Below are 114106 nucleotides of genomic sequence, written 5' to 3'. Positions count from 1 at the left end.
ACCAGTCCCCGTCGGCCAGGAGCAGCGGGACGACGTCGGCCCCGTCGCCGGCCCCGTCACCGGCCGCGGCGTCGGCCCGTGCCGCGGCGGCGACGGCCTCGCTGACCGCGAGGGACCAGGGGTCGCTCATCATGTGCAGGGACAGCAGCGCCAACCCGGTCCGGCCGGTGCGCATGGCGCGCGCCGACCGGTTGGGCCGGTACCGCAGCTCGCGGACGGCCTGGCGCACGCGCGCCTCCGTGGCCGGGGCGACCCCCGCGGACCCGCCGGCGCGGCCCGACAGGACGTAGGACACGGTGGCCGTGGAGACCCCCGCCGCCTCGGCGACCATCTTCACGGTCGCGCGCGGGCGGGCGGGCCTCGCGGCTCCGGGGCCGGGGCTCATCCCTTGGACCCCGTGAACGCGATGCCCTGGATGAACTGGCGCTGCAGGACCATGAACGTCACCAGCATCGGCAGCGTGGCCAGCAGGGCGCCCGCCATGAGCACCGGGAAGTCGGTGCCGTGCAGTCCGACCATCTGCGCGAGCCCCACCGACAGCGGCATCTTCTCGGGGCTCGTCGTGACGACCAGGGGCCACAGGAGGTCGTTCCAGCTCCACAGCACGGTGAAGACGGTCAGGGCGACGATCCCGGGCCGGGCCAGGGGCACCATCACGCGCGAGAACGCCTGCCAGGGGTTGGCTCCGTCGAGCCGCGCCGCCTCCTCGAGCTCGGCCGGCAGCGACATGAAGAACTGCCGCATGAGGAACGTGCCGAACGCGCTGAAGATGCCGGGCATCACGAGTCCCGGCAGGGAGTCGAGCCAGCCGAGCGCCTGGACGATCTCGTACTGCGGCAGCAGGTACAGCTGGGTGGGGACCATGAGCACCGACAGGAAGGCCACGAAGATCACGTTGCGACCCGGGAAGCTCAGCCGCGCGAAGGCGTAGCCCGCCATCGTGCACAGCACGACCTGCCCGGCGGTGCGCAGCACCGTCAGCAGCACGGAGTTCAGGAACATCGACCCGAACGGCATGCTCGCGAAGACCTCGCCGAAGTTCGTGAAGACCCACGGGTCCGGCAGGATGCTCGGGGGCACCTGGACGGAGGCCTGGAAGGTCTTGAACGCGGTGAGCAGCTGCCAGGCGAACGGGAACACCATCACCACGGCCCCGGCGGCCAGCAGCGCGTGCACCACCCACGGCTGGCGACGGCGCGGCGTGGTCGCCGCCGGCGCCGTGCGAGGCGCCGTGCGCGTCGCGGGACGGGTGGCCGCGGTCGCCGCCGGGCGGGCGGACGCGGTGTCGGTCAGCGCCTCACGCAGAGCCTCACTCATAGTGCACCCACCTCTTCTGGAGCCGGAACTGCAGGACCGTCAGCCCGAGGATGATCACGAGCAGCACGAAGGCGATCGCCGCCGCGCTGCCGCGGTGGTTGTCGAGGAAGCCCGCCTCGTAGAAGAGGTAGACGACCGTCTTGGTGTCGGGCAGGGCCGGGTTGTTGCGCCCGACCATCATGTAGACGAGGTCGAAGACCTGCAGGGCGCCGATGATGCCGACCACGGAGACGAAGAAGATGCTCGGGCTGAGCAGCGGGACGGTGACGGAGCGGAACGTGCGCACCGGCCCGGCGCCGTCGAGCTTCGCGGCCTCCATGACGGAGGCGGGGATCCCCTGCAGGCCCGCGAGGAAGATGACGATGCTGGTACCGAGGCCCGCCCAGATCGCGACGACGGCGACGGCGACGAGGGCGGTGGCCGGGTCGGTCAGCCAGGACCGGCCGGAGATGCCGACCGCGCCGAGCGCCTGGTTGAGCACCCCGTAGTCGCCGTTGTAGAGCATGCGCCACACGAGGGCGATGGCGGCGGGCATCGTCACCACGGGCAGGAAGTACAGCACGCGGTAGACGCCGCGTCCCCGCAGGCCGGGCGTGTTGAGCAGCGTGGCGACCACGACCGCGACCGGGATCCCGACCAGCACGATCACGGTGTAGACGAACGTGTTGCGCAGGGCCGTGAGCAGCTCCGGGTCGGCCAGCAGGGCGGCGTAGTTGTCGAGCCCCACCCACGTGTAGCCGCCGAACATCCCGGCCTCGGTGAAGGACAGGTAGAGCGTGCGCACCGTGGGCCACAGGTAGAACACCGCCAGCCCGAGCGCGGTGGGGCCGACGAAGAGCAGCGCCCACCACGGGGACTGCTGGGCCCCCGAGCGGCGGCGCGGCACGACCGCGCCGGGCGCGGCGCTCACTCCTGCTCCGCGTCCAGGGCGGCCTGGACCTGCTCGCCGAGCTGCGCGTTCCCCTCGGCGGGCTCGAGGTTGCCCGACCACACCTGGGTGAGAACCTCGTCCTGGACCGACGTCCAGGCCGACGTGTTGCGCGACGCGGGGTACGGCACGGCCGTCTCCAGCGCGTCGATGAAGACGTCCAGGTGGTACTGCGGCATCGCGTCCACCCACGCCTGCTGCGTCCCGGTGTAGGCGGGGATGACCGCGCCCGCCTCGGCCTGGATGGTGGCGGCCTCCTCGCTGCTGGCGAAGGCGGCGAACTGGGCCGCGACGTCCTTGTGCTCGCCGCCGGCGTTGACCACGTTCCCGACGCCGTGGATCACGCTCTGGTTGCCCTCCGGGCCCGCGGGCAGCGGCGCGACGTCCACGGACTCGGCGACCGCCTCGTTCGAGTCGTAGGCGACGGCGCTCCACGACCCGCTCCAGTACATCGCGACCTTCCCGGACGTGAAGAGCGTCTCCGGCGACGTGTCGGTCATCTGCTCCTGCGTCGGGGACAGGCCGGCGGCGATCTGGTCGGTCCAGAACTCGAGCCCTGTGAGCGCCTCGGGCGTGCCGTACCCCGTCGTCGTGCCGTCGGACGAGATCACCTCGGCGCCCGCCTGGGCGATGGTGTCGTAGTAGTTCTGCTGGTCGTTGAGGGCCGCGGCGCTGCCCCAGACACCCTTGTCCGGGTCGGTGAGCCGCTCGGCCGTCTCGACGTAGTCGTCCCAGGTCCAGTCGTCGGCCGGGTACTCGACCCCGGCGGCGTCGAAGAGGTCCTTGTTGTACCAGACCCCGATGGTGTCGAAGTCCTTGGGCGCGCCGTAGACGGTGCCGTCCACGGTGTACAGGTCGACGAGGCCCTGCGGGTATCCGCTCGTGTCCAGGTCGGCCAGCGGCTCGAGCGCGCCGTTCGACGCGTAGGCCTGGATGTTCGGCCCGTTCATCCAGAAGACGTCCGGCCCGGTGCCGCCGGAGACGGCCGTGCGCAGCTTGGTCCAGTAGTCGGCGAAGGGCGTGAGCTCGATCTCGACCGTCACGTCCGGGTGGGTCTCGGTGAAGGCGTCCGCGATCTGGCGCATCGCGGGCTCCTGGTTCTTGTCCCAGATGCCGTAGGTGAGGGTGACCGGCCCGTCGGCCGCCGCGGTGCCGTCGTCGCCCGCGCAGGCGGTGAGGGCGAGCGCGGGGGCCAGGGCGAGCACGGCGGCGGCGTACCGGCGCGGGGCTGAATGACGCATCGGGTCTCCTTTGACGATGGTGCAGACGCGGATCGACGCATCGCATCGATTAACACGCCACACAGTAGACCACACATGATCTCTCACACAATGGATCGCTCACGATCGCTCAATCACCGATCGCTGCTGTCGCTCAGAAGAGCACGGTGGCGAAGGTCCCGACCTGCTCGAACCCCACCCGCCGGTACGTCGCCAGCGCGGGCGCGTTGTACCCGTTGACGTACAGCGACACGACCGGCGCCACGTCGCGCCGGGTCGCCGCGACGACCGCCGCCATGCCCGGCGCCGAGCGCCCCTGCCCGCGCAGCATCGGGTCGACCCACACACCCTGCACCTGCGCCACTCCCCCGGCCACCGCGCCGAGCTCCGCCTTGAAGGTCACCCGCTGGCGCGCGCCCGCCCGGCCGGCCTCGCCCGCCATCGCCACGAACGACCGCCCCTCCGCCACCAGGGAGCGCACCCGCAGCGCGTACGCGCTGCCCGGCGACGCCACGGGCGCGTAGCCGACCTCTTCGGCGAACATGCGCACGCAGGCCGGCAGCACCGCGCCGAGCTCCGCCGGCACCGCACGACGCACACGAGGATCGGGCGGCACGTCGGGATCACGGTCGATCACCAGCGACGGCTGGTCCGCCCGGACCTCGCGGGCAGGCGGCCACACCGGCGCCAGCAGCCCCCACAGCGCCAGCGTCGCACCGCGCTCCCCCACGATCGAGCTGGAACGGCGCCCCTGCGCACGGGCCAGGGCCGCGAACGCCGCCGTCGCCTCCGCGGCCTCGGCGGCGGACGCCAGCGCCGCGGGCACCACGGGCACCAGGTTCGCCCCCGACCAGCAGACGGCCACCAGCGGGCCCTCGGCCGGGTACCCCCAGACCTCGCCGCCCGCGACCGCGAGGCCCGCACGGTCCGCCAGCTCGATCCGCGACGCCGCGAGCACGGCCGCGACCGGGTCGCGCGCGCAGACCGCCAGCGCCTCCACGAGATCGTCCTGCCCCAGCACCCGGGCCGCAGCGGCGCGCGCTCGCTCGGCGGCGGCACCGCCCGGTGCCGACCGCCGCGCCGTCGGCCGCCAGCCGCCCATCACGCCTCCCTCGCCGTCGGAGCCGTTCCCCCCGGAAGCGGCAGCCCGGCGGGCCTCTCAGCCGAGCCCCTTTCGGCCGAGCCTGCGGTTCCGCTACGGGCGAGTGCCTCGTCCCTCGGCCCTCACCCTGCGCTGCACCTCCGTCTCAGCCGACCGACACGACGGGCGGGCCCGCCTGGCCGTCGTTCTCGGGCGCCGGCATCGTCTCCGCGATCCGCATCGCCTCGTCGATCAAGGTCTCGACGATCATCGCCTCGGGGACCGTCTTGACGACCTCGCCCTTGACGAAGATCTGCCCCTTGCCGTTGCCCGACGCGACCCCGAGGTCCGCCTCGCGCGCCTCGCCGGGACCGTTCACGACGCAGCCCATCACGGCCACCCGCAGCGGGACCGTCAGCCCCTCCAGGCCGGCCGTCACCTTCTCCGCCAGCGTGTACACGTCCACCTGGGCGCGCCCGCACGAGGGGCACGAGACGATCTCCAGCTTGCGGGGGCGCAAGTTCAGCGCCTGCAGGATCTGGGTGCCGACCTTCACCTCCTCGACCGGCGGCGCGGACAACGACACGCGGATCGTGTCGCCGATGCCCTGGCTCAGGAGGGCGCCGAACGCCGTGGCCGACTTGATCGTGCCCTGGAACGCGGGTCCGGCCTCGGTGACGCCGAGGTGCAGCGGCCAGTCGCCGCGCTGGGCGAGCAGCTCGTACGCGCGCACCATGACGACCGGGTCGTTGTGCTTCACGGAGATCTTGAAGTCGTGGAAGTCGTGCTCCTCGAAGAGGCTCGCCTCCCAGACGGCCGACTCCACGAGCGCCTCCGCCGTCGGCTTGCCGTACTTCTCCAGCAGCCGCTTGTCGAGCGACCCCGCGTTGACGCCGATGCGCAGCGAGACGCCCGCCGCCTTCGCGGCCGCGGAGATCTCCTTGACCTGGTCGTCGAACTTGCGGATGTTGCCGGGGTTGACGCGCACCGCGGCGCAGCCGGCGTCGATCGCGGCGTAGACGTACTTGGGCTGGAAGTGGATGTCCGCGATCACGGGGATCTGCGACTTCGCGGCGATGGCGGGCAGGGCCGCGGCGTCGTCGGCCGTCGGCACGGCGACGCGGACGATGTCGCACCCGGCCGCCGTGAGCTCGGCGATCTGCTGCAGGGTCGCGTTGATGTCGGTCGTGGGCGTCGTGGTCATCGACTGGACGCTGATCGGCGCGTCCCCCCCGACCGCGACCTTGCCCACCTGGATCCGGCGGGACGGGCGGCGCGGGGCCAGCGTGGGCGCGGAAGCGGGGTCACCGATCGCGGGCATGCCGAGGTTCACTGCAGTCACGGAGCCAGTATCGCGCGTCGAGCGCGGTGCCGTGCACCAGGAGCGCCCGGCGGGGCGTGATCCGCACCCGACCGGCACCGTTTCGCCACCGCACCGGGCTGCCCTACTCTTCCCGGGTGCTCGCCACCTCCAGCGACCTCGTCGTGACCGTCCTGCTGATCGCCGTCGGGCTGCTCCTGCCCGCCACCGCGGCGGTCCTGCTCACCGGGCAGCGACGGCGCCGCCGGCACGCCAGCGCGCGCCCGTTCGCGGCGGTGCTCGCCACCGCCGTCGCTCTCGGGGGCGTCGGCGCCGCCGGCGCGGTGCTGCTCGGCGTGCCGACGGCGCGGGCGACCGTGGCCGCGCTCGTCGTGGCCGGCGCCGTGCTCGCCTGGTGGCCGATCGGCCGTCAGTGGGCCGTCCGGGGGCTGGTCGCGTGGGCGCTCACCGTCACCGCGAGCGTGAGCTACCTCGTGTACGCCGCCCTGTGGACCCTCACGGCCGACCTCACCTGGGCAGGCGCGCTCATCAGCGGCGCGCTGTGGCTCGTCGAGGCGTTCGTGGTGCTCATCGGGCTCGGGCACCTGTGGGAGTTCGTCGACGTGCTCACCCGGCGCCAGTGGCCCGCGTCCGTGGACCCCCGCCAGGTCGTGGCGACCTACGAGGCCGACCCCGGCGTCGCCGGCACCCGCCCGTTCGTCAGCCTCCACGTGCCCACGCACGACGAGCCCCCGGACATGGTCATCGCGACGCTGCGCCGCCTCATGGAGCAGACCTACGACCGGTACGAGATCGTCGTCATCGACAACAACACCACCGACGAGGCGCTGTGGCGGCCCGTCGAGGAGTTCTGCGCCGGATATCAGGGCGTGACGTTCCTGCACGTGGAGAACCTCGAGGGCTTCAAGAGCGGCGCGCTCAACCTCGCGCTGCAGCACACCGACCCGCGCGCCGAGATCATCGGGATCGTCGACGCCGACTACCTGGTGGAGCCCGACTTCCTCGCCGACTGCGCCCCGCTGTTCGCCGACCCCGGCCTCAGCTTCGTGCAGACGCCGCAGGACTACCGGGACTGGGACGTCTCCGCCTACTTCCGGCGCCTGTACTACTCCTACGGCTACTTCTTCGACGTGTCCCAGGTCTCCCGCAACGAGCAGGGCGGCGCCATCTTCGGCGGGACGATGGGGCTGATCCGCCGCTCCGCCCTCGTCGGCGCCGACGGGTGGGACGAGTGGTGCATCACCGAGGACGCCGAGCTGTCGCTGCGGCTGCTGCGCGACGGCGGCCGCGGCCTGCACGTGGACCGCTCCTACGGCCGCGGCGTCATGCCGCTCACGTTCGAGGCGCTGAAGAAGCAGCGCTTCCGCTGGTGCTTCGGCGGGGTGCAGATCCTGCGCATGCACTGGCGCTCCCTGCTGCCCGGGCCCCGCGGCCCGCGGAACCGGCTGAGCCTCGCCCAGCGCTGGGCCTACCTCGTCGGCGGGCTCCAGTGGTTCGGCGACCTGGCCGGGGTCCTGTTCACCGGGTTCCTCCTGCTGGGGGCCGCGGACGCCGTCGTGGGCACGGGCATCGTCGTGCGGAGGCTGTCCGGCCTGCTCCTGCTGTGCGTGGTCGCCCTGGTGCTGCTCGGGCTCGTCCGCGCCGTCGTCCTCACCCGCCGGTCCACGGGCGCCGGGTGGCGCGACGCGATGGGGGCGTTCGGCCTCTGGCTCGCGCTCGGATGGGTGGTCGCCGGGGCGTGCGTGCGCGGGCTGTTCGCGCGCGGCGGGGCGTTCCTGCGCACGCCGAAGCAGCACGGCGAGCTGCGGACCTCGTACGCGCTGCGGGCCAACCTCACCGAGCTCGTCCTGGGGTGCCTCGCCGTCGGCGTCGGCGTCGCGGCGCTGCTGCACGGCACCGCCGCGTCCGCGGCGGTCGGGGTGCTGCTGGCCTGGCAGGGCGCCGGCTACCTGCTCGCCCCGGTCAACTCGGTGGCCGCGATCCGCAGCCACCTCCCCGCCGACCTGGCGCGGCGCCGCCGGGCCGGCCTCGCCACGGCGGGGACCGTGCGCTGGACCGGGGCCGTCCTGGTCGCGGGCGCGACCGCCGCCGTCGTGGTCTACGCCCTGTCCGGGCCCGAGCTGCCGGACCGTCCGGCCGTGACCAGCGCGATCAGCGCGGCCACGCAGGAGCCGTCCCGCGACGCCGGCGACTCGCGCGGCGACGACGCACCGCAGGACGCACCGGGCGACGGCGCCGCCACGGACGAGGGCGCCGACGTCGCGCCCGTCGACGACCCCGGCGCGGGCGCCCCGCCGACGCCAGACGACGACGGTCCGGAGCCCGGCGACGAGACCGCCACCGAGCCGGCTCCGACGACCAGCGCCACGCCCGCCCCGGACGCCACACCGGAGTCAGACCCGCGGCCCAGCCAGGCCGCCGACCCCACGGCGCGGCCCACGGACGGGCCCGAGACGAAGCCCACGGACAGGCCGACGACGAAGCCGACGACGAAGCCGACGTCCAGGCCGGCCCCGACCGAGCCGCCCGGCCAGGGCTAGAACAGCTGCACCGGGTCGACCACGTCGGCGAGCATGAGCAGCACCCCGGTGCCGAGCAGCACCACGAACATCACGTAGGCCACGGGCATCATGCGGGCCACGTCCGCCGGCGCGGGCCGCGGCAGGCCGCGCATGCGGGCCCGGGTGCGCTTGGCGCCCTCGTAGAGCGCGTTCGCCACGTGGCCGCCGTCCAGCGGCAGCAGCGGGATGAGGTTGAACACGAACAGGGCGACGTTCAGCGACGCCAGCAGGCTCAGCACCACCTGCAGCGTCCAGATCATGGGGCCGTCCGCGGCGATGACGTCCACCACGATCCGGCCGACGCCCACCGGCGACATCACGGTGTCGGCGGCCCGCGGTTCGTCGGTGAACGCCTGCACGGCGACCTCGCCGACCCGCACCGGCAGCGTGACGATCGCCGCCGCCGTCCCGGAGACCTGCGCCCAGACCTCCTGCGGCACGCTGGACAGGGGCAGCGGCTCGTAGTCGCGCGTCGGGGTCACGCCGAGGAAGCCCACGGTCTCGGTGACCGGGGCGCCGTCCGCGCCCGTGACCGGGGCGCCGTCGGCGTCGGTCACCGGCTGCTCGCGCTCGGCCGTCGTCACCGTGGTGGCGACCCGTTCGCCGTCACGCTCGACGACGACCGGCACCTGCTCGTCCGGGCTGCCGGCGATCAGCTCCTGGAGCTGCTCCCACGACGTGACGGCCGTGCCGCCCCACGACACGACCTCGTCGCCGGGCCGCAGCCCGGCCGCCGCCGCGGGGGACGGCGCGGCGTCGGGGCCGCACACCGGCTCGCCCTCGGCGCTCGTGGCCGTCGGCGTGCACTCGCTCACCGCGCCGACCGTGGTGGTGATCGTCGGCAGCCCGATCGCCACGAGCACCACGAACGTCAGGACGACCGCGATGAGCAGGTTCATCACCGGCCCGCCGAGCATGACCACGAGCTTCTTGGGCGTGGACAGGTGGTAGAAGGCGCGGTGCTCCTCGCCGTCACGGATCTCGGCGACCGACGCGTCGCGCGCGTCGGCGACCACCTGGCCGAAGAAGCCGCGGGCCGGGCGGGCGCCGGCCGGGGCGGCGGGCATCATGCCCACCATCCGCACGTAGCCGCCGAGCGGGATCGCCTTCAGCCCGTACTCGGTCTCCCCCTTGCGGCGCGACCACAGCGTGGGCCCGAAGCCCACCATGTACTCGCTGACGCGCACGCCGAACTTCTTGGCCGGGACCATGTGCCCGACCTCGTGCAGGCCGATCGAGACGAGGATGCCGACCAGCACGACGACGCCGATCACGACGGAGAGAACGTCCACGCACCCGAGCCTAGGTCACGCGCCGAGCGCTCCCGGAATCGCCGGTGAGGGGACCGTCAGGATCGCGCGAGGATCTCGTCGGCCCGGGCGCGGGCCCACGCCTCCGCGCCCTCGACCGCCGCGAGGTCGACGTCGCCGGCGGCGACGCCGTCGTGCTCGGCCAGCACCCGCTCGACGGTCTCCACGACGTCGAGGAACCCGATCCGCCCCGCGAGGAACGCGGCGACGCCCTGCTCGTTGGCCGCGTTGTAGACGGCGGGGTGGGTGGCGGACGCGGCCGCCGCGGCGCGGGCCAGCCCGACGGCGGGGAACGTCGTCTCGTCGAGCGGCTCGAACGTCCACTCCGCGGCGCGCGTCCAGTCGCAGGGCGGGGACACCGTGTCCAGGCGGTCCGGCCACGACAGCCCGAGCGCGATCGGCAACCGCATGTCCGGCGGGGAGGCCTGCGCGATGGTCGACCCGTCGTGGAACTCCACCATCGAGTGCACGACGGACTGCGGGTGCACGACCACCGTGATGTCGTCGGTGGGCACGTCGAAGAGCAGGTGCGCCTCGATGAGCTCGAGCCCCTTGTTCATCAGGGACGCCGAGTTCACGGTCACCACCGGGCCCATGGCCCACGTGGGGTGCGCGAGCGCCTGCTCCGCGGTGACGGTCTTGATCTCGTCCCGCGACCGGCCCCGGAACGGCCCGCCGGACGCCGTGAGGACCAGCCGGCGCACCTCGCTGCGACCGGGCGAGTGCGCCCCGCCGCGCAGCGCCTGGGCGATGGCGGAGTGCTCCGAGTCCACCGGCACGATCTGCCCGGGAGCCGCCGCCGCCTTGACGAGCGACCCCCCCACGACGAGCGACTCCTTGTTCGCGAGCGCGAGCGTCGAGCCGGCCTCCAGCGCGGCGAGCGTGGGGCGCAGGCCCACCGACCCCGTGATGCCGTTGAGCACCACGTCGGCGCCGCGGCCGGCGAGCTCCGTGGCCGCGTCCGGTCCGGCGAGCACCTCGACCCGGGCGGCGTCCCCGCCGAGCCGTGCGGCCAGCGCCTCGCGCAGACCGGCCGCCCGTCCGGCGTCGGCCACCGCGACGGCGTCCACGCCGAGGAGCGCGGCCTGCTCCGCGAGCAGCCCGACGTCGGAGCCGCCGGCGCTCAGCCCCGTCACGCGGAACCGGGTGGGGTGCGCCCGCACGACGTCGATCGCCTGGGTGCCGATGGAGCCGGTGGATCCGAGGAGGGTGACGCTACGGGGCTCTGGCATGGTCACCATGATGTCAGGCACGCGGGGGCGACCCCGCCGCTCGGCGGGCGGCCCGCGCGCCGGACGTCTCCGGCTGTCGGGCGGCGGCCGGACGCGACCACACCCGGGCGCCGGCAGCGAGCGCGGCCGCCGTCGCCGCGACCAGGACGGCGGCGGGCACCGGCAGCGCGACGACGCCGCCGCCCGCCACGACGAACGAGGCGAGCGCCGCCCCGAGCGCGATCCCGCCGTTGAGGACGACGGGGATCAGCGCGCCCGCCGTCGCCCGCCGCGCCGGGCCGCCGAGCCGCAGGATCAGGGTCTGTGCCAGCGGCGGCAGGGCGCCCGAGGCGACACCCCAGACGACCACGACCGCGACGCCCCACACGGGGTGCGCGGACACCGTCGCGAGCCCGGCCAGCGCGGCCGCGGTCCCCGCGGCCTTCGCGGCGAGGAAGGGCGCGGTCCGCGCGCCGAACCGCCCGGCGAGCACCACCCCCGCGGCGGAGGCGAGCCCGAAGACCAGCAGCAGCGTGCTCACGCCCCCGGGCAGGGCGGCGGCCGGGACCTCGACGATCCGGGTGATGTAGGTGTACGCGCCGTAGTGGCCGACGAGCAGCACACCGACGAGGGCGGTGACCACGATCATCGGCCACGGACCGGGCCGCGGGGCGGTCGGCGCACTCCCGGGCGCGCCGTCGTCCGGCCCGTCGACCGCCGTCGCGCCGGGTGCCGCCCGCGCGACCACGCCCCGCACGAGGAGCGCCACGACCAGCGTCAGGACCGCGAGCCCCGCGAACGCCGCACGCCAGCCGAGCACCCGCGCCACGAGGCTGGCGAGCGGGGTCCCGAGGACCATCCCGAACGTCGCCCCGCCGAGCACGACGGCGACCGACCGGGCGAGCAGACGGTCGGGGACCAGGTCGGCGACGTGCGCGTTGGCGGTGGCCCAGAGGAGCCCGACAGCGGCCGCGCCCACGAGCCTCGCCCCCACCGCGAGCCCGTAGGCCGGGGCCAGCGCCGTCACGGCGGACGACGCGGCGAGGACGGCCAGCGCGACCGCGAGCACGCCCCGCCGGTCGCGCCCGGCCGTGAGCCGCACCAGGGGGAAGCTCGCGACCACCACGACGGCGGCCCACAGGGAGACCAGCAGGCCGGTGCGCGACTCGCTCACGGCGAGCCCCACGCTCATCTGCGGCAGCACGGCCGTGGGCAGCATCTCGGCGGTGACCATGGCGAACGTGGCGCCGCCGAGCACGAGAAGGGAAGGCCACGGCAGGTCGGTCGCCGGCCGGTGCGTCACTGGTGAGGTCGTCATGTCGCCGACGCTAGAGTTTGACACTGATGTCAATGTCAAGCATGAGCCGAGTCACGACGAGGCGGTGGGAGCGATGAGGATCGGCGAGGTGGCACGACGGACCGGCGTCGCGCCACGCCTGGTGCGGTACTACGAGCAGCAGGGCCTGCTCCTCGCGGAGCGCGCGGCGAACGGCTACCGCACCTACACCGAGGACGACGTCGAACGGGTCTCACGGGTCGCGAGCATGGTGCGGGCGGGGATCCCCACGCGGCTCATCAGGGTGCTGCTCGACATGGAGGAGGCCGTCGCGCAGGAGCACCCGGCCTGCCCGCGCACCGTCGCGGAGCTGCTGGCGTCCGAGCTGGGCGGCATCGAGGACCGCATCGCGTGCCTCACGCGCAGCCGCGACACCATCCGCGAGGTCCTCGCCCGCACCGAGCACGCCGCGCTCGTGTCCGAGGCCGCCGACGGCGGAAGCTGACCGACCGCCGGCGGTGGGCGTCGACAGCGCCGCCGGACGTCACTCGACGCCGAGCAGCACCTCGGTCGCGCGGGCCAGGAAACGGTCGACCGAGGCCTCGGCGTAGGCGTCGGCGCCCTTGGCCCGCCCGAACGTCGCCGAGCGGATCTCGGCGGCCGTGAGCGGCTCCTGCCGGTCGAAGTAGGCGACCAGGCGGTCGCAGAGCGCGTCGACGTCGTCCTGGTCGTACCCCTGCTTGCCACGCTCGGCGGGGGCGAACTTCTCGCCGTCCGGCCGGCCCAGGCGCCCGTAGAGCGTGCGCGCCCGGTCGGCCAGCGCCGCCATCCACGCGTCCTGCCCGTGCACCGCGACGTACTCGGAGCGCTGGCGCGCGATGAACGCGGCCTCCAGGCGGTCCAGCGCGGCGTCGACCTCGTGCGTGTTGTACCCGCCGCGCACCAGGTCGAAGCTGGAGGCCTGGATGTCCGCGTGCGACAGCGGCTCCGGCGTCCGCCCCTCGTAGGCCTGCCGGGCGTGGTCGAAGAACTCGTCGACCTCGTCCTTGTCGTACCCGGAGCGCAGCGCGGAGACCGTGCTGAACAGGGAGCTCACTCGTCGTCCTCCTCGGCAGCCAGCTGCCCGCAGGCGCCGTCGATGTCGCTCCCGCGGGTGTCACGGATGGTGGTGGGGATGCCGTGACCGCGCAAGCGTGCCACAAACTCGTCCTCGACGGCACGTTCGCTCGCGGTCCAGATCGAGCCCGGCGTGGGGTTGAGCGGGATGGGGTTCACGTGCACCCAGCCCCGGCCGCGCGCGTTGAGCTTCTCCCCCAGCAGGTCCGCCCGCCACCCGTGGTCGTTCATGTCCTTGATGAGCGCGTACTCGATCGACACCCGGCGGCCGGTCTTCTCGAAGTAGGCGCGGGCCGCGTCCAGCGCCTCGTCCACGCTCCACCGCGTGTTGATCGGCACCAGCTCGCTGCGCAGGTCGTCGTCCGGCGCGTGCAGGCTCAGCGCGAGCGTGACGGGGATGTCCAGCTTCGTGAGCTTCTCGATCGCGGGGACCAGGCCGACCGTGGAGACCGTGATGTTGCGCGCCGACATGCCGAAGCCCTCCGGCTGCGGCGCCACCAGGGCGCGCACCGTCTCGAACACCGCCCGCGGGTTCGCCAGCGGCTCCCCCATGCCCATGAACACGAGGTTGTTCAGGCGGGTGGGGCCGCCCGGGATCTCCCCGGCCGCCAGCGCACGGAAGGCGTCCCGCACCTGCTCGAGGATCTCCGCCGTCGACAGGTTGCGCGTCAGCCCCAGCTGCCCGGTGGCGCAGAACGGGCATGCCATGCCGCAGCCCGCCTGCGAGGACACGCACAGCGTGGTGCGCTGCGGGTAGCGCATCAGGACCGACTCGACCTTGGCGTCGTCGAAGAGGTGCCACAGCGTCTTCACCGTGGTGCCGCCGTCGGCCTCCAGGCGCCGGCTGGGGCGGATCAGCGGCGGGAACATCGTGGCCGCCATCGACTCGCGGGTCGCGGCCGGCAGGTCCGTCATCTGCTCCGGGTCGGAGGTGAAGTGGGTGAAGTAGTGCGTGGCGAGCTGCTTGGCCCGGAACGGCTTCTCCCCCAGCTCCTCGAACCACGCCCTGCGCTCGGCGGGCGTGAGGTCGGCGAAGTGCTTCGGCGGCTTGCCCCGGCGGCGCGGAGCCATCTGCAGCGGCATCGGCCTGGTCTCGTCCGACGGGCGGACGACCGGGACGCCGAGGTCCGTGGGCGTCGCGGTGGCGGGGTGGGTGCGAGCAGGCATGAGGTTCCTTGTCGATGGCCGGTCGATGGCCGGTCGATGGCCGGCCGGTGTGCGTCGGTGGGCCCGGGTCGCGGCCGGTCAGCCAGCCGTCGTCGCCACCGCGAACGCGAGGTACACGAACGGCGCGGTGACGACCATGGAGTCGAGGCGGTCCAGCACGCCCCCGTGGCCCGGGAGCAGCGAACCCATGTCCTTCAATTCTAGGTCCCGCTTGACGAGCGACTCGGCAAGGTCGCCTACGGTCGCGGTGACGGCGGTGAGCACGCCCAGCGCGAGGCCGAGAAGAGGGCTCGCGTCCAGCACCAGGACGGCGCCGGCGACCCCCACCGCGGATGTCAGCACGAGCGAGCCGACCAGGCCCTCCCACGTCTTCTTGGGGCTCACGCTCGGCGCCAGCGGGTGGCGGCCCAGGGTCACCCCCGCGATGTACCCGCCGGTGTCGTTCGCGACGGCCAGCAGGATGAACAGCGCCACCCGCAGCTCTCCGCGCGGCTCGGCGAGGATGAGCAGCACGAACCCGGCGAGGAACGGGACGTAGGTCGCGGCGAACACCGCGGCCGCGGCGTCCCGCAGCGCCTGAGGGCCCGGCCCGTCCAGCACCCGCCACACGACGACGGCCGCCACCGTGAGGACGAACGCGACGAGGAGCGCCTCCGGCCCGGCGGCGTACGCCGACACCAGCATCCCCGCTCCGCCCACCAGCAGCGGAAGGAGCGGGATGCGGATGTCCCGGCGCGCGAACGCCTCGCGCAGCTCCCACAGGGCCGCCCCGACGGCGACGACCGCGAGGAGGACGAACGGCTCGGGGCGGAACCACAGCGACGCCGCCACGGCGGCGAGCAGCAGCACCCCGACGGTGACCGCCGCGGGCAGGTTGCGTCCGCCCCGGCGCCGCGGCCCGGACGACCTGTCGGGGGCGCCGTCCGGCAGGTCGTCGAACGGACCCGTGCCCCCGGCCGGGTCGAGCGGTCGGTCCACCATCAGACCTCGAGCAGCTCGCTCTCCTTGCCGGCGAGCAGGTGGTCGACGACCTCGACGTGCTTCTTGGTCAGGCCCTCCAGCTCCTTCTCCGCACGCCCGACCTCGTCCTCGCCGGCCTCGCCCTCCTTGACGATCCGGTCCAGCTCCTCCTTGGCCTTGCGGCGGACGTTGCGCAGCGACACGCGCGCCTCCTCCGCCTTGGCCTTCGCCAGCTTGACGTAGTCGCGGCGACGCTCCTCGGTCAGCGCCGGCATGACCACGCGGATCGCGTTGCCGTCGTTCGAGGGGTTCACGCCGAGGTCGGACTCCCGCAGCGCCTTCTCGATCGACGTCATCGAGCTCTTGTCGAACGGGGAGATGAGCACCGTGCGCGCGTCGGGGACGTTGAACGACGCCAGCTGCTGCAGCGGCGTCGGCGCACCGTAGTAGTCCACCGTGATCTTGGAGAACATGCCGGAGCTCGCCCGACCGGTGCGGATCCCCGCGAACTCCTCCTTGGCGACCTCGATCGCCCTGTCCATCTTCTCCTCGGCCTCGAGGAGGGTCTCGTCGATCACCCGGGTGCTCCTTCGTCTGGTAGTGGCCTGGTGGTGCTGGCGCGGCGCGCTGCCGCGGGATGCTGCTCGGTGGTGGCGTGCCGGGGGGTCAGCGGGTCGTGACCAGTGTGCCAATCTTCTCGCCCAGCAGGGCGCGGGTCACGTTACCCTCCTCCTCCAGGCCGAACACGCGCATGCGCACGTCGTTGTCCCGGCAGAGCGACAGGGCCGTGGCGTCCATCACGTTGAGGCCGCGCACGAGGGCGTCGGTGTACGTCAGGTGCTCGAGGCGCTCGGCGTCCGGGTCGGTGCGGGGGTCGGCGGTGTAGACGGCGTCCACCCCGTTCTTGCCCATGAGCACCTCGTCGCAGTGCGTCTCCAGCGCCCGCTGCACCGACACCGTGTCGGTGGAGAAGTACGGCATGCCGGCGCCGGCGCCGAAGATGACCACGCGCCCCTTCTCCAGGTGCCGGATGGCGCGCAGGGGGATGTAGGGCTCGGCGACCTGGCCCATCGTGATGGCGGTCTGCACCCGGGTCTTCACGCCGTCCTGCTCGAGGAAGTCCTGCAGGGCGAGGCAGTTCATGACGGTGCCGAGCATGCCCATGTAGTCGGCGCGCGCGCGGTCCAGGCCGGCGCGGGACAGCTCCGCGCCGCGGAAGAAGTTGCCGCCGCCCGAGACGACGGCGACCTGCACCCCCTGGCGCACGGCCTCGCCGATCTCCTGCGCGACGCGGCGCACGACGTCCGTGGCCAGGCCGACGCTGCCGCCGCCGAAGGTCTCCCCGGAGAGCTTGAGGAGCACCCGCCGGGAGTCCGTGGGGATCTCGTGCGGACCGTCGGGGAGCTGCTCGGTCGGGTTCGTCTCGATCACGTACGCCACCATCCGTCTCGGTTCTGCTGGGTGTCGGGCCGACGTGCCGCCGCGCGCGCCGGGCCGAGGTCTCTGGCGCATCCTGGCACCGGACGGCCCTGCCCGCCGCACGGGCGGCGTGTCGGCGGCAGCGGGTATGCGAGGGCCCGGCCGCACCGCGTGGTGGTGCGGCCGGGCCCGTGCGCTGCTGGTCGCGTCAGCTGCCGACGCGGAAGCGGACGAAGCCCTGCAGGTTCCCGCCCGTCGCGGCGACGTGCTTGCCGACCGTCGTCTTCGTGTCCTTGGCCAGCGGCTGGTCCACGAGCACGGCCTCCTTGAAGAAGCCGTTGAGGCGCCCCTCGACGATCTTCGGCAGCGCGGCCTCCGGCTTGCCCTCGGCGATGGAGACCTCGCGGGCGATCTCGCGCTCCTTCTCGACCGTCTCGGCCGGGACGTCGTCGCGGGTGAGGAACCGCGGCGCGAGGGCGGCGACGTGCTGCGCCACGTCCTTGGCCACGGGCTCGGCGGCCTCGTCCGTCACGACGAGCACGCCGATCGACGGCGGCAGGTCCTTGGCCGTCTTGTGCAGGTACGCCGTGACCTTCGGGCCCTCGACGCGCGCGACCCGGCGCAGGACGACCTTCTCGCCCATCGTGGCGCCGCGCGCCGCGATGAGCTCGGCGACGGTGCCGTCGGCGGTCGGGGCGGCGAGAGCGGCCTCGACGTCGGCGGCGCCGGCGGCCGCGACGGCCTCGAGGACCGTGTTCGCCAGCTCGATGAAGTTCTCGTTCTTGACGACGAAGTCCGTCTCGGCGTTCAGCTCGACCATCGTCGCCACCTGACCGGCGTCGGCGTCGGCGATCTTCACCGCGACCAGGCCCTCGGAGGCCGTGTTGCCCTCGCGCTTGGCCGCGCGGGCCAGGCCCTTCTTGCGAATGATCTCGATGGCCTGCTCCGCGTTGCCGTCGGCCTCGTCGAGGGCCTTCTTGACGTCGAGCATGCCGGCGCCGGTGCGCTCGCGCAGCGCCTTGATGTCAGCGGCGGTGTAGTTCGCCATGGGGGTGTCGTCCTCCGTGCTGGTGTCGGTGTGCGGTGACCGGCGGGCCGGGGCGCCCAGCGCCCCGGCCCGCCGCCGATCACTCGGACTTCTCGGTCTTGGCCTCGGCCTCGGGCTCGGCCACGGCGGCGGCCTCGGCGGCCGGGGCGGCGTCGGCACCCGGCGCGACCGCGCCCTCGGCGCCCGAGGCGCCCTCGGCCTTGTCGGCCTCGGCACCGGCGAGCAGCTCACGCTCCCACTCGGCCAGCGGCTCGGCCTCGGCCTGCTCCGCCTCGCCCTTCTTGCCGGAGTGGCGCTGCAGGAGGCCCTCGGCGGCGGCGTCGGCGATCACGCGGGTGAGCAGCGTGACGGAGCGGATCGCGTCGTCGTTGCCCGGGATCGCGTAGTCGACCAGGTCGGGGTCGCAGTTGGTGTCGAGGATCGCGACGACCGGGATGCCCAGCTTGCGGGCCTCGTCGACGGCGAGGTGCTCCTTGTTCGTGTCCACGACCCAGATCGCCGACGGCGTCTTGGCCATGTCACGGATGCCGCCCAGCGTGCGCGAGAGCTTGTCCTTCTCGCGACGCAGGACGAGGAGCTCCTTCTTCGTCAGGCCGGAGCCGGCGACGTCGTCGAAGTCGATCTCCTCGAGCTCCTTGAGGCGCTGGAGCCGCTTGTGCACGGTGGTGAAGTTGGTGAGCATGCCGCCCAGCCAACGGTGGTTCACGTACGGCATGCCGACGCGGGAGGCCTGCTCCGCCACGGGCTCCTGCGCCTGCTTCTTGGTGCCGACGAACAGGATGGTGCCGCCGTGGGCGACGGTCTGGCTGACGAACTCGTAGGCGCGGTCGATGTAGGACAGCGACTGCTGGAGGTCGACGATGTAGATGCCGTTGCGCTCCGTGAAGATGAACCGCTTCATCTTCGGGTTCCAACGGCGGGTCTGGTGTCCGAAGTGGACACCGCTCTCGAGGAGCTGGCGCATGGTCACGACGGCCATGACTCGTCCTTTCGCCGCACGCACCGGGATCCTCCCGGGTGCGCACGCGTCGGGCGACCGGTCCCGCCGAGGTTCGGCGGCGCCCGGTCGCGGGTGCTTCGGTTGTCGGCGCAGGGCATCGGGCCCGGCACCCCTGGCGTCACGCCGGGTCGGCACCGCACCCGACCGTCAGACCGGGCACGGACCGCTGCCGACGCGGCCGCTCCCCACGACCGATGAGGACACCGGGAGCGGGTCGCGTGCGTGACGCGCGATGTCGATCGGACGACGGACGGCCGCGTACCGCTCGGGACCGAGGGGACGCGGACCGGCCACAGCCGATCGCGTCGGACAGTCTACCCGACGCCGGATCGCCCCGACGGCGCTCCCGCCCGGGCCGCAGAGGTGCCGTCGCTCACGTCCCGGGCCGCTCCGAGCCTGCCCCCGCCGCGGTGGACGAGCCGCCGGTCCACACGTCGCCCCGGCCTCTCCGCGGGCGGTGTCTCCGGCCGCGACCGTGCAGGGATGAGCGTCGCACGCCACCCCCGAGACCCCGCCCGTACCCTCCGCCGGCCCGGTCCAGGAGCCCGGCGGGCGGGCGCGGCATGGGCGCTGCTGCTCGCCGTCGTCGTGGCGGCGCCCGCCGCCGACGCGGAGGCCGCCCGACGTCCCGTGCTCTCCGCGTCGGCCTCCGTCGCGCCGCACCAGGCCCCCGCACCCGTCGCCGCGCCGGTCGCGCCGGCCGCGACGTCACCCGTGGACGCCGAGACGCCGTGGGTGCGCCCGGTGCCCGGGCCGCTCCTGCGCCCCTTCGATCCGCCCGTCCGGCGGTGGTCGGCCGGGCACCGCGGCGTCGACCTGGCGGCACCCGGGAGCACGACCGTCCGCGCGCCCGCCCCCGGCACGGTCGTGTTCGCGGGCGCGGTGGCGGGCAAGCCGGTGGTGGTCGTCGCCCATCCCGGCGGGCTGCGCTCCACGTTCGAGCCCGCCGCGGCGACGGTTCCCGTCGGGACGCGCGTCGGCTCGGGGGACGCCGTCGCACGGCGCGCGGCCGGCGGCGACGGGGTCGGAGCGGGTGCGGGGCACTGCGGCACGCGGCGCTGCCTCCACTGGGGCGTGCTGCGCGGCGACGCGTACCTCGACCCGATGGCCTTCCTCGGCGAGGACGCTCCGATCGTGCTGCTGCCGGTGCGGCCCACCTCCTGAGACCCGCAGCCGGACGGGGCGCGACCTCCTAGGCCCGAGGGAACGCCTGGACGAACACGGACCGCAGCCGCTCGTCGTCGACGTGGGTGTACCGCTGGGTGGTGCCGAGGTCGGAGTGCCCGAGCACCTCCTGCACCGACCGCAGGTCCGACCCGCCCTGCAGCAGGTGGGTCGCCGCGGAGTGCCGCAGCGCGTGCGGCGCCACGTCGTCCACGCCGGCGCGGGCCGCGAGGCGGTGGACCTCCTCGCGGACCTGCCGCTGACCCCACCGGCCGCCCCGGTCGCCCAGCAGCAGCGCGGCGCCGCTCGTGGCGCCCACCAGCGCAGGCCTCCCCTCGTCGAGCCACGCGGCCACGGCACGCTCGGCGGGGACGCCGAACGGGACCACCCGCTCCTTGCCTCCCTTGCCCATGACGCGCACGAGCCGCTCGGAGCGGCGGACGTCGTCGACGTCGAGCAGCGCGAGCTCCCCCACCCGGATACCGGTGCCGTAGAGCAGCTCGGCGGCCGCCCAGGCGCGCAGCGCCGGCGCCCGCCCGTCGCCCGAGGCTCCTGCCGCGTCGTCGCGCGCGGTGTCCAGGAGGAGCGCGGCCGCGTCCGCCGTGAGCACGGTCGGCAGCGTGCGCGACAGCTTGGGGCTCGCGAGCCGTGCCGACGGGTCTGTGGGCACGAGCCCCGTGCGGTGCGCCCAGCGCAGGAAGGCCCGCGCCGACGCGCCGCGCCGCGCGACCGTGGACCGCGCGAGGCCGCGGTCGGCCTGCGCGGCGAGCCAGCCGCGCAGCACTCCGACGTCGATCGCGGGCAGCGACCCCGCCCCGTGGCGCACCGCATAGCGCAGCAGCGACGTCACGTCCGCCCGGTAGGCGCGGCGGGTGTGCGTCGAGTGCCCGCGCTGGACCGCGAGGTGCTCGGTGAAGCGGTCGAGCGCGGCGGCGAGCGCCGACGGCAATGGTGGGAGGTCGGCGTCGGGGCGGCCAGCGGCACGTGCCATACCGGCAGTGTGGCGCGCCGGACGCCGGCGGGGCCCGAGGCGCGGCGGCGTGGCGCCCGGCCCGCCCACGCGGCGCCGGCCGCGTCTCCTGCCCCCTCCCCGCCCTCCGGCCCCGCTCGCGGCGGTGGGCGCGGTGGCTCAGACCGCCGAACGGCGTCGGCGGCCGTCACGGGCCCGGCGGCGTCGCCCGGCGCCAGCGTCCGCCGTCCTGCCGCGCCAACCCGTGCTGCTCGAGCGCCCCGAGCCCCGCGAGCGTCTCGTGCACCGACCTGCCCGCCGTCCGGGCCACCGACTCCAGCGGCGCGGACGCGCACGCGGGCAGGGCTTCCCAGGCCAGGCGCGCGGGCTCGCCGAGCGCGGCGGCCCGGTCGACGGGACCGCGGCCCTCCGCGTCTCGTCCGGTCGGCGGTTCGTCGAGCAGCTCCCCGGGACGGGCCGCCAGCTCCGCGACCTCCGCGGCGTCCGTCACGCACACCGCGGCGCCGTCGCGCAGCAGGACGTGGCAGCCGGTCGACGTCGCGGCGGTCACGGGGCCGGGGACCGCCCCGAGGGGCCTCAGCAGGTCGGCGGCACGGCGCGCGGTCGACAGCGCCCCCGAGCGCCAGGCCGCCTCGACCACGACCGTCGCCTGCGACATCGCCGCGATGAGCCGGTTGCGGGCCAGGAACCGCTGCCGGAACGGGGCCGAGCCGGGCGGCACCTCGCTGACGAGCGCACCGCCGGCCCGCTCCACGCGGCGCAGCAGCGCGTGGTTCCCCCGCGGGTAGAGCCGGTCCACACCGCCGGCGAGCACGGCGACGGTCGGCCCGTCGGCGGCGAGCGCCCCGCGGTGCGCGGCCGCGTCGATGCCGTAGGCGCCGCCCGAGACCACGGTCGTGCCGCGCTCGGCCAGCCCGGCGCCGATCTGCGCGGCCACGTGCTCCCCGTACCCGCTGGCCGCGCGGGCGCCCACCACGGCCACCGACCGCCGGGCGAGGGCGGCGACGTCGCCCTGCCCGAGCACCCAGAGGGCGAACGGCGCCTCGGCCCCGAGGTCGGCCAGGCCCGGCGGCCAGCCGGGGTCGCCCGGGACCACGAGGGTCCCGGCGTGCCGCTCCAGGACCCGCAGCTCCCGGCGCGGGTCGAGGTGCTCGAGCCGCGGCGCCCACCGGGCGACCGCGTCGACGAGCCGGCCGGCCGCGACGCTGGTGCCGAGGCCGGTGAGCGCCCCGCGGCTCAGGGTCCGCCCGGGGTCGCGCACGGCGTCGACGAGCCAGCCGAGCGCGCCCGCCGCACCCAGCTGCGCCACGAGCGCGCCCGCGACCGGGTCGCCCGGTTCGGCCACGCGGCTCCACGCGGCCGCCGCGACCCGCGGGTCCGTGACGTCGAACGGCAGCGCGACGGGGGTCGCCGGGAGACGGGGCTCAGGCATGGCTCCCCCTCGTGCGCAGCGTGACGGCCACGGCGACGTCCTCCGCGCCGGGCACGGTCCGGCCCGCGAGGTCCGCGAGCGTCCAGGCGGTGCGCAGCACGCGGTCCGCGCCGCGCAGGGTGATCGCCCCCCGGTCGATCATCCGCTCCACCGGGGCGAGCACCCCGCTGCCGGGGCCCAGGCGCTCGCGCAGCCACGTGCCGGGCACCTCGGCGTTCGTCGACCACGGCGTGCCCGACATCCGCTCCCGGGCCGCGGCCCTGGCGGCGGCGACCCGGGCCGCGACGTCCCGTGTCGGCTCCGCGGCGCCCGCGGCACGCCGTTCGGCGCGGGTCGCGGGCAGCGCCTCGACCTGCAGGTCCACCCGGTCCAGGAGCGGGCCGGACAGGCGCCCGAAGTAGCGCCGCTTCGCCGTCGGCGTGCAGGTGCAGTCGAGGCCCTTGTTCACCGAGGCGAGGCCGCACGGGCACGGGTTGGCGGTGAGCACGAGCTGGAACCTCGCGGGGTAGCGCGCCGCGCCGCCGGCGCGGTGCAGCATCAGCTCGCCAGACTCGAGCGGCTGGCGCAGCGTCTCGAGCACCCGCGGTGGGAACTCGGGGGCCTCGTCCAGCAGGAGCACGCCTCGGTGCGCCCGGGACACGGCGCCGGGGCGTGCCACGGTGCTGCCTCCGCCGACGATCGCCGCGGGCGTGGCCGTGTGGTGCGGGTCCTCGAAGGGCGGGCGCGTGATCAGCCCGTCGCCGGGGTCGAAGGTGCCCGCCACGGAGTGCACCGCCGTGACCTCGACAGCCTCGGCGGTCGTCAGGTCCGGCAGGATGCCGGGCAGGCGCGAGGCGAGCATCGTCTTGCCCGCGCCCGGCGGCCCGACGAGCAGCAGGTGGTGTCCTCCCGCCGCCGCCACCTCGAGCGCCGCACGCGCCTGGGCCTGCCCCACGACGTCGGCCAGGTCGCCCGCCGGGCGCCGCGCGGCACCCTGGCGGACGGCCCGGACCGGGTCGAGCTCCGGCACCCGGCCCGCGTCCCCGCCGTGCAGCCGCACGACCTCGGCGAGGCTCGCCGCGCCGTGCACCCGGGCCCCGGGGACCAGGGCGGCCTCCGCGGCGTCCCCGCGGGCGACCACCACGTCGGTGTAGCCGGCGTCGACCGCCGCCGCGACCGCCGGCAGGACCCCGCGGACCGGCTGAAGCCTGCCGTCGAGGCCGAGCTCGCCGAGGTGGACCACGCGGTCCAGCCCGGCCGCCGGCACGGTGCCGTCCCCGGCGAGCACCGCGACGGCCACCGCGAGGTCGAACGCCGAGCCGTGCTTGCGCAGGGACGCCGGCGAGAGGTTCACGGTGATCTTGCGCTGCGGCCAGCGCACGCCCGTGGAGCGCACGGCGGCGCTCACCCGGTCGCGGGACTCGTGCAGCGCGGCGTCCGGCAGGCCCACGAGCGTGAACCCGGGCACCGAGGCGGCGAGCTGCGCCTGCACCTCCACGACGTGCCCCGCCAGGCCCGTCAGGGCCACGGAGGCCGTGGTCCCGAGCCCCATCAGAGCACCCCGACCAGGTGCTCGACCTCGGCAGCACCGGCCCGCGGCACGACCACCGCCACGACGTCCACGCGGACCTCCGCGAACCGTCGCCCGCCGGCCACCCGCGCCCGTGCGGCGAGCCACTGCCCGGCCAGCCTACGGATCCGTTCCAGCTTGGCCGGGGTCACGGCCTCGGCCGGGTGACCGAACGCCGTCCCGCGCCGCGTCTTGACCTCCACGACGACGAGCACGTCGCCGTCGCGTGCCAGCAGGTCGAGCTCGCCGCCCTGACCGCGCCAGTTGCGGTCGAGCAGCTCCATGCCTCGCTGGGCCAGGTGGCGTGCCGCCACCCGCTCCCCGTACCGTCCGACGGCGTCCTTCGCCCGCACCGAACCACCTCCGCGACCGAGCCTGCCGCGAGGTCGGGGGCGGCCGGCGAGGCGCGAGACCCCACGGTGGACGACGGCCCCAGGACCGTGCCTGTGCACAGGCTCCGGGGCGGACCGGGACGTCGGACGGGACGTGGCGGCACGTCACCGACGCATCAGGACCCGGCAGGTCAGAGGGCGAGCTCGGCCTTGGCCAGCTCCTCGACGTTCACGTCCTTGAACGTCACCACGCGCACCGAGCGGACGAAGCGGGTCGAGCGGTACACGTCCCACACCCACGCGTCGGTGAGGCGCAGCTCGAAGTAGACCTCGCCGGCCGCGGACCGCACCTGCAAGTCCACCTGGTTCGCCAGGTAGAAGCGGCGCTCCGTCTCCACCACGTAGGAGAAGAGGCCGACGACGTCGCGGTACTCGCGGTACAGCGCGAGCTCCATCTCGGTCTCGTAGTTCTCGAGGTCTTCGGCGCTCACCGGTCCATCATCCCATCGAGCGGCACGAGAGCCGGCTCCGTCGCCGGCACGTCGGATCCCGGGGCCGCGCCGTCGTCGACGGGGCCCTCGTCCGCCAGTGCCCGCAGGTTCCACGACCGCCGGTGCTGCGGCGTCGCGCCGTGCCGCCGCAGCGCCTCGAGGTGCGCCGGCGCCGAGTAGCCCTTGTTCTGGTCCCACGCGAACGCCGGGTACTGACGGGCGAGCCGCACCAGCAGCTCGTCGCGCTCCACCTTGGCCAGGACGCTCGCCGCGGCCACGGAGGAGCACTGCAGGTCGGCCTTGACCAGGGTGCGCACCGCCGGCTCGGACGCCTCGGGGTCCACGGACGGGTCGGCCTCGGCGGCCTCGAACAGGTCCGGCGCCGCCCCGCTGAGCCAGTCGTGCGACCCGTCCAGCAGGACCACGTCGACGTCGCCGCAGGTCCGCCGCACCTGGGCGAGCGCCCGCCGCCCCGCCAGCCGCAGCGCCGCGACGATGCCGTGGGCGTCGATCTCCGCGGGCCCGGCATGACCGACGGCCCACGCCACCGACCACCGGCGCAGCTGCGGCACGAGAGCGACGCGCGCGGCCGGGGTGAGGAGCTTCGAGTCCGTGATCCCCTGCGGCGCGGTCCGCGTCGCCGCGTCCACGACGACGACACCGACGCTCACCGGGCCGGCCAGCGCGCCCCGGCCCACCTCGTCCATCCCGGCCACCACCCGGGCACCGCCCGAGATGAGGGACCGCTCCTGGCGCAGCGTCGGGCTGCGACGCCCCTTCCGGGCGGCGCCTCGTGCCGGCCGTGCGTCCCCGTCCTGCGAGCGCTCCGCCCGCCCGGCAGCAGCGGGGCGTCGCGGGGGGATCGGTCGCCGGACGGTCTCGGGCAACGTCTCCGACGGGCTCGTCACGGCTCCGGGACCTCCTCGAAGACGTCGCCGGGGTTGCGCAGCAGCGTCAGGTCGCGCAGCGGCCACACCACCGCGAACGCGTTGCCCACGACGTTGTCGATCGGCACGAAACCGCCGCCCTGGCTCCCCTTGTTGTACCGCGAGTCCTTGGAGTTCTGCCGGTTGTCCCCCATGACGTACAGCATGCCCTCGGGCACCACCTCGTCGAACGGGTCCTGGCTGGGCACCGACCCGGGACGGATGTACGTCTCGTCGATCGGCTCCCCGTTCACGGCCACCCGGCCGTCGGTCTCGCAGCACGTCACGTGGTCCCCGGGAAGGCCGACGACCCGCTTGATGAGGTGGTCGCCCGTCTCGGCCGGCATCAGCCCGACGAACGTCAGCACGTCGGCGGCGGCGTTGCCCACCGGCCCGCGGTCCGGCGGGGTGTAGGGCGGCAGCCAGCCCCCCGGGTCGGTGAAGACCACGATGTCGCCGCGGTGCACGTCGAGCGCGTTCGGCACGAGCCTCGAGACCATCACCCGGTCACCGATCTCGAGCGTGTCCTCCATCGAGCCGCTCGGGATGTAGAACGCCTGCACCAGGAGCGTCTTGATGAGCCACGACAGCACCAGGGCGCTGACGACGATGATCGCCGTCTCGCGCAGCAGACCCAGGCCGCGGCGGCCGGCGCCGGCCGCCGCGGGCTCAGCGGCGGTCCCCCCGTCCGGGCGGTCCGCGCCGGCGGGCACGTCGTCGGGGTTCAGCGGGCGGGGCCCGTGCGCGCTCGGCCGTTCAGTCACGGGGTCAGAGTCTGCCACGTTCTCACTGTGTCACCCGGACCGGTCCGCGGCGAAACCCGAGGTCGGCCGCGAGGATCCCCCGGCCAGCACGACGCACGGGCGGCCCCTGCCGTGCAGGGACCGCCCGTGCGTGTGGTGCGAGGAGCGCCGGCCCACCGGCCGGCGCGACGTCACTTGGACGAGGTCTCGCGGCGCTCGCGGATGCGCGCCTTCTTGCCGCGCAGGTCGCGCAGGTAGTACAGCTTGGCGCGGCGCACGATGCCCCGCGACACGACCTCGATCGACTCGATCGTGGGGGCGTGCAGGGGGAACGTGCGCTCCACACCGACGCCGAAGCTGACCTTGCGGACGGTGAACGTCTCGCGGACGCCGCCGCCCTGGCGCGCGATCACGACGCCCTGGAAGGCCTGGACGCGCGAGCGGTTGCCCTCGACGACCTTGACGTTGACCTTGACGGTGTCGCCGGCGCGGAAGTCCGGGACGTCGGAACGCAGCGAGGCTGCGTCGACGGAGTCGAGCGTGTGCATCGTGTTCTCCCCACCCTGCCACAGGTCAGAGCAAGCTCGTGGCCCGCGGAGGTGCGGGTCCGGTCCTGACGGTCGAGACGGTGCGCCGACTCGTGGGGCCCGGGCACGTGGGCCGTGGTCTCCCCTGTGGCAGAGGCACGGCGGAGGACGCCCGGGCGGCGACACACCGAGGGACTATTCTGCCACAGTCCGCAACCGGCCGTCGTCCACCACCCAGCCGAGCTCCGCGAGCACGGCGAGGTCGGCCGCGTCCAGGGAGTCCACCTCGAGCACGCGCAGCATGTCGGGCCGCCGCGCGGCGGTGCGCGCGAGCGCACGGTCCCGCCGCCACCGGTCGATGCGCGCGTGGTGACCGGACAGCAGCACCTCCGGCACCTCCAGGCCCTCCCACGACGGCGGCTTGGTGTACACCGGGTACTCCAGCAGCCCCGCCGCGCCGTGGGACTCCTCCACCAGCGAGTGCGGGTTGCCCACCACGCCCGGCAGCAGCCGCCCGAACGCCTCGATCATCACGAGCGCCGCGACCTCCCCGCCGTTGAGGACGTAGTCGCCGATCGACAGCTCGCTCACCCGGTGCCCCGCGGACCGCGCGTGCTCGACGACGCGGGCGTCGATGCCCTCGTAGCGCCCGCAGGCGAGCACCACGTGCTCCTCGCGCGCGAGCGCCTCGGCGTGCCGCTGCGTGAACACCTCGCCTGCCGGGGTCGGCACCACGAGGTGCCCCGTGACGTCCGCGCCGGGCTCCGGCAGCACGTCGTCCAGCGCGCGCCCCCACACGTCGGGGCGCATGACCATGCCCGCGCCACCGCCGAACGGCGTGTCGTCGACCGTCCGGTGCCGGTCGGCGGTCCAGTCCCGCAGGTCGTGGACGCGCAGGTCGAGCAGCCCGGCACGACGCGCCTTGCCCACCAGGGACAGGTCCAGCGCGGCGAGGTAGTCGGGGAAGATCGTCACGACGTCGACGCGCACGTCACTGCCCGTCCCGGGCGCCACGCCCACCGTCGGTGTCGTCCGCCCGGTCGACGACGACGTCGGCCGCGTCCCGGGCGAGGAGCCCGCCCGGCGGCGTGAGGACCACCCGGCCGCCCGCGACGTCGACCGTCGGCACGATGGCGCGCACGAACGGCACCAGCGTGCGCACCCGCTCCCCCGCGACGTCCTCCCGCACGACCAGCGCGTCGTGCGCGGGCAAGTGCTCGAGGGCCACCACCTCGCCGACGACGGTGCCGTCCGTCAGCTCGGCGCGCAGGCCGCGCAGCTCGTGCGGGTACCACGCGTCCTCCTCGTCGGAGGAGTTCACGTCGACGACGAGCTCCGTCCCGCGCAGGGCCTCCGCCGTCGTCCGGTCGGCGACCTCCGCGAACGACACGAGCCAGCGCTCCTGGTGGACGCGGACCGCGGTCACCGTCAGCGGCCCGGCCTCGGCCGGCTCCGTCGCCAGCACCGACCCGACCGCCAGGCGCTCCTCGGGGACGTCGGTGCGCAGGTCGAGCGCGACCTCACCCCGAAGCCCGTGGGCGCGGCCGACCCGCGCGACCGTCAGCTGCATCTCGACTCCCGTCTGCCTCGCACTACCCGTTCTACCCCGCTCCTCGCCGCACCACCGCGCCGTACCACCGCGCCGCGCCACGCACCCCGCACCCGTGCGGTGCCCCGCGACGCAGCGAGGCCCGGCCCCGCGAAGGGACCGGGCCTCGTCGAAGAGCCTGCGGCGGGGTGCCCGTCGCCCGGGCGTCAGCGCCGGTCGACGTCCACGACGTCGACCCGCACCGGGCCGTCCGTCGCGAGCGCACCGACCACGGTGCGCAGCGCCTTGGCGGTCCGCCCGCCCCGGCCGATGACCCGGCCGAGGTCGTCCGGGTGCACCCGCACCTCGAGCAGGTCACCCCGGCGCTGCGTCCGCGCGGACACCCGGACGTCGTCCGGGTTGTCCACGATCCCGCGCACCAGGTGCTCGAGGGCCTCGGCGAGCATCAGGCCCCGGCCTCGTCGGCCTTCTCGGCCTCGGCCGGCTCGTCGGCCTTCTTCTCCGCGGCCTTCGCCTTGACCTTCTCCGCCTCGGCGGAGACGGCCTCGACCGCGGCGGCCGTGTCGGCAGCCGTGGCCTTGGTCTTCAGGGTGCCCTCGGCACCCTCGAGACCCTTGAACTTCTGCCAGTCACCGGTGACCTTCAGCAGCGCGGCGACCTGCTCGCTCGGCTGCGCACCGACACCGAGCCAGTACTGGGCCCGGTCGGACTTGATCTCGATGAACGACGGCTCCTCGGTCGGGTGGTACTTCCCGATCTCCTCGATGACACGACCATCGCGCTTGGAGCGCGAGTCGGCCACGACGACGCGGTAGTACGGGGCCCGGATCTTGCCGAGACGCTTCAGACGAATCTTGACGGCCACTTGGGTGGTGTCTCCTGGTTCTGGTGGGACGAGCCCGCACGTCACCGGGTGGGGTCCAGGCGACGGGAGGGTTCAGGACGCGGCCTGCGCAGGTGAGAGGGGCCTGGGCACACCGAGTACGGGCTCATTCTGCCAGATCCGCCGCCCCCGTCCAACCGTGCCCTCCCGTCGGCTGCGTCTCCGTCTCGGCCGAGCCGCAGCTCAGCCGAGGACCACCTGGCCGCGCAGCACCACGGCCAGCGGGTGCCGCAGCACCTCCACGTCCTTGCGCGGGTCCGCCGGGTAGACGACGAAGTCGGCGCTGGAGCCGTCCACCACCGTGCCGAAGCCGAGGAACTCCCGGGCGCGCCAGGTGGCCATCGCCACGACGTCGGACGGCGGGAGCCCCGCGGCGACCAGCTCCGCGCACTCGTCGGCGATCCGCCCGTGCCCGATCGTCCCGCCGGCGTCCGTGCCGACCAGGAGCCGGACACCCGCCTCGTACAGGTCCCGCACCTGCTCGTACCGCCGCGCGTACATCTCACGCATGCGCGCCGCGTAGACGGGGTACCGGGCGTCCGCCCGCTGCGCGATCGACTCGAACTGCCCCACCTGCAGCAGGGTCGGCGTCACGGGGACGCCCCGCTCCGCGACCTCGCCCATCAGCTCGCGCGGGATGCCGGTGCCGTGCTCGATGTGGTCCACGCCCGCCGCGAGCAGGTCGCCCACCACCTCGTGCGAGAACGCGTGCACCGTGACGCGCGCGGCCTCCGCGTGCGCCGCGGCCACCGCCTCGGCCAGCACGTCGTGCGGCCACAGGGGGCGGAGGTCGCCGTCCGCCCCGAGGTCGCGGTCGATCCAGTCGCCGACGAGCTTCACCCAGCCGTCCCCGGCGCGCGCCTGCGCCCGCACCTCCTCCGGGAGCCGGGCGACGTCGTCCAGCTCCAGCCCGTAGTCCCGCAGGTACCGTCTGGGGCGCGCCAGGTGGCGACCGGCCCGGACGAGCCGGGGCAGGTCCTCGCGCTCGTCCACCCACCGGGTGTCGAGCGGCGACCCGGCATCCCGGATCAGCAGCACGCCCGAGTCGCGGTCGGCGACCGCCTGCGCCTCGGCCTCGGCCGGGTCGACCGCGCCCGCGGCACCCAGCCCGACGTGGCAGTGCACGTCGACCAGGCCCGGCAGGACCCAGCCCTCCAGCTCCCGGGTGGCGCTGCCCTGCGGGGCCGGCCGGGTGAGGCTCACGCGACCGTCGCGCACCCACATCTCCCCGACCTCACGGTCGTCGCCGAGCAGGACGTGGCCGCTGACGTGCAGGGGGACGTGCGGGGCTGACATGGCTGACAGAGTACAGCTGCCCGGTCCGGTGCCCGGCCACGGTCTGCCGGCCGGCCGGGCCCGGGCTCAGCGGCCGCCGAGCAGCTTGTCGAGGCCGGCGGGGAGCTGCACGTCCGCGTCCTCGCCCGAGGACTGGTCGCCGCCGACCCCGAACGCCGAACCCTGCGGGGCGGGCTTCGACGCGCCGCCGCCCAGCGCGCGCTGCATGGCCTCGCGCTCCTGCTGGGCGCGCTTGGCCGGGTTGCCCGACTTGCCCTTGACCTTCTTCTTCGGTGCCTGCTTGCCCCGGGACTTCTTGCCGCCCCCGGGCATGCCCGGCATCCCCGGCATGCCCGGCGCACCGCCCGGCATCCCGGGCATCCCGCCGCCGGAGCCCATCTGGCGCATCATCTTCTGCGCCTGGCCGAAACGGTCCAGCAGCCCGTTGACGGCCGCGGTGGTCTGCCCCGACCCGCGGGCGATGCGCGCGCGGCGCGAGCCGTTGATGATCTTCGGGTTCTCCCGCTCCGCGGGCGTCATCGACTGGATGATCGCCTGGACCCGGTCGACCTCGCGCTCGTCGAACGCCTCGAGCTGCTCGCGCATCTGCGCCATGCCCGGCAGCATGCCGAGCATCTTCTTCATCGACCCCATCTTCTTCATCTGCTGCATCTGCACCAGGAAGTCGGACAGGGTGAAGTCCTCGCCGGTGGCGACCTTGGCCGCCATCTTCTCGGCCTGCTCGGTGTCGAACGCCCGCTCGGCCTGCTCGATGAGGGTGAGCACGTCACCCATGTCGAGGATGCGCGACGCCATCCGGTCCGGGTGGAACACCTCGAAGTCGGTGAGCTTCTCGCCCGTGGACGCGAACATGATCGGCTTGCCGGTCACGGTCGCCACGGACAGCGCGGCACCACCGCGCGCGTCGCCGTCGAGCTTCGACAGCACGACGCCGGTGAAGTCGACGCCCTCGTGGAACGCCTGCGCGGTGGCCACCGCGTCCTGGCCGATCATCGCGTCGATGACGAACAGGACCTCGTCGGGCGTGATCGCGTCGCGGATGTCCGCGGCCTGCTGCATCAGCACCTGGTCGACACCGAGCCGGCCCGCCGTGTCGACGATGACCACGTCGTGCTGCTTGGCCCGCGCCTCCGCCACGCCGTCGCCGGCCACGCCCACCGGGTCGCCGATGACGACGTCCGTCTCCGCCCCCTGGTTGCCGGGGTGGGGGGCGAAGACGGGCACGCCCGCCCGCTCCGCGACGACGGACAGCTGGGTGACGGCGTTCGGGCGCTGCAGGTCGGCCGCGACGAGCAGCGGCGTGTGCCCCTGCTCCTTGAGCGCGAGCGCCAGCTTGCCGGCGAGCGTCGTCTTGCCGGCACCCTGCAGGCCCGCGAGCATGATCACCGTCGGCGGCGTCTTGGCGAGCTGCAGCGGGCGCGTCTGCCCGCCGAGGATCTCCTGCAGCTGCTCGTTGACGATCTTGACGACCTGCTGGGCGGGGTTGAGGGCGCCCGACACCTCTGCGGACAGCGCGCGCTCGCGCACGGCAGCGGTGAACTCGCGCACCACGGGGACGGCGACGTCGGCGTCGAGCAGCGCCCGGCGGATCTCGCGCACGGTCGCGTCGATGTCCGCCTCGGACAGCCTGCCCTTGCCGCGCAGGTTCTTGAACGTCGAGGTGAGCCGGTCCGACAGGGAGTTGAACACCAGGCAGGTCCTTCAGGGTCGTGAGTCCGCAGGGTCGTTGCTGCGGTGACCCAGCCTACCGGCCGCGGACGCGCCCCCGTGCGGTCCGGCGGGCGGGCGGGCCGCCAGCGCGGCGCGTGCCCGGGCCGTGAGGTCGTCGACGAGCCCGGCGCGCCACGCCGTCCACCCGGTCGGGCCCAGCGACGACGCGTCCGCCTCGGTGATCACCCGCAGCGCCTCGAGCAGGTCCGGGCGGTGGTCCACCGCCTCCAGCAGCTCGGCCACCGTCGCCGGGTCCTCGGGGTCCGCCGTCGTGGCCAGTCGCGCCAGGGTGAGGTGGTGGCGCACGAGCAGGCCGACGTCCCGCGCGACGGCGTCCGACGCCCCGGTGCGCCGCACCACCCCCGGCGCGACCCGCGCGCCCTCGACCGAGTGGTCCGCGTCGAGCGCGCCACGGCGCTTCCCGACGTCGTGCAGCAGCGCGCCGAGCAGCACCACCTCGGACGGCGCGGGCGCCACGCCCGCCGCCTGCGCCACCCGGCGGCGCACGCGGGAGGCCCGCGCCACCGTCTCCACGAGGTGCCGGTCCACCGTGTGGCGGTGGATCGCGGCCCGCTGCGGCTTGTTGCGCACCGCCGCCCACTCGGGGAACCAGGACGTCACGACACCGGCGAGGTCGAGCGCCTCCCAGACGGGCACCTGCGCCGGACCGGACCCCAGCAGCGTGAGCAGCGCCGCCCGCGCGGGCGCCGGCCACGGCTCCGGCAGCGGGGGGCACTGCGCGAGCGAGCGGACCGTCACCGGGGACAGCACGAGCCCCGTGCGCGCCGCGGTCGCCGCCGCCAGCGGGGCCAGCAGGGCGTCGGACGCCGGGTCGGCGCCCACCGCCAGGACCAGCTCGCCGTCGTGCTCCACCAGGCCCTCGCCCACCGAGCGCAACCGCGGCGCGGACCGCCGGCCGCGGACCAGCACCGGGCGGCGCACCGGGGGCCGCTGCAGCGCCTGGCGTGCCCGGCGCACCGTCGAGTCGAGCGCGTAGGAGATCTCCCGGCCCGCCTCCGCCAGGCTCGCGAGCAGCTCGTCCGGGTCGTCGTACCCCGTGCGCGCGGCGACGTCGTCGAGGTCCGCGAGCCCGAGCCGCGTCGTGCGCCGGCCCGTGACGACCTGGAGCGTGTCGCGCACGTCCAGCAGGTGCGACTGCGCCCGGTCGACCCGCCCGTGGGGTCGGTCGGTGAGCCAGGTGGCGGCGAGCGCCGTGAGCAGCACGGCGTCGCGCATGCCGCCGCGCGCCTCCTTGAGGTCCGGCTCGATGAGGTACGCCAGCTCCCCGGACCGCTCGGCACGCTCCCGCGCGCTGGCGAGCAGCTCCGGCAGCCGCCGCCGGGACGCCGAGCGCCAGTCCGTCAGGATGGCGGACGCCGCCCGGTGCACCACGACGGCGTCGCCCGCCACGGGGCGCACGTCCAGCCAGCCGACCACGGCGGGCAGGTCGGTGGACGCGAGCCGCCGGGTCTGGCTCAGGGACCGGACCGCGTGATCCAGGTGCACCCCGGAGTCCCACAGGGGGTACCAGAGGGCCTCCGCCACCGCCGCGACCTCCTCGGGGCGGTGGGTGCGGCCGTCGTGCACCAGCACCAGGTCGAGGTCGGAGGCCGGGCCGAGCTCGCCGCGGCCGAGGCTGCCGACCGCGGCGAGCGCGATGCCCGCCGGGTCGACAGCCTCGGTGGCGGCGGCGTACAGGCCCGTCAGGTAGTCCGTGACCAGCTGCTGCAGGGCTGCTCGCCGGGCGACGCCCGACCGGCCGGGGCCGGTCAGGGCGTCGGCCGCGGCGAGCAGCTCGGCCCGCAGCCCCCCGTGCGAGCCGGCGGCACTGCTCATTGCTGTCAGAGCGCCGCGTCGCCGTGCTCGCCGGTGCGCACCCGCACGACGTCGTCCAGCGACGTGGTCCACACCTTCCCGTCGCCGATGCGGCCGGTCTGCGCGGCCTTCACGACGGCCTCGACGACCGTCGGCGCGTCCTCGTCGGACACGAGGACCTCGATGCGCACCTTCGGCACCAGGTCGACCGTGTACTCGGCCCCGCGGTACACCTCGGTGTGGCCCTTCTGCCGGCCGTAGCCGCTGGCCTCGCTGACCGTCATGCCGCGGATGCCCGCGGCCTCGAGCGACGACTTCACGTCGTCCAGCCGGTGGGGCTGGATGACTCCGGTGACGAGCTTCATGCGCGGATCTCCTTTGCGACCGAACCCTGCTGGATCGTCTCGTACGCCGTCTCGCTGTGCACGGCCAGGTCGATGCCGGCCACCTCGGTCTCCTCCGAGACGCGCCAGCCCATGGTCGCCTTGAGGGCGACCGCGATCACGTAGGTGACCACGGCCGAGAAGGCGACGGCCACGGCGGCGATGATCGCCTGGACGGCGAGCTGCGAGACGCCGCCACCGTAGAACAGGCCGGTCTCGGTGGCGAAGAAGCCGATCGCGACGGTGCCCCACAGGCCGGCGACCAGGTGGACGCCGACGACGTCGAGCGAGTCGTCGAAGCCCAGCCGGTACTTCAGCCCGACGGCGAACGCGCAGAGCACACCCGCGATCGCGCCGAGGAAGATGGACCCGAACGGGCTGACCGAGCCGGCGGCCGGCGTGATCGCGACCAGGCCGGCGACGACGCCCGACGCGGCGCCGAGCGAGGTGGCCGAGCCGTCGCGCAGCTTCTCCACCAGGAGCCAGCCGAGCACGGCGGCGGCGGTCGCGACCGTGGTGTTGACCCAGGCCAGACCGGCGAAGCCGTCGGCCGTGAAGGCGGAACCGCCGTTGAAGCCGAACCAGCCGAACCACAGCAGGGCGGCGCCGAGCATGACCAGCGGCAGGTTGTGCGGGCGCATCGGCTCGGTGCCGAAGCCCTTGCGCTTCCCCACGACCAGGGCCAGCACGAGCGCGGCGGCGCCGGCGTTGATGTGCACGACGGTGCCACCGGCGAAGTCGATCGGCGCCGCGATGGAGGCGAACGGCCCGTCACCGGACAGCAGGCCGCCGCCCCAGACCATGTGCGCCATCGGGAAGTACGCGAGGGTGACCCACACCGCCGCGAAGACCATCCAGGTCCCGAACTTCACGCGGTCCGCGATGGCGCCGGAGATCAGCGCGACGGTGATGATCGCGAACGTGGCCTGGAACCCGATGCCGACGATCGCGGGCACCCCGTAGTCGTCCACGAGGAACTCCCCCGCGCCGTCGTAGATCGCACCCGAGAGCGCGAACTGGTCGAACGGGTTGCCCAGGATCCCGCCGACGTCGGCCCCGTAGGACATCGACCAGCCCCACAGCACGTAGACGACGGCCGTCACGGCGAGCGCCCCGAACGACATCATCATCATGTTCAGCACGGACTTGCCGCGCACCATCCCGCCGTAGAACAACGCCAGTCCCGGCGTCATCAGGAGCACAAGTGACGCTGACATCAGCATCCAGGCGGTTGCTCCGGTGTCCAGCTCCATGAGTAGTCCCTCCTCGCCGGCCGGGCGGCCGGGTTCAGGGCACTACCGTGTCGAGGGGGCGTTTCACCGGCGGCATCACCGCGTGACGACCGTGTGACAAACCACCGCCGTGCGTAAACATCGTGTTACCGCGGTCACAGGAGGAGGCTTGGCCCCCACCCTGCGCTGCGTCTTCGTCTCAGCCGAGGAGGCCGTCGACGAACTCCTCCGGGTCGAACGGCGCCAGGTCGTCCGGGCCCTCGCCGAGCCCGACGAGCTTGACCGGGACGCCGAGCTCGCGCTGCACCTGCACGACGATGCCGCCCTTGGCGGTCCCGTCGAGCTTGGTGAGCACGATGCCGGTCACGCCGGCCACCTCGGCGAACACGCGGGCCTGGTTGAGGCCGTTCTGCCCCGTGGTCGCGTCGAGCACGAGCAGCACCTCGGACAGCGGCACGTCCCGCGTGACGACGCGCGTGATCTTGCCCAGCTCGTCCATGAGGCCGGCCTTGTTCTGCAGGCGCCCCGCGGTGTCCACGAGGACGACGTCGGTGTGCTCGGCGCGCCCCCGCTTCACGGCGTCGAACGCGACCGCCGCCGGGTCGGCGCCGTCGCGGTCGGCGCGGACCGTCTCGACGCCCACACGGGCGCCCCAGGTCTGCAGCTGGTCGGCGGCCGCGGCGCGGAACGTGTCGGCGGCGCCGAGCACCACCGTGCGGTGCTCGGCGACGAGCACGCGGGCGAGCTTGCCGACCGTCGTCGTCTTGCCCGTCCCGTTGACGCCCACGACCAGCACGACGGCGGGCAGCCGCTCGCCGTCGTCGCCGGCGGGCCCCGTCGTGGCGAGGCCGCGGTCCATGCCGGGGTCGACGACCTTGAGCAGCTCGGCGCGCAGCAGGTCGCGCACCGTCCCGGGCTCCCGCGTGCCGAGCACGCGCACGCGCGTGCGCAGCGCCTCGATCAGCTCGTCGGTGGGCCCGGCGCCGATGTCGGCCAGCAGCAGCGTCTCCTCGAGCTCGTCCCAGTCGTCCTCGGTGAGGTGGTCGCGCGAGAGCACGGACAGCAGCCGCGCGCCCAGCGGGGAGCCCGAGCGCGCGAGGCGGTCGCGCAGGCGGGCGAGCCGGCCGGCGACCGGCTCGGGCGTCTCCAGCGCGGGGGCCGCCTCCGGGACGGCCTCGGGCTGCCCGGTGGGTGGCGCGGGCGCCGGGGGCGCCGCGGCCTCGTCGAGGGTGTCGTCGCGCGTCTCGCCTCCGGTCGGGGCGGGCGCGGTCGGGAGCGTGCCCGTGCCACGACGCCGTCGGGCGCGGGGAACGAGCAGGGCGGCGCCACCGCCCACGACGACGAGGACGCCGAGCAGGATCCAGAGCCAGAGCAGATCGTTCACGCCGCACAGTCTCCCAGAGCGCACCGTCTCCCGGAGACCGCGCGGCCCCGGTCGCGGCGGACCCCGCGGGGCGGGTGGGCGGACGTGGCCCGGCCGGCGGTGGGCCGGCCGTCAGCCGGTCAGGCCTGCTCGGCGGCGCCGGTCACCGGTGCGCCGGACGCGACGCCGTGCGCCGCGCCGGGATGCGTGCCCTGCGACGCGTCGGCGCCGTCCGCGGGCGAGGCGGCGGACGGGGTGGTCGGCGGAGCGGTCGGCGAGGCGGCCCGGGCGGTCCGCGCGGCGGCCGCCCGCGGGGTCCCGCCGGTGTCGGGGCGGTGCACCGTCGCCACGTGCAGCGTGCTGCGCGCCTGCACGCGCGCCCGGTGCAGGACGTCGGTGAGCTCGTCGGCGTCGACGTACCCGGGCGCCGACTCGATCGTGGCGGCGAAGAACTCGTCCATGTCGGTCTCGACCGGCGCCGGCGCGGGCGTACGGCGGTCACGCCGCCACAGCCCCGAGGCGAAGTCGCGCCAGAACCGGCCGACGCCGCCGCCGTCCGTGGTGCCGTCGCGCCGTTCCATGACGTTCGCGACCAGGAAGACCGCCGCGGCGAGCGCGAGCGACGCGAGTACCCAGACGACGAACGTGATCATGTCGCTATTCTCACAAAGCCTCGGCGGTCTCGCGCATCCGCTGCGAGATGACGGTGGTCACACCGTCGCCGCGCATGGTCACGCCGTACAGGGCGTCGGCGACCTCCATGGTGCGCTTCTGGTGCGTGATGACGATGAGCTGGGAGTCCTCCTGCAGCTCGCGGAAGATCTCCAGGAGCCGGCCGAGGTTCACGTCGTCGAGGGCCGCCTCGACCTCGTCCATGACGTAGAACGGGCTCGGGCGTGCCTTGAAGATCGACACGAGGAACGCGACCGCCGTCAGGGACCGCTCGCCGCCGGACAGCAGCGACAGCCGCTTGACCTTCTTGCCCGCGGGCCGTGCCTCGACCTCGATGCCGGTGGCCAGCAGGTCGTCGGGCTCCGTGAGCACCAGGCGCCCCTCCCCGCCCGGGAAGAGCCGCGCGAACACCCGCTCGAACTGCGCGGCCGTGTCGCTGAACGCCTCCCCGAACACCTGCTGCACCCGGTCGTCGATCTCGGTGACGATCTGCAGCAGGTCCTCGCGCGACGACTTGAGGTCCGCCAGCTGCGCCGTGAGGAACTGGTGCCGCTCCTCCAGGGCGGCGTACTCCTCCAGCGCCAGCGGGTTCACGGTGCCGATGCGCGACAGCGCGCGCTCGGCGGCGGCGAGCCGCTTCTCCTGCTCGGCTCGCACGTACGGCACCAGTTCGGGGTCCGGGTCGTCGTCGCCGGCGTCCGAGTCGCCGTCGCCGGTCCGCGGCACCGGGACGTCGCGGTGCGGGCCGAACTCCTCGACGAGGGCGTCGGGGTCCGTGCCCAGCTCGTCGACCGCGCGGGTGCGCAGCTGCTCCAGCCTCGCCTGCAGCTGGGCCCGCGCCACCTCGTCGCGGTGCGCGACGTCGGTGAGGTCGCGCAGCTCGCCGGCCAGCCGGTCGACCGTGGTGCGGACCTCGTCCAGCTCGGCCTGGCGCTGCGCGCGGGCCTCGTCCGCGGCGGCGCGCTCGGCGGCGGCCCGCTCGACGGACCGCGCGAGGGCGTCGAGGGCGACGGCGGCGTCGGCGCGCACACCGGCGGCGCGCTCGGCCTCGGCCTGGCGCTGCCGCGCGCGGCGGGCGGCCTTCTCGCGGGCCTCTCGCTCCTGGGCGGCCGCCCGGGCCAGGCCCTGCGCTCGCCCCGACACCGCACGGGCGCGCTCCTCGCTGGTGCGCAGCTCCAGGCGTGCCTCGGTCTCGCGCGACCGGGCCGCGGTGGCGGCGGACTGCGCCTCGTCCCGCGCCCCCTGGGCGGCGGTCAGCGCCTCCTCCGACTGCGCCGGCTCCGCCTCGGCGACCTCCAGCCGGCGGGCGAGGTCGGCGAGCTCGGCCGCGTCGGCGGCACGCGCCTCGGCGGCCTGTGCGAGCCGCGTCCGGTGACGCTCCGCCTCGGCGGCCGCGGAGCGCTGCGCGGCGCCCAGGGTGCCGAGCTGCTCCGCGACCGCGGCCAGCGCGGCGTCCGACTCGTGGAGCCGGGCGAGGGTCTCGTCGTGGGCCTGCTGCGCCGAGGTGAGCCGCTCCCGGGCGGCGACGAGCTCGAACCGGCCACGCTCCTGCCGGCCGGTGGCGTCGTCGAGGCCCGCGCGCGCCTCGTCCAGCGCCGAGGTGAGGTGCAGGACGCTCGGCGCCGCGGCCGACCCGCCCCACGCGCGGTGCGCGCCGAGGAGGTCACCGGCCCGCGTCACGGCGGTGACGCCGGGTGCCTGCTGCACGACGGCGCGCGCCTGTGCGAGGTCGTCCACGACCACGACGTCCGCGAGCAGGGTGTGCAGCGCGGCGGCCGCCGGGCCCGCGACGGTCACGACCTCCCGGGCGGGCCGCGCCCCGGCCACCCCGGGCGCGAGGGGCATGCCCGCGTCGCCCGCGGGGGCGTCCGCCCCGCCGACCAGCAGCCCCGCCCGGCCGTCGTCGGCGTCGCGCAGCCGGCGCAGCGCGTCGACGGCCGCGTCCACGTCGCGCACCGCGACGGCGTCCGCGACCGGGCCGAGGGCGGCCGCCACCGCGTCCTCGTAGCCCGCCTCCACGCCCAGCAGGGCGGCCACGGACCCGAGGACGCCCGCGGCCGGCGCGCCGTCGTCCGCCAGCAGGGCGCCCGCGCCGTCCTTGCGGTCCATGCTCAGCTCGAGCGCCTCGACACGCGCGCTCCACGTGGCGCGGTCGCGCTCGGCCTCCGCGACGGCCTCGGTGATCCGCTCGACCTCGTCCCGGGCGTCGGCGACCTCGGCCGCCGCGGCCTCGTGCCGGGCGTCGAGGTCCTCCTCGCCCTCCTCGGCGCCGACGACCTGCACCTCCAGCGCCCGGAACTCGCCCGCGGCCTGCTCCGCCCGCCGCTCGGCCTCCTCGACGGCGGCACGGACCCGCTCCATCTCGGCGTCGGCGGCCTCGATCCGGCTGCGCCGCGCGGCCACCTGCCCGGACAGGCGGGCGAGCCCCTCGCGGCGGTCGGCCGCGCCGCGGTGCAGCGTCGCGAGCTCGCGCTCCGCGGCGTCGGCCGCCAGCTCGGCCTCGGTGCGCGCCTCGACGGCCTCGGCGAGGGCGGCGCGCGCGAGCTCCACCTCCCGCCCGAGCTCGGCCTCCGTGGTGCGGGCGCGCTCCGCCTGCGCCTCGAGCTCGTCGGGATCCTTGCCCTGGGGCTCCGGCTCGGCGGCGCCGAGCAGCCGGACGCGCTCGTCCGCGAGCCGGGACAGCCCCTGCAGGCGCTCGCGCAGCGCGCCGAGCGCGTGGAAGGAGTCGGCGGCGCGGCCGGCCTCCCCCGCCACCTGCGCGGCGGCGACCTCGAGCCGGGCGAGGCGGGCGCGCCCGTCGTCCAGCGCCTCCTGGCTCTCGCGCTGCCGCGTGCGCAGCTGCTCCTCGTCGGCCCGCTCCGCGGCCATCCGCGCCACGGCCTGCGCGAGGTCGTCGGCGAGCAGCCGCGAGCGCGCGTCGCGCAGCTCCACCTGGACGGTGCGGGCCTTGCGAGCCGCGGCGGCCTGGCGGCCGAGGGGGCCGAGCTGGCGGCGCAGCTCCGCGGTGAGGTCGGTGAGCCGCGCGAGGTTGCCCGCCATCGCGTCGAGCTTGCGCAGCGCCTTCTCCTTGCGCTTGCGGTGCTTGAGGACGCCGGCCGCCTCCTCGATGAACCCGCGGCGGTCCTCCGGGGTGGCACGCAGCACCTCGTCGAGCTGGCCCTGCCCCACGACCACGTGCATCTCGCGTCCGATGCCGGAGTCGCTGAGGAGCTCCTGGATGTCCAGGAGGCGGCAGGAGCTGCCGTTGATCGCGTACTCGGATCCGCCGTTGCGGAACAGCGTCCGCGAGATGGTGACCTCGGTGTAGTCGATCGGCAGGGCGCCGTCCGTGTTGTCGATGGTCAGGGCGACCTCCGCACGGCCGAGCGGGGCGCGGCCGGAGGTCCCGGCGAAGATGACGTCCTCCATCTTGCCGCCGCGCAGCGACTTGGCGCCCTGCTCCCCCATCACCCAGGACAGCGCGTCGACGACGTTCGACTTGCCGGATCCGTTGGGCCCGACGACGCACGTGATGCCCGGCTCGAGGCTCAGCGTCGTCGCCGAGGCGAACGACTTGAAGCCGCGCAGCGTGAGCGTCTTGAGGTGCACCCGGCGAGCCTAGCGGCGAACCGCCGGGATCCGGCGGACCTCCGCCGCCCGGCCGAGTGTTGTGAGCGCGATTTCGGGGACATTCCGAGCACGGAAAGTCCCCGAAATCGCGCTCACAACACCGTCAGACGTGGGGGAACCAGAGCCCGATCTCGCGCGCCGCGGACTCCGGGGAGTCCGAGCCGTGCACGAGGTTCTGCTGCACCTTGAGGCCCCAGTCGCGGCCCAGGTCGCCGCGGATGGTCCCGGGCGCCGCCTCCGTGGGGTTCGTGGCACCGGCGAGCGAGCGGAACCCGGTGATCACGCCCTGCCCCTCGGCGACGACGGCCAGCGTCGGGCCGGAGAGCATGAACTCGACCAGGGGGCCGTAGAACGGCTTGCCCTCGTGCTCGGCGTAGTGGGCGGCGAGCAGCTCGGGGGTGGCCTGCTTGAGCTCGGCGGCCACGAGCGTGTAGCCCTTCGCCTCGATGCGGCGCAGCACCTCGCCGGACAGCCCGCGGCGGACGCCGTCGGGCTTGACCAGGACGAGGGTGCGCTCGATCGCGGGCGCGGCGGTGTCGGTGGTTGCGGCGTCGGTCATGGCCCGCAGCCTAGACGGCGGCCCCCGCTCCGGCCGAACCGGCGGCGCCGCTCAGGCGTCGGTGTTGGGGGCCGTCTCGGGGTGGGCCGCGTCGTAGGCCGCGCGCTCGGCGTCGACCCTGCCCCCGATCTTGATCGACGCCACCCACATCGCGACGAAGATCGCGCCGACGATGAACATCATCGGCAGGAGCAGGCCCATCGCGAGCACCGGGACCTGCACGGCCGTGCCCACCACGTAGCCCGCCTCGGAGCCGACCATGCGCGACAGCACGAGCAGCACCACGAACAGCACGCCCGTGACGACCCACATGGCCGCGGTCGAGTCGAGCACGAGCGGCCCCCGCTCGTAGCTGGAGTTCCGCAGCCCGTGCAGCGCGAAGGCGGCGAACAGCACCACGAAGGCCTCGAGCTGCAGCGTCAGCGTGGCGAACTGCACCTTCGCGGACTTGCGGGGGCTGATGGTGTCCCCCGGACGGGGACGGTCGTCCTTGCTCACCGCTCCACGATATCCGGGGTGCCGGGGTCGTCGGTACGGGGACCGACCGCGACGGGCTCGGCGTCGTCCGCCTCCCCGTCGGGAGCGGCGTCCGGCCCCGCGCCCGATGCGGAGCCCGGTGCTGCCCCGCCCGCCTTGGCCGGGTCGGCGACGGCCTCGCCCCGCGCGACCATGCCGGCGACGTCCGAGAGCTTGATGACCGGCAGGAAGACCGCGAGCACCAGTCCGACGGCCACGAGCGGCACCAGGTACCAGAACGAGGGCGCCAGGGAGTCGGCGTAGGCGTCGATGACGCCCGACCTGAACGGCTCGGGCAGCTGCTGCACGGCCGCCGGGGTCAGGCTGGACTCGCCCGCGCCCTCCGCTCCGCCGGGGACGCCCGCGAAGACCTCGGTGAGGTTGTCGGTGAGGCGCGTGGTGAAGATCGTCGTGAACAGGGCCGAGCCCACGGCCGCGCCGATCTCGCGGAAGAAGTTGTTCGCACTCGTCGCGGTGCCGAGCTCGTGCGGGTCCACCGCGTTCTGCACGGCGAGGACGACGGTCTGCATGACGAGGCCCATGCCGGCGCCGAGCGTGAAGATCATCGCGCCGAACAGCCACATCGACATGTCGCCCGACAGCGTGGTCAGCCACACCATCGCGAGCCCGACGACCACCAGCCCGGCCACCGGGAACATCTTGTAGCGCCCCGTCTTCGAGATCGCGATGCCCGAGACGATGGACGTGAGCATCATGCCGGCCATCATCGGGAGCATCAGCCAGCCCGACTCGGTGACGCCCGCGCCCGTGGACATCTGCAGGAACGTCGGGATCATCGCCATCGCCGAGAACATGCCCATGCCGAGCACGAGGCCGATGAGCGTCGTGATGGTGAAGGTGCGGTTGCGGAACAGCCGCAGCGGGATGAGCGGCTCGGCCGCGCGCGTCTCGACCAGGATGAACGTCGCGACGGCGGCGAGCGTCAGGACGGCGAGCCCGGACAGGCGCCAGTCGGTCCAGTCGTAGCCGGCGGAGGACAGCGACTCCCAGCTCGTGAGCAGCACGATGCCGGTGGTCGCGAGGGCCATGGACACGATGCCGGCCCAGTCGACCGGGCGGGACGAGCGGTGCGAAGGGAGCCGCAGCGCGAACCAGGCGATCGCGAACGCGGCGATGCCGATCGGGATGTTGAGCCAGAACGCCCAGCGCCACCCCGGGCCCTCCGTGAGCCAGCCGCCCAGGAGGGGGCCCAGGACGGCGGAGATGCCGAAGAGCGCGCCGAGGGGGCCCATGTACTTGCCGCGCTCGGACGCCGGCACGACGTCGGCGATGATCGACTGCGACAGGATCATCAGCCCGCCGCCGCCCAGGCCCTGCACGGCCCGCCACAGCACCAGCGCGAGCATCGAGTCGGCGAGGCCGGCCCCGGCGGACGCCACCGTGAACAGGCCGATGGCGACGAGGAACGGCCAGCGCCGCCCGTACAGGTCGCCGAACTTGCCGTACAGGGGCATGCCGATGGCGACGGCCAGGATGTAGGCCGTGATGACCCAGCCCTGGTGCTCGACGCCGTGGAGCTCGCCGACGATCGTCGGCATCGCCGTGCCGACGATCGTCTGGTCGAGGGACGACAGGAACATGGACGCCATCAGGGCGCCGAAGATCAGCCAGACGGTGCGCTGCGTCAGGACGACGAGCGGCTTGTCCGGCGCCGCGGGGGCAGCGTGACTCATGGGGGACCTCGTTCCGGCGCGCGGGGGGCGCCACGACGTGCGGGTGTGCGGGGGGAGGTGAGTGGTGTCGGGGGGTCAGCGGCTGAGGATCGCGGTGAGCTGCTCGGCGACCCGGGCCACGTGGTCGCCGACCTCGCCCTGGTGGCCGGAGCGACCCCAGTCGTCCATGGCGGCCCGCGTGAGCACGAACACGACCATGGCGCACATCTCGGGGTCGGCCGGCAGCGGCGACGCCTGGTGCCGGCGTTCGAACAGGGCGACGATCTGCGTCTTGTGCCGCTCGAACCACGCGAAGTGCCGGCCCAGGAGGCGGGGTTCGAGCTGGAGGATCTCGAGCACCGTCTCCGCGTGGTCCTGGCCCGGGCCGGCGAAGGCGTCGAGCAGCGCACGGGCGAGCACCTGGACGTCGTCCACGAGCTGCCCGGCGGGCCCTCCTGCCGCGAACGCCTCGCGCACCTCGGCGCTCAGCTCGAAGGAGCCCTGGCCGAGCACGGCGTCGTCCTTCGTCTCGAAGTAGTTGAAGAACGTCCGCGGCGAGATCTGCGCCGCCTCGGCGATGGCCTCCACCGTCACGGCGTCGAGGCCGCGGTCGAGGACGAGGCGCTGCGCGGCCTCGACGATCGCGTCGGCCCGCGCGCGCTTCTTGCGCTCGCGCAGGCCGCCGTCGGCAGTCGGTCCGGTCGGGGTCATGACCCCATTCTGCACCCGCTGCAACTTTGCAGACCATGCAATTTTAGGTGACGCCGCTCACACGGCGCGCGCTCACGCCTCCCCGAAGCCCCCCTCGACGAGTCCTGCCAGCGTGGCGACGGCGTCGTTCGCCCGCTCGCCCCGCGCGGAGATCTCCAGGATCGTGCCCGCCGTGCTGCCGAGCGCCATCAGCTGCAGGACGCTCGTCGCGTCCACGCCCTGGACCCGCACCGGGATGCCGAACGACGCGGCCGCCTTGGCGACCAGGGCGGCGGGCCGGGCGTGCAAGCCGAGCGGGTTGCGCACCTCGACCCGCGCGACCACCACGTCGTCGCCCCGCAGCGGCTCGGCGGCGCCCACCGTCTCGCCCTCGACACGGGTGCCCGCCGGGCCCTCGGACTCCTCGCGCTCGGTCTCCACCGGCTCCACCACCGGGCGGGGGCCGATCGAGTCCGCCGCGCCCTGCGCCGCGTCCAGCACGGTGCGCAGGTCGGCACCCTGCTGAGCGGTGGTCGCCGCCGCCACCGCCCCCTCGACGAACGGCGCCGACGCGAGGCGCACCCGCGGCCCCAGCTCGTCGTCCAGCTCGAGCGCCGACTCGACCGTCAGCACGGCCGACCCGAGGTCGGCCAGCACCACGACGCCCGTCACCCCGGCGGCGTCCTCGCCGTCGAGCAGGGCCGTCAGCGCGTCCGTCACCCGGTCCAGCGAGGTGCCCAGCCCACCGTCGACATCACCGGCCGCGCACACGACGGCGACCTCGGGCGCCATCTCGCGGGCCAGCTCCGCCGCGCCCTCGGCCAGGCGCACGGAGTGCGAGACGAGCAGCAGGCCGACGTGCCTCACCGTGGAGCCTCCTCCCCGGCGCCGTCCGCGGCCGGGTCGAGCGCCGCGTCCCGGGCCGCCGCGAGGATCAGCGCCGTCGACCGGGCCCCGGGGTCCTCGTGGCCGGCGCTGCGCTCCCCCAGGTACGAGGCCCGGCCCTTCGTCGCCACCATGGGGATCGTGGCGCGCGAGCCGGCGTCGGCGGCGTCGGCCGCCGCCGCGAGCACCTCGGCGGGCTCCGCGCCCCCGTCCGCCGCCGCGGTCGCCGCCTCGACCGCCGGGGTCAGGGCGTCCACCATCGTCTTCTCCCCCGGCTCGGCCTTCCCGCGGGATGTCACGCCCTCCAGCGCCGCCTCGAGGAGCACGACCACGCCGGCCCGGTCGACGTCGGTGCGCGCGGACCGCTTCGCGGCCCGCAGGAACGCGGTCCCGTACAGCGGGCCGGCGGCACCGCCGACCTTGGACATCAGCGTCGTGGCGACGAGCTTGAGCACGTCCCCGACCTCCGTGCGCTCCGGGGCGCCGGGCTCGTCCAGCTTCGCGATCACGGCGCGGAACCCGCGGTCCATGTTCTCCCCGTGGTCCCCGTCGCCGATCTGCCGGTCGAGCTCCGTCAGCTCGTCCTTCGCCCGCGCGACAGACTCCGCCGTCCGCCGCACCCAGCGCTCCGCCCACTCGACGTCGAGAACCATCCGCGCGTGCCTCCCTCGCTCACGGACCCCGTCGTGGGGCCCTCACCACCGCAGCGCCGCGGTGTGCACCGGCGCGTCCCACAGCCGCTCCAGCTCGTCGTCCAGCCGCAGCACCGTCAGGGACACGCCCTGCATCTCCAGCGACGTCACATAGTTGCCCACGAGCGACCGGGAGACCGTCACACCGCGTTCCTCCAGGAGCCCGCGCGCTCGACCATAGACGACATAGAGCTCCGAGAGGGGCGTGCCGCCCATCCCGTTGACGAGCAGCAGCACCCGTTCGCCCGTCTGCAGGCGCAGGTCGTCCGCCACCGGGTCGAGCAGGCGGCGCGTGATCTCGCCGGCCGGCGCGACCGGGACGCGGTGCCGGCCGGGCTCGCCGTGGATCCCGATGCCGATCTCGATCTCGTCGTCGCCGAGGTCGAAGCTGGGCTTGCCGACGTGCGGCACCGTGCAGGCGGTGAGCGCCACGCCCATCGACCGCACGTTCGCGACCACCCGGTTCGCCACCGCGGTGACCGCCGACAGGTCGTCGCCGCGGGCCGCGGCCGCGCCGGCGATCTTCTCCACGCAGACCGTTCCCGCCACGCCGCGCCGGCCGGCGGTGTACAGCGAGTCCTCGACGGCGACGTCGTCGTTGACCAGGACGGACGCCACCTCGACGCCCTCGGCCTCGGCGAGCTCGACCGCGGTCTCGAAGTTCAGGACGTCGCCGGTGTAGTTCTTGACGATCGCGAGCACCCCGGCGCCGGCGTCCGCCGCCTGGACGGCGGGCAGGATCTGGTCGGGTGTGGGCGACGTGAACACGGCTCCGGGGACGGCGGCGTCGAGCATGCCGTCGCCCACGAACCCGGCGTGCAGGGGCTCGTGGCCGGAGCCCCCGCCGCTGACGAGGCCCACCTTGCCCGCCACCCTGCCCCCGGCGCGCGTGACGTACGGGGGGTCGGTGTGGACCGTGACGACGTCGGCGTGCGCCAGGCCGAACCCGGCCAGCGAGTCGACGACGGCGTTCGCGGGGTCGTCTAGCAGCTTCTTCATGACGTGCCTCCTCCTGTCCGTGGCCCCCCCCGAGGGATGCCGGCCGCGCGGCCACGACCGAGACGTGGCCGGCACGGACCGGCTGCCACCATCCAACACCCGCAGGCCACGTCCCGCAGCGCCGCGGCGGGTGATCCCTGCCCGGCGGACCGCTGGAAGCCCGCGGACGTCAGCCGCGGCCGAGGAGCACCCGGGTGTCCGCCACGGTGATCACGGAGCCCGTCACGACGACGCCCCGCCCGGTGCCCACGCCCACCCGGTCGTCGCGCTCGGCGAGGTCCGTGGCGACCTGGATCGCCTCGTCGAGCCGCTCCACGACCTGCACGCGGTCCTCGCCGAAGATCTCGCGCGCCACCTCGGCCACGTCCTCGGGGTCGGCGGAGCGGTCCGAGGAGTTGCGGGTCAGCACCACGTGCGCCAGCGCGGGCTCGAGGACGGCCAGCAGCCCCTCGACGTCCTTGTCCGCCATGACGCCGACGACGCCCACGAGGGTGCGCAGGTCGAACGCCTCCTCGAGGGCGTCGACGAGGGCCTGGGCCCCGTGCGGGTTGTGCGCGGCGTCCACGAGGACGGTCGGGCTGGAGCGTACGAGCTCCAGCCGGCCGGGCACCGCGACGTCCGCGAATGCCGTCTCCACGACGCCGCCGTCCAGCGCGCGCCCGCCCATGAGCTGCTCGGTGGCGACGAGCGCGAGGAGCGCGTTGTGCGCCTGGTGCTCGCCGTGCAGCGGCACGAACACCTCGGTGTAGAGGCCGGCGGGGGTGCGCAGGTCGAGGAGCTGGCCGCCGACGGCGACGCGGCGTCCGGCGACGTCCAGGTCGATCTCCTCGCGCAGCAGGTGCGCGGAGACGGCGGCGGCCCGCTCGCGCAGGATCTCGTCCACCACGGGGTTCTGTACGGCCGAGACGGCGGTCGCACGCTCCTTGATGATCCCGGCCTTGGTCTCGGCGATCTCGGCGAGGGTCGAGCCCAGCCACCGCTCGTGGTCGATCCCCACCGGCGTGATCACGGCGACCTCGCCGTCGACGACGTTGGTGGAGTCCCACTCGCCGCCCATGCCGACCTCGATCACGGCGACGTCGACGGGGGCGTCCGCGAAGGCGGCGATCGCCATGACCGTGAGCACCTCGAAGAAGCTCAGCCGGGGCCCGCCGGCCTCCTGCGACTCCCGGTCGGCGACACCGACGTACGGCGCGACGTCCTGGAAGACCTCGACGAACCGGGCCGGGCTCAGCGGCTCGCCGTCGACCTGGATGCGCTCGGTGATGCTGGTCAGGTGCGGCGAGGTGAACAGGCCGGTGCGCAGGCCGTGCTCCCGCACCAGCCGCTCCGTCATCCGTGCGGTCGACGACTTGCCGTTCGTGCCGGTGAGGTGGATCGACCGGAACGCGTGCTGGGGGTCGCCGAGCAGCTCCAGCACCCGCTGCACGCGGGCGAGGGTGGGGTCGATGTCGTGCTCGGGCGCGCGCGAGACGATCTCGTCGTAGATCTCCCGCAGCGACTCCGCCGCGGCGGCGTCCTCGGCGGCAGCGCGGGCCGCCTTGCGCTCGGCGGCACGTGCCGCACGGTCGGCGGACGAGGGCTTCTTGTCAGGCTGGGCGCTCACGCCCCGAGGTTACGTGACCCACGGCCGCGGGCGTCTCCGTTCGTCAGGATTCACGGCCGGATTCCTGACGAACGGAGACGTCCGTCACGTCACCGCCGGGCCACCCGCACGGTGCGCTCGCCGTCGGCGGCCGCGACCGTGACCGACTCCGCGAGCGTCTCGCGGGCGATGAGCTCGCGGTGCGCCTCGACGGCGGCCACGTGCTCGGCCGGGACGTCGAGCTCGAGGTCGATGCGGTCGCTCACCTCGAGGCCGGCGGCCTTGCGGGCGTCCTGCACGTCGCGGACCACGTCGCGGGCGTACCCCTCGGCACGCAGGGCGTCGTCGAGCGCGAGGTCGAGGACGACGAACCCGCCGCCGGGCAGCACGGACGCGGCGACGTTCTCGCCGGCCTCGTCGCCCACCACCGTGGTCAGCTCGTACTCGGGCTCGAGCAGCGCGACGTCGCCGTCGCCGGTGGCCACGACCACGGCGCCGTCGTCGTCCCGCCGCCAGGCGCCCGCCTTCGCGGCCTTGATGACGGCCTGCACGCCGCGGCCCAGCCGCGGGCCGGCGGCGCGGGCGTTGACGGCCAGGCGCTCGGTGATGCCGAACCGCGCGGAGGCGTCGGCGTCCGCCTCGACCAGGTCCACCGCCTTGACGTTGAGCTCCGAGGTCAGCAGTCCGACGTAGTCGGCGAGCGCCGCCGGGTCACCCGCGGCGACGGTGAGCCGGGCGAGCGGCTGGCGCACCCGCAGCTGGTTCGCCTTGCGCAGCGCGAGCGCGCTGGACACGACGGCGCGCACCTCGTCCATGGCCGCGACCAGCGCGTCGTCGCGCACGAGCGTCGGCTCCACGACCCCGTCCGCTCCGCCCGACGCAGCGGGCCAGTCGGTCAGGTGCACGGACCGCCCGCCGGTGAGCCCGCGCCAGACCTCCTCCGTGAGCAGGGGCGCGAGCGGGGCCATCACCCGGGTCAGGGTCTCGAGCGCCGTGTACAGGGTGTCGAACGCGTCGGCGTCCTCGCCCCAGAAGCGGTCCCGCTGGGTGCGCACGTACCAGTTGGTGAGGACGTCGAGGTGCTCGCGCACCGACTCGCAGGCCCCCGCGATGTCGTACGCGTCGAGCTGGTCGGTGACCGACGCGACGAGGTCGTGCGTGCGCGCCAGCAGGTAGCGGTCCAGGGCGGGCAGGCCTGGGACCCGCTCGGCCGTGACCGGCCTCGCGGTGTACCCGGCGCCGTCCGCCGCGCTGTTCGCGTACAGGGTGAAGAAGTAGTACGTGCTCCACAGCGGCAGGAGCACCTGGCGCACGGCGTCGCGGATGCCCTCCTCCGTGACGACGAGGTTGCCGCCGCGCAGGATCGGGCTGGCCATGAGGAACCAGCGCATCGCGTCCGAGCCGTCGCGGTCGAAGACCTCGGAGACGTCCGGGTAGTTGCGCAGCGACTTGCTCATCTTGCGGCCGTCGGAGCCCAGCACGATGCCGTGCGAGACGGCGGTGCGGAACGCCGGGCGGTCGAACAGGGCGGTGGCGAGCACGTGCAGCGTGTAGAACCAGCCGCGGGTCTGGCCGATGTACTCGACGATGAAGTCGCCCGGGTAGTGGTTCTCGAACCAGTCCGCGTTCTCGAACGGGTAGTGCACCTGGGCGTACGGCATGGAGCCGGAGTCGACCCACACGTCCATGACGTCCTCGACGCGGCGCATCGTGGAGCGGCCCGTCGGGTCGTCGGGGTTCGGGCGCGTGAGGTCGTCGACGAACGGGCGGTGCAGGTCGGGCTCGCCGTCGGCGTTCTTCGGCAGGCGCCCGAAGTCGCGCTCGATCTCGGCGAAGGAGCCGTAGACGTCGATCCGGGGGTAGGCGGGGTCGTCGGACTTCCATACCGGCACCGGGGAGCCCCAGAAGCGGTTGCGGGTGATGGACCAGTCGCGGGCGTTCTCCAGCCACTTGCCGAACTGGCCGTCCTTGATGTGCTCGGGCGTCCAGGAGATCGCCTGGTTGAGCTCGACCATCCGCTCCTTGAACTTGGTGACCTCGACGAACCAGGAGGACACGCCCATGTACATGAGCGGCTGGCGGCAGCGCCAGCAGTGCGGGTAGGAGTGCGCGTACGACTCGCGGCGCAGCAGCACGGTGCCCGCGGTGACCGAGCCGGCGTCCGCCTCGCCGCGGGTGCGCGCCTTGAGGTGGTCGATGATCGGTAGGTTGGCGTCGAAGACCTGCAGGCCGGCGTACTCGTCGACCGGATGGGTGAACGTGCCGTCGGCCCGCACCGGCATGACGGAGGCGACGCCCTCCCGGTCGCAGACGACCTTGTCGTCCTCGCCGAACGCGCCGGCGGAGTGCACCAGGCCGGTGCCGTCCGTGGTCGTGACGAAGTCGGCCTCGACCACGCGGTGCGCCCGCTCACGGCCCTCGTAGTACGCGAACGGCGGACGGTAGGAGACCTGCAGCAGGTCGCGGCCCGTCAGGCGCCCGACGACGCGCGGGGCGTCGGCGCCCTCGTCGGTCAGCTCGCGGGCGTAGGACTCCAGGCGGGCCTCGGCGAGCACGTACCGCTGCGGGGTGCCGGTGGACGACGCCTCCACGACGACGTAGTCGATGTCCTCACCGACCATGACGAGCAGGTTGGAGGGCAGCGTCCAGGGCGTCGTCGTCCACACGAGCAGCTTGTCGCCGGGGCGCACGGCGCCGTCCGGGGCCGGCGTCGTCAGGACGTCGAAGCCGACGGTGACGGCCGGGTCCTGGCGCTGCTGGTAGACATCGTCGTCCATGCGCAGCTCGTGGTTGGACAGCGGCGTCTGGTCGTTCCAGCAGTACGGCAGGACGCGGAAGTCCTCGTACACCAGCCCCTTGTCGTAGAGCTCCTTGAAGCCCCAGATGACCGATTCCATGTAGGTCGGGTTGAGGGTCTTGTAGTCGTGGTCGAAGTCGACCCAGCGCGCCTGGCGGGTGACGTAGTCGCGCCACTCGGACGTGTACTTCAGGACGGAGCGGCGGCACGCGGCGTTGAACGTCTCGATGCCGAGCTCGAGGATCTCGTCCTTGGTCTTGATGCCGAGCTGGCTCATGGCCTCGAGCTCGGCGGGCAGCCCGTGGGTGTCCCAGCCGAAGCGGCGCTCCACCCGCCGGCCGCGCATGGTCTGGTAGCGCGGCACGACGTCCTTGGCGTAGCCGGTGAGCAGGTGGCCGTAGTGGGGCAGCCCGTTGGCGAAGGGCGGGCCGTCGTAGAAGACGAACTCGTTGCTGCCGTTGTCCCCCGCCGGGTTCTTCTCGACCGAGGCCCGGAACGTGTCGTCGGCGGCCCAGAAGTCCAGGATCTCGCGCTCGACGGCCGGGAGGTCGGGCGAGGCCGGGACGCCGGCGATGCCGAAGGCGGCGCCCTGCTGGGGCTGGTCGGGCGAGCGGTGCTGCGGGTAGGCCATGGGCGGGCTCCTGGGCGGTGGTACGGGTCGACGTCGCTGCTGCCGTGCGAGGACGACGCCCGCCCCGAAGGGCGCGGGAACCGCGGTACCACCCCGCTTGCGGACGCCGCGTACGACGCCCGCCGCTCGTTCACGGCTGTGACGGGCCTGCCCGTCCGGTTCTACTGAGGGCTGGTGCCCCGTTCTTCCGGAGGCTCGCCGGTGATGGCCGGGTCGACGCCTGTGGGCCCATCGTAGCCGGTCGCGGCGGGGTCCTCCGGGGTCGCCGCCGGCCCCGGCCCGCCCTCGGCCGCCGGTTCCCGGCCCGGCACGTAGACCGAGTCCTCCGGGACGCGATGCCGCCGCCCCTGGACCACGACGATCGCGACGCCGAGCAGGATCGCGCCGAGGGCCGTCCAGATGTTGATCGGGACGCCGAGGGGCGCCTCGCTCGTCGGGTCGATCCGCACGCTCTCCAGCCAGCTGCGGCCCAGCCCGTACCAGACGAGGTAGAGGCCGAACAGACGCCCCCAGCGCAGGCCGGGCCCGGCCGGCTGCCCGGCCGCGACGCGCGCGGCCCGGCGGCGCGCGGAACGGCGGTCGAGCAGCAGCAGGACGGTCATCCCCGCGAGGTTCCACAGCATCTCGTACAGGAACAGCGGGTGGAACACGGTCCCGGCGGGCACGCCGTCGGGGTACATCGGCGCGTCGGGCGAGATCTCCAGCCCCCACGGCAGCGTCGTCGGGCTGCCGAAGAGCTCCTGGTTGACGTAGTTGCCGAGCCGGCCGATCGCCTGGGCCAGCAGCAGCGCCGGCGCGAGGGCGTCCGCGAACGACCAGAACCGCAGCCCTGCGACCCGGCACCCGATGAGCACGCCGATCGCGCCGCCGATCAGGGACCCGAAGACGGCGATGCCGCCCTCCCAGACGCGCAGCCACTCCCACGGGTCGGAGCCGGGCCCGGTGTAGTCGCCCAGGTGGGTGAGCACGTGGTAGATCCGCGCGACGACGATGCCGAGCGGCACGGCCCAGATCGCGATGTCCAGGGTCACGCCGTCGGCCGCGCCCCGCGCCCCCAGCCGCCGCTGGGTGAGCACGACGGCGGCCGCGATGCCCGCGAGCAGGCACAGCGCGTAGACCTGGATCGTCAGCGGCCCGAGGGCGATCTGGGACCACGCAGGGTCAGGACTGGGGATGCTGCCCGGAATCACGGCGCCCACCGTACCCGTCCCCGGTCAGGCGGCCCCGCCCACCGCGAGGACCGGCACGACGCTCCCGAGGCCTACCCTCGTACCCATGATCCGTGGATGTCCGGGGGACCGATGACGCCGGTCGAGGTGGCTGCCGCACGCGCCGCCGCCGTCCAGCGGCGGACCCTGCGGGTGCTCGTCGGCGCGCAGGTCCTGTCCGGTGCGGGCCTCGCCGCGGGCATCACCGTCGGCGCGCTCCTCGCCGCGCAGATGCTCGGCTCCGAGGCGTACGCCGGCATCCCCGCGGCGCTGTTCACCGGCGGCTCGGCCGCCGCGGCCCTCGTCGTCGGGCGGGTCTCCCAGCGGGCGGGCAGACGGTCCGGCCTCGCCCTCGGGTACGGCGTCGGCGCCGTCGGAGCCGCCGCGGTCGTGCTGGCGGCCGTCCTCGACAACGTGGTGCTCCTCTTCGCCGCGTTCGCCGTCTACGGGGCCGGGACGGCCACCAACCTGCAGGCCCGGTACGCGGGCGCCGACCTCGCCGCACCGGCCCACCGGGGCCGCGCCGTCAGCACCGTGCTCGTCTCCACCACCGTCGGCGCCGTCGCCGGCCCGAACCTCGTCGGGGTCATGGGCGACGTCGCCGCGGCGTGGGGCATCCCGCCGCTCGCCGGCCCGTTCCTGCTCGGCGGCGCCGCCTACGCCGCCGCCGGAGCCGTGCTGTGGGTGCTGCTGCGCCCCGACCCGCTGCTGCTCGCGCGCGAGCAGGCCGACGAGGACCCCGCGCCCCCGGACGACGCGCCCGCCGCGCCCGAGGGCGCCCGGCCCGCGCCGCGCTCCCCCGCCACGGCGCGCCGCACCGTGGTGCTGGCCGGCACCGTCATGGTGCTCACACAGCTCGTCATGGTCGCCATCATGACGATGACGCCCGTGCACATGACGCACCACGGCCACGCCGTCGCCACCGCCGGCGCGGTGATCGCCGTGCACGTCGCCATGATGTACCTGCCCTCGCCGCTGTCCGGGTGGCTCACCGACCGGTTCGGCCCGGTACGCGTCGCGGTCGCCGCGGCCGGCACCCTGCTGGCCGCGGGCCTGGTCGCCGGGCTCGCGCCCGCGACGTCCGTCCTCGCGCTCGCCGTCGGCCTCGGCCTGCTCGGCCTCGGCTGGAGCCTCGGGCTGGTCTCCGGCACCGCGATGCTCACCGCGGCCGTGCCCCTCGCCCAGCGGGCACGCACCCAGGGCTCGGTCGACCTGGCCGTCGCGCTCGCCGGCGCCGCGGGCGGCCTGGGCTCGGGCTTCGTCGTCGCGTCGTCGAGCTACGCGATGCTCGCCCTCGGCGGCGGCCTGCTGGGCCTCGCCGTCCTGCCCGCCGTCGCGATGTCCCTGCGCCGGTCGCCCTGACGCCGGCGGCTATCCTCGGGCCGTGTCGATCACTGACGCCCTCCTCGCCTTCGCCCTCGTCGCCGGCCTGCTCACCGTCGTCCCCGGCCTCGACACCGCCCTCGTGCTGCGCAGCACCGTGACACGGTCCCGCGCCCACGGGTTCGCGGCGCTCGCGGGGATCCAGGCCGGCACCCTCGTCTGGGGCGTCGCCGCCGCCGGTGGCGCCGCCGCCCTCCTGGCCGCCAGCCAGACGGCGTACCGCGTCCTGACCCTCGCCGGCGCCGCCTACATGGTCTGGCTGGGTGCGTCGATGCTCTGGGCGTCGTTCCGCTCCCGGGACGGCGGCCCGCCCGAGGTCGACGCGCCGCTGCCCGTGGGCGGGCGCCGCCGCGACCTCGCCCTGGGCCTCGGCACGAACCTCATGAACCCGAAGGTCGGCGTGTTCTACGTCGCCGTCATCCCGCAGTTCGTCCCCGACGGGGTGAACCCGCTGCTCATGGGCGCGCTCCTCGCCGGCGTGCACTGCGCGCTCGGCACCGCCTGGCTGTCCGCCGTCGTGCTCGGCGCCGGGTACGTCGGGCCGCGCCTGCGCCGTTCGGACGCCGTGCGCTGGGTGGACCGCGTGACCGGCGGCGTGCTCGTCGTCTTCGGCGCCCGCCTGGCCGCCGGCGCGCGGCTCTGAGCGCTGGCGCCGACCCGACCCGACCCGACCCGACCCGACCTAGACGATCGTCACGTCGACGGTGTGCCAGCCGGTGGCGCCGTCCGGCGCGGGCGGTGCCTGCTCGCCGGTCTGCACGACGCCGTCGACGTCGGTGGCCCGCACCGCCACGAGGTGGTCGCCGGGGGTGGCGTCCCAGTCGAACCGCCACTGGCGCCACGTGTCCGGGCCGACGGTGTCGGCGATCTCCGCCGGGAGCCAGTCGCCGTCGTCGACCCGCACCTCGACGCCCGCCACCCCGGTGTGCTGGGCCCACGCCACGCCGGCCAGGGTGACCGTGCCGGCGGCGAGGTCGTCGCCGGGGCGCGGGACGTCGATCCGGCTGGACAGCTTGATCGGGCCGAGGGCGGACCATCCGCGCGGTGTCCAGTACGCCTCGTCGTCGGCGAACCGGGTGACCTTGAGCTCCGTGACCCACTTGGTCGCCGACACGTACCCGTACAGGCCCGGCACCACGAGACGGGCGGGGAAGCCGTGCTCGGGCGGCAGCGGCTCGCCGTTCATCCCGACCGCCAGGAGGCACTGCCGGTCCTCCTCGAGCAGCACCTCGAGCGGCGTGCCGGCGGTGAAGCCGTCCGTGCTGCGCGACAGGACCATGTCCGCGCCCGCCTGCGGCCTCGCGCGCGCCAGCAGCTCGCGCACCGGGTGGCCGAGCCACAGCGCGTTGCCGACGAGCTCGCCGCCCACGGGGTTGGAGACGCACGCCAGCGTCACGTGGTGCTCCTCCATCGGCAGGGCGAGCAGGTCGTCCCAGGTGATCGTGAACGGCTCGTCCACCAGGCCCGTGACCCTCAGGGACCAGTCGTGGGGATCCACCTGCGGGACCCGCAGCGCCGTGTCGATGCGGTAGAAGGTCTCGTTCGGCGTGAGGTACGGGGCCAGGCCCTCCACGGACAGGTCCGCACCCGTCGGCACGGCCGGCGCCGTCATCGCGGGCGACGGCAGCCGGACGGCCTCGCGCACCGCGTGCACCGCCCGTCCCCCCGCCGACACGGCCCGCGAGGCCACGAGCGCGACGAGCCCGCCCGCCGCGGTCAGGCCGGTCCAGGTGAGGAACTCGCGCCGGTCGGGGCCGACGGCCCCCGGCCCCTCCCCCGCGCCGGTCGAGGCGGGGACGCGGCGCACGAGGGCGCGCAGCAGCAGCATCGCCACGGCGACGCCCACCAGGCTCGGCACCGCCCAGAGCGCGGTCGCGCCCGGGCGCGCGGCCGCGGCGACGGCGGCGCCGAGGCCCGCCACGACCAGCAGCACCCGGCCCCACGGCGGCACCCGGTGCTCCGTCCAGCCCGCCACCGCCGCGCCCACGAACGCGACGACGCCGATCGTGCCCAGCAGGACCGCCTTGTCCGCCGTCCCGAACCACTCGACGGCGAAGTCCTTGAGCCACGGCGGGACGGCGTCCACGACGGCGGCCCCGGCCGCCAGCACCGGGCTCGCCGCCGGGTCGAGGACGGCGGCCAGCAGCTCGGCCAGCGCCAGGCCCGCGGCCGTGGCGACGACGCCCGCGAGCGCCGCGAGGGCGCCGTCGTGCCGGCGGCCGGTGCGCTGCGTGCCGGCGGCGGGCGTCGTCGTGCTCATGGCCCCAGCCTGGCACCGGGGCGCCGTCCCGGCCGCCGCTCCGGGCCCGCCGTCACCCCCTCGTAAGGAGTTCTCAGGACGTGGCGCAGGTATACCCACCTCACGTCCTGAGACGTTCCGCGGGCCGCGCGACCGGCCCGGCGACGCGGCTCAGTCGAGCAGACGCCGACGGACACGGTCGAGCTCCTCGCGCGTCACGCCGTGCTCCCGCAGGAAGCCCACGACGTCCACACCGTCGAGGAAGTCCTCGCGCGCGCCACCGACGTCGGCGCACCAGTCGGCGAGCTCCGCGGGGCCGCGGTACCGCTCGTGATTCTCGCCCGGACCTGCGGCGCGGGCGTTGGTGGCGCGGACCGCGAGCAGGTAGTCCTCGACGATCACCGGCCGCGGCACCTCCACGAGCGTGAGGAGCAGCGCGGTGATCATGCCCGTCCGGTCGCGCCCGGCCGCGCAGTGGTACACGACGGCGCCCTCGGGCGCCCGCGCGAACGCGCCGAAGACGGCGGCGACGAGCCGCGGCCAGGTCGCGAGCACGGTCGGGTAGTAGCGGGGGGTGTCGAGGTGCGGTCCCCAGACCCGCATGAACTCCTCGTCGTCGGGGTCCTCGACGGGGAGCGCGTGCCGCGTGACGAGCGGCGGCAGGGCGAGCGGGCCGGCCTCGGCGGCGTTGCGCAGGTCCACGACGGTGCGGACGCCGGCGTCGGCCATGGCGGCGAGGCCGTCGGCTCCCGCGTGGTCGAGGCGGGCGGTGCGGTAGAAGCGCCCGGGGCGGGTCCGCCTGCCCCCCGCCGTGGGCAGGCCGCCGAGGTCGCGGGCGTTGGGCAGGCCGCCCCAGCGCACCGCCCTGGCGTCGACGACCGGCGTGACATCGGTGTCCGGGGCTGTGGTCACCGGCTCATTCGACCATGCGGCCAGGTGCGCGTACTAGGCTGGTCGGCGGATCACGGGCCCTGCGACTGGCCCGGCGGCGCGGCCCGGTGCTTGGGCCGCGGTTCCAGGGGTGCGAGATGACGCGCCGTCGACCGTGCACGACCGACGACACCCTCGGGAGTACCCGCGTGCCCACCCGCACCCGTGCCCTGCCCCTCGCGCTCGCCCTGACGCTCACGGGAGGGCTGCTGTCCGCCTGCGCCGGCGGTGACGCCTCCGGCGCGGCCACGCCACCCCCGTCCGCCGACGCCGGCGGGTCGAGCGGCACCGACTACCCGCTGACGCTGGACAACTGTGGTACCGAGGTGACGTTCGACGCCGCGCCCGAACGCGTGGTGACGATCAAGTCGAGCACCGCGGAGACGATGCTCGCCCTGGGGCTCGGGGACCGGATCGTCGGCGCCGCGTTCCTCGACGGGCCCGTGCCGGACTCCCTCGCCGACGCGGCGGACGGCACGGCGGTCGCGGACCCGTTCAGCGCCGAGGTGCCGGGCAGCGAGGCCACGCTCGCGCTGGAGCCCGACCTCGTGTACGCGGGATGGGAGTCGAACCTCACCGCCGAGGGCGCCGGCGACCGGGAGACCCTGGCGCAGCTCGGGGTCGCGAGCTACGTGTCGCCGGCAGCGTGCAAGGAGCCGGACTACAAGCCGAACCCGCTGACGTTCGACGACGTGTTCGCGGAGATCGCCGAGGTCGGGGAGATCTTCGACGCCGCCGACGCGGCGGATGCGCTCGTGGCCGAGCAGCGGGCCACCCTCGACGCGGTCACGCCGGACGACCGCGGCCTGAGCGCCCTGTGGTACTCCTCCGGCTCGGACATCCCGTACGTGGGGGCGGGCATCGGGGCGCCGCAGATGATCATGGACGCCGTCGGGCTGACCAACGTGGCGGGCGACGTCGAGGACACGTGGACGTCGCTGGCGTGGGAGGAGGTCATCGAGGCCGACCCGGACGTCATCGTGCTGGTCGACGCCGCCTGGACCAGCGCCGAGGACAAGATCGACCGGCTGGAGTCCAACCCGGCGACGGCGGCGCTGACGGCGGTGCGCAAGGGCCGGTACCTCACGGTGCCGTTCCCCGCCACCGAGGCGGGCGTGCGCAACGTCGACGCCGTCGTCGACCTGCGCGAGCAGCTGGAGGGACTCGACCCGTGACGGCGCTGCGCGCGGCCGTGGCGCGTGACGAGGCACGCGACGGGGCACGCACCTCCCCGTCGTCGCCGGTCCCGGCGCGCCGGCGGGGCGGTGCCTGGTGGGTGCCGGTGAGCGTGCTGGTGCTGGCCTCCTCCGTGCTGGTCGCCGTGACGATCGGCCCCGCGGACCTGTCGGTCGCCGAGGTGGCTCGCTCCGTCGTGACGCACCTGGGACTCGGCGGGCTGCTCGACGTGGCGCCCCCGGAGCGCCTCGCCGACGCCATGGTGTGGCAGCTGCGCCTGCCGCGCGTCCTGACGGCCGCGGCGGTCGGTGCGGGCCTGGCGGTCTGCGGCGTCGTCATGCAGTCCCTGACCCGCAACCCGCTGGCGGACCCGTACCTGCTGGGGCTGTCGTCGGGCGCGTCGCTGGGCGCGGTGCTGGTGCTGGTCGTGGGCATGACGGCGCTGCTGCCGGTGGCCGCGTTCGCCGGGGCGGTGGCCGCGCTCGTGGCGGCGCTGACCCTGGCGGGCGCGATCGGCACCATCACGCCGACGCGCACCGTCCTGGCGGGCCTGGCCGTCGGCCAGCTCGCGGCGGCCGCGACCAGCTTCGTGATCTTCTGGTCCGCGACGGGCGACTCGTACCGGGAGATCCTGTCCTGGCTGATGGGCTCCGTCGCGGGGTCGACGTGGACGTCGGTCGCCATCACCGGCGTCGCCGCGGGCGTGCTGGGGTCGGTGCTGGCCTCGACGGGCTCGGTCCTCGACGCCTTCACGTTCGGCGACACGTCGGCGGCCGCGCTGGGCGTCCCGGTGGCGCGGGTGCGCTGGCTGCTGCTCGTCGGCGTCGCGCTGCTCACCGGCGCGCTCGTCAGCCAGTCGGGCTCGATCGGGTTCGTCGGGCTGATCCTGCCGCACGCGGTGCGGCTGCTCAGCGGTGCCCGGCACCGCCTGCTGCTGCCGCTGTCGGCGCTGTGCGGCGCGTCGTTCCTCGTGTGGGCGGACACCCTGGCGCGCACGGTCTTCGCCCCGCGCGAGGTGCCGGTGGGCATCATCACCGCGGCGATCGGCGCCCCGGTGTTCGCCGCGCTGCTGTGGAAGGGCCGCAGGGCCGGGGTCGGTGGAGCATGAGCGCCACGACGACGAGCTCCGCGCCCGGCCCGCTCACGGACGACACCGCCCGCGGCGGCCTCGACGCGGCGCGGGTGTCGTGGTCCACCGGCGGGCGGCTCATCCTCGACGGCGTGGACTGCACCGCTCCCGCCGGCGCGGTGACCGGTCTGCTGGGGCCCAACGGGTCCGGCAAGTCGACGCTGCTGCGGGTGCTGGCCGGCGTCCAGCCCCCGTCCGAGGGGCACGGGGCGCCGTCCGTCCGGTTCGGCGGCGCCGACCTGCTCGGCCTGCCGCGCCGCCGCCGGGCGCGCACGCTCGCGCTCGTCGAGCAGGAGGCCTCGACCGGCCTGCCGCTGAGCGTGCGCGACGCCGTCCTGCTGGGGCGGATCCCGCACCGGTCGCTGCTCGCCGGCGACTCCGACGCCGACCGGGAGGTCGCGGACCGGGCCCTGGCCACCCTGGGGCTGACGGCGTTCGCCGACCGGGAGGTCACCACGCTGTCCGGCGGCGAGCGCCAGCGGGTGCACATGGCCCGGGCCCTGGCCCAGGAGCCGGCGCTGATCCTGCTGGACGAGCCGACGAACCACCTGGACATCGCCGCGCAGCTCGACGCCCTGCGCACGCTGCGCGACCTCGCGGACGCCGGCGTCACCGTCCTGGCGGCCCTGCACGACCTCAACCTCGCCGCCCAGCACTGCGACCACGTCGTGCTCCTGTCGCGGGGCCGGGTGGTCGCCTCCGGGCCCGTCACGGACGTGCTCGTGCCCGACGTCGTCGACCCGGTCTACGGGGTCCGCACCGAGGTGCTGCGGCACCCGCGCACGGGCCGCCCGGTGCTGACGTTCTCCCCGGCGGGCTGACCGCCCGCCACCAGGTCGGGCGCGCCGGGTCAGGCGCGCCGGCCCAGCTCGATCGCCGGGCAACGGTCCATGACCATGTCGAGGCCGGCCGCGCGCACCCGTGCCGCAGCGTCCTCGTCGATCACGCCGAGCTGGAACCACACGGCCTTCGCGCCGACGGCGATCGCCTGGTCGGCGACGTCGCCCGCGAGCTCGGAGCGCACGAACACGTCCACCACGTCGATGCCGTGCGGGACGTCGGCGAGGGTCGCGTAGCCGGTCTCGCCGTGCACCGTCGCCGCCGACGGGTGCACGGGGACGATGCGCTTGCCCGCCTGCTGCAGGCGCCGCGCGACGCCGTACGCGGCGCGGTCGGCGTTGGTGGACAGGCCGACGACGGCCCACGTGGTCGTGCTGTCCAGCAGGCGGTCGACGGTCTCGGTGGTCCGGTCGTCCTCGGAGGTCCTCATGCCCGCGACAACCCCGACGGCCGCCACGCTGTTCCTGCCCGGGACCCGGGCCGTCAGAGCAGCGCGACGGCGGCCAGCGCGCACGCGAGGGCGCACGCGAGCGTGCGGACGTGGTTCCACGCCGTCCAGCGCGAGGCGTAGGCCGGCCAGTCCGTGGCCGGCGCGTCGCTCCGCGCGAGCCGGTCGTTCAGCGGCACGTTGACCACGGCGGTCACCGCGAGCACCCCGAGCACCGCCACCGCGGCCGCCACCACCAGCAGGCCCGCGCCGTCGTCGTGGCGCACCAGCGCGAGGACGGCGGTGACGGCGGGCACAAGGAACGAGGCGGCGAACAGCGTCATGAAGGGCGGCCGGACGGCGTCCCGGTTGATCTCGTTCATCGCCGCGGCGGCGGCAGGCGGGTCGAGGCGGCGCAGCCCGCCCATGACGAACGTGGAGAAGGCGAAGAACACGCCGCCGGCGAGCCCTGTCACCAGGACGCTCGCGACGGTCAGGACGGTGACCATGGTCCGCAGTCAACCAGCAAGCGCGCCCGGACGGGCGCAGCATGGGGACATGGCGGTGTCACCGAAGGTCGCGAAGGCCACCCGACGGTTCAACCCGTGGGCGCTCAAGGTCAGCTCACGGATGCCGCCGTGGTCGACCCTGCACCATGTGGGACGCCGCAGCGGGCGGGAGTACCGCACCCCGGTGGTGGCGTTCGCGGCCCGCGCGCCGGCCTCGCCCGCGACGGCACCGGGCGCACCGGTCGTCGTCGCCGGCGAGCGCGACGTCCTCGTCGTGCACCCGCTGCCCTGGGGCGCCGACGTGGACTGGTGCCGCAACATCCGCACCGCCGGCCGGTATCGACTGACGCGCAAGGGCGTGGACTACGTCGTGGACGACGTACGGGTCCTCGACGCCGACGACGCCGCCGCGGTCCTGAGCACGGTGCCCCGTGCCGCCGGCCGGCTGGCCGGCATCGACCAGGTCGTCGTCGGGCGGCTGCACCGGGCCTCCCGCGGCGACGCCGACTGAGACGACCGGCCGGCCGCGCCACGCCGCACGCGGGCCGTCACCAGCCCTCGTTCACGGTCGTGTCCCGGAAGCGGTAGAGGCGTTCGAGCCGCCAGTTGCCCCGGGACCCCTTGTCGACGACCGGCTGGGTGCTGGCCCCCTGCTGGTCCCACAGCTCCTGGGTGGGGGCACGGTCGAACGGCTCGTGCCGGCTCGCCGCCTCCTTCCGCTCGTGGTGGTTGCGAAAGAGGCACCACGTCACGAACGGCTCCAGTCCCTGCCGGTAGAGCCCGTACCTCAGGTCACGAGCGGGCAGCCGGACACTCGGCGGCTGCGCACCGTCCAGAAAGTGCTGGTCGTCGTACGGGCCCCCCTCGAGGCCACCGAACCCGCGCGCGGCCACCGAGCGCAGGACGATCCGGCGCTCGCCGTCCCGGTCGAGGCCCCGGCCCATGGTGTTCCGGAACTCCTTCATGCTGTCGGCGGCGGCGCCGACCGCCGCATCGCCGGCCGTCGTGCGTGGCGTCGCCGCGGCCGAGGTGTCGGAGGCCTCGATCCCCGCACGCAGGCAGCCGGCCGTCCAGGCCGCGAGCGCCCCGGTGAGGAACGCGGCGAGGGGGTCCGGCGCGAGCACGGCGAGCAGGATCCCGCCGACCACGGTGACGCCGGCCGACACCCCGCCCACGACGTACCAGCGTCGCCGGACCGGCGCCCACCGCTCGCGGGCCTGGTGCAGGTCGGAAGCCGGCCGGCACAGCCCCCGCTCCTGCAGGCCCTTCGCGACCTGCTCGACGCCGCCGTCCATGGCGAGCGCCGTGACGGCCAGGTCGCGTACTCCCATCGCCCCCTGGGTGGCGAGCCGGCGGGCCATGGTCCGCCGCAGCGTCGCGTCGCCGGGCGCCGCTGCGGGCGCCTCGGCAGCGGGCACCGGCCGCAGGCGTCGGTCGCTCCCCTCGACCCGTCCGTCGAGGAACAGGCCGGCCAGGGCGACCTGCGCGACCCGCTCGGGGCCGCCGGACAGGTAGGCCAGCTCGTCGTCGGTCAGCGGCTCCGGCGCAGCGTCCGGCGGCACGGCACCCTCGCCGAGGCGCCGGTCCTCGACGGTCCGCCGGTTCCGCACACTCCGGACGACCAGCACACCGGGCACGGCACCGACCAGCACGCCCACCGACGCCATGACGATGTCCATACGCTTCCATGACCTCCCGGACCAGAACGTTACCGGCATCGCCACCGGCCTCCGCGGCCCTCGGAGCGCGTCGGCGCGGCGCGGGGCACCATGGAGCCATGAGTACGACGCTCTGGATCACCGGCGACGCCGAGACCGACCGACTGCTGAGCGACGACGCGTTCGCGCTCCTGGTCGGCATGCTGCTCGACCAGCAGTACCCCATGGAGCACGCGTTCGCGGGGCCGCGCAAGATCCTCGACCGGCTGGGCTCGATCGACCCGCGCACGGTGGCGGAGACCGACCCCGACGAGTTCGTGACGCTCGCGACCACTCCCCCGGCCATCCACCGGTACGGCCGGTCGATGGCGGGGCGTGTGCAGGCCCTGGCGCACGCCGTCGTCGACGACTACGACGGCGACGCGTCCCGGATCTGGACCGACCCGGGCCCCGCCGGCGACGCGCCGACGGGGGCCGAGGTGCTGGCCCGGCTGAAGGCCCTGCCGGGGTACGGCGACCGCAAGGCCAAGATCTTCCTCGCCCTGCTCGGCAAGCAGCGCGGCGTCCGCCCGGACGGCTGGCGCGAGGCCGCCGCGGAGTTCGGCGAGGAGGGCTCCCGCCGCTCCATCGCGGACGTCACCAGCGCGGAGACGCTGGCCGAGGTGCGGGCGTTCAAGAAGGCGGAGAAGGCCGCGGCCAAGGCCGCGAAGCCCTGAACCGCCAAGCACGAAGGGCGCCGTGACCCGCGGGTGACGTGACCGACAGGTGACGCCCCGCCGGCGGGCGGGCGACGTCCGCGTGCGGGTCACGCACACCTCGGCCGATCGACGCGCACCGGCCAGCACGACGTCAACCCGTGGTCGCCCGGGACTGGGTGAATCGATGCGCAAGCACCGCTCGGTTCCCCGATCCCGGAGGTCGTCGTGCCCGAACTCTCGCTCGCCCTGCCCCGTCGTTCCTTCCTCACCCTCGCCGGCGTCGCCACCGGGTCCGCGGCGATGCTGGCCGCCGAGCCCGCCGCCGCCGACACCGCGGGCCGGTTCACGCCCCGCGGCGACCTGTTCACCCTCGGGGTGGCGTCGGGCGACCCGTGGCCCGACGGCGTCGTGCTCTGGACCCGCCTGGCCCCCGACCCGACCTCGCCGGACGGCAGCGGCGGCATGCCCGACGTCGGGGTGAACGTCCGCTGGGAGGTCGCCGAGGACGAGCGGTTCCGCAGGATCGTGCGGCGCGGCGTCGAGCGCGCGCGGCCGTCCTCGGCCCACTCGGTGCACGCGGAGGTCCGCGGGCTGCGGCCCGACCGCGTGTACTGGTACCGCTTCCGCGCGGCGGGCCAGGCCAGCCCGGTCGGCCGCACGCGCACGGCCCCGCACCGCGGCGCGCAGCTCGCCGGGCTGTCGTTCGCGTTCGCGAGCTGCCAGAACTACCCCGCCGGGTACTTCACCGCGTTCGAGCGCATGGCGGCGGAGGACCTCGACCTGGTGGTCCACCTGGGCGACTACGTCTACGAGGGCGGTGGGCAGGGCTCGATCGGCCGCGGCCACCTGCCCGCGGCGGAGATCTTCTCGCTGGCCGACTACCGGGTCAGGTACGGCCAGTACAAGCTCGACCCGATGCTGCAGGCCGCGCACGCGGCGGCGCCGTGGGTGGTGGCGCCGGACGACCACGAGGTGGAGAACAACTGGGCGGGTGACCACTCGCAGCCCGACTCCGAGCCGGACCAGGACCCGGACGTGTTCCGGCTGCGTCGCGCCGCGGCCTACCAGGCGTACTGGGAGAACATGCCGCTGCGCCGCTCGTCGATGCCGCGCGGGCCCGAGATGCAGGTGTTCCGGCGCCTGGAGTTCGGCGACATGCTGCAGCTCGACGTGCTGGACACCCGCCGCTACCGCGACGTGCAGCTCACCGACCAGTCGCTGCGCTGGGATCAGGGCCGCCAGATGCTCGGTGCCGAGCAGGAGTCCTGGCTGCTCGCCGGTCTCGCGGCCTCCACGGCCCGGTGGAACGTGCTCGGCAACCAGGTGTTCGCGATGGACGCCGACCACGAGCCGGGGCCCGGCACCCGCTACGGGATGGACACGTGGGGCGGGTACGCCGCCGCCCGGCAACGGCTGTTCGACGGCGTCGTCGAGCGCGGGGTGGAGAACTTCGTCATGGTCACCGGAGACGCGCACCGCAGCGTCGCCGCCGACCTCAAGGCGGACTTCGCCGACATGTCGTCGCGCACCGTGGGCACGGAGCTCCTCGGCACGTCCGTCAGCTCCGCGGGCGACGGCTCGGACCAGGACGACCTCGGGAAGATCTGGCTGGAGGAGAACCCCTTCATGCGGTTCCACAACCGGCAGCGCGGCTACCAGGTGTGCCACCTGAGCCGCGACGAGATGCGCACCGACTACCGGGTCGTGCCGTACGTCACCAGGCCCGGCGCCCCGGTGTCCACGCGCGCGAGCATCTCCGTGGAGGCGGGCCGGCCGGGGATCGCGCACGTCGCGGAGTGACGCACCTCGGCCCGCCGCGCCGAGGTCGTGCCGCGGGCAGCGAGGGCCCAGGCTCACGCCGCGTCGAGGACACCCGCGGCGCGCAGGCGGCACAGGACGGCGGCGGCGGGGACGGCGTGACCGGTGCCGCGGTGCCCCGCCGTCGTCGTCGCGGTGAGCACGGAGGCGAGCAGCGCCTCCTCGACGGCGTCCATGGTGGCGGCGAAGAGCGGGTCGAGACCGACGTCGGCCACGAGCGGCACGGCGGGGTCCGCCGTCGTGAACGCCAGGGCGTAGTCACCGCTGCCGTGCGTGTACCCGGCGCCGACGCGGCCCATCGCGAAGACGGCGCGGCGGGCCACGCGGTCCAGGCGGCGGGCGTCGAGCGGCGCGTCGGTGGCGACGACGATCATGCAGGAGTTGCCGTCGTCGGGCCGCTTGACCCCGGGGTCGGTCGGCCCGAGCAGGTCCGCGGCCGGCATCGGCACGCCCCGGACCGTCAGGGTCCCGGAGAAGTTCGACTGCACCAGGGCGCCGACGGTCCAGGGGCCGGCCTCGGCGGCGACGACGCGCGACGACGTGCCGATCCCGCCCTTGAACCCCAGGGCCGCCGTGCCCGTGCCGGCGCCCACGCAGCCCTGGGCCACCGGCCCGGGTGCGGCGCCGTCGAGCGCGGCGAGCACGTGCGCCTCGGTGAGCGGCCTCGCGCGGATGTCGGACAGGAACCCGTCGTTGGTCTCCCCCACCACCGGGTTGAGGCTGCGCACCTGGTCGTAGCCGGGTTGCCCGAGCACGTGCGTCACCAGGGCGTCGGCGGCGCGGAAGGCGGACAGCGTGGCCGTGAGCAGGACCGGCGTCTCGAGCTCGCCGAGCTCGGCCACCTGGGTGGCGCCGACGAGCTTGCCGTACCCGTTGCCCACGGCGAGGCCGCACGGCAGGCTCGGCCGCTTCCCGGGCCCACGCCCGAGCACGTCCGGGACGACGGCGGTGACGCCGGTGTGGACCCTGTCGCCGTCGTGCAGCGTGGTGTGCCCGACGCGGACCCCCGCCACGTCCGTGAGGGCGTCGTGCTGCCCGGTGGGCAGGTCGCCGACGACGATCCCGAGCTCACGCGGCGTGGGGCGCGCCGCCGCGGGGCTCATGCGGGCTCTCCCGCCCGGGCCGCGGCGTGGACGTCGTGCAGGTCCGGCCAGGTGCGGGTGCCGTCGACGAGCTCGGCCACGTGGGCGCGGAAGTTCGGGCAGGTGGCGATGTCGTGCGCGCGGCACTCCAGCGCGTGCTCCGTCATCCGTCGCGACCGCTCGATCTCCTCCTGGCGGCGGTCGAGCTCGGCGAGGTGCGCCTCGAGCAGGCGGTGCCGCTCGGGTGCCCCGGCGTCGTCGTCGCCGGCGGCGAGCAGCACCTGGATCTGCTCCAGGCTCATCCCGGCCACCTTGGAGCTGAGGACGGACGCCACCCGGACGACGTCGTCGGCGGTGTACCGGCGCCGTCCCGCGCCGTCGCGCGCGGGGGCGAGCAGCCCGACCTCCTCCCAGTAGCGCAGCACGTGCGTCTCCAGGCCGAACTTCCCGGCCAGCTCGCCGACGCTGAACGTCGGTCCAGACTCCCCGCTTGACTTCATGTTGACATGAAGTCACACGCTGGGGTCAGGACGCAACCCCGACCCTTGGGAGACACCGATGACCACCTCGAACGACCGGCCCCTCCACGACGCGATCGTCGTGGGCGGCGGCCCCGCCGGCCTGCAGGCCGCGCTCACCCTCGGGCGCACGCACCGCGACGTCGTCGTGCTCGACTCCGGCAACTACCGCAACGACCCCACCGACGCCATGCACAACGTGCTGGGCTTCGACGGCACGCCGCCCGCCGAGTTCCGCGCCACCGCGCACCGCACCCTCGCCGCGTACGACACGGTCGAGCTGCGCCGCACCACCGCCCACGCGATCACCCCGATCGACCCCGACGACCCCCGCGCCGGATTCGTGGTGCGCACGGACGGCGGCGAGGTCACCGGCCGCCGCCTGCTGCTGGCGACCGGCATGCGCGACGAGCTGCCCGCCACGCCCGGCCTCGCGGAGCTGTTCGGCACCGTCGCGGCGCACTGCCCGTACTGCCACGGCCACGAGTTCGCCGGCACCACCGTCGGCATCCTCGGCGCCGGCCCGCACGCGCCGCGGGTCGCCGGTCTCATGGCCCGCATCGCCGCCCGCCTCGTGGTGCTCGCCGACGGCGCCGACGTCGACCCCCACGTCCGCTCGGCGCTGGACGCCCAGGGCGTCGAGGTGCGAGGCGCGAAGGTCGAGCGGGTCGAGCGCAGCGCGCTGCCCTCGGGCCGCGACGGCGCCCGCGCGGTGCTCGCCGACGGCGAGACGCTCGACCTGGGCGGCCTGATGGTCTCCCCCGCGCTGCACGCGGCCGCGCCGTTCGCCGCCGAGCTCGGCCTGGAGCTGCGCGACTCCGGCGCCGTCGCGGTCGACGCCTTCGGCCGCACCAGCATGCCCGGGGTGTTCGCCGCGGGAGACGGCGCGCACACGGCCGACTTCCCCATGCCGGTCAGCTCCGTGACCGCGGCCATGGCGGCCGGGCAGATGGCGGCGGCGTCCGTCGACTCCAGCCTGCTGGAGGCGTGACGGCGGATAGGCTCGCGCCATGACTCAGCGCCTCCTGCCGCTCGGCCCTGCCCCGCGCCCCACGACGGGCGACGACCTCGCCGACCGCCTGCGCGACCTCGCCGCACGGGCCGCGGGTCCCGGCGTCACGGGGCTCGACCGGGCGCGTGTCCGGGCCGACCTCGACGGGGACGACGTCGCGTCGCTGGAGCTGGACCTCACCGGCGTCGCGGTCGGCGCGTCGCCCAAGGCGACCGACGTCACCTGGGCGCCGGCCTCCGTCACGGAGCGGACGCCCGGCACCGTGCGGCGGGTGCGCCTGGACGCCCACCCGCTCACGGCCGTCGACCTGCCGGTGGACGTCACCGCCGAGGCGCAGGGGCTGCGCTTCGCGTGGGTCACGGGGTCGGACGGCCAGATCGGCGCCGAGCTGGTGGAGCCGGACGACGCGCACCCGGTGACCGGTCACGCGCGCGTCGCCGCGTCCCGAGCCGGCCTCGTCGCCACCCTGCACGGGATGCTCGCCGTGGCCCTCCAGCCGCAGGGGATCACGCTCAGCGCGCTCGACGTCGACCTCGAGTCGCACGGGCCGCGGGCCGCGGGCCTGCGGGTCCACGCCAAGATCCGCAAGGGGATCCTGTCGGCGTCGGCCACCGCGACCGCGTCGGCCGCCGTGGACGCGCGGATGGTCCTCACCCTCGGCGACGTCAGGATCACCAGCGGCAACCCGATCGTCGCCGCGATGCTGGCCGTCGTACGCGGCAAGGTGGAGGCCGCCGCGCACGAGAAGATCGACCTGGCCGCGGCCCTGCCGCCCGGCGTGCGGCTGGTGGACGTCCGGCTCGACGTCGGCGAAGACCTGATGGTCAGCGCGCGCCTGGGCTGAGGCCGGTCGCGACGTCGGTGGCTCGTGGCAGGGTCGACCCGTGACCGACCGACCGGACGTCCCGCTGGAGCACGTCGTGCGCCTGCGCCCACTTCTCGCGTTCCCCGAGTGCATCGAGGAGCGGGCATGGACGGGCGTGCGGTGGCGGGTGCGCGCGGCCACGGTGGCGCACGTCTTCGGCGGGGAGGACCAGCTCTTCCGCGTCACGTTCCGGGCCGAGCCGGACGAGGTGCTGGCGTTCGAGCACCTCGGGCCGCGGTACTTCCGCGTCGGCACCGAGGGCAACGCCGTCGGCGTCCTGCTCGACGGGGGCACCGACTGGGAGGAGCTGTCCGAGCTCCTCACGGACTCGTACTGCGTCCAGGCACCGGCCCGCCTCGCCGAGACGGTGGCCCGTCCATGACACCGCCCCGTCCGCCGGCCGCGCCTCTGGCCACGAGCCCGATAGCCTGCGGCGCATGAACGCGGAGATGTGGATCGCCCTCGGCGCGCTCGTCGTCTCCGTCGTCGCGGCGCTGTTCACCGGCCTGTCGACGTGGTACTCGCGTGGCCAGCTCGACGCCGCCCGGCGGCAGGCCGACGTCGCGGAGGCCGCGCTGGAGTTCCAGAAGCGCGTGCACGAGCAGGAGGCGCAGGAGCTCGGCCGGGCGCCGTCGCCCGGCGTCGAGGAGCCGCGGCCGGCCGGCCCCGCCAGGCCGCCCGCGGCTCCGGCTCCCTCGCCGGTGTCCCCGGCCGACGCGCCGCCGGCATCCGACGCCGGCGCCGACTGGACCGGCGCCGCCCATGGCGCCGCCACACCGGAGCCGCGCGTCTCCCCGTGGACGGTCACGCACGCACGCGGCGACCGGTACCACCTGACGAACGGGTCCGACCGGACCGTCCACGACGTCGCGCTCGAGGTCGGTCGCGGAGGACGCGGCCGGACCACCTCCGAGCGGTGGGACCGCGTCGAGGCCGGCGACCCGACGTCGTTCCGCTCCCCGCGCCCGGAGACCACGGCCGACCGGGCCCTGGTCGTGAGCTGGGCGTGGACGCCGGGCGGGCCGCGGCACGAGTGGTCCGCCGAGCTCCCCCCGCGCCGCTGACCTCCCCGCCGTCGCACGGCGGTGTCAGGCTGGGGGCATGGCCGACCGTCTCCGGACCGCGACGTCCCCGTACCTGCTGCAGCACGCCGACAACCCCGTCGACTGGTGGCCGTGGGGCCCCGACGCGTTCGCCGAGGCGCGGCGCCGCGACGTGCCGGTGCTGCTGTCCGTGGGGTACGCGGCGTGCCACTGGTGCCACGTCATGGCGTACGAGTCGTTCGAGGACGACGACGTGGCCGCGGCGATCAACGGGCGCTTCGTGCCGGTGAAGGTCGACCGCGAGGAGCGGCCCGACGTCGACGCCGTCTACATGGCGGCGACGCAGGCGCTCACCGGGCAGGGCGGGTGGCCGATGACGGCGTTCCTCACCCCGGACGGCACGGCGTTCCACTGCGGCACCTACCTGCCCCGGGAGCATCTGCTGGCCGTGCTCGACGCCGTGGACGACGCATGGCGCGACCGGCGCGACGCCGTCGTGCGGCAGGGCGCCGCGGTGACCGACGTGGTCGCGCGCACGGCCGCCCGTCCGCCCGGGGCGCCCCTGGACGACGCCACGCTCGCCGCGGCCGTCGACGCGGTGACCCGCGACGCCGACCGGCGGCACGGCGGGTTCGGCGGCGCGCCGAAGTTCCCGCCCTCGATGACGCTCGAGCACCTGCTGCGCCACCACGCGCGCACCGGGAACGCCGAGGCCCTGCGGATCGTCGAGCGCACGTGCGAGGCGATGGCGCGCGGCGGGTTCTACGACCAGCTCGCCGGCGGGTTCGCGCGCTACTCCGTGGACGCGGCCTGGGTGGTGCCGCACTTCGAGAAGATGCTGTACGACAACGCGCAGCTGCTGCGCGTCCACGCGCACCTGTGGCGCTCGACCGGCTCCGCCCTCGCGGAGCGCGTGGTCCGCGAGACGGCGGAGTTCCTGCTGCGCGACCTGCGGACCGCCGAGGGTGGCTTCGCCTCCGCCCTCGACGCCGACACGGACGGCGCCGAGGGCCTCACCTACGTCTGGACCCCGGACCAGCTGCGCGACGTGCTCGGGGACGACGACGGGGCCCGCGCAGCCGAGACCCTCGCCGTCACCGCCGCGGGCACGTTCTCACGCGGAGCGTCCACGCTGCAGCTCCCGCACGACCCCGACCCCGCCTGGTGGGGGCCGGTGCGCACCCGGCTCCTCGCGGCCCGCGACGCCCGCCCCCAGCCCGCGCGCGACGACAAGGTCGTCACCGCGTGGAACGGCCTGGCGATCGCGGCGCTGGCCGATGCCGGTGCGCTGCTCTCCGAGCCCGCCTGGGTGGACGCCGCCCGCGCCTGCACCGAGCACGTGCTCGGCACCCACGTCGTCGGCGGGCGGCTGCGGCGGGCGTCGCGCGACGGCGTCGCCGGCGACGCGCCGGGTGTCGCCGCCGACCACGGCGACCTCGCGGAGGGCCTGCTCGCGCTGCACCAGGCCACCGGCGAGGCGCGGTGGCTCGCCGCCGCCGGGGACGTGCTCGACGTGGCCCTGGCGCACTTCGCCGACGGCGCGGACGCCTCCGCCGGGTTCTTCGACGCCGCCGACGACGCCGAGCGGCTCGTCGTGCGGCCGCGCGACCCCACGGACGGACCCGAGCCGTCCGGCCAGTCCGCGCTCGCCGGCGCCCTGACGACGTACGCCGCGCTCACCGGGTCGGCCGGGCACCGCGCCGCCGCCGAGGCCGCCGTCACCGCCGCCGGCATCCTGGCCCGGCAGGCGCCCCGGTTCGCGGGCTGGGCGCTCGCCACCGCCGAGGCGCTGGCCGACGGGCCGCGCCAGGTCGCCGTCGTCGGCGACGGCCCCGCGGCCGAGGAGCTGCTGCGCACCGCCCGGCGCGCCCCCACCGCGGGCGCCGTCGTCGTCCCCGGGGTTCCCGACGCCCCGGGGGTGCCGCTGCTCGCCGACCGGCCGCTCGTCGACGGGGCGCCCACGGCCTACGTCTGCCGCGGGTTCGTGTGCGACCTGCCGGTCACCGACCCGGCCGCGCTGGAGGAGCGGCTGGGCTGACCGGTCAGAGCACGACGGTCCGGGCCACGAGCACCAGCTCCGACGTGTGCGATCCGGCGACGCCGACGCCGACCGGGCGGTCGACGAACCCCGGCAGCCCCTCCAGCCCGCCGCCGGCGGCGACCACCCGCAGGTCCAGCTCGTCGCCCGCGGGGACGGTCACCACGGCCTCGAAGCCGTCTGGCCCGGGCGCGTAGAAGCGGGTGTCGAGCACGCCACGGGGCCCGACCGGGACCTCGCGGCCCTCCAGCTCCGCAGCAAGCACGCGAGCGCCGCCGTCCGCGCTGTCGAGCTCGACGTATCGCAGGGCGCCCGCCGTCCCGACGGGCGCGCCCTCGCCCGGCGTGACCCGCAGGGTCACGGTCCGTTCGCCCCCGGCCGTCTCGTCGGCGACCACCCGGACCTCAGGGGCCGGCAGGTCGGCCGCGTCCGCCGGGCCCGTCCACACGTCGCCGTGCAGGGGCGGGAACGCCGACGACAGGTCGTCGCGGTGACCCACGTACTGCGCGGTCCAGTCGCTCGGGCTCGCCTCGTCCGACACCCACAGGGCTTCGCCGGAGTCGGCGTCCAGCGCGTACGCGAGGCGCGTCGGCTCGGGGTGGTCGGCGTCGAACCGGTCGACGGCGAACCCGGTGACGAGCGCTACGACCGTCACCGCGCCGAGCACGCCCACGACCGTCCCGCCGACGCGCGGCGCCCGGGGCAGCATCACGGCGAGCGCGGGCACGAGCGCCAGGCCGAGCAGGGTGGCCACGACAGCGGGCGCGGCGCCGGTCGCCAGGCCCAGCGCGGGCAGGAACAGGAGGACCACGGGGACGACCACCAGCACGGCCACGGCCGCGCCGAGGGTGACCGCCACGCGCCGGCCGACGGCGCCGCACGTCGTCGTGACCGCCACGATCCCCGCCACGGCGCCCGCGAGCGCCGGCAGCGACGCCAGGTACGACCCACCGGGCGTGACCGCCGCGAGCACCGCCCCCAGCACCGCGAGCCACGCCAGCGCCCCGACGGCGAGCACCGTGGCCCCGAGGCGGCGCCGCAGGGCGACGAACCACCCCACGAGGACCGTCGCGACCAGGCCCAGCAGCGCGACGCGGAACCCCCACGGCCGCCACGGGTCGAGCATCTCGTCGTAGCCGGGGCGGACGGCCACCATGAGCTGCCACAGGCCCGTCGACCCCAGCGCCGCGCCCGCGAGCGGGATCAGCCCGGAGGCGAACCCGAGCGTCAGACGGCCCGCCGTCGTCCGCTCCCCCAGCACCTCGCGCCGCCGGGCGAGGACGACGGCGAGTTTCGCCACCGCGACGACGGCGCCCGCCGCCAACGGCCACACGAGGCTGCCGGGGTACCGGGCGAGCACGCCGCCGGGCAGCGGGAAGTAGGTCGCGTCGTCCGCCGCCGGCCGGGCGAGCGCCGCGGCGTCCGCGTTCCCGAGCTCGCGCACCAGGGCGAGGGCGTTGGAGCCGTGGTGCTGCAGGCTCGCGAGCGACATCCGCTCCGGGGTGTCCTGCGGGGCGTGGTAGGTGGCCGACCCGTCGATGTACGCCGAGTTGAGGCCGGTGAACCGGCCGTCGGGGTCGTCGAGGAACGGGGAGAAGTCGGTGTCGTTCGGCAGGATCCGGTACACCTCGACCGCCAGCGAGCTGCCGACGGGGTACGGCACCCGCGCGTAGGCGTCGACGAGCGCCGCGTTGCCGTCGGACGTCTCGAACATGATCGCGGGCCCGGACGAGCCGCGGGCCTCGACGTTCACCACGACGCCGCCGTCCGCGGCGCGCGGGTCCGCGTGCGCGAACGCCTCCGCGCCGCACAGGCACGCCTCCTCGGCGTCCGTGAAGACGAGGACGACGTCGTTGCGCAGCGCGGGGCCCGCGCCGAGCGCCCGCGCGGTCTCCAGCAGCGTCGCGACGCCCGCGCCGTCGTCGTTGCCGCCGTACGACACCTCGGCGGAGTCGTAGTGCGCCATCAGGAAGACCGGCGCGGTGGGGTCGGTGCCGGGGATCGTGGCGACGACGTTCCGCGTCGCCGCGACGCGGCTCTGCTCCCCGAGCCGGCCGGACGCCCCCACGCCGTCGACGACCTCGGGGTCCAGGCCCAGGGCGTCGAGCTCCCGCACGATCAGGTCGCGCACGTCGTCGTTCGCCGGCGTCCCGTGCGGGTGCACGCGGGCGCCGACCGCCTCGACGGTCGCCGACGCCCGAGCGGCGCTGAACTCGCCCGGGGGCACGTCGGCGCCGCGCGGCGCCGGTGGCAGCACCGACCACACCGCCAGGGCGGCGAGAGCGAGGAGGAAGAGGCTGCACGCGAGCGTCGTCGCCCGCGACCGGGTCGGGGTCACGCGCGCACGCTAGCGGCGGGTCGTCCCGGTGGCCCAATCGTGACCTGCGCCGTGCCGCTCGCCGGCCACGTCGTAGGTGGTCTCGTCGAGCCCCGACTGGGTGGGGTCGTGGTCGACCTCTCCGACGTCGTACATCGTCGTCATCCAGTGGTAGAAGTTGTCGCCGCGCTCGCGCAGCACCTGGTACAGCCGCCGCAGCATCCGCCGGCGGACGGTGTCCATCTCGGGGTGCTCGTAGACGTTCGACAGCTCGTCGGGGTCCGTCGCCAGGTCGTACAGCTCGTTCGTGGAGTCCGGGTTGACCACCAGCTTGTACCGGTCGGTGCGCAGCATGCGCTGGGGGTAGGGGAAGTGGTGCCCGTGGAACTCGCACACGATGTCGTCGTCCCACGGCACGTCCTCGCCGCGCGCCAGCGGGAGGAGGCTGCGCGAATCGACGGCGGGCGCCGGGTCGATGCCCGCCAGGTCGAGGATCGTGGCCGTGCAATCGAGCAGGCTGACGAACTCCGTGCGCACCTGGCCCGCGGGGCCGCCCGGCACCCGCAGGATCCCGGGCGTGCGGTAGATGTCCTCGTACATCGCCGGCCCCTTGTCGTGCAGCCGGTGCGAGCCCGTGAACTCCCCGTGGTCGCACGTGAAGAACACCGCGGTGTCGTCCACCAGCCCCAGCCGTTCGAGCGCGTCCATCACCCGCCCGATCTCGTGGTCGATGAGTGCGACGTACCCCCAGTAGACGGCGATGAGCTTGCGCGTGACCTCGATCGGCATGGTGTCGAACGTCCAGTGCGCGCTGTAGTTGCGCTGCACCGGTGGCTTGCCCGCGAACGTCTCGGCGATCGACGTCGGCAGCTCGACGTCGGCCGGGTCCACCAGGTCGAAGTACTCGTCCGGGACGATGTAGGGCAGGTGCGGGCCGAAGAAGCTCAGCTCCAGGAAGAACGGGCGCCGCCCGCTGCGGAAGTCGTCCGCGTACCGCTCCAGCAGCTCGATGGTGCGCGTGGCCAGGTAGTGCTCGAACGTCGCCTCGACCGGCTGGTGCAGCCGGGCCGCCAGCAGATTGCCCGGCCCGCCGTTGGGCAGCGTACCGCGCACCCGGTCGCTGATCTCGTACGGCGGCAGGTCGTGCTCCGCGAGGTACTTCAGGTAGTCCTCGTTGTCCACGGGGTTGTGCCAGCCGGGCAGGTCCGGGCCGTCGAACCCGAAGTCGGCAGCGTCCTTCTCCGTGCCGGCGTGCCACTTGCCGACGAGCCCGGTGTTGTACCCGCGGGTACGCAGTGCCTCGACGAACGTGAACGTGCCTTCGGCCAGGTCCTCCAGGTACCCGACGTTCCGCTCGTGATTGGCGAGCACGCGGTGGCGGAACGGCGCCTGACCCGTCAGCAGGCTCGCCCGCGCCGGCGTGCAGATCGCCGTCGGCGTGTACCACCGGTCGAACCGGGTGCCGGTGCGAGCCAGCTCGTCGAGCACGGGCGTGCGCGCATGCGGGTTCCCGTAGGCGCCGAGCGTGTCGACGCGGTGCTGGTCCGTCATGAGGAACAGCACGTTCCTCGGGGTGCCCGGGGTCGCAGTCGTGGTCTCGCTCATGCTCGGTTCACTCGCCCGCCTCGAGGAACAGGTCCCCGGTGTAGTAGTCGCCCGGGTCGACGGCGGCATCGAGCTTGCCGGCGCCGACGAAGTAGTCGCCCATCACGGTCAGCCAGTCGTCGACCGTGCCGTCCTCGGTCATCGTGTCGATGTCGTCCAGCGACAGGATCTCGACGTTGGCGGCGTCGCCCTCGACGTCCTCCACCGCGAGGTCGTTGTACTCGGCGGTCGAGGCGATCGCCTCGTCCACGTGGTCCGCGCGGTACTCGATCGCCTCCCGCAGCACGCCGAGCACGCGGTCGACCTTCTCGGGGTCGTTCTCCACCAGGTCGTTGCTCGCGACGAACGCGGTCGGGAACGCCATGGTGTCCTCGAAGTCGGAGTTGCTCGCGATCTCGACCAGCCCCGGCACCTGCTCCTTGACCGTGGCCAGGGCCGGGTACCAGAAGCCGGCGCCGTCCACCTGGCCGGAGGACAGCGCGGCGACGATCGCCGACGGCTCCATGGGGACGAGCTCGATGTCGTCCTTGGTCATCCCCGCCTCCTCGAGCGCGAGGGTGAGGATCATGTCCCCGGAGGTCCCCTCGGGCACGGCGACCTTCTTGCCGCGCAGGTCCTCCATCGTCTCGATGCCGGGCTGGGCGACGACGCGGTCGGCCTGCCCGAGGGTGTTCATCGCGACGATCTTGGCCTGGCCGGAGGCGGGCAGCCAGAACGCCCCGGGGCCGATGTAGCCGAAGTCGAGGTCGCCGGAGCCGAGCGCCTGGATCTGCAGGGGCCCGTTGGTGAACGACGGTGTGGTCACCTCGATCCCGTGCTCCTCCCACAGGCCCTGGTCCTCGGCGATCGCGAGCAGGCTCGTGCCGTTGAAGTCCGGGATGTACCCGAAGGCCACCTCGATGGTGTCCTCGCTCGAGCCCCCGGCGGCGCCCGGCTCACCGGAGCACGCCGTGGCTCCCAGGGTGACGGAGGCGGCGACGACGACGGCGCCGATGGTCCTGACGGTGATGCGCATGATGATCCTCTTCGTCGAGTCGGTCATGCCGACGGGGTCGGTGACGCGTCGGCGGCGGTGCCGGGCGTCTGGTGGTACACGGACGTCCAGACCCGGTTGCGCAGCGCGGCGAACTCGGGGCTGAGCCGCACCTCTTCGGTGCGGGGGTACGGGAGGTCGACGTCGACGACGTCGTAGATGCGCCCCGGACGGGCCGCCATCACCACGACCCGGTTCGAGAGGAACACGGCCTCGTCCACGTCGTGGGTGATGAACAGGACGGTGCGCTTCTCGCGGCTCCAGGTGTCCAGGAGCTGCTCCTGGAGCGTGACCCGGGTCAGCGCGTCGAGCGCGCCGAACGGCTCGTCCATGAGCAGGATCGACGGGTCGACGGCGTAGGCGCGCGCGATCGCGCACCGCTGTTTCATCCCGCCCGAGAGCATCTTGGGCAGGGCGTCGGCGAACTGGTCCAGGCCGACGAGCCGGATGAAGTGGTCCGTGCGCGCACGCCGTTCGGCCTTGCCCAGGCCGGCGACCTTGAGGCCGAACTCGATGTTCTTGCGCACGGTGAGCCACGGGAAGAGCGCGTACTGCTGGAAGATCACCCCGCGCTCGGGGCCCGGGCCGGCCACGTCGCGCCCGTCGACCTGCGCGTGCCCGGCGGTGGGTTCGTCGAGCCCGGCCAGGATGTTCATCAGGGTGGACTTGCCGCAGCCGGACGGTCCGACGACGGTGACGAACTCGTTGTCCGCGATGTCGAGCGAGACCCGCTCGAGCGCCACGAACTCCTCGTTCCTCAGGGGGAACGTCTTGCGCACGTCCCGCACGGAGATCTTCGCGGTGTCCCGCGGGGTGTCGATGGTGGTCATCGTCGCTCCTGCCATCCGGTGAGCCTGGTCTCCGCCAGCAGCAGGAGCCGGTCCATGACCAGCCCGAGGATGCCGATGGCGATGATCCCGACGAAGATCGTCGCGAGGTCGTAGTAGAGCTGGGCCTGCTGCATCCGGTAGCCGAGGCCGGCCTGCGCGGCGAGGAGCTCGGCGGCCACGAGGGTGGCCCACGCGGAGCCGAGACCGACCCGCATCCCGACGAGGATGAACGGGGTCGAGGCCGGGATCACGACGCGCACGAAGATCCGGCCGTCCTTCGCGCCCAGGACGCGGGCGGCGTTGATGAGCGTCCTGTCGACGCCGACCACCCCCTGGTAGGTCGAGATGACGCAGGCCAGGAACGCGGCGAGGAAGATCACGAAGACCTTCGGCAGCTCGCCGATGCCGAGGAGCACGAGCACCAGGGGCAGCAGCGCCAGCGGCGGGATGGTCCGGAAGAACTGGATCCACGGCTCGAAGAGGCCGCGGGCCACCGTGTACCAGCCCATGAGGAAGCCGACCGGGACCGCGACCGCCGACCCCAGGAGGAAGCCGGTGAGGACGCGGCCGAGGCTCGCGAGGACGTCCTGCTGGAGCGTGCCGTCGCGCCACAGCTCGGCGCCGGTGGCGACCACCTCGGGCGGGGTGGGGAACTGGAACCCGGCCAGGGCGAGGATCCACCAGATCCCGATCCCGCCGACGATCGACAGGGCGTTGAGCAGGCGCAGCCGGTGGCGTCGGTCCGTCGCCCGGCGGCGCGGGGCCGGCCGCCCGGACTGCCGGTGTGCGGGCGCCGTCGTGGTGGCGGCGTCCCCGGCGGCCGCGCCGCCGCCCTGGTCCGGGCCGTTGCGGGCCACGCTCGGGGTGGATGTGGTCACTGTGCGCTCCTTCGCGTAGCGGACTCGCCCGTCGACTCCGGCTCGGGGTACCCGGCGAGCAGCGGGGACTGGTGGAAGACGGCGGCGAGCGCCCCGAACGCCCCGTCGCTGTCGTGCAGGCGGCCGGCGCGGACGACGCAGTGGCCGTCCACCGGGATGGAGTACAGCTCGTAGCGCAGCGTGGCGGCCGCCTGCTCGACGATGACCGGCGCGACGTGGGCCACCTCGCCCCCGATCACGACCTCGTCCGGGTCGAGCGTCATGGCGGCGGCTCCGAGCACGCGCCCCAGCGTCGTCCCGACCTCGCGCAGCACGGCGTCGACGACGGGGTCTCCCTTGGCGACGGCTGCCGCGAGGTCGTCGAGGGAGTCCGCCTCGACACCGCGGCCGCGACAGGTCGCCAGGATCGCGGGGACGGACGCCACCGTCTCGAGGCACCCGCGCTTGCCGCACCGGCACTCGACGCCGGCGGGGTCGGCGGTCACGTGGCCGAGCTCTCCGGCGAACCCTCGCGACCCCGTCACCAGCCGGCCGGTGACGACGAGCCCTCCGCCGACGCCGTCCGACAACCGGACGTAGACCAGGTCGCGGACCGCGTCGGGGCGGGAGACCGCTTCGGCGAGCGCCGCCAGCCTCGTGTTGTTGTCGGCCACGACCGGGGCGTGGAACCGCCCGGCGAAGGCGTGGTCCACGCCGTCCGGTGCGGTGTGCCGGGTCCACGGGATGCGCGGGACCGTCTCGCCGCGGACGCCGGTGTACGGCCCGGGGACACCGATACCGATCGCCTGCAGCGCGCCGAAGTGCAGCCCGTGCTCGTCGCCCAGGCGGTCCACGAGGTCGAAGGCGAGGCCGATCCGCGTGGACCAGCCGGTCTCGTCGTCGTACCGCTGCACGCCGGAGGCGACGATCTCGTGCGAGGCGTCCGCCACCGCGACACGGACCCGGCGGTGGCCGAAGTCGACGCCGAGGTACTGACCGGACGCCGGGTCGAGGGCGAGCCGTTCGGCGGGCCTGCCGCTGCCACGGCGCCGGGCGGCGTCGGTGTCCACCACGACGATCGCCCCGCGCTGCAGCAGGGTCGCGGTGATCTCGGACAGGGTCGTCCGGGACAGCCCGACACGCTGGGCCAGCTCGGCGCGGCTGAGTGCTCCCTCGGCCCGCAGCGCGGTGAGTACTCGTTCCTCGTGGGTGCGTCGCACCAGTGCCTGCACCCCTGTCGTCGTCGACATGGCAGGAACGCTAGGCAGCCGGAATTTTTCCATCAACCATCCGGCAGAAAGATTCCGCGTTCGGTTCGCATCGTTGCCCGAATGAGACCTCGCGGCGCCCGCCGCACGACGAGGGCCGCCGTCGCGTCCGCGACGACGGCCCTCGCTGTCCTGCCCGGGGAGTGCTACCCCTCGTCCTCGTCCCCGTGCGGCCGCTCGACGTACAGCATGGTGCCGGTCGGTCCGGCCTGCTCGAGCCGGACGACGCCCGGGACGGCCGCGTCGGCGCTGCGGCCCGGGTCGGCCCAGTAGCCGTTCGCCGGGTTGCGGAAGAACGTCGCCCACACGGTGCCGTCCTCGTCGACGAACATGTTGTTGTGGCCCGCGCCGACGCCCAGGGTCCAGCGCCGGGAGTACGGGCCCTCGAAGTCGTCGGCGACGGCCACGACGGCGTCGTACTGGTCCTTCGGGCCGGTGCCGCCCAGGTAGGACCACCGGTCGGGCTCCGTCCCCGACCGGTTCGCCCACACGGAGTGCATCAGGTAGTACTTCGACCCCACCTTGGTCACGGACGCCCCCTCGAGGTAGGGCTCCGGCGCGTACTTCTGCTGCTCGAACGCCGGGAGGTCCGTGGTGGGGACGATGTCCTCCATGTCGTCGCGGAACTTCGCGTACAGGTCGTTGTGCAGCACCAGCCACGTGTCGTCGCCCTCGGTGTACAGGCCGCCGTCGATGTGGTGGTAGGCACCCGGCTCGATGAACGCCGGGCCCCCGACGAACGACTCGCCGAAGGGCTTGTCGACGTTGCCCTCGGCCAGCCGGTACGGCCCCTCGGGGCCGCCCTCGCTCACCAGCATGAACGACCCGACCTTCTTCGAGTGGTCGCCCATGCACGCCACGATGTACCAAGTCCCGTCGACGTAGTGGATCTCGGGGGCCCACACGTTGCCCCGCTTGCCGAACCGGCCGTCGTCGTGCCAGTACTCCTGCCAGTCGGCGACGACCGTCCGCCCGGGCGCGTTCTCGTCGACGAACTCCGGCGACCACACCTTCCCCTCGGGCTGGTCCGGGCGGATGTCCGTGGTGTCGGCGAGCGTCCACGGCCCGTCGAGGGACGGCGCCGTCCACACGTACAGGCCGTCGTTCCACGGCGCCGCCTTGTCCAGCCCCTCGGCACGGGTGGTGCCCGTCGCCACGTAGAGGGACTCGCCGTCGACCTCGAAGCGGTTGACGTACGTGTCGCGCATCCAGACGCGGCCGAGCTCCTCGTCCTGCGGCCTCAGCTCCAGGTCGAGGACCTTCGAGTTGTGCTCGCCGAGCGCGAGCTCGGCGCGGCCGTCGGCCGTGCCGTACGGGGCCGGGGCCGGCCAGCTCCGCGGGAACCGCATCTCCTCACCGCCCATGTCGTAGGTCCTCAGGTAGTCGAACTCGGCGGTCGCCCCGGCGGCGTTCATCGAGACGAGGCCGAGGCGCAGGTCGCCCTGCACCGGCAGCGACCAGGTGCCGCCCCACTGCCAGCGCTCGCCGTCGGTGCTCGACGCCATCCGCACGTCGTACTCGTCGTTCTCCTCGTCGAGCTGGGCGTACAGCCGCAGCCACGTGGTCCCACCCGGAGCGGCGCCGAACATCGGGCCGTTCGCCACCGCCGTCGGCGGGGTCGTCGTGGGCCGCTCGGCCTCCCGGCCGAACTCGGTGACGTGCAGGAACTGTCCCGGCTTGCGGTTCAGCGGCAGCACGGTGTGCGTCAGCTTGAGATACCGGTCGTCGTGCTCGTAGAGCACCAGCCCGGCCTGCTGCGCGGCCCGGTCGCCGTCGAACGCCAGCTTCGTCTCCACCAGGAAGTCCTCGCGTGGCGCGTCCCGCAGGAGCACCGGTGCCGAGTTCTGCCCGCGGTACAGCTCGGCGCCCTGCGTCGGCCAGACGAGCTCCCCGTCCGTGAGCTCCGGGCCCGACGCCGGCTCACGCACCCACGACCAGCCGTCGTCGCCGCCGGGCGACCCGGGTCCGTCGAACTCGTCGGAGTACTCCGTCAGCAGCTCGCCGGGCACAGGGTCGGGTACGCGCTCGGTGACGGGCTCGGCCGCCACGACCGCGCTGACGTTGTCCACCTCGCCGCCCCCGCGGGCGACGGCACCGGTCGCCCCGCCGCCGTCCGGGTACCGGCCCAGGTCGGCGGTCACGACGGCGAGCGGGTCGAGCAGGCTGTCGTGCGAGAGCGTCGCTGTGACGCGGTCGCCCCGGCGCTCGACCACCAGCTGCTTCCGCGTGCCGGCGTCGACCCCGTCGGGCAGCGGCGTCGCCGACCGCTCGGTCCGGCTGCCGTGCCGGACCTCGACGCGGAGCTCGCGGGCGTCGGCGTCGAGCCAGGCGGTGACGGCGTCGCTCCCCACGACGCCGGTGCGCAGGCCGACGGCGCCGCCCTCGGCCGTCACCCGGACGTCGGCCTGGACGCGCACGTCCCCGCGCACCCGCTCCCGGGAGGTCAGCGAGGCGCCGTCCGCCAGCAGCGCGGCGGACCCGGTCCGGGCGTCGCGTCCGACCTCGACGGATCCCCGGGTGCGCCACGAACCCAGACCGTCCTCGAATCCCTCGTCGACGGTCCCGCTCGTGACGGGTGCCGTGGAGCCGGCGAGGCTCGCCCCCTCGCCCGCGTTGACCACGGGCCAGCCGTCGATCCAGTCGAGCCGGTCGATCATCATCGGCCGCTTCGACAGCTGCAGCGTGCCGGCGCGCGTCCGGACAGGCGCGAAGTCGGGGTCGTCGTTCGCGACGGCGTGGTAGGCGATCCAGTCCTGGCCCGCCAGGTCGGTGGTCACCGTGTGGTGGCCGGTCCCGGTGTACCCGTTGCCGTTCGGCGTGAGGACGAACCCGCCCTTGCTCGAGAGGTCCATGAGGTCCACCCCGGCGTCGTCGACGAACGGCCCGGTCGGGCTCTCGCTGCGCCCGACCTTGACCGAGTAGCCGCTGAACGCCCCGTCGCAGCACCCGGCGTCGGAGTACATGAGGTAGTAGTGGTCGTCGTGCCGGACGACGAAGCTGCCCTCCATCCGGCGGCCCTGCGCCACCTGGGTGACCTCACCCGCCAGCCCGCTCAGGTCCGGCGCGAGGGCGGCGGCGCAGACGACGTCGTAGCTGCCCCAGTACAGGTAGTGGGTGCCGTCGTCGTCGGTGAAGATCGTCTGGTCGATGTTGCCCGTCGGGCAGCCCTCGACGGGGGCCGACGGCAGCAGCAGCTCCTCGCGGTGCGTCCAGGGCCCGGTGGGCGTGGGGGCGGTCGCGACGGCCAGGCCTCCGGTCGAGAGCCCGTACGTGAGGACGTACTCGCCGTCGATGCGACGGATGTCGGGCGCCCACGCCCGCGAGCGGTCGCCCCACGTGCCGGGGACGGCGTCGGGGTCGACGACGTCGCCGACGTACTCGTAGTCCACGAGGTTGGTGCTCCGCAGGACGGGCAGGATGTGCTCGCCGTCCTCGCCATCGCTCTGGAAGATCGGGTTCTGCGTGCCGTACGCGTACCACGCGCCGTCGTCGCCCCGGATCACGGCGGGGTCGGGGAACGTGTCGACCACCCCCTCCGTGACGGGGTTGGTGTACGTGCCCGGCCGCGGCTCGGACGCCACGCTCCCGGCGGGCGCGGCCGGCGTCGTGCCGGCGGCCTGGGCCGGTAGCAGGCTCGCGGTGAGGGCCGTCGCGGCGACCGCGACCGCCCCGACCCGGACTCGTGCTGATCGCCATCTCATCGTGTGAGCTCCTTCGTCGTCGAAGTGGCGGCGCCGTCACGGCGCTCGATCACATCCGACGGCCGACGGATTTTTCCGTCAAGAGCCCGACATAATGCACTGATCAGGGACGACCCTGCGGGCTTCACCTGGCTGACCACGAACTTCTGGACGGGCAGCAGTGCGCGGCGAACCACGCGGTACCGGGGTGTTCACGCCGAGCGTCATCTGGAGCGGCTCGTCCTCGCCGCGGACCGTGAAGCGCTCGGTGACCCGGTCACCGGTGATGTCGAGGGTGAGCACGCCGTGGCGCCCGCCGTCGCGCTGGATCGCGGCGGGGTGTCCCTCGGGCAGCAGCGCGCCCGAGCCGGGTGGTGGTCGATCGCATGGCAGTCGATGTCACGGAACTCTCCTGTCGTGGTCGTGGACCGGCCCCTTGACCGGTCGCCCCATGCCATGTCAGAGGCGCGCTCTCGCCTCGACCGCCGGGCTGGCGCGGATGCGGACGCGCGTTAGGATGGACGTTGGCCTGATCGTCGGCGGCCGGTGTGCCGCCCCGTCCTGCAGGAGGTGCGCGCCATGACCCGCAGCGAACCTCCCAGTAGTCCGAGCCGCGACTGACGGCCCCTCGCCGCACCCGTCACCTCACTCACGGGCGCGGCCCGGCGCGAGCGTCCTCGCGCCCCCTCCCCTCGTGCGCCGACCCGGCGCGCCCGGCCGCAGTCGCGGGACCGAAGCACGCAGCCCACACCCCTGCACGCCCCTCGGAGTCCCTCATGGCCCTGCCCACGGCATCCCGCACGGTCCGTCCCCGCCCGCTGCTCGGCGCGCTGCGCGCGCGCCGCACCACCACCTCCGGCGCCGTCCCCGCGCCCGAGGAGCACGCCACCCGGCACCCCGCCCCGCCCCGGTCGTCGATCGTCGAGTCCGCCGTGTACGACGACGACGGGCGCCGCGTGGCCAGCTTCGGCCGCCTCGCCGACACCTTCCGCGAGCTGCGCTCCCGCCCCGCCGCCATGGCGTGGATCGGCCTGGAGCGCCCCGACGAGACGGAGCTCGCGTCCCTCGCACGTGAGTTCGACCTGCACCCGCTGGCCGTCGAGGACGCGATCGTGGCGCACCAGCGCCCGAAGATCGAGCGCTACGGCGACACCCTGTTCGTCGTGCTGCACGCCGCGAGGTACCTGGACCACGCCGAGGAGGTCGAGTTCTCCGAGCTGCACGTGTTCGTGGGTCCCGACTTCGTCGTCACGGTGCGGCACGGGGCATGCCCCGACCTGGCCGCCGTGCGCACGCACGCCGAGGCACACCCCGGCACCCTCGCCCGCGGCCCCGAGTCCGTGCTCTACGCGATCATGGACCGCGTCGTCGACGACTACCTGCCCGTGGTCGCCGGCCTCGACGCCGACATCGACGAGATCGAGTCGGAGGTGTTCGGCGGCGACGGGCACGTGTCGCGGCGCATCTACGAGCTCTCCCGCGAGGTCGTCGAGTTCCAGCGCGCCGTGCGCCCGCTGCAGCGCGTCTGCGCCTCGCTCGCCAAGGGCGCCGAGAAGTACGGCGTCGGCGAGGAGCTGCAGGCGTACCTGCGCGACGTCGCCGACCACCTCACGGAGGTCGCCGACCGGGTCGAGTCCTTCCGCGCCGCGCTGCGCGACATCCTCACCGTCAACGCCACGCTCGTCGCCCAGCGGCAGAACGAGGAGATGAAGCACCTGACGGAGGTGTCGATCCGCCAGGGCGAGGAGGTCAAGAAGATCTCCGGCTGGGCGGCGATCCTCTTCGCGCCGTCGCTCGTGGGTGCCGTGTACGGGATGAACTTCGACGTCATGCCGGAGACGCACTGGGCGTGGGGCTACCCGCTGGCGTTGCTCGCGATGCTCGGCGTGAGTCTGGGGCTGTTCGGCGTCTTCCGCGCCAAGCGCTGGATCTGACGGGCGGCCCCCCGGGACCTGCCGCTAGGGTGCGACGGGTGACGTCCACCTCCCCGGAGCCTCCCGCCCCGCCCGCCGGCGGCCTGTCGCCGGCCACGCGCACGCTCCTGTCGCTCGGCGCGGCGGTCGTCGTCCTGGCCGGCGTGCACTGGACGGCCGACGTGCTCGCCCCGGTGTTCCTCGCCGCGGTCATCGTCATCATCTGCCACCCCGTGCGCTTCGGCCTGGAGCGGCGCGGCTGGCCCCGGTGGACGGCGACCGCGGCGGTGATCGCCGTCGCCTACCTCATCCTGGCGCTGCTCGTCGCGATGCTCGTGTTCGCGGGCGTGCGGTTCGGGGCGCTGGTGCGGACCTACCTGGACGACCTGGAGCGTTCCGTCACCGAGATCGGCGGCCAGCTCGCGGCGCTCGGGCTGGACTCGCAGGTCGCCGACGCCACCACCTCGGTGCTCGAGCCGTCGCGCCTGCTGTCCCTGGCAGGCAGCGTGAGCTCGATGGCCCTCGGCATCGCGACCGCGTTCTTCTTCGTGCTGGCCTACGCGATCTTCATGGCGGCGGACGCCGGGCGGTACTCCACGGCGACGCGCGTCTTCGGCGCCACCCACGGCGCGCAGATCGAGCGCGCCACACGGTTCAGCACGGGGGTGCGCCGCTACTTCGTCGTCAACGCGTCGTTCGGCGCCGTCGTCGCCGTCGTGGACGGCGTCGCGCTGGGCCTGATGGGCGTCCCCGCGCCCGTCGTGTGGGCGATCCTCGCGTTCGTCACCAACTTCATCCCGAACGTCGGCTTCGTGCTCGGACTGGTCCCCCCGGCGATCATGGCGTTCGTGGTCGGCGGCTGGCCGCTGGCACTCGGCGTCGTCGCCGTCTACTGCGTGGTGAACGTGGTGCTGCAGGTGCTGGTGCAGCCCAAGTTCGTCTCCGACGCCGTGAGCCTCAGCCTCACGCTGAGCTTCGTGTCGGTGGTGTTCTGGACTTTCGTCATCGGGCCGCTCGGCGCAATCCTCGCCATCCCGCTCACCCTCCTGGTGCGCGCGCTCGTGCTCGAGGGCGACCCGCGGTCCGTCTGGCTGCGCTGGCTGTCCGGCGACGACGTCACGCCCGACGACGAGCCCGCGCCGCGGGTCGCGGCCCCCGCGCCGCCGCCGCGCGCCGACGAGCAGCAGGAGCCGAGCACTCCCCCGGCCCCGGAGGACGACCACGCGCCCACCCCGTGAGGGGCGGGCGCGTGGCACGGCCCCGCCTCAGCCGACCTGCCAGGCGCGAAGACCCCCCGCGACCTGCAGCATCCGGTCGACGGGCTCGACGGGGCCGCCGAGCACCCCGTCCCGCGACGAGATCTCCAGGGCCGGGCCGTCGGCGACCACCCGGAGCGCCCCACCCGACCACGGCATCAGCGCGCTCTTGCGGCCCGGGCGGTCCAGCCGGACGACGCCGTCCCCGACGGCGACGACGACGCTCTCCAGGTCTCCGGACATGAGCACCAGGCGGTCGCCCTCGCGGTGCGGCTCCCACTCCATGTCAACCACCGTGTCGACCACCGTCTCGCCGCCCTCGATCTCCCGGCGCCGCCGCGCCCCGAGGTCAGGGTGCGGGGTGGCGACGAGGCGCCCGTCGACGACGGACAGGACGTGCGGAATGCTGAGGCAGCTGCTCCAGCCCGCGTCGTCGTCACGCACCCCGCGCATCCAGAACATCAGGCACGGGCGACCCTCGCGGTCCCGGAAGAAGGACGGCGCGTAGTAGCTGTCGCCGAAGCTGAGCCGGCCCCACGTGTCCGCCTCGAACCGGCCGTCGGCGTAGGAGCCGAGCGCGTACCCGGCATGGTGCAGCACGTCGTCGTCCCAGATCGAGCTCACCATGACCCACCGGCCGTCGACCTCGAAGAACTGGGGGCACTCCCACAGCGCCCCCATCCAGACCGGCGACCGCTCGTCGGTCGAGCGCGACGCCGCGACGCCGTCGTACGTCCAGCGGGTCAGGTCCCCGGACGTGTACGTGAGGGCCATGGCCGTGCCCGCGCGGTCCGCGGCGCCCACGAACATGCGCCAGCCCTCGCCGTCGCGCATGACGAACGGGTCACGGTAGGCGATGAGGTCGAGGTCGCCGGGCGCCTCGACCAGCACGTCCCCCTTGGTCCAGGTGTCCCACGAGCCGTCGGCGGGCACGGCCACGCGGACGCGCCCGATCCCGATGTCGGGCTGGACCACCGAGGTGTAGAGGATGCGCACCCCGCCGGCGTCGTCGCGCACGAGACTGCCGGTCCAGATGCCGTCGTCGCCGTCGCCGGGAGCGATCGCGACCGGACGGCGCTCCCAGGTGAGGAGGTCGCGGCCGACGGCATGCCCCCAGTGGCAGTGCGGCGCCCACTCGGTGCTGCCGGGGACGTACTGGTGGAAGAGGTGGTACGCGCCGTCGTGGAAGGTCAGGCCGTGCGGGTCGTTGATCCAGCCCGACTCCGCGGTGAAGTGCACCTGCGGTCGCATCTCACGCCCTCCCGTCGTACGTGCGGCGGACGGCAAGGGCCTGCTCACGGTTGCCGCGCTCCCAGTCGTCGACCTCGCGGCGGCGCTCGGCACGCAGCGCGTCGCGGTCCGCGGTGAACTTCTCCATCCGCGCCGCGGCGACGTCGCGGGCGGCAGCCTGCTCCGCGCTGAGCGGCGGCAGCGGTGCCTCGATGACGCGGTCCACCGGCCGCAGCGGCAGCCGCTCCTCGACGTCCGGCACCGTGAGCACCGGCGAGGGCAGCGTCTGGTACCAGTACGCCGTGGACGACCAGTCGTCGGACAGGTGGTTGCCGTGCCCGTGCTCGAACGTCACCTTGATCCGCTTCTCGAAACGCACCGGGTCCACGAGATGGAACCGGTAGCTGTGGTGGAACCCCGGCACGTCCTCCTCGTGGACCATCGTCCCGTTGAACGTGTAGGCGTTGTGCTGCATGCCCCACGCGTGACCGAAGTAGTCCTCCATCCCCGTGCCGTGCAGGCTGGGTGGCCACGTGTCGTCGTCGATGAAGATCATGTCGTCGCCCTCCCCCCACCAGGAGCCCTGGAAGTGCCGGACGGCGAGGTTGCAGCCCACGTAGTGCCCGCGGCCCTCGGTCTCCAAGGCGACGTAGTTGTCCGCGCCGTCGAGGTTCGCCACCGTCGTCTCGATGCTGTTGGTCTGCAGGTCGGGCCCCCAGCCGCGGTTCGGCAGGGCACGGCGCCAGTGCGCGTGGAAGTAGACCGTGTCGACCGGCAACGGCTCCGGGAAGAGCTCGTAGTCGATGTAGAAGTACTGCAGGTACGGGATGTCGTTCTGGTTCTCGACGACGACGCGGGCACGCTCCCCGAAGGGCATGCGGAAGTAGCTGTTGAACGCCGCGCTGCCCCCGAAGGTGTGGAGCTCGGGCTCCTTGGCGGACACCGACAGCGGCAGGGAGTCGTAGCTGCCCGACAGCGAGTTCATCAGGCCGAAGAAGTCGCCGAGCGGGGCGATGACGCTCGGCGTCTCCTGGCCGTCCCAATAGATCTTCAGCAGGACCTTGCGGTAGTAGTCGGGGTCGACGACCTCCCAGCTCACGCCGAGCGCGTTGTGGATCTCGAGCATGGGCACGCCGACGACGTCGGGAGCGATCTGACCCGGCCCCGGCTGGACCCGGCACGACTGGGTCATCCAGATGTGGGTGATGGCGCCCGGGCCCTCGAGGTCGGCGAGGACGCGCTCCTCCCCGGGCATCACGATCCAGTTGTCCCGGTTGCGACCCGTCTGGTCGAAGCTGGAGGCCCGAGCGCTGCGGCCCGGCCGGGCCCGGGTGAGGTCTCCGAGGAGCCCGCCGAACGGGGGTGTGGGGGTCATGGTGGTCCTTTCGCGGTAGCGAGCGAGCGGCTAGAATGCATCGAAACGTTTGCTTGTCGTCGTTCGGATCGTAGGCGACGCTCGCCAGGCGCGCAACGAGGGTTAGCCTGCAGACTCAGGGCTCCGCGACCGGCGGGACCCGTGAGGAAAATGATTGATTGGAGGCGTCGATGGCGACGATCGTCGAAGTCGCCCGGATCGCCGGGGTGTCCACGTCGACCGTCTCGCACGTGCTCAACGGGACGCGCCCGGTCCAGCCTGCGACGCGCAAGCGGGTCGTCGCAGCGATCGAGGAGACCGGCTACCGCCAGGACGCCGTCGCCCGCGCCATGCGCCGCTCACGGACCGACAGCATCGGCCTGGTCGTGTCCGACGCCGGGGAGCCGGCGTTCGCGGAGATGGTCCACGGCGTGGAGCACGCCGCGGCGGCCCGGGGACTGACGCTGGTGCTCGCGAACTCGGCGGAGGACCCCGAGCGCGAGGAGCGCGCGGTGAGCACGCTCCTCGCGCGCCGCGTCGACGGCCTGATCCTGGCGCACTGCGCGAACTCCGGCCGCGCCGTCAGGGCGCGGCTCGAGGCCGACGACGCGCGGCCCGCCGTCCTGCTCGACCGCGTCTTCGACGGCTCGCCGCACGACCAGGTGGGCGCGGACAACCGGGAGACGATGCGCCGCCTCGTGGGGCACCTGCGCGACGCGGGCCACCGCCGGTTCCTCCTGGTCGCCGGGGACCAGCGGGTCCCGACGCTCGTCGAGCGCCGGCAAGGGTTCCGTGACGCGATCCCCGACGCCGAGCTTGCCGAGCAGACGACGGTCGACGCGGTCGATCCCGCGTCAGTCCGCGCGGGCGTGGCGGCCGCGCTCCGTGCCGGCCGCGCGACGTGCGTCATCGCCGCCAGCACGCCGCTGGCCGTCGCGAGCCTCGAGTGCCTGCGGGACGCCGGCCTCTCGACGCCCGAGCAGGTCGCGTTCGCCGCGTTCGACGGGTTCAGCCACTCGGACCTCTTCCGGCCCACCATCACGACCGTGCGCCAGCCGGCGTTCGAGATGGGCGAGGCGGCGGTGGCGCTGCTGCTCGACCGGATCGCGTCCCCGGACGCCAGCCCGCGCACGCTCCGGCTCAACCAGCGGCTGGAGCTCCGCGAGTCGACCGAGGGCCACCGACTCCGCGCCGACTGACGCCACGGGGCACCCCTTGACAGGCGTGACGCACCCCACGTAGCCTCGCAAACGATTCGCGCAAACGTTTCGCTAGATCAACGAAATCCGCCCCCGGGCCTCACCCAACGAAGGACGAGACATGCCTGGTTACCAGCCCCGCCGACACGGCCGCCGCGGCCTCGCAGCGGCCGCGGCCCTCGCCGTGGCCCTGCCCCTCGCAGCCTGCTCAGAAGCGGGTGACACCGGTCAGGACGGCACGACCACCATCACGCTCTCGATGCAGAACGCCGACGTGAAGACCGCAGATCCCGCCACGTGGGCGATCGTGGAGGCCTTCGAGAGCGCCAACCCGGACATCGACGTCGAGGTCAGCGGCCAGCCGGTCTCCGAGCACCTCCAGTCGCTGTCGATCGCCGCGCAGAGCGACACGCTCCCCGACATCTTCTGGGTCTACAAGTCGAACGCCGAGGAGATGCTCGCCGGGGACCGGCTGCTGGACCTGCGGCCGATCCTGCAGGAACAGGGCGTCATCGAGCACCTTCCCGCGACCACCGTGGAACACTTCACGTCCGGGGACACGGTCTTCGGCGTGCCGTACCAGGGTCTCCTGACCGGTCTGTGGACCAACACCAAGGTGCTCGAGGACCACGGGCTCGCGATGCCGTCCACCTTCGACGAGCTGCTCCAGGTCGCCGAGGAGCTCGACGACGACGGCGTCGTGACGATCTCGAACGGCGCGAGCCAGTCGGCGTTCAGCGTCTGGCAGTTCCTGGTGTGGCTGGACCGCTTCGGCTTCGAAGACAGGATGGACGGTCTGCTGGACGGCTCGGAGTCGTGGGACAACCCCGACTTCGTGCGGATGTACGAGCACATCGCTGAGCTGCGCGACGCCGGGGCGTTCTCCAGCAACGTGGCCACGCAGACCTACCAGCAGGCGGTCGACCAGTTCCTGCAGGGCGACGCGGCCTTCCTCGACGCGGGCGTCTGGGCCGCGGGCGCGATCCAGGACTCCGACGTCGCGCCGCACGCCGCCTTCTGGAAGGGCCCCACCTTCGCCGACGGCGTCGGTGAGCAGAACATCATCATGAACGTGGCCTCGGCGCCCCTCGCCGTCGCGAAGAAGGTCGGCGAGGACGACGCGAAGCTCGCGGCCGTCGAGAGGTTCCTCGGCTTCTACTACAGCGACGAGGCGCAGCAGCTCATGGTCGACAACGGCCAGCCGCCCGTCACGACGTACGAGCCGACGCTCGAGGAGTCGGAGCAGTCGGTGCTCTCCGCGGCGCTGGACGCGGCGAGCGAGGACGGCGTGGCCGCTCCGGCGACCCAGCCCGACCTCGTGTTCCCCGTCGCCGTCGCCAACGCCATCTACGACTCGATCTACGGCGTCATCCAGGACCAGCTCACGCCTACCGAGGCCGCCGCGCTCGTCCAGCGGGCGCTGGAAGCCGAGTAAGGACTCCTCCTCATGATCTGGCTCAGCTCGCGGTCGAGGATCGCGGTGATGGTCCTGCCCGCGTTGGTCCTGTTCACCGCCTTCTTCGCCTACCCGGTGCTGTACGGCACGGGCTACAGCCTCACCGACGCGCAAGGCTTCAGCGAGCCGCGGCTCATCGGGCTCGACAACTACGCGACGCTCGGCGACGACCCGTTCTTCTGGCTGTCGCTGAAGAACACCGTCATCATCCTGGTGGTCAGCGTGGCCTTCCTCGTGCCGGCATCTTTCGCCCTGGCGTTGCTGATGCAGCAGCGGATCCGGGCCGCGGGCGCCTTGCGGGCGCTCCTGTTCGGGCCGGCGATCGTGGCGCCGATCCTCGTCGGCCTCGTCTGGGTGTTCATCCTCGACCCGCGGGTCGGACTGCTCAACCGGCTGCTCGTGCCCCTCGGGATCCCCGAGATCCAGTGGATCGGCGGCGACTCGCTCACGCCCTACTCCATCGCTCTCGTCTTCAGCTGGGCGAGCATCGGCTTCGCGATGACGATCTTCTACGCGGGCCTGCAACAGCTCCCCGGCGACGTGATGGAGGCGAGCTCCCTCGACGGCGCGACCCGCTGGCAGCAGCTGCTCCACGTCACCGTCCCGATGATGCGCGAGACCGTCGGCATCGTCTCGATCCTGCTCGTCACCAACGTCTTCAAGATCTTCGAACTCGTCTACATGCTCACCGGCGGCGGCCCCGTCCACCGCTCCGAGACCCTGGTCAGCTACATGTACTTCGTCACCTTCACGAGCCAGCGCTACGGGTCCGGCATGGCGATCGCCGTCGTTGTGCTCGTCCTCGGCGCGCTCACCTCGCTCGCCTACCTGGTCCTCGCACGCCGCGGGCGGTCCGCATGAGCACCCGGAGCGCTCCCCCGTCCCCCGCCACCGTCCACGACCGCCAGGCACCGGCGCCGCCCGTGGGCGCCCCCGGCGTCCGGCGCCGACGCGCGGCGCACCGGCCTGCCCCGTCACCGGACGCAGAGCGCCGTCGGCGGCTGCGCGCTCGCCTCGTCGTCGCCGGCTTCGCCTACCTGATCGTCTTCCTCGTGGTGCTGCCGATCCTCTGGATCGTCCTGCTGTCCTTCCAGCAGAGCGACCAGATCCTCTCGGACCCGTTCTCGGTGCGGACGCTCACGCTCGAGAACTACCGGGACGCCATCGCCACGCTGCCGCTCGTGCAGATGTACAAGAACACCATCATCATCGCCACCGCCGCGGTGACGATCGGCACCACCGTCTCGTTCATGGTGTCGTTCGCGCTGACCCGCATGGTCTTCCGGCGGCGCGGCGTGCAGTCCGCGCTCCTGCTGTACTTCCTGGCGGGGCTGGCGGTGCCCGTCTACGTGCTGCTCTTCCCGGTCTACCGCCTCGACCTGGCCCTGGGCATCTTCGGCACCTACGCCGCGGTGATCCTCCCCTACGCCGTGGTGTCCATCCCGTTCAACACCCTGCTGCTCACCGGCTTCCTGCGCGGCATGCCGGGCGAGCTCGAGGAGGCCGCCATCATCGACGGCGCCGGGCTGTTCCGGCTCTGCTGGTCGGTCGTCGTGCCGGTGATGCGCCCCATCCTCGCCACGGTCGTGATCTTCAACGTGGTCTACGTGTTCAACGAGTTCCCGTTCGTGTCGGTCCTCATCAACGACCCGGACCTGGCGACGATCTCGTTGGCCGTCTCCAAGTTCCAGGGCCAGTACTCCGTGAACTACGGCGGGATGATGGCCGCCGCAACCCTGGTCCTGCTCCCCCAGCTCGCGATCTACGCCGTGCTGCAGCGCCACGTCATCGCGGGCCTGACCGCGGGCGCCGTCAAGGGCTAGGAGCCCGCTCCCCCAACTGTCGGCGCGCCGTCGCGTCGACCCGTTCCCACGAAACCAGGTGACCATGACGAACGACGGGCCCCATGCCCGGCCGAACCCCGGCCCACCGATCTCGCGGCGTCGCGTCCTCGTGGCTCTCGGCATCGCCGCCGCGGCCGCACCACTCAGCGCGCTCCCGGACGGACGGCCCGGTCCGGCACGGGCCGCCGCAGCCGCCGAGGCTCCGGCGACCCCGCCCTACGACGCCATCGTCGGCCTGATCTGACCAGAGGAGACTCCCCGTGGCATCCACCGTGTACGACGTCACCACCTTCCCCGCGAGCGTGTCCCCGCAGACCGACATCGGGCAGGTGATCAATGAGATCGTCGCCGACATCCACGCCCAGCAGACAGGCCAGACCACGAGGCCCGGCGCCGTCGTCTACATCCCGCCCGGGCACTACACCCTCCAGACGACCGCGGTCATCGACGTCGGGTTCCTCACGATCAAGGGCTCCGGTCACGGCTTCCTCTCCGAGGCCATCCGCGACGACGTCGACCATTCGGCGTGGGTCGAGACGCTCCCGGGTTCCAGCCACGTGCAGATCGCGAACGACGGGCAGGTGGGCTTCCTCGTGAACCGGGCCGGCGACCCGGCCACCAACGGCCGGCTCAACTCCGTCGTCTTCCAGGACTTCTGCCTCGACGGCGTGAGCAGCTCCAAGCCGTACGTCGGCGCGAACGGCAATGGCAAGACCGGCATCCGCTTCGAGTACGACAACGACGCCGTCCGCGTCGAAGGCATGGGCTTCGTCTACCTCGAGGAGGCCCTCACGGTCCGCAACGCGGACGCGTACTTCATCACGAACAACTTCATCGGTGAGTGCGGCAACGGCGTCCGGATGATCGGTGGATCGATCGCCGGCCGGATCACGAACAACACGATCGTCACGCCGTGGGGCGGCGACTCCGTCTTCGTCGAGAACGCGGAGAACTGCGTGATCAACGGCAACAGCCTGCTGTGGGGCGCGCGCATCCAGTGCAAGAACGTGCACCGCGCCGTCGTCACCGGCAACAAGCTGGTGAGCAACTTCTCCGGGATGATCGTGCACGAGACCCCGTGCCACGAGCACCTGATCTCCGGCAACCACTTCCGTCGCATCTTCGGCGACGGCGGTCCGGCCCGGAACGACGACCTGTACGGCATGGTGCACCTCGACGGCGACGACAACGCCGTCTCCGCCAACCTCTTCTCGTTCGCCGTCGACGGCGCGGACATCGTCCCGTCGGGGGCGACGCCGACGGTCGTGCTGGTCAAGAGCGGAGCGCGCAACTTCCTGTCCGGCAACCAGGTCGCCGCGAATCTCGCGGTGCGCCACGTCGTCGACGCGTCGGCGACCGACACGAAGGTGCTGTGGTCGGGCGCCTCGGGGCAGCTGGAGGACCTCAGCTCCAGCACGTCGTTCGTCCCAACACCGTGAGCGGGTGCGCGGTGACGATCCGAGACGGGCCCCGCCGCCCCGACGTGGTGACCCGCCGCTCAGCGGCCGAGCGCGTCCGCCACGGCGTCGGCCATCGCCGCCTCGCCCCGGGCGTTCGGGTGTACGGGGACGACGTTGGTGCCGAGCAGGAGCGGCTCGATCCACCGCTCGTCGGCGGGCGCGCACGCGTCGTGGCCCTCGCTCCGCCCGGACAGGTCGACGAAGGTCGCCCCGGTCTCGGCGGCGGCCCTCTCGATGACGTCGTCGAGCGTGGCCTGCAGGTCGCGCAGGTACGGCACGTCGCCGCGGGCGATCGGCAGCTTCGCGAAGCACCCCTGCTCCGGCGGCAGGATCCACGGGTAGCCGAGCACCACGACGTCGGCGTGCGGGGCCCGCTCGCGGATCTCCCGGAGCGCCCGCCGGACGGCGGGATAGGTGTCCTGCTCGACCTGCGCGGTGAACCGGTCACCGTAGAGGCGTTCGCACGGGTTGCCGTGCCCGGCGCTCAGCACGCCCGCCGAGCCGCAGGCGAGGAGCGCGCCGACGAACGTGCTGCCGTCGTTGCCGCCGATCGTGAGCGTCACCAGGTCGGTCCCGGCGGTCACCGCGTCGAGCTGCGCGGGGACGCCGGGGTGCTGCGGCGCGAACAGGTCGTCCGTGCTCGCGCCGCCGCAGGTGACGTCGGTGAGGTCCGCGCCGAGGTCGTCGGCGAGCAGGTGCGGGTAGTTCGCGGTGGTGCGGAGGCAGGCGACCGGGGCGTGCAGGTCGATCGGCAGGATGCCGGACCCCGCGGAGTACGAGTCGCCGAGCGCGACGTACTCCACCGGGGGCGGGGCCGCGTGGGCCGGCGCGGCGGACGCCGCGGCGGCGAGGGCGAGCGTGGCGGCGACGGCCAGGGTGCGGCGGGGTCGGCGGGCGGCGGGCATGAGGCGGCTCCTTCGTCGCGTCGTGCGGTCGTGCGCGGACGTCCTTGCCCGCGGACGCTCGACGGCGAGCGCCGATACCGAGTATCAGGGCCTGCGACGCGGTCGACCACGCGCCACGCGGGCGGCACCCCGAGGCCGCCGCGGGCCCTACCAGCCGCGCAACCGTTCCGGCACGACGCGCACGAGCACGCGGTAGTCGTCGTGGAACCCCTCCGGCGTCATGCCCAGGCGGCCCATCGCCGTCGCGTACTTGGCGTCGAACTCCGCGCGCCGGTCGGCGTCGAGACGCTCCTCGCCCTCGACCCGGGCCCTCCCCAGGAGCACGACGACGTCGTCGCCCCGCGCGTCCGTGCCGAAGTGCAGCGCGACCCCCGGGCGCTGCCGCACGTTGCGCAGCTTCGCCGTCCCCGGCCGCGAGACGAGCAGGACGTCGCCGATCCCCGGCTCGCCGGGCGCGCCGGGCCGCCACAGGAACCACACGGGCGTCGGCTGCGGCATCCCCGAGGGGTCGACCGTCGTCAGCCAGACGACCTCCTCGGTCCGGAGCCGCTGCGCGGTGCGACGACCGTGCCGGGTCGTCAGGTCGATCGGGTCCGTCGCCGTCATGACGGCAGGCTGCCAGACGGCGCGCCGCCGGGACAGGCACGCCCCGGCCGACACGCCGAGCGGGTGCGGTGCGCCCGCTCTAGCGTGCTGACGAGGGGGCGACCACCGACCGACCCACGAGGAGCACCCCATGGCCCACGGCGACATCACCCACATCGACATCCCGGTGTCGGATCTCGACCGCGCCAAGCGGTTCTACGGCGGCGTCTTCGGCTGGCGGATCGAGGCGCCGCCGGGCTTCGAGGACTACCCGATGTGGCGCGCACCGAACCAGATCAGCGGAGGCGGGCTCGCGCCACGCTCCGACGGCTTCGCCCAGCCGCGCAGCTACGTCGAGGTCGACTCGATCGACGAGGCGCTGTCGAGGGCCACCGAGCTCGGCGGGACCGTGGCGGTGCCCAAGAGCGAGATCAGCCCGACGAGCTGGTGGGCCGCCTTCACCGACCCGGACGGCAACGTCGTCGGCCTCTACGAGGGCACGACGGAGACCGGGTGAGCCGCGACCGGGCGAGGCGCGGTCACCGGGCGAACAGGACGCGCCCGTCGGGGTCGTCGTCGCGGCGCGGGCGCAGCCCGGCCGGCGCAGGCCACGGCAGCTCGTAGCGGTCGACCGGCGCGTCGACGGCGCCGAAGTCGTCGGTCTGCACGACGACGCGCTCCGGCGTGACCTCGACGAGCCGCACGCGCAGCGGCGCCTCGCCGTCGCGCTCGAGCGTCCAGACGTCGGCCATCCACGACAGTCCGACCTCCTCCAGCGCCTCCTCGGCGCCGGTCCAGTCCAGCGGCCCGCTGACCTCGCGCCCGAGCAGCGACACGGCCACCCAGGTGTCCCCCTCGGGCCGCAGCCAGCCCAGTGGCTCGCGGTCGTCGGGACGGCGGTGCTCGATCCAGTCGGCGGGAAGCATGGCCGCACCCTAGGGCGCTCGGGCGGCCGCGAGCACGCCGAATTGCGCGGGCCGCCGGCCGGACGCGAGGACGCGGGCGCGCGCACGACGCGGTCAGCGGGCGCCGTCGGCCTCGCCGGGAGCTCCGGCGGCGTCGGCGGCGCCCCGCGCGTAGGCCTCGGCGCTGCCCTCGCGGAACAGGTCGTCCGCGCTGGGGCGCACGAGGCTGCGGGCGCCCGCCCCGGCCTCGTCCCCGGGCAGCACGTGGTGCGCCAGCCCCCGCACGACGGCGACGGGACGGCCCGCCGTCTTGCCCCGCACCAGCTCGCTCGCCGCGGCGACCTCGTCGGCCACCGCCGTCACCGTCACGGAGATCGGCCGCCCGTGGGCGTCGGTGCCGCCGCGCAGGTCGTCGACGACGGCGACGCCCGCGGCACCGATCGCGATGTCGACGAGACCGTCCCGCCAGGGCCGGCCGGCGGTGTCGGTGACGACGACACCGAGCCGGTCCACGCCGAGGCGGGCCCGCAGCGCGGCGCGGAGCGCCCGCGCGGAGGCGTCCGGGTCCTCGGGCAGCAGCAGCACGGTGCCGTCCGGCGTGTTCGACGCGTCGACGCCGGCCGCGGCCATGACGAGGCCGAGCCGGTTCTCGACGATCCGCAGCGGCGGCTGCCCGTCCGGCCGGGTACGGGACGCGACCACGCGCACGGTCTCGTCGGTGATCGCCTGCTCGCGGTCCGCGGCGCGCACGACGCGCCCCTCGGCCTTGGACACGACCTTCGACGTCACCACGACGACGTCGCCCTCGGCCACCGGGTCGCCCGAGGCCGCGGCGTCGGCGGCGAGCAGGTCGCCGACGAGCGCCGCGAGGTCGTCGCCGGGGCGGACCTCGGGCAGGCCGGCGGGAGCCCAGACCGCGAGCCGTGCGCCCGACGCGCTCACCGTGCCAGCTTCGGCAGGACGTCCCGGCCGAAGACCTCGATCCACTCCTTCTGGTTGCGCCCCACGTTGTGCAGGTAGATCCGGTCGAACCCGAGGTCGACGTACTTCTGGATCGCGGCGCGGTGCGCGTCGGGGTCGGACGAGACGACCATCCGGCCCTCGAAGTCCTCCGGGCGCACGAGCTTGGCCATCTGCGCGAAGTCGTGCGGCGAGCGGATGTCGGCCTTGGGGAACTTCATGCCGCCGTTGGGCCACTCGGTCATGGCGTTGGCCATGGCCTCCTCGTCGGTCTCGGCCCACGACATGTGCACCTGGAGCACCTTCGGCATCCCCTCCGGGTCGCGGCCGGACTCCTTGACGCCGGCGTCGAACCGGCCGAACAGCATCTCGATCTTCTCCAGCGGCGCCCCGACGGTGATGAGGCCGTCCGCGTGCTTGCCGGCACGCTTGGCGGTGATGGGGCCGGCGGTGGCGACGAGGATCTCCGGCGGCACCTCCGGCATGGTCCACAGCCGCGTGGACTCCATCTTGTAGTACTGCCCGGAGTGCTTGACGTCCTTGCCCTCGATCCCGGAGGCGAAGAGCTTCTTGATGATGTCGATGGCCTCGAACATGCGGTTGATCCGCTCCGGGGCCTCGGGCCAGTAGCCCGCGACGACGTGCTCGTTCAGCGCCTCGCCGGACCCGAGGCCGAGCCAGTGGCGGCCCGGGTACATCGCGGCGAGCGTGGCCGAGGCCTGCGCCACCATGGCCGGGTGCCACCGGAAGGTCGGCGCCGTCACGCCGGGCCCGAGGTCCCCGCTGGTGCGCTCGCCGAGCGCGGTCAGCACGTTCCACACGAAGGCCGCCTCGCCCTGCTGCGGCACCCAGGGCTGGAAGTGGTCGGCGGCCATGACGCCCGAGAATCCGTGCTCCTCCGCGTAGGCCGAGTACTCGACCACGTCGGTGGGGTGGAACTGCTCGAGCATCGCGGCGTAGCCGATGGTCAGGTCGTCAGATGCTGCCATGCCCCGACCTTACGCCTACCTGCTACTCCGAGTCTTGGGAACCGCCGCGGCGCGGTCACGCGATCCGCTTGGCGAAGAAGTGCTCGGCGTACGGGTTGTCGTTGTAGCGCGCGATCCGACGGTACCCCGCGCGCTCGTACATGGCGACGGCCTCGACGAGGGAGCCGTTCGTGTCCATGCGCACCTCGTCATAGCCCAGGTCACGGCACACACCCTCGAGATGACGCAGCAGGCGCGACCCCAGCCCGGCCCCGCGCCAGCCCGGGTGCACCCACATCCGCTTGATCTCCCCGACGCCGTCGCCCAGGGCCTGCACGCCGCCGCAGGCCACGGGCGCGCCATCGCTCGTGGCCACGACGAACGCCCCCGTGGGAGGCGCGAGCCGCTCGGCGTCGGCGTCCACGGCGCCGCTCGCGTCGAAGCCGCCGGGGAACCGCTCGTCGAGCTCGGCGACGTACGCCGCGACGGCCGCCCGGGCCTCGTCCGACGTCGGGGAGACCTGCTCCAGGGTGACGGTCGCGGCCCGCACCAGGAGGTCGGCGTCGGACAGGGCGGCCGCGAGCCGGGCGCGCTGGCGCGGCGTCAGCGGCGCGATGAGGTCCCGCGCGCGCTCGGCCGACCGACGCTCCAGGTCGTCCCAGGCGCGCCGGCCCGCGGCGGTGAGCCGCACCCGGCGGCGGCGCCGGTCGTCGTCGTCCGGCGACACGTCGACGAGGCCGTCGGACTCGAGGCGGCGCAGCAGACGCGACAGGTAGCCGGAGTCGAGCCCCAGCCGGGCGCGCAGGTCTCGCGTGGTCCCGGGCTCGACGCCGACCTCGTAGAGCAGGCGGGCCGTGCCCAGCGGCATGCCCAGCCCCAGGAACGACTCCTCGAGCGCGCCGACGCGCTGGGTGTAGCTGCGGTTGAACCGGCGCACGACGGCGGACTGCTCGGCGAGCTCGGACGCACCTGCCTCCGACATTTCTCTGACCATGGTCTCTGATTCTAGTCAGACTTCTCGCCCCGGCCGGCGGACCGCCCGGCCGGGCGTGCCGACCCGTGGAAACCGTTGCGGACGGCCGCCCCGGATCTGGGACAATGACGCACCATGAGCGACTTCCCGACCCCCGAGGCGCAGACCGCGCCCGTGCAGCCGTCCGCAGCGACCTCCCCGACCGGCGCCGTAGCCGGCGACGTCGTGCGCGCGGTGGTCAGGGAGGTACCGGACAAGGTCAGCCTCGACGGCCTGGAGCAGCGCTTCGACGAGCGCTGGAGCGCCGAGGGCACCTACGCCTTCGACCGCACCGCCACGCGCGCGCAGGTCTACTCCATCGACACCCCGCCCCCGACCGTCTCCGGCTCGCTGCACGTGGGCCACGTGTTCAGCTACACGCACACCGACACCGTGGCGCGGTTCCAGCGCATGCGCGGCAAGAAGGTCTTCTACCCGATGGGCTGGGACGACAACGGCCTGCCCACCGAGCGCCGCGTGCAGAACTACTTCGGCGTGCGCTGCGACCCGTCGCTGCCCTACGACCCGGACTTCACGCCGCCGCACGAGGGCACGGAGGGCAAGAAGGTCAAGCCCGGCGACCAGGTGCCGATCAGCCGCCGCAACTTCATCGAGCTGTGCGAGCGGCTCACCGCCGACGACGAGCGGCAGTTCGAGGAGCTGTGGCGGCGCCTCGGCCTGTCCGTCGACTGGGCGCAGAACTACCAGACGATCGACTCGACGTCCCGCGCGGCCTCGCAGCGCGCCTTCCTGCGCAATCTCGCCCGGGGCGAGGCCTACCAGGCCGAGGCGCCCGGGCTGTGGGACGTGACGTTCCAGACGGCGGTGGCCCAGGCCGAGCTCGAGGCGCGGGAGTACCCGGGGCACTACCACCGGGTGGCGTTCGGTCGCGACGGCGGCGACCCGGTGCACATCGAGACGACGCGCCCGGAGCTCATCCCCGCCGTGGTGGCCCTCGTCGCCCACCCGGACGACGAGCGCTACCAGGACCTGTTCGGCACCACCGTGACCTCCCCCCTGTTCGGCGTCGAGGTGCCCGTGCTCGCGCACCCGGCCGCCGCCATGGACAAGGGCGCCGGCATCGCGATGTGCTGCACCTTCGGCGACCTGACCGACGTCCAGTGGTGGCGCGAGCTGCAGCTGCCCACCCGCTCCGTGATCCAGCGCGACGGGCGCCTCGCCCGTGAGACGCCGGAGTGGATCGCCGGCGGCCCGGGCGCGGCCCTGTACGCCGACGAGCTCGCGGGCAGGACGACGTTCAGCGCCCGCAAGGCCGTCGTCGAGGCGCTGGCCGCCTCGGGCGACCTCGTCGGTGAGCCGACCCCGACGCAGCGCATGACGAACTTCTACGAGAAGGGCGACAAGCCCCTCGAGATCGTCACCTCGCGACAGTGGTACATCCGCAACGGTGGCCGGGACTGGGAGGCGCGCGACCTGAAGGCCGAGCTGCTCGCCCGCGGCAAGGAGCTCGACTTCCACCCCGACTTCATGCGGGTGCGGTACGAGAACTGGGTCAACGGCCTCAACGGCGACTGGCTCATCAGCCGGCAGCGCTTCTTCGGCGTGGCCGTGCCGCTGTGGTACCCGGTCACCGATTCCGGCGACGTCGACCACGACCACCCGATCGTCCCGTCCGAGGCCGAGCTGCCCGTCGACCCGACGTCGCAGGCCCCCGCCGGCTACGACGAGTCGCAGCGCGGCGCGCCGGGCGGCTTCGTCGGCGACGCCGACGTCATGGACACCTGGGCGACGTCGTCCCTGTCGCCGCTCATCGTGTCCGGCTGGGAGCGGGACCCGGACCTGTTCGAGCGCGTCTACCCGATGGACCTGCGCCCGCAGGGCCAGGACATCATCCGCACCTGGCTGTTCTCCTCCGTGGTGCGCTCGCACCTGGAGTGCGGCGTCCTGCCGTGGAAGCACGCGGCGATCAGCGGCTGGATCCTCGACCCGGACCGCAAGAAGATGTCCAAGTCCAAGGGCAACGTCGTCACGCCGATGGACCTGCTCGTCGAGCACGGGTCGGACGCGGTGCGCTACTGGGCCGCGGCCGCACGCCTGGGCACCGACGCCGCGTTCGAGGTCGGCCAGATGAAGATCGGCCGCCGCCTCGCCATCAAGGTGCTCAACGCCTCGAAGTTCGCGCTGACGTTCGGCGTCGACCCCGAGACGGGCGCGGGCGAGATCGTCCTCGACCCGGCCCACGTCACGGTCGACCTCGACCGGGCGATGCTCGCGGGGCTGGCCGACGTCGTCGAGCGGGCCACGGAGGCCTTCGAGGCCTACGACCACACCCGGGCCCTGGAGGTCACCGAGACCTTCTTCTGGACCTTCACGGACGACTACCTCGAGCTGGTCAAGGACCGCGCGTACGGCGCGGGCGCGTCGGCCGCGGAGGTCACGGCCGAGACCGCGAGCGCGCGCACCGCGCTCGCCCTCGCGCTGGACGTGATGCTGCGCCTCCTGGCGCCGTTCATCCCGTTCGCCACCGAGGAGGTCTGGTCGTGGTGGCGCACCGGGTCGGTGCACCGCGCCGCGTGGCCGACGTCGGCGCCGCTGCGGGCCGCGGCCGGCGACGCGGATCCCGCACAGCTCCTGGCCGCCGGGAACGCGCTCGCCGCGCTGCGCAAGATCAAGTCCGAGGCGAAGGTCTCGATGCGCACGCCGATCCTGTCCGCGACGATGGCGGTGCCCGCCGCCCTCATCGACGGCGTCCGCTCGGCGGTGGACGACGTCCGCGGCGCGGGCCGCGCCACCGGCACCCTCGACCTCGTCGAGGCCACCGAGGGCCAGGGCAACCCCGACGTCCAGGGCGGCATCGTCGTCACCGCCTCCGAGCTGGGCGAACCCCCGGCCAAGAAGCCCAAGGCCTGACCAGCCTTCGCTCCACCTCGATCGAGAGGGGACGGTGCGCACCGGCTGCGCATCGTCCCCTCGTCGTCGCTCAGCGCAAACGACCGTGACCTTCCGGACAAGCGGGTCCGGGGAGGGCAGTGTCGGGAGGCTGGATGGGCCTGGCGGGAGGTCGCGAGGAACGAGCGACCGGATGGACGCCTCGCGACACGGCCCTGCCCGGACCCGCCCGCAACCGGAGGACATCGCCCGCGAGCAGAGAACGCGAGCAGAGAAGCGGCTACCGCGGCACAGCGAACCGCGCCCCGTCCCCGCTCATCGTCGCCGCCACCTCGCGCGGCGTCGCGCCGTCGTGCCAGCGCAGGGTGGCCCCGACGCCGTCGACGAGCTCGACGGAGCCCTCGGGGGCGAAGGTCAGCCCGGCGTCCTGCGCGATGGCGGCGCGCAGCAGGGCGGAGGTCGCGGGCAGCTCCTGGAGGCCGTCGTGCACGCCGAGCCCTTCGAGGTCGGCGCGGGTCCGCGCGACGTGCATCGGGTCCGGGCCGATCCACAGGCGACGCCCGCCGAGCAGGCCGTCGAGGACGATGCCGCCGTCGGCCCCGGTCGTCGCGAGCGCCGACGTCGCCTCCGTGACGAGCTGTTCGGACAGCACGAGCTCCTTGACCTGCCCGCGGGCGAGCACGGCGACGACGTCGTCGACGGAGGTGACGGCGCCTTCCTCGCGGCCCTGGTCCTGGCGGTACTCCGCCAGGGTCACCTCCCGGCGGCGTTCCCGGTACGAGTCGAGGGCGTCCTCGACGGCCGCGGCGAACGCGTCGGCGTGGACGCCGGCTCCCCCGCGCCCGCCGCCCGGGACCTCCACGACCCGCACGGCGGCCGCCTGCCCCAGGTCGGAGCGTACGGACTTCACCGCCCGGACGTCCCCGGTGAGGAGCACCACCTCGGGGCGCTCCTGCGCGACCCGGCGGTCGATCTCCGCGGCGACGGCGGCCGCGTTGCGTTCCCACGTGTCCTCTGCGCGCGACTCGATGGTCGCCCGCTTGGTGCCGGGACTGGACGTCTTGCTGACCTCGTCGTGCGGCGCGGTGTACGTCTCGCGTCGCCCGGCGTCGCGGCCCTCGGCGTCGCACGACCAGAAGTCGGCGCCGGCACGGTCGACGGCGACGCACAGCGCGTCGACCGCCTCGTCCGCGGCGAGCGCCGCCTGGAGCAGTGCGGGCACCGGCAGCCACACGGCCGTCGGCGCGGTCGGTGCGTGGCGGAGCATCCGGTCCACGAGCACGCCGTCGACGTCGGCGACGAGCACGCGGCCCCGCTCGCCGCCCTCGTGGCTGGGGCGCCGCACGGCGTCCTCGAGAGCGTCCAGGACGGCCGTCGGGGCGCCCTGGTGCTCGAGCGCGCGCCGTGCGGCACGCCAACGGTTCGCGATGTCCTTCTCACCGGCCTCCGCCGAGGGTGTCGCGTCCAGGTGCACGGTCGCGAACAGTCCCGGGCGTCCGACGAGGGGCTTGAGCCAGTCGATCTTCATGCGGTGCGTCCCCCTGGGTCTCGCGTCGGCTGTGCCATCCAGCCTGCGCCCGAACCCGCTCGGACGCCACCGCGTCAGGCCCCTCAGACCTCACCTCTTCAAGAGTAGGTGTCGAGGGGAGGGAGCTCGCCCTGGCGGCGCCCCGCGGCGTGCTCTGCCGCGATGCGCTCGTGGTGGCGGATGACCTCGGAGACGATGAAATTGCGGAACTGCTCGGCGAACTCCGGGTCGAGGCCCGCCGCGGAGGCGATGCCCTTGAGCCGGTCGATCTGCTGGCGGTCGCGGGTGGGGTCGGCGGGCGGGAGCCCGCCCGTGGCCTTGAGCTCGCCGACGCGCTGGGTCATCTTGAACCGCTCGGCGAGCAGGTGCACCAGGGCGGCGTCGATGTTGTCGATGCTCCCCCGCAGGGCGAGGATCTCAGCGGGTACCTGCGCCTGCTCGGGCTCGGGGGCCTCGTCCGGGCGCGGGCCGTCGGCGATGTTGTCGGGCATGCATCGATCCTACGAGGCGTGACGCACGCACCACCGTCGCACGGGCGTGTCGTGCCCCACGCCCGTGTAAGGTCCCTCCTCGGCCAGGGTGTGCACCGACCGGCCGCCGCCCGACTCGGACGGCGAGACCACGCCGTGCGCCCGGTCCCCCTCTCTGCCCGACACCCCTGCACCCCGGAGACCCGCACGCATGGACCTCGCCACCGCTCCGAGCCGCGTGGACGTGCCCGAGAGCACGAGCATCAACACCCTGCTGGCGGACCGGGTGGCCCGCGCCGGCGAGGCCACGCTGATCGAGCGGCGGGTGACTCCGGCGGGCGACTGGGTCCGGGTGAGCGCGGCGGAGTTCGACCACGACGTGCTCGTCGTGGCGCGTGGCCTCCTCGCGCGGGGCGTCGAAGCAGGCGACCGGGTGGCCATCATGTCCCGCACGCGCTACGAGTGGACGCTGCTGGACTTCGCCCTGTGGGCAGTCGGCGCCGTGCCGGTCCCCGTGTACGAGACGTCGTCGCCGGAGCAGGTGTGGTGGATCCTGTCCGACGCGGGCGTGGCCACCGTGGTGGTCGAGACCGCGGCCCACGCCGACGCCGTGCGGCAGGTGCAGGACCGGCTGCCGGACCTGACGGAGGTCCTCGTCATCGCCGACGGCGCCGTGGACGCCCTGCGGGAGGCGGCAGCGACCGTCGCCACGCGGGACGTGGTCGCGCGCCGCCGAGCGGTGCGCCGCGACGACCTGGCGACGATCGTGTACACGTCGGGGTCGACGGGGCGTCCCAAGGGTGCCGAGCTCACGCACGGGAACTTCGCGCACCTGGCGCTCAACGCGCGCGTCGTGCTGCCGGAGCTCCTGGAGGCCGAGGGGGCGCGCACGGTGCTGTTCCTCCCGCTCGCGCACGTCTTCGCGCGCCTCATCCAGGTCGCGGTGGTCGGGTCGAGCGCGGTGCTGGGGCACCTGCCGGACGTCAAGACCCTGGTCGCCGACCTGGGCACGTTCCGGCCCACGTTCCTGCTGGCCGTGCCCCGCGTCTTCGAGAAGGTGTACAACGCCGCGGAGCAGCGCGCCGGGACGGGCGTCCGGCTCCGCGTGTTCCGCTGGGCCGCCCGGGTCGCCGGCGACCGCTCACGGGCGCTGGAGGCGGGGAGGGTCCCCGCCGGGCTGCGCGCGCGGCACGCGGTCGCCGACCTCCTCGTGCTGCGCGGGCTGCGTGCCGCGATGGGCGGCCGGCTGCGGTACGCCATCTCCGGCGGCGCCGCGCTCGGGGAGCGGCTCGGCCACTTCTTCCGCGGCGCGGGCCTGACCGTGCTCGAGGGGTACGGCCTCACCGAGACCACGGCGCCGGCAGCGGTGAACCTCCCTGCCGACCTGCGGATCGGCACGGTGGGACCGCCGTTCCCCGGAACGTCCGTGCGCGTCGACGACGACGGCGAGGTGCTGGTCGCCGGGCCGCACGTGTTCCGGGGGTACCGCGGGCGCCCGGACCTCACCGCCCTCGCGGTGACCGACGGCTGGTTCCGCACCGGGGACCTCGGCGTGCTGGACGGCGGGCACCTGCGGATCACAGGCCGGACCAAGGAGATCATCGTCACCGCCGGCGGCAAGAACGTGGCCCCGGCGGCGCTGGAGGACCGGTTGCGCGGCCACCCGGTCGTGTCCCAGGTGGTCGTCGTCGGCGACGGGCGACCGTTCGTCGGCGCGCTGGTGACGCTCGACGCGGAGATGCTGCCCGGGTGGCTCGCGTCGCGGGGGCTGCCGGCGCTGCGCCCGGCCGAGGCGCGCCGCGACCCTCGGGTGCTGGCCGCGCTGGAGGAGGCGGCGGCGGAGGCGAGCGGGGTGGTCTCCCGGGCGGAGGCGATCCGCGCGGTGCGCGTCCTGGAGGGCGACTTCTCGGAGGCGAACGGCTACCTCACGCCGTCCCTGAAGGTCCGCCGCGACGTCGTGCTGCACGACTTCGCGGCCGACGTCGAGGAGCTGTACGCCCGCTGAGGCGGGCGGCGCGGACGCGAGCTCGGCCCGGCGCGGTCAGGCCGACTTCTCCCGCGGAGTGCGACGCACCGGCGACGTCCGGGGCACGACCGTCGGGTTGACGTTCTCGATGACGACGTCCCGGGTGATGACGACGCGCTCGACGTCGTCGCGGCTCGGGACGTCGAACATCACCTGCTGGAGGACCTCCTCCATGATGGCCCGCAGGCCGCGCGCGCCCGTCCCACGCAGGAGCGCCTGCTCCGCGATCGCCTCGACGGCGTCGGGCTCGAACTCCAGCTCCACGCCGTCGATCTCGAACATGCGCTGGTACTGCTTGAGCAGGGCGTTGCGCGGCTCGGTGAGGATGCGCACGAGGGCGTCGCGGTCCAGCGGCGAGACCGAGGCGACGACGGGGAGCCGCCCGATGAACTCCGGGATGAGTCCGTACTTCTGCAGGTCCTCCGGCCGCACCTCGGCGAACAGGTCCTCGTCGGCGCCGGTCTCCATGGGCGCGCTGAACCCGATGCCCCGCTTGCGCGACCGGGACGCCACGATCTCGTCCAGGCCCGCGAACGCGCCGGCCACGATGAACAGCACGTTCGTCGTGTCGATCTGGATGAACTCCTGGTGCGGGTGCTTGCGCCCGCCCTGCGGCGGCACGGACGCCGACGTCCCCTCGATGATCTTCAGCAGGGCCTGCTGCACGCCCTCGCCGGACACGTCACGGGTGATCGACGGATTCTCCGCCTTGCGGGCCACCTTGTCGACCTCGTCGATGTAGATGATGCCCGTCTCGGCCTTCTTGACGTCGTAGTCGGCGGCCTGGATGAGCTTGAGGAGGATGTTCTCGACGTCCTCGCCGACGTACCCGGCCTCCGTGAGCGCCGTCGCGTCGGCGATGGCGAACGGGACGTTGAGCATCTTCGCCAGCGTCTGCGCGAGGTAGGTCTTGCCGGTGCCGGTGGGACCGATGAGCAGGATGTTCGACTTGGCGATCTCGACGGCGTCGTCGCCGTCACGCCCCTCGCGCGCGGTCTCGCCCGCCTGCACCCGCTTGTAGTGGTTGTAGACCGCCACCGCCAGCGCCCGCTTCGCGGGGTCCTGGCCGATGACGTACTGCTGGAGGAACTCGAAGATCTCGCGCGGCTTCGGCAGCTCCGTGAGCCCCAGCTCCGCTGCCTCGCCGAGCTCCTCCTCGATGATCTCGTTGCACAGGTCGATGCACTCGTCGCAGATGTACACGCCGGGACCGGCGATGAGCTTCTTGACCTGCTTCTGGGACTTGCCGCAGAACGAGCACTTCAGCAGGTCTGCACCGTCACCGATCCGAGCCACCGGGAGCCTCCATGTCCTGAGCTGGGTCCTGCGCCGGGTCCTGCGCAGGTTGCTGATCAGGTCCTGCGTCCATTCCACACCACCGGGACGGCGTTGTCAGCCGCGTTGCCCGGTGCGTCGCGTCGCGGGGCCACGGATCTCGCCTCGGCGAGCCGTCCGGGCCCCGCGACGACGCAGGTCAGCGGCTCGTGACGGCCGCCGGCTTGCGGCTCTCGAGCACCTGGTCGACGAGCCCGTAGTCCTTGGCCCCCTCGGCAGTGAGAATCTTGTCGCGCTCGATGTCCTCCCGGACCTCGTCGACGGACTTCTCCGAGTGGCGCGCCAGCGTCTCCTCGAGCCACTCGCGCATGCGGATGAGCTCGTTCGCGTGGATCTCGATGTCCGAGGCCTGGGCATAGCCGCCGCCCTCCATCGCGGGCTGGTGGATGAGCACGCGGGCGTTCGGCAGGGCCAGTCGCTTGCCCTTCTGCCCGGCGGCCAGCAGCACCGCCGCGGCGGAGGCCGCCTGACCCAGGCACACGGTCTGGATCTGCGGCTTGATGAACTGCATCGTGTCGTACAGCGCCGTCATCGCGGTGAAGGAACCGCCCGGCGAGTTGATGTACAGGATGATGTCGCGGTCCGGGTCCTGGCTCTCCAGAACCAGCAGCTGGGCCATGACGTCGTCCGCCGAGGCGTCGTCGACCTGCACGCCCAGAAAGATGATGCGGTCCTCGAACAGCTTGGTGTACGGGTCCTGGCGCTTGAAGCCGTAGGCGGTGCGCTCTTCGAACTGCGGCAGCACGTACCGCGACGACGGGGCGCCGTAGGGCAGGGCGACCCCGCCGGGGCGGCCGCCGGCTCCCGCCAGGTGCTGCGCCCGCATGGCGAACTGGTACTCGTCGGAGTGGCTCACGATGTCTCCTCGCGTGAAAGGTCTGGGTGGTGGCGGGGTCGGGGTCAGGCGGACTCGCCGCCGCCCGTGACCGAGGAGGCGGTGGCCACGACCTTGTCGACGAAGCCGTACTCGAGGGCCTCGTCCGCCGTGAACCACTTGTCGCGGTCGTTGTCCTTGAGGATCGTCTCCAGCGTCTGCCCGGTCTGCTCGGCCGTCAGCTCGGAGAGCACCTTCTTCATGTGCATGATGAGCTGCGCGCCGATCCGGACGTCGGTCGCGGTGCCACCGACGCCGCCGGAGGGCTGGTGCATCAGGACGCGCGCGTGCGGGGTGATGTAGCGCTTGCCCTTCGCGCCCGAGGAGAGCAGGAACTGCCCCATCGACGCGGCCATGCCCATCGCGACGGTCGCGACGTCCGGCTGGACGAACTGCATGGTGTCGTAGATCGCCATGCCGGCGGTGATCGACCCGCCGGGCGAGTTGATGTAGAGGAAGATGTCCTTGTCCGGGTCCTCCGCGGCCAGCAGCATCATCTGGGCGCAGATGGCGTTCGCGTTCTCGTCGCGCACCTCCGAACCGAGCCAGATGATGCGCTCCTTGAGGAGCCGGTTGTAGATGGAGTCGTTGAGGCCGAAGCCCTGGCCCTCGGCACGCGCCGCCGGCGCCGCACCGTCCATCCGCAGCAGATCGTTCACGTCCGTCTCCTTCGTCATCGCTGTCGATCGACCCTAACGTGCGCCGATGGCCCGGAACGTCCCGCCGGCGCGCGGTTTCGCTGCAGGCGCACAGGCACCTGCCCGGGCGCCGGGAACGGCCACGGCCCGCACCGTCGCTGGGACGGTGCGGGCCGTGGGAGGCACGCCGGCGCGGAGCCGCCGTGTCAGGCCTTGGCGGCCTCGTCCTCGGCGGCGGGGGCGGCGTCCTCGCCCTCGGTGGGCTCGCCGGACTCCTCGTCGGCGTCCTCGGCGGAGGCCTCGTCCTCCTCGTCCGAGCCGATGAACTCGGAGAGGTCGACGGCGTTGCCGTCGGAGTCCTTGACCTCGATCTCGCGCAGCGCGACGGCCAGCGACTTGGAGCGCGCCACCTCGCCGACCATCGCGGGGATCTGCCCGCCCTGGTCGAGCGACTGGATGAACTGGTTCGGGTCCATCCCGTACTGCTGCGAGGCCTGCACGAGGTACTCCACGAGCTCGCCCTGGCCCACCTGGACCTCGAGCTTCTCGGCGAGGGTGTCGAGCAGGATCTGGTTCTTCAGGGCCTTGGTCGCCTCCTCGGTGACCTCGGCGCGGTGCTCGTCGTCCTCGAGGCGGTTCTCCTGCTCGAGGTGGCGGTGCACCTCGGCCTCGACGGCGCCGGACGGGACCGGGACCTCGACGGCCTCGAGCAGCTTCTCGAGCAGGAGGTCGCGCGCGGCGACGGCCTGGTTCGAGGTCTTGCTCGACGCGACCTGCTCACGCAGGTCGGCCTTGAGCTCGTCGAGCGTGTCGAACTCGGACGCGAGCTGGGCGAAGTCGTCGTCCGGGGCCGGCAGGTCGCGCTCCTTGACGGCAGTGGCGGTGACGGTGACCTGCGCCTCCTCGCCCTCGTGCTCGCCCCCGGCGAGCTTCGTGGCGAAGGTGGTGGTCTCGTCGGTCGACAGGCCGGTCAGGGCCTCGTCGAGCCCCTCGAGCATGTTGCCGGCGCCGATCTGGTAGGAGACGCCGGAGACCGAGTCGATCTCCTCCTCGCCGATGACGGCCTTGAGGTCGATGACGACGTAGTCGCCCTCGGCGGCCGGGCGGTCGACGCCCACGAGGGTGCCGAAGCGCTCCCGCAGCGAGTCGAGGCGCTCGGCGACGTCCTCGTCGGTGACCTCGGTGGTCTCGACCTCGATCGCGATGTCGGATAGCTCGGGCAGCGTGAGCTCGGGGCGGACCTCGACCTCGGCGGTGAAGGCGAGCTGCCCCTCCCCCGCCTGCGCGGGGATCTCGGTGACCTCGACCTCGGGCTGACCCAGGGGGCGCAGCGACTCGTTCGTGACGGCGTCCCGGTAGAAGCCCGACAGCGCGTCGTTCACGGCGTGCTCGACGACGGCGCCCCAGCCGACCCGCTGGTCGATGATGCGCGGGGGGACCTTGCCCTTGCGGAAGCCGGGGATGTTCACCTGCTCCGCGATGTGCTTGTAGGCGTGGTCGATGCTCGGCTTGAGCTCGTCGTACTCCACCTCGACGGTCAGCTTGACCTTGGTGGGATCCAGGGTCTCGACGGCGCTCTTCACTTCGATGGTCTCCAACGGTTCGGGTGCGTGCGCGCGCGTCTCGCCGGCACGGGCCGGCCCGGTTGCTGCGGCGCGGGATGCGAAGTCGTACGACGGACGTACGGGCAACCCGTCCATCCTACGTCACGCGAACACTCCCGCGGCCACGCGCGTCCGGGGCGGGGCCCGGCAGGCCCCGCCCCCGCCCTCGCGACCGCGGTCAGCCGCAGGTGATGGTGACGCCGTCGACCTGGTGGAGACCCGGCCCGAGCTGGTCGCACTGCTCCATGATGTAGCCGATACCCACGCCGATGACGATGCCGGCGATGATCGTCCCGACGAGGACGAGGGCGCTGACGACGATGCCGGCCACGGCGACGCCGTTCGACTGGCCGACCTTGCGTGACTTGCGCAGGCCGACGATCGACAGGATGAGGCCGACGAGCGACAGCGGCCCGAAGAAGCCGAGGATCAGGCCGACGATGCCGAGCGTCCTGCCGGGGTTCTCCGGCGGCTGCTGCCCGTAGCCCTGCGGGTACCCCTGGGCGTACTGACCCTGCGGGTACGCCGGCTGCGGGTAGGCGCCCGGGGCCGACGGCGGCGGGTACTGGCTCTGACCGTACTGCTCCTGCGGGTGCGGGCCGGCGGGTGGCGCGGCGGGGGGCTGCTGCTCCGGCTGTGCCGGCCGGCCCGGCTCGGGCAGGTCGGGCCGCCCCTGTCGATCCGGCTGCTCGGGCGTCCCGGGGTGGTACGGGTCGGGGGTACTCATCGGAGCTCCTCGTGACGTCTCGTGGCGCCGGACGGCGGCCGCGACGCCGATCCTTCCAGATCACGGGCGTGACGGCAGGACCACGCGGCACCGACACGCAGAAATGACCATGGCCCGGACCCACGAACGTGGGTCCGGGCCATCCCGATGTCCTGAGACATCACATGGTCGGGGTGACAGTGTCCAGTCTCAGGACATCGGAATGGGGTGTCTCAAGACATCGGCATAGCGTGTCT

102 protein-coding genes (1 of these 102 cut by a window edge) are annotated in these 114106 nt (G+C 74.1%); 27 read left to right on the top strand and 75 right to left on the bottom strand.

The features are described from left to right. The 6 genes from EYB28_RS08805 to ispG all read right to left on the bottom strand — a co-directional run. Window positions 1-385, bottom strand: partial view of a LacI family DNA-binding transcriptional regulator gene (locus tag EYB28_RS08805; RefSeq protein WP_240930455.1) — the 5' portion only. The gene continues 791 nt to the left of window position 1, outside the view; 385 of the gene's 1176 nt are visible here — the first part of the coding sequence; it begins with the start codon at window positions 383-385; its stop codon lies beyond the left edge, outside the window. Next, window positions 382-1317, bottom strand: coding sequence for a carbohydrate ABC transporter permease (locus tag EYB28_RS08800; RefSeq protein ID WP_166846742.1), 936 nt, complete (start codon window positions 1315-1317; stop codon window positions 382-384). Before EYB28_RS08800 ends, EYB28_RS08805 begins: the two co-directional genes overlap by 4 nt. Next, the gene (locus EYB28_RS08795; RefSeq protein WP_205710873.1) at window positions 1310-2227 is read right to left on the bottom strand and encodes a carbohydrate ABC transporter permease; all 918 of its coding nucleotides are present in this window, start codon (window positions 2225-2227) and stop codon (window positions 1310-1312) included. Before EYB28_RS08795 ends, EYB28_RS08800 begins: the two co-directional genes overlap by 8 nt. Beyond that, on the bottom strand, window positions 2224-3486 hold the full coding sequence (locus EYB28_RS08790; RefSeq protein ID WP_166846740.1) for a sugar ABC transporter substrate-binding protein: 1263 nt from the start codon (window positions 3484-3486) through the stop codon (window positions 2224-2226). The genes EYB28_RS08795 and EYB28_RS08790 overlap by 4 nt, the downstream gene beginning before the upstream one ends. Window positions 3487-3619: 133 nt before the next feature. Then, the gene (locus tag EYB28_RS08785; protein WP_166846738.1) at window positions 3620-4567 is read right to left on the bottom strand and encodes a DUF4081 domain-containing GNAT family N-acetyltransferase; all 948 of its coding nucleotides are present in this window, start codon (window positions 4565-4567) and stop codon (window positions 3620-3622) included. 145 nt (window positions 4568-4712) lie between these two features. Next, complete coding sequence (gene ispG, locus EYB28_RS08780; protein WP_166852004.1) at window positions 4713-5867, bottom strand: flavodoxin-dependent (E)-4-hydroxy-3-methylbut-2-enyl-diphosphate synthase; 1155 nt, start codon at window positions 5865-5867, stop codon at window positions 4713-4715. 137 nt (window positions 5868-6004) lie between these two features. Between ispG and EYB28_RS08775 the strand changes: the two genes are divergently transcribed. Continuing rightward, the gene (locus EYB28_RS08775) at window positions 6005-8407 is read left to right on the top strand and encodes a glycosyltransferase (RefSeq protein WP_205710872.1); all 2403 of its coding nucleotides are present in this window, start codon (window positions 6005-6007) and stop codon (window positions 8405-8407) included. Here the strand turns inward: EYB28_RS08775 and EYB28_RS08770 are convergent. The 3 genes from EYB28_RS08770 to EYB28_RS08760 are packed head-to-tail and all read right to left on the bottom strand — an operon-like array spanning window position 8404 to window position 12267. Continuing rightward, window positions 8404-9720, bottom strand: a complete 1317-nt coding sequence (locus tag EYB28_RS08770) for an RIP metalloprotease (RefSeq protein ID WP_166846735.1) — start codon at window positions 9718-9720, stop codon at window positions 8404-8406. The two genes, EYB28_RS08775 and EYB28_RS08770, sit on opposite strands and share 4 nt — an antisense overlap. A gap of 56 nt (window positions 9721-9776) precedes the next feature. Further along, entirely contained in the window at window positions 9777-10970 is a 1194-nt protein-coding gene (gene dxr, locus EYB28_RS08765; RefSeq protein WP_240930454.1) for a 1-deoxy-D-xylulose-5-phosphate reductoisomerase, read from the bottom strand. Between the two features lie 13 nt (window positions 10971-10983). Continuing rightward, on the bottom strand, window positions 10984-12267 hold the full coding sequence (locus tag EYB28_RS08760) for an MFS transporter (RefSeq protein ID WP_166846729.1): 1284 nt from the start codon (window positions 12265-12267) through the stop codon (window positions 10984-10986). A 73-nt stretch (window positions 12268-12340) separates the two neighbouring features. Between EYB28_RS08760 and EYB28_RS08755 the strand changes: the two genes are divergently transcribed. Beyond that, entirely contained in the window at window positions 12341-12730 is a 390-nt protein-coding gene (locus EYB28_RS08755) for a MerR family transcriptional regulator (protein ID WP_166846726.1), read from the top strand. A gap of 39 nt (window positions 12731-12769) precedes the next feature. Here EYB28_RS08755 and EYB28_RS08750 read toward each other — a convergent pair whose 3' ends face one another. The 7 genes from EYB28_RS08750 to rpsB form a co-directional block, all read right to left on the bottom strand. Beyond that, complete coding sequence (locus EYB28_RS08750; RefSeq protein WP_166846723.1) at window positions 12770-13321, bottom strand: DivIVA domain-containing protein; 552 nt, start codon at window positions 13319-13321, stop codon at window positions 12770-12772. Then, complete coding sequence (gene rlmN / locus EYB28_RS08745; protein ID WP_166846720.1) at window positions 13318-14508, bottom strand: 23S rRNA (adenine(2503)-C(2))-methyltransferase RlmN; 1191 nt, start codon at window positions 14506-14508, stop codon at window positions 13318-13320. The genes EYB28_RS08750 and rlmN overlap by 4 nt, the downstream gene beginning before the upstream one ends. 78 nt (window positions 14509-14586) lie before the next feature. After that, window positions 14587-15489 carry a phosphatidate cytidylyltransferase gene (locus EYB28_RS08740; RefSeq protein ID WP_166846717.1) on the bottom strand — a complete coding sequence of 301 codons (903 nt, stop codon included), beginning with the start codon at window positions 15487-15489 and terminating at the stop codon, window positions 14587-14589. After that, the gene (gene frr / locus EYB28_RS08735) at window positions 15489-16046 is read right to left on the bottom strand and encodes a ribosome recycling factor (RefSeq protein ID WP_166846714.1); all 558 of its coding nucleotides are present in this window, start codon (window positions 16044-16046) and stop codon (window positions 15489-15491) included. Before frr ends, EYB28_RS08740 begins: the two co-directional genes overlap by 1 nt. Before the next feature lie 88 nt (window positions 16047-16134). Beyond that, window positions 16135-16908, bottom strand: a complete 774-nt coding sequence (pyrH, locus tag EYB28_RS08730) for a UMP kinase (RefSeq protein ID WP_370459507.1) — start codon at window positions 16906-16908, stop codon at window positions 16135-16137. Between the two features lie 187 nt (window positions 16909-17095). Next, window positions 17096-17935: a translation elongation factor Ts gene (gene tsf, locus EYB28_RS08725; RefSeq protein ID WP_166846712.1), complete on the bottom strand. Its 840-nt coding sequence runs from the start codon at window positions 17933-17935 to the stop codon at window positions 17096-17098. Window positions 17936-18014: 79 nt separating this feature from the next. Further along, complete coding sequence (gene rpsB, locus EYB28_RS08720; RefSeq protein WP_166846709.1) at window positions 18015-18914, bottom strand: 30S ribosomal protein S2; 900 nt, start codon at window positions 18912-18914, stop codon at window positions 18015-18017. 504 nt (window positions 18915-19418) lie between these two features. On the opposite strand from rpsB, the gene EYB28_RS08715 reads away from it, so the two are divergent. Further along, on the top strand, window positions 19419-20099 hold the full coding sequence (locus EYB28_RS08715) for a murein hydrolase activator EnvC (protein WP_166846706.1): 681 nt from the start codon (window positions 19419-19421) through the stop codon (window positions 20097-20099). 28 nt (window positions 20100-20127) lie between these two features. Here EYB28_RS08715 and EYB28_RS08710 read toward each other — a convergent pair whose 3' ends face one another. The 30 genes from EYB28_RS08710 to lgt all read right to left on the bottom strand — a co-directional run bounded on the left by EYB28_RS08710 (window position 20128) and on the right by lgt (window position 53798). Continuing rightward, on the bottom strand, window positions 20128-21090 hold the full coding sequence (locus EYB28_RS08710; RefSeq protein ID WP_166846703.1) for a tyrosine recombinase XerC: 963 nt from the start codon (window positions 21088-21090) through the stop codon (window positions 20128-20130). 166 nt (window positions 21091-21256) lie between these two features. Further along, entirely contained in the window at window positions 21257-22501 is a 1245-nt protein-coding gene (dprA, locus tag EYB28_RS08705) for a DNA-processing protein DprA (RefSeq protein ID WP_166846700.1), read from the bottom strand. Beyond that, the gene (locus EYB28_RS08700; RefSeq protein ID WP_166846697.1) at window positions 22494-24032 is read right to left on the bottom strand and encodes a YifB family Mg chelatase-like AAA ATPase; all 1539 of its coding nucleotides are present in this window, start codon (window positions 24030-24032) and stop codon (window positions 22494-22496) included. Before EYB28_RS08700 ends, dprA begins: the two co-directional genes overlap by 8 nt. Then, a complete protein-coding gene (locus EYB28_RS08695) occupies window positions 24032-24403 on the bottom strand; it encodes a YraN family protein (protein ID WP_166846694.1) in 372 nt (123 codons plus the stop codon). Before EYB28_RS08695 ends, EYB28_RS08700 begins: the two co-directional genes overlap by 1 nt. Window positions 24404-24573: 170 nt before the next feature. Continuing rightward, window positions 24574-24873, bottom strand: coding sequence for a DUF2469 domain-containing protein (locus tag EYB28_RS08690; protein ID WP_166846691.1), 300 nt, complete (start codon window positions 24871-24873; stop codon window positions 24574-24576). Continuing rightward, window positions 24870-25631: a ribonuclease HII gene (locus tag EYB28_RS08685; RefSeq protein WP_240930705.1), complete on the bottom strand. Its 762-nt coding sequence runs from the start codon at window positions 25629-25631 to the stop codon at window positions 24870-24872. The genes EYB28_RS08690 and EYB28_RS08685 overlap by 4 nt, the downstream gene beginning before the upstream one ends. Window positions 25632-25777: 146 nt before the next feature. Then, the gene (lepB, locus tag EYB28_RS08680; RefSeq protein ID WP_240930452.1) at window positions 25778-26563 is read right to left on the bottom strand and encodes a signal peptidase I; all 786 of its coding nucleotides are present in this window, start codon (window positions 26561-26563) and stop codon (window positions 25778-25780) included. 170 nt (window positions 26564-26733) lie between these two features. Beyond that, complete coding sequence (gene rplS / locus EYB28_RS08675) at window positions 26734-27090, bottom strand: 50S ribosomal protein L19 (protein ID WP_166846686.1); 357 nt, start codon at window positions 27088-27090, stop codon at window positions 26734-26736. A 174-nt stretch (window positions 27091-27264) separates the two neighbouring features. Then, complete coding sequence (gene trmD / locus EYB28_RS08670) at window positions 27265-28059, bottom strand: tRNA (guanosine(37)-N1)-methyltransferase TrmD (protein ID WP_205711010.1); 795 nt, start codon at window positions 28057-28059, stop codon at window positions 27265-27267. A 1-nt stretch (window position 28060) separates the two neighbouring features. Further along, window positions 28061-28639 (bottom strand): ribosome maturation factor RimM, encoded by a 579-nt coding sequence (rimM, locus tag EYB28_RS08665; RefSeq protein WP_166846682.1) that lies wholly within the window; start codon window positions 28637-28639, stop codon window positions 28061-28063. Between the two features lie 185 nt (window positions 28640-28824). Further along, window positions 28825-29064 (bottom strand): RNA-binding protein, encoded by a 240-nt coding sequence (locus EYB28_RS08660; protein WP_166846680.1) that lies wholly within the window; start codon window positions 29062-29064, stop codon window positions 28825-28827. Beyond that, entirely contained in the window at window positions 29064-29483 is a 420-nt protein-coding gene (rpsP, locus tag EYB28_RS08655; RefSeq protein ID WP_166846678.1) for a 30S ribosomal protein S16, read from the bottom strand. Before rpsP ends, EYB28_RS08660 begins: the two co-directional genes overlap by 1 nt. Before the next feature lie 201 nt (window positions 29484-29684). Then, window positions 29685-30797 (bottom strand): amidohydrolase family protein, encoded by a 1113-nt coding sequence (locus tag EYB28_RS08650; protein WP_166846676.1) that lies wholly within the window; start codon window positions 30795-30797, stop codon window positions 29685-29687. Window positions 30798-30863: 66 nt separating this feature from the next. Beyond that, entirely contained in the window at window positions 30864-32486 is a 1623-nt protein-coding gene (ffh, locus tag EYB28_RS08645; protein ID WP_166846674.1) for a signal recognition particle protein, read from the bottom strand. Between the two features lie 12 nt (window positions 32487-32498). Beyond that, window positions 32499-34343 carry an HD domain-containing protein gene (locus EYB28_RS08640; protein WP_166846672.1) on the bottom strand — a complete coding sequence of 615 codons (1845 nt, stop codon included), beginning with the start codon at window positions 34341-34343 and terminating at the stop codon, window positions 32499-32501. Window positions 34344-34348: 5 nt separating this feature from the next. Then, entirely contained in the window at window positions 34349-34687 is a 339-nt protein-coding gene (locus EYB28_RS08635) for a P-II family nitrogen regulator (protein WP_166846669.1), read from the bottom strand. Beyond that, window positions 34684-35958, bottom strand: a complete 1275-nt coding sequence (locus EYB28_RS08630) for an ammonium transporter (protein ID WP_166846666.1) — start codon at window positions 35956-35958, stop codon at window positions 34684-34686. Before EYB28_RS08630 ends, EYB28_RS08635 begins: the two co-directional genes overlap by 4 nt. Before the next feature lie 178 nt (window positions 35959-36136). Continuing rightward, entirely contained in the window at window positions 36137-37321 is a 1185-nt protein-coding gene (gene ftsY / locus EYB28_RS08625) for a signal recognition particle-docking protein FtsY (protein ID WP_166846663.1), read from the bottom strand. A 119-nt stretch (window positions 37322-37440) separates the two neighbouring features. Beyond that, window positions 37441-37953: a hypothetical protein gene (locus EYB28_RS08620; RefSeq protein ID WP_166846661.1), complete on the bottom strand. Its 513-nt coding sequence runs from the start codon at window positions 37951-37953 to the stop codon at window positions 37441-37443. 10 nt (window positions 37954-37963) lie between these two features. After that, the gene (gene smc, locus EYB28_RS08615; RefSeq protein ID WP_166846659.1) at window positions 37964-41560 is read right to left on the bottom strand and encodes a chromosome segregation protein SMC; all 3597 of its coding nucleotides are present in this window, start codon (window positions 41558-41560) and stop codon (window positions 37964-37966) included. Window positions 41561-41684: 124 nt separating this feature from the next. Then, the gene (ndk, locus tag EYB28_RS08610) at window positions 41685-42140 is read right to left on the bottom strand and encodes a nucleoside-diphosphate kinase (protein WP_166846657.1); all 456 of its coding nucleotides are present in this window, start codon (window positions 42138-42140) and stop codon (window positions 41685-41687) included. A 51-nt stretch (window positions 42141-42191) separates the two neighbouring features. Then, the gene (locus EYB28_RS08605; protein ID WP_166846655.1) at window positions 42192-42638 is read right to left on the bottom strand and encodes a DUF4233 domain-containing protein; all 447 of its coding nucleotides are present in this window, start codon (window positions 42636-42638) and stop codon (window positions 42192-42194) included. After that, complete coding sequence (locus EYB28_RS08600; protein ID WP_166846653.1) at window positions 42635-44350, bottom strand: MDR family MFS transporter; 1716 nt, start codon at window positions 44348-44350, stop codon at window positions 42635-42637. The genes EYB28_RS08605 and EYB28_RS08600 overlap by 4 nt, the downstream gene beginning before the upstream one ends. Before the next feature lie 75 nt (window positions 44351-44425). Next, a complete protein-coding gene (locus EYB28_RS08595; protein ID WP_166846651.1) occupies window positions 44426-45040 on the bottom strand; it encodes a TetR/AcrR family transcriptional regulator in 615 nt (204 codons plus the stop codon). Between the two features lie 72 nt (window positions 45041-45112). Further along, entirely contained in the window at window positions 45113-45886 is a 774-nt protein-coding gene (gene dhaM, locus EYB28_RS08590) for a dihydroxyacetone kinase phosphoryl donor subunit DhaM (protein WP_240930451.1), read from the bottom strand. Continuing rightward, on the bottom strand, window positions 45883-46557 hold the full coding sequence (gene dhaL, locus EYB28_RS08585) for a dihydroxyacetone kinase subunit DhaL (RefSeq protein WP_166846650.1): 675 nt from the start codon (window positions 46555-46557) through the stop codon (window positions 45883-45885). The genes dhaM and dhaL overlap by 4 nt, the downstream gene beginning before the upstream one ends. Before the next feature lie 42 nt (window positions 46558-46599). Next, the gene (gene dhaK, locus EYB28_RS08580; RefSeq protein ID WP_166846648.1) at window positions 46600-47595 is read right to left on the bottom strand and encodes a dihydroxyacetone kinase subunit DhaK; all 996 of its coding nucleotides are present in this window, start codon (window positions 47593-47595) and stop codon (window positions 46600-46602) included. Between the two features lie 169 nt (window positions 47596-47764). After that, window positions 47765-49201 carry a folylpolyglutamate synthase/dihydrofolate synthase family protein gene (locus EYB28_RS08575; protein WP_370459456.1) on the bottom strand — a complete coding sequence of 479 codons (1437 nt, stop codon included), beginning with the start codon at window positions 49199-49201 and terminating at the stop codon, window positions 47765-47767. A gap of 89 nt (window positions 49202-49290) precedes the next feature. After that, window positions 49291-52608: an isoleucine--tRNA ligase gene (gene ileS / locus EYB28_RS08570; protein ID WP_166846645.1), complete on the bottom strand. Its 3318-nt coding sequence runs from the start codon at window positions 52606-52608 to the stop codon at window positions 49291-49293. Window positions 52609-52769: 161 nt separating this feature from the next. Beyond that, window positions 52770-53798, bottom strand: a complete 1029-nt coding sequence (lgt, locus tag EYB28_RS08565; protein WP_240930450.1) for a prolipoprotein diacylglyceryl transferase — start codon at window positions 53796-53798, stop codon at window positions 52770-52772. Window positions 53799-53894: 96 nt separating this feature from the next. Here lgt and EYB28_RS08560 point away from each other — a divergent pair, with 96 nt between their 5' ends. After that, a complete protein-coding gene (locus EYB28_RS08560) occupies window positions 53895-55178 on the top strand; it encodes an MFS transporter (protein WP_240930449.1) in 1284 nt (427 codons plus the stop codon). Between the two features lie 22 nt (window positions 55179-55200). Beyond that, window positions 55201-55842 carry a LysE family translocator gene (locus EYB28_RS08555; protein WP_166846642.1) on the top strand — a complete coding sequence of 214 codons (642 nt, stop codon included), beginning with the start codon at window positions 55201-55203 and terminating at the stop codon, window positions 55840-55842. A gap of 39 nt (window positions 55843-55881) precedes the next feature. Here EYB28_RS08555 and EYB28_RS08550 read toward each other — a convergent pair whose 3' ends face one another. Further along, complete coding sequence (locus tag EYB28_RS08550) at window positions 55882-57459, bottom strand: molybdopterin-dependent oxidoreductase (RefSeq protein ID WP_166846640.1); 1578 nt, start codon at window positions 57457-57459, stop codon at window positions 55882-55884. 150 nt (window positions 57460-57609) lie between these two features. Next, a complete protein-coding gene (locus EYB28_RS08545) occupies window positions 57610-58350 on the bottom strand; it encodes a tyrosine-protein phosphatase (RefSeq protein WP_166846637.1) in 741 nt (246 codons plus the stop codon). Window positions 58351-58517: 167 nt separating this feature from the next. Between EYB28_RS08545 and EYB28_RS08540 the strand changes: the two genes are divergently transcribed. Genes EYB28_RS08540 through EYB28_RS08530 form a run of 3 tightly spaced genes read left to right on the top strand, consistent with a single transcriptional unit; the run spans window position 58518 to window position 61494 of the window. Next, entirely contained in the window at window positions 58518-59543 is a 1026-nt protein-coding gene (locus EYB28_RS08540) for a putative F420-0 ABC transporter substrate-binding protein (protein ID WP_240930448.1), read from the top strand. A 5-nt stretch (window positions 59544-59548) separates the two neighbouring features. Continuing rightward, window positions 59549-60652 carry a putative F420-0 ABC transporter permease subunit gene (locus EYB28_RS08535; protein WP_370459506.1) on the top strand — a complete coding sequence of 368 codons (1104 nt, stop codon included), beginning with the start codon at window positions 59549-59551 and terminating at the stop codon, window positions 60650-60652. Then, complete coding sequence (locus EYB28_RS08530; RefSeq protein ID WP_166846632.1) at window positions 60649-61494, top strand: putative F420-0 ABC transporter ATP-binding protein; 846 nt, start codon at window positions 60649-60651, stop codon at window positions 61492-61494. The genes EYB28_RS08535 and EYB28_RS08530 overlap by 4 nt, the downstream gene beginning before the upstream one ends. 29 nt (window positions 61495-61523) lie before the next feature. Here the strand turns inward: EYB28_RS08530 and EYB28_RS08525 are convergent, their stop codons facing one another. Both EYB28_RS08525 and EYB28_RS08520 read right to left on the bottom strand, forming a co-directional pair. Continuing rightward, complete coding sequence (locus tag EYB28_RS08525) at window positions 61524-61943, bottom strand: CoA-binding protein (protein WP_166846629.1); 420 nt, start codon at window positions 61941-61943, stop codon at window positions 61524-61526. A gap of 53 nt (window positions 61944-61996) precedes the next feature. Then, on the bottom strand, window positions 61997-62449 hold the full coding sequence (locus EYB28_RS08520) for a DUF1772 domain-containing protein (protein WP_166846627.1): 453 nt from the start codon (window positions 62447-62449) through the stop codon (window positions 61997-61999). A 49-nt stretch (window positions 62450-62498) separates the two neighbouring features. Between EYB28_RS08520 and EYB28_RS08515 the strand changes: the two genes are divergently transcribed. Further along, a complete protein-coding gene (locus EYB28_RS08515) occupies window positions 62499-62960 on the top strand; it encodes a hypothetical protein (protein ID WP_166846624.1) in 462 nt (153 codons plus the stop codon). 37 nt (window positions 62961-62997) lie between these two features. Here the strand turns inward: EYB28_RS08515 and EYB28_RS08510 are convergent, their stop codons facing one another. After that, window positions 62998-64128, bottom strand: a complete 1131-nt coding sequence (locus EYB28_RS08510) for a TIGR04222 domain-containing membrane protein (RefSeq protein ID WP_166846621.1) — start codon at window positions 64126-64128, stop codon at window positions 62998-63000. Between the two features lie 98 nt (window positions 64129-64226). Between EYB28_RS08510 and EYB28_RS08505 the strand changes: the two genes are divergently transcribed. After that, a complete protein-coding gene (locus EYB28_RS08505) occupies window positions 64227-64823 on the top strand; it encodes an HhH-GPD-type base excision DNA repair protein (RefSeq protein ID WP_166846619.1) in 597 nt (198 codons plus the stop codon). Between the two features lie 207 nt (window positions 64824-65030). Further along, a complete protein-coding gene (locus EYB28_RS08500; protein WP_240930447.1) occupies window positions 65031-66605 on the top strand; it encodes an alkaline phosphatase in 1575 nt (524 codons plus the stop codon). A 53-nt stretch (window positions 66606-66658) separates the two neighbouring features. Here the strand turns inward: EYB28_RS08500 and EYB28_RS08495 are convergent, their stop codons facing one another. Both EYB28_RS08495 and EYB28_RS08490 read right to left on the bottom strand, forming a co-directional pair. Beyond that, a complete protein-coding gene (locus tag EYB28_RS08495) occupies window positions 66659-67726 on the bottom strand; it encodes a P1 family peptidase (RefSeq protein ID WP_166846617.1) in 1068 nt (355 codons plus the stop codon). Beyond that, on the bottom strand, window positions 67723-68205 hold the full coding sequence (locus EYB28_RS08490; RefSeq protein ID WP_166846615.1) for a MerR family transcriptional regulator: 483 nt from the start codon (window positions 68203-68205) through the stop codon (window positions 67723-67725). The genes EYB28_RS08495 and EYB28_RS08490 overlap by 4 nt, the downstream gene beginning before the upstream one ends. A gap of 58 nt (window positions 68206-68263) precedes the next feature. Here EYB28_RS08490 and EYB28_RS08485 point away from each other — a divergent pair, with 58 nt between their 5' ends. The 5 genes from EYB28_RS08485 to EYB28_RS08465 are packed head-to-tail and all read left to right on the top strand — an operon-like array spanning window position 68264 to window position 73181. Further along, window positions 68264-69214, top strand: a complete 951-nt coding sequence (locus tag EYB28_RS08485) for an NAD(P)/FAD-dependent oxidoreductase (RefSeq protein WP_166846613.1) — start codon at window positions 68264-68266, stop codon at window positions 69212-69214. 19 nt (window positions 69215-69233) lie between these two features. Next, the gene (locus EYB28_RS08480) at window positions 69234-70079 is read left to right on the top strand and encodes a hypothetical protein (RefSeq protein ID WP_166846611.1); all 846 of its coding nucleotides are present in this window, start codon (window positions 69234-69236) and stop codon (window positions 70077-70079) included. A gap of 40 nt (window positions 70080-70119) precedes the next feature. Next, complete coding sequence (locus tag EYB28_RS08475; RefSeq protein WP_166846609.1) at window positions 70120-70482, top strand: MmcQ/YjbR family DNA-binding protein; 363 nt, start codon at window positions 70120-70122, stop codon at window positions 70480-70482. A gap of 55 nt (window positions 70483-70537) precedes the next feature. Next, window positions 70538-71164, top strand: coding sequence for a hypothetical protein (locus EYB28_RS08470; protein WP_166846607.1), 627 nt, complete (start codon window positions 70538-70540; stop codon window positions 71162-71164). Window positions 71165-71201: 37 nt separating this feature from the next. Continuing rightward, a complete protein-coding gene (locus EYB28_RS08465; RefSeq protein WP_166846605.1) occupies window positions 71202-73181 on the top strand; it encodes a thioredoxin domain-containing protein in 1980 nt (659 codons plus the stop codon). 4 nt (window positions 73182-73185) lie between these two features. On the opposite strand, the gene EYB28_RS08460 is transcribed toward EYB28_RS08465, so the two are convergent. The 7 genes from EYB28_RS08460 to EYB28_RS08430 all read right to left on the bottom strand — a co-directional run bounded on the left by EYB28_RS08460 (window position 73186) and on the right by EYB28_RS08430 (window position 84792). Then, entirely contained in the window at window positions 73186-75519 is a 2334-nt protein-coding gene (locus EYB28_RS08460) for a M28 family peptidase (RefSeq protein WP_166846603.1), read from the bottom strand. Window positions 75520-75528: 9 nt separating this feature from the next. Continuing rightward, window positions 75529-77103: a sulfatase-like hydrolase/transferase gene (locus EYB28_RS08455; protein ID WP_166846600.1), complete on the bottom strand. Its 1575-nt coding sequence runs from the start codon at window positions 77101-77103 to the stop codon at window positions 75529-75531. A 7-nt stretch (window positions 77104-77110) separates the two neighbouring features. Beyond that, window positions 77111-78145 (bottom strand): aliphatic sulfonate ABC transporter substrate-binding protein, encoded by a 1035-nt coding sequence (locus EYB28_RS08450; RefSeq protein WP_240930446.1) that lies wholly within the window; start codon window positions 78143-78145, stop codon window positions 77111-77113. Then, complete coding sequence (locus tag EYB28_RS08445) at window positions 78142-78966, bottom strand: ABC transporter ATP-binding protein (protein WP_166846597.1); 825 nt, start codon at window positions 78964-78966, stop codon at window positions 78142-78144. The genes EYB28_RS08450 and EYB28_RS08445 overlap by 4 nt, the downstream gene beginning before the upstream one ends. Beyond that, complete coding sequence (locus EYB28_RS08440) at window positions 78963-79844, bottom strand: ABC transporter permease (RefSeq protein WP_240930445.1); 882 nt, start codon at window positions 79842-79844, stop codon at window positions 78963-78965. Before EYB28_RS08440 ends, EYB28_RS08445 begins: the two co-directional genes overlap by 4 nt. Next, window positions 79841-81073 carry an ROK family transcriptional regulator gene (locus tag EYB28_RS08435; protein ID WP_166846594.1) on the bottom strand — a complete coding sequence of 411 codons (1233 nt, stop codon included), beginning with the start codon at window positions 81071-81073 and terminating at the stop codon, window positions 79841-79843. Before EYB28_RS08435 ends, EYB28_RS08440 begins: the two co-directional genes overlap by 4 nt. 164 nt (window positions 81074-81237) lie before the next feature. Beyond that, window positions 81238-84792 carry a family 43 glycosylhydrolase gene (locus tag EYB28_RS08430; protein ID WP_205710871.1) on the bottom strand — a complete coding sequence of 1185 codons (3555 nt, stop codon included), beginning with the start codon at window positions 84790-84792 and terminating at the stop codon, window positions 81238-81240. A gap of 755 nt (window positions 84793-85547) precedes the next feature. On the opposite strand from EYB28_RS08430, the gene EYB28_RS08420 reads away from it, so the two are divergent. Both EYB28_RS08420 and EYB28_RS08415 read left to right on the top strand, forming a co-directional pair. Beyond that, window positions 85548-86705: a magnesium and cobalt transport protein CorA gene (locus tag EYB28_RS08420; RefSeq protein WP_166846588.1), complete on the top strand. Its 1158-nt coding sequence runs from the start codon at window positions 85548-85550 to the stop codon at window positions 86703-86705. Between the two features lie 38 nt (window positions 86706-86743). After that, window positions 86744-87922, top strand: a complete 1179-nt coding sequence (locus EYB28_RS08415) for an AI-2E family transporter (protein WP_166846585.1) — start codon at window positions 86744-86746, stop codon at window positions 87920-87922. A gap of 27 nt (window positions 87923-87949) precedes the next feature. Here the strand turns inward: EYB28_RS08415 and EYB28_RS08410 are convergent, their stop codons facing one another. Then, complete coding sequence (locus tag EYB28_RS08410; RefSeq protein WP_166846582.1) at window positions 87950-89191, bottom strand: glycoside hydrolase family 32 protein; 1242 nt, start codon at window positions 89189-89191, stop codon at window positions 87950-87952. 1 nt (window position 89192) lies between these two features. Next, window positions 89193-90545 (bottom strand): glycoside hydrolase family 172 protein, encoded by a 1353-nt coding sequence (locus EYB28_RS08405; protein WP_166846579.1) that lies wholly within the window; start codon window positions 90543-90545, stop codon window positions 89193-89195. 170 nt (window positions 90546-90715) lie between these two features. On the opposite strand from EYB28_RS08405, the gene EYB28_RS08400 reads away from it, so the two are divergent. From EYB28_RS08400 to EYB28_RS08375, 6 genes are all read left to right on the top strand, one after another. Then, a complete protein-coding gene (locus tag EYB28_RS08400; RefSeq protein WP_166846576.1) occupies window positions 90716-91723 on the top strand; it encodes a LacI family DNA-binding transcriptional regulator in 1008 nt (335 codons plus the stop codon). A 121-nt stretch (window positions 91724-91844) separates the two neighbouring features. Beyond that, the gene (locus EYB28_RS08395) at window positions 91845-93158 is read left to right on the top strand and encodes an ABC transporter substrate-binding protein (RefSeq protein ID WP_166846573.1); all 1314 of its coding nucleotides are present in this window, start codon (window positions 91845-91847) and stop codon (window positions 93156-93158) included. A gap of 12 nt (window positions 93159-93170) precedes the next feature. Further along, on the top strand, window positions 93171-94040 hold the full coding sequence (locus EYB28_RS08390; protein WP_166846570.1) for a carbohydrate ABC transporter permease: 870 nt from the start codon (window positions 93171-93173) through the stop codon (window positions 94038-94040). Further along, window positions 94037-95002 (top strand): carbohydrate ABC transporter permease, encoded by a 966-nt coding sequence (locus tag EYB28_RS08385; protein ID WP_166846567.1) that lies wholly within the window; start codon window positions 94037-94039, stop codon window positions 95000-95002. The genes EYB28_RS08390 and EYB28_RS08385 overlap by 4 nt, the downstream gene beginning before the upstream one ends. 64 nt (window positions 95003-95066) lie before the next feature. Continuing rightward, window positions 95067-95267: a twin-arginine translocation signal domain-containing protein gene (locus tag EYB28_RS20610; protein WP_166846564.1), complete on the top strand. Its 201-nt coding sequence runs from the start codon at window positions 95067-95069 to the stop codon at window positions 95265-95267. Window positions 95268-95283: 16 nt separating this feature from the next. Beyond that, window positions 95284-96462 carry a NosD domain-containing protein gene (locus EYB28_RS08375; RefSeq protein ID WP_166846560.1) on the top strand — a complete coding sequence of 393 codons (1179 nt, stop codon included), beginning with the start codon at window positions 95284-95286 and terminating at the stop codon, window positions 96460-96462. Between the two features lie 59 nt (window positions 96463-96521). On the opposite strand, the gene EYB28_RS08370 is transcribed toward EYB28_RS08375, so the two are convergent. Both EYB28_RS08370 and EYB28_RS08365 read right to left on the bottom strand, forming a co-directional pair. Beyond that, the gene (locus EYB28_RS08370) at window positions 96522-97388 is read right to left on the bottom strand and encodes an SGNH/GDSL hydrolase family protein (RefSeq protein ID WP_166846557.1); all 867 of its coding nucleotides are present in this window, start codon (window positions 97386-97388) and stop codon (window positions 96522-96524) included. 147 nt (window positions 97389-97535) lie between these two features. Continuing rightward, entirely contained in the window at window positions 97536-97994 is a 459-nt protein-coding gene (locus EYB28_RS08365; RefSeq protein WP_166846555.1) for a TIGR03667 family PPOX class F420-dependent oxidoreductase, read from the bottom strand. Between the two features lie 130 nt (window positions 97995-98124). Between EYB28_RS08365 and EYB28_RS08360 the strand changes: the two genes are divergently transcribed. Further along, the gene (locus tag EYB28_RS08360; RefSeq protein ID WP_166846553.1) at window positions 98125-98490 is read left to right on the top strand and encodes a VOC family protein; all 366 of its coding nucleotides are present in this window, start codon (window positions 98125-98127) and stop codon (window positions 98488-98490) included. Window positions 98491-98512: 22 nt separating this feature from the next. Here EYB28_RS08360 and EYB28_RS08355 read toward each other — a convergent pair whose 3' ends face one another. The 4 genes from EYB28_RS08355 to EYB28_RS08340 form a co-directional block, all read right to left on the bottom strand. After that, entirely contained in the window at window positions 98513-98899 is a 387-nt protein-coding gene (locus EYB28_RS08355) for a hypothetical protein (RefSeq protein ID WP_166846551.1), read from the bottom strand. Window positions 98900-98992: 93 nt separating this feature from the next. Further along, window positions 98993-99820 (bottom strand): coenzyme F420-0:L-glutamate ligase, encoded by an 828-nt coding sequence (gene cofE / locus EYB28_RS08350; protein ID WP_166846549.1) that lies wholly within the window; start codon window positions 99818-99820, stop codon window positions 98993-98995. Continuing rightward, on the bottom strand, window positions 99817-100827 hold the full coding sequence (locus tag EYB28_RS08345) for a TIGR03557 family F420-dependent LLM class oxidoreductase (RefSeq protein ID WP_166846548.1): 1011 nt from the start codon (window positions 100825-100827) through the stop codon (window positions 99817-99819). Before EYB28_RS08345 ends, cofE begins: the two co-directional genes overlap by 4 nt. A 55-nt stretch (window positions 100828-100882) precedes the next feature. Then, entirely contained in the window at window positions 100883-101788 is a 906-nt protein-coding gene (locus EYB28_RS08340; protein WP_166846546.1) for a helix-turn-helix domain-containing GNAT family N-acetyltransferase, read from the bottom strand. 126 nt (window positions 101789-101914) lie between these two features. Between EYB28_RS08340 and valS the strand changes: the two genes are divergently transcribed. Continuing rightward, complete coding sequence (valS, locus tag EYB28_RS08335; protein WP_166846544.1) at window positions 101915-104689, top strand: valine--tRNA ligase; 2775 nt, start codon at window positions 101915-101917, stop codon at window positions 104687-104689. 259 nt (window positions 104690-104948) lie between these two features. Here valS and EYB28_RS08330 read toward each other — a convergent pair whose 3' ends face one another. Together EYB28_RS08330 and EYB28_RS08325 are read right to left on the bottom strand one after the other, a co-directional pair. Next, a complete protein-coding gene (locus tag EYB28_RS08330) occupies window positions 104949-106196 on the bottom strand; it encodes a hypothetical protein (RefSeq protein ID WP_166846542.1) in 1248 nt (415 codons plus the stop codon). Between the two features lie 98 nt (window positions 106197-106294). Further along, on the bottom strand, window positions 106295-106687 hold the full coding sequence (locus EYB28_RS08325; RefSeq protein ID WP_166846539.1) for a chorismate mutase: 393 nt from the start codon (window positions 106685-106687) through the stop codon (window positions 106295-106297). A gap of 190 nt (window positions 106688-106877) precedes the next feature. Between EYB28_RS08325 and EYB28_RS08320 the strand changes: the two genes are divergently transcribed. After that, window positions 106878-108671: a long-chain fatty acid--CoA ligase gene (locus EYB28_RS08320; protein ID WP_166846536.1), complete on the top strand. Its 1794-nt coding sequence runs from the start codon at window positions 106878-106880 to the stop codon at window positions 108669-108671. Between the two features lie 36 nt (window positions 108672-108707). Here EYB28_RS08320 and clpX read toward each other — a convergent pair whose 3' ends face one another. The 5 genes from clpX to EYB28_RS08295 form a co-directional block, all read right to left on the bottom strand. Next, window positions 108708-109988, bottom strand: a complete 1281-nt coding sequence (gene clpX / locus EYB28_RS08315) for an ATP-dependent Clp protease ATP-binding subunit ClpX (protein WP_166846534.1) — start codon at window positions 109986-109988, stop codon at window positions 108708-108710. A 178-nt stretch (window positions 109989-110166) separates the two neighbouring features. Beyond that, the gene (locus tag EYB28_RS08310; protein WP_240930704.1) at window positions 110167-110853 is read right to left on the bottom strand and encodes an ATP-dependent Clp protease proteolytic subunit; all 687 of its coding nucleotides are present in this window, start codon (window positions 110851-110853) and stop codon (window positions 110167-110169) included. Between the two features lie 74 nt (window positions 110854-110927). Next, complete coding sequence (locus EYB28_RS08305; RefSeq protein ID WP_166851978.1) at window positions 110928-111542, bottom strand: ATP-dependent Clp protease proteolytic subunit; 615 nt, start codon at window positions 111540-111542, stop codon at window positions 110928-110930. A 203-nt stretch (window positions 111543-111745) separates the two neighbouring features. Then, window positions 111746-113122 carry a trigger factor gene (tig, locus tag EYB28_RS08300; RefSeq protein ID WP_166851976.1) on the bottom strand — a complete coding sequence of 459 codons (1377 nt, stop codon included), beginning with the start codon at window positions 113120-113122 and terminating at the stop codon, window positions 111746-111748. A gap of 199 nt (window positions 113123-113321) precedes the next feature. Then, on the bottom strand, window positions 113322-113870 hold the full coding sequence (locus tag EYB28_RS08295) for a DUF4190 domain-containing protein (protein ID WP_166846531.1): 549 nt from the start codon (window positions 113868-113870) through the stop codon (window positions 113322-113324). Window positions 113871-114106: the final 236 nt, after the last annotated feature.

It is taken from the genome of Isoptericola sp. BMS4 (assembly GCF_011634835.1).
Taxonomy (GTDB): domain Bacteria; phylum Actinomycetota; class Actinomycetes; order Actinomycetales; family Cellulomonadaceae; genus Isoptericola.
Note: the sequence above shows the minus strand (reverse complement) of the source record. Positions and strands in the feature narration are given on the sequence as shown.

What these genes read in the sequence shown, in the direction of transcription:
- rpsB (WP_166846709.1), bottom strand. Translation starts at nt 18,914, where the DNA reads ATGGCCGTCGTGACCATGCGCCAGCTCCTCGAGAGCGGTGTCCACTTC.
- EYB28_RS08405 (WP_166846579.1), bottom strand. Translation starts at nt 90,545, where the DNA reads ATGACCCCCACACCCCCGTTCGGCGGGCTCCTCGGAGACCTCACCCGG.
- EYB28_RS08450 (WP_240930446.1), bottom strand. Translation starts at nt 78,145, where the DNA reads ATGACCGACTCGACGAAGAGGATCATCATGCGCATCACCGTCAGGACC.
- EYB28_RS08715 (WP_166846706.1), top strand. Translation starts at nt 19,419, where the DNA reads ATGAGCGTCGCACGCCACCCCCGAGACCCCGCCCGTACCCTCCGCCGG.
- EYB28_RS08330 (WP_166846542.1), bottom strand. Translation starts at nt 106,196, where the DNA reads ATGAAGATCGACTGGCTCAAGCCCCTCGTCGGACGCCCGGGACTGTTC.
- EYB28_RS08370 (WP_166846557.1), bottom strand. Translation starts at nt 97,388, where the DNA reads ATGCCCGCCGCCCGCCGACCCCGCCGCACCCTGGCCGTCGCCGCCACG.
- valS (WP_166846544.1), top strand. Translation starts at nt 101,915, where the DNA reads ATGAGCGACTTCCCGACCCCCGAGGCGCAGACCGCGCCCGTGCAGCCG.
- EYB28_RS08365 (WP_166846555.1), bottom strand. Translation starts at nt 97,994, where the DNA reads ATGACGGCGACGGACCCGATCGACCTGACGACCCGGCACGGTCGTCGC.
- EYB28_RS08630 (WP_166846666.1), bottom strand. Translation starts at nt 35,958, where the DNA reads ATGGAGCTGGACACCGGAGCAACCGCCTGGATGCTGATGTCAGCGTCA.
- EYB28_RS08755 (WP_166846726.1), top strand. Translation starts at nt 12,341, where the DNA reads ATGAGGATCGGCGAGGTGGCACGACGGACCGGCGTCGCGCCACGCCTG.
- dhaL (WP_166846650.1), bottom strand. Translation starts at nt 46,557, where the DNA reads ATGGTTCTCGACGTCGAGTGGGCGGAGCGCTGGGTGCGGCGGACGGCG.
- EYB28_RS08550 (WP_166846640.1), bottom strand. Translation starts at nt 57,459, where the DNA reads ATGAGCACGACGACGCCCGCCGCCGGCACGCAGCGCACCGGCCGCCGG.
- EYB28_RS08395 (WP_166846573.1), top strand. Translation starts at nt 91,845, where the DNA reads ATGCCTGGTTACCAGCCCCGCCGACACGGCCGCCGCGGCCTCGCAGCG.
- EYB28_RS08345 (WP_166846548.1), bottom strand. Translation starts at nt 100,827, where the DNA reads ATGGCAGCATCTGACGACCTGACCATCGGCTACGCCGCGATGCTCGAG.
- EYB28_RS08485 (WP_166846613.1), top strand. Translation starts at nt 68,264, where the DNA reads ATGACCACCTCGAACGACCGGCCCCTCCACGACGCGATCGTCGTGGGC.
- EYB28_RS08360 (WP_166846553.1), top strand. Translation starts at nt 98,125, where the DNA reads ATGGCCCACGGCGACATCACCCACATCGACATCCCGGTGTCGGATCTC.
- EYB28_RS08495 (WP_166846617.1), bottom strand. Translation starts at nt 67,726, where the DNA reads ATGAGCCCCGCGGCGGCGCGCCCCACGCCGCGTGAGCTCGGGATCGTC.
- EYB28_RS08295 (WP_166846531.1), bottom strand. Translation starts at nt 113,870, where the DNA reads ATGAGTACCCCCGACCCGTACCACCCCGGGACGCCCGAGCAGCCGGAT.
- EYB28_RS08700 (WP_166846697.1), bottom strand. Translation starts at nt 24,032, where the DNA reads ATGGGGCTCGGGACCACGGCCTCCGTGGCCCTGACGGGCCTGGCGGGG.
- EYB28_RS08385 (WP_166846567.1), top strand. Translation starts at nt 94,037, where the DNA reads ATGAGCACCCGGAGCGCTCCCCCGTCCCCCGCCACCGTCCACGACCGC.
- EYB28_RS08435 (WP_166846594.1), bottom strand. Translation starts at nt 81,073, where the DNA reads ATGTCGACGACGACAGGGGTGCAGGCACTGGTGCGACGCACCCACGAG.
- EYB28_RS08660 (WP_166846680.1), bottom strand. Translation starts at nt 29,064, where the DNA reads ATGCTCGCCGAGGCCCTCGAGCACCTGGTGCGCGGGATCGTGGACAAC.
- EYB28_RS08790 (WP_166846740.1), bottom strand. Translation starts at nt 3,486, where the DNA reads ATGCGTCATTCAGCCCCGCGCCGGTACGCCGCCGCCGTGCTCGCCCTG.
- EYB28_RS08600 (WP_166846653.1), bottom strand. Translation starts at nt 44,350, where the DNA reads ATGAGTCACGCTGCCCCCGCGGCGCCGGACAAGCCGCTCGTCGTCCTG.
- EYB28_RS08310 (WP_240930704.1), bottom strand. Translation starts at nt 110,853, where the DNA reads ATGCGGGCGCAGCACCTGGCGGGAGCCGGCGGCCGCCCCGGCGGGGTC.
- EYB28_RS08785 (WP_166846738.1), bottom strand. Translation starts at nt 4,567, where the DNA reads ATGGGCGGCTGGCGGCCGACGGCGCGGCGGTCGGCACCGGGCGGTGCC.
- EYB28_RS08560 (WP_240930449.1), top strand. Translation starts at nt 53,895, where the DNA reads ATGTCCGGGGGACCGATGACGCCGGTCGAGGTGGCTGCCGCACGCGCC.
- rimM (WP_166846682.1), bottom strand. Translation starts at nt 28,639, where the DNA reads ATGCAGCTGACGGTCGCGCGGGTCGGCCGCGCCCACGGGCTTCGGGGT.
- EYB28_RS08400 (WP_166846576.1), top strand. Translation starts at nt 90,716, where the DNA reads ATGGCGACGATCGTCGAAGTCGCCCGGATCGCCGGGGTGTCCACGTCG.
- dprA (WP_166846700.1), bottom strand. Translation starts at nt 22,501, where the DNA reads ATGCCTGAGCCCCGTCTCCCGGCGACCCCCGTCGCGCTGCCGTTCGAC.
- EYB28_RS08595 (WP_166846651.1), bottom strand. Translation starts at nt 45,040, where the DNA reads ATGACCCCGACCGGACCGACTGCCGACGGCGGCCTGCGCGAGCGCAAG.
- dhaK (WP_166846648.1), bottom strand. Translation starts at nt 47,595, where the DNA reads ATGAAGAAGCTGCTAGACGACCCCGCGAACGCCGTCGTCGACTCGCTG.
- EYB28_RS08430 (WP_205710871.1), bottom strand. Translation starts at nt 84,792, where the DNA reads ATGAGATGGCGATCAGCACGAGTCCGGGTCGGGGCGGTCGCGGTCGCC.
- EYB28_RS08635 (WP_166846669.1), bottom strand. Translation starts at nt 34,687, where the DNA reads ATGAAGCTCGTCACCGGAGTCATCCAGCCCCACCGGCTGGACGACGTG.
- EYB28_RS08515 (WP_166846624.1), top strand. Translation starts at nt 62,499, where the DNA reads ATGGCGGTGTCACCGAAGGTCGCGAAGGCCACCCGACGGTTCAACCCG.
- EYB28_RS08410 (WP_166846582.1), bottom strand. Translation starts at nt 89,191, where the DNA reads ATGCGACCGCAGGTGCACTTCACCGCGGAGTCGGGCTGGATCAACGAC.
- EYB28_RS08420 (WP_166846588.1), top strand. Translation starts at nt 85,548, where the DNA reads ATGGCCCTGCCCACGGCATCCCGCACGGTCCGTCCCCGCCCGCTGCTC.
- EYB28_RS08640 (WP_166846672.1), bottom strand. Translation starts at nt 34,343, where the DNA reads ATGAGCAGTGCCGCCGGCTCGCACGGGGGGCTGCGGGCCGAGCTGCTC.
- EYB28_RS08325 (WP_166846539.1), bottom strand. Translation starts at nt 106,687, where the DNA reads ATGCCCGACAACATCGCCGACGGCCCGCGCCCGGACGAGGCCCCCGAG.
- EYB28_RS08490 (WP_166846615.1), bottom strand. Translation starts at nt 68,205, where the DNA reads ATGAAGTCAAGCGGGGAGTCTGGACCGACGTTCAGCGTCGGCGAGCTG.
- tsf (WP_166846712.1), bottom strand. Translation starts at nt 17,935, where the DNA reads ATGGCGAACTACACCGCCGCTGACATCAAGGCGCTGCGCGAGCGCACC.
- EYB28_RS08800 (WP_166846742.1), bottom strand. Translation starts at nt 1,317, where the DNA reads ATGAGTGAGGCTCTGCGTGAGGCGCTGACCGACACCGCGTCCGCCCGC.
- EYB28_RS08650 (WP_166846676.1), bottom strand. Translation starts at nt 30,797, where the DNA reads ATGTCAGCCCCGCACGTCCCCCTGCACGTCAGCGGCCACGTCCTGCTC.
- EYB28_RS08760 (WP_166846729.1), bottom strand. Translation starts at nt 12,267, where the DNA reads ATGACGACCTCACCAGTGACGCACCGGCCGGCGACCGACCTGCCGTGG.
- EYB28_RS08710 (WP_166846703.1), bottom strand. Translation starts at nt 21,090, where the DNA reads ATGGCACGTGCCGCTGGCCGCCCCGACGCCGACCTCCCACCATTGCCG.
- EYB28_RS08740 (WP_166846717.1), bottom strand. Translation starts at nt 15,489, where the DNA reads ATGGTGGACCGACCGCTCGACCCGGCCGGGGGCACGGGTCCGTTCGAC.
- EYB28_RS08455 (WP_166846600.1), bottom strand. Translation starts at nt 77,103, where the DNA reads ATGAGCGAGACCACGACTGCGACCCCGGGCACCCCGAGGAACGTGCTG.
- ispG (WP_166852004.1), bottom strand. Translation starts at nt 5,867, where the DNA reads ATGCCCGCGATCGGTGACCCCGCTTCCGCGCCCACGCTGGCCCCGCGC.
- EYB28_RS08520 (WP_166846627.1), bottom strand. Translation starts at nt 62,449, where the DNA reads ATGGTCACCGTCCTGACCGTCGCGAGCGTCCTGGTGACAGGGCTCGCC.
- ileS (WP_166846645.1), bottom strand. Translation starts at nt 52,608, where the DNA reads ATGGCCTACCCGCAGCACCGCTCGCCCGACCAGCCCCAGCAGGGCGCC.
- EYB28_RS08390 (WP_166846570.1), top strand. Translation starts at nt 93,171, where the DNA reads ATGATCTGGCTCAGCTCGCGGTCGAGGATCGCGGTGATGGTCCTGCCC.
- ndk (WP_166846657.1), bottom strand. Translation starts at nt 42,140, where the DNA reads ATGACCGACGCCGCAACCACCGACACCGCCGCGCCCGCGATCGAGCGC.
- EYB28_RS08355 (WP_166846551.1), bottom strand. Translation starts at nt 98,899, where the DNA reads ATGCTTCCCGCCGACTGGATCGAGCACCGCCGTCCCGACGACCGCGAG.
- EYB28_RS08530 (WP_166846632.1), top strand. Translation starts at nt 60,649, where the DNA reads ATGAGCGCCACGACGACGAGCTCCGCGCCCGGCCCGCTCACGGACGAC.
- rlmN (WP_166846720.1), bottom strand. Translation starts at nt 14,508, where the DNA reads ATGCCTGCTCGCACCCACCCCGCCACCGCGACGCCCACGGACCTCGGC.
- EYB28_RS08340 (WP_166846546.1), bottom strand. Translation starts at nt 101,788, where the DNA reads ATGTCGGAGGCAGGTGCGTCCGAGCTCGCCGAGCAGTCCGCCGTCGTG.
- EYB28_RS08480 (WP_166846611.1), top strand. Translation starts at nt 69,234, where the DNA reads ATGACTCAGCGCCTCCTGCCGCTCGGCCCTGCCCCGCGCCCCACGACG.
- EYB28_RS08505 (WP_166846619.1), top strand. Translation starts at nt 64,227, where the DNA reads ATGAGTACGACGCTCTGGATCACCGGCGACGCCGAGACCGACCGACTG.
- EYB28_RS08320 (WP_166846536.1), top strand. Translation starts at nt 106,878, where the DNA reads ATGGACCTCGCCACCGCTCCGAGCCGCGTGGACGTGCCCGAGAGCACG.
- EYB28_RS08470 (WP_166846607.1), top strand. Translation starts at nt 70,538, where the DNA reads ATGAACGCGGAGATGTGGATCGCCCTCGGCGCGCTCGTCGTCTCCGTC.
- EYB28_RS08305 (WP_166851978.1), bottom strand. Translation starts at nt 111,542, where the DNA reads ATGGACGGTGCGGCGCCGGCGGCGCGTGCCGAGGGCCAGGGCTTCGGC.
- EYB28_RS08620 (WP_166846661.1), bottom strand. Translation starts at nt 37,953, where the DNA reads ATGATCACGTTCGTCGTCTGGGTACTCGCGTCGCTCGCGCTCGCCGCG.
- dxr (WP_240930454.1), bottom strand. Translation starts at nt 10,970, where the DNA reads ATGCCAGAGCCCCGTAGCGTCACCCTCCTCGGATCCACCGGCTCCATC.
- EYB28_RS08465 (WP_166846605.1), top strand. Translation starts at nt 71,202, where the DNA reads ATGGCCGACCGTCTCCGGACCGCGACGTCCCCGTACCTGCTGCAGCAC.
- rplS (WP_166846686.1), bottom strand. Translation starts at nt 27,090, where the DNA reads ATGCACACGCTCGACTCCGTCGACGCAGCCTCGCTGCGTTCCGACGTC.
- EYB28_RS08525 (WP_166846629.1), bottom strand. Translation starts at nt 61,943, where the DNA reads ATGAGGACCTCCGAGGACGACCGGACCACCGAGACCGTCGACCGCCTG.
- EYB28_RS08510 (WP_166846621.1), bottom strand. Translation starts at nt 64,128, where the DNA reads ATGGACATCGTCATGGCGTCGGTGGGCGTGCTGGTCGGTGCCGTGCCC.
- EYB28_RS08445 (WP_166846597.1), bottom strand. Translation starts at nt 78,966, where the DNA reads ATGACCACCATCGACACCCCGCGGGACACCGCGAAGATCTCCGTGCGG.
- EYB28_RS20610 (WP_166846564.1), top strand. Translation starts at nt 95,067, where the DNA reads ATGACGAACGACGGGCCCCATGCCCGGCCGAACCCCGGCCCACCGATC.